This window comes from Ferribacterium limneticum (assembly GCF_020510565.1).
GTDB classification, from domain to species: Bacteria; Pseudomonadota; Gammaproteobacteria; order Burkholderiales; family Rhodocyclaceae; genus Azonexus; species Azonexus limneticus_B.
In genome coordinates this window covers 738782-854124 of sequence record NZ_CP075189.1, presented here as the reverse complement: position 1 = coordinate 854124, position 115343 = coordinate 738782, and the positions used below count along the sequence as shown (strand labels likewise).

Genomic DNA, 115343 nt, shown 5'->3' with positions numbered 1-115343 from the left:
CCGAGCACGAAGTCGCGATGATTCAGTCGTACATAGAACTCGACAGTATTACCGAAAAAAAAATAACCGACGAGTTCAAAAAATTAATAATTCAACGTATCTTCTGGCTTTTCGATAATGAACGAGTATCACAAGAGTCAATTGACAAATTCCTGCTACATGGCCTAAAACGCATCTACGAAACGCTACAAGACATTAACATTAACCAAGTAAACGACATCCAGAAAACACCACGAAAATATGTGATATATGGTGCCGGATCCGGATGCGGCTTGATTATGCGGACTCTCAAATGCGAAGACGTAGTTAGCATAATTGACAGAGATGGAGGAAAGGTTGGCGAAACAATGTATGGGATTCCGGTCGACTCAATACAAAACATGGCCACCTACAATAACAACACACTGATAATAAGCACCTTTGCTCAAGATGAATTAATGGTAGCGCATCTAATAAAGAAGTATGGTTTCAACCCTTCTGAGGTTATATATTTTTATCGAGAAATGATCAACCAGATTAAACTTGAAAACATTCTACCGGTCACAAAAACGTCTCTTAAAATATTCAAAAAAGAAAAAAAAGTTGCAACCACGGGCATTTTGATGACGGCGTCAAAATCAACATGCGCCTCATCTGATGTTAACCTGTATGTCGAGTTCATGTCGGAGCTAAAACAGAATCTTAAGGAGATTAACTATGGATGGAGTAAGCACAAGGACCTATCATGCGATTGGATACTTGAACGAATACATGCGGGCGTCGGCGTTGACGTTGGCGGCACAACCTATCTAGTTAAGAAACTGCAAGATCGGCCGGATTGCAAGATAACTTACTTTGACTATTTTCCAGCAAGAGATAAAAGCATAAAGCGATTCATAGCCACTGAAATGTCAGAATTTGGCAACCGCTTCTCAATGAACTCCCTTGATTTCATCATAACTCGCCACACTCTAGAACATTCACTCAATCCTCTTTTTCAGCTCTGGCAGTTCAACCGAGCATTAAAAGAGAATGGCACTCTTATCGTAGTTGTACCTCAACACACAAAAACGTGGGTCTGGCTCTATACGCATTTTAATTGTTTACCTTTAGAAAACTGGCTTATGTTGTTCAAACGCGCAGGATTCAGCATAGAGGAATCTGATGCTGGCACATGGAAACCAGACGATCCCGAATATATCGAGTATAGATTCGTACTGAAAGTAGCTCGTCGCGGCTTGGATTTAATTGATGAATAGCCACTTGAAAAATAAAAGGCACGCGACATGAAATTACTATTCGACCTTATCAAAACAACTTCGTTACTTGATGACACCGATCTGTTTAAACTATCGGAAACCATTGAAAAATACAAAGACGATTTCAAATACATTTCGACTGCACTCTACGAACGGCTAACGCCAGCGGACCAAGAGTGCTTTGTCGCCTGGTTTCTAAAGCGCTGGGCAAAGGTGGATATAGTATCTCCGACCAAGCGTTCTAAATACGACGCAATAGTCAAGGATGCATTTGCATCTCATGGCACAAAATGTATCGATGGGCGGGAATATGTAATCAGGAAGTACCTCCCTTCCGGCTATGACTTCACTTTATTGGGATACGACTGGTTCACGGGTGTTCACGACATAACATTCGATCAATATTGCACAGATAAATTCGCGCCGCACCCAGGGGATATTATTATTGATGGTGGAGCTTTTATCGGAGACACTGCAGTACTATTCAACGCAAAAACAAAAGGAAACTGCGAAATTCACGCTTTCGAGCTTCTTGATGAAAACCTCGCTCTATTGCACCACAATTTAAATATAAACGGGATCAAAGGGAATGTATTCGCAAACAGGCTTGCGCTCGGTGACAAAAGCAACGTTGAAGTTTCCATAGCACAACCGAAGCTGCAAGCATCTACCTCACTGAAGTGGGCAGGGGCCATAAAAGTCGAAATGATCAAATTGGATGACTATGTCACTGACCAACAATTAGAGCGTGTTGATCTCATTAAATTTGACATCGAAGGAGCCGAAATACCGGCGCTTGAAGGTGCGCGCAAAACAATATTGAAGTTTCGGCCACGCCTGGCGCTATGCCTTTATCACAGCTGGGACGATGTAATTACAATTCCGAAGTTCTTGGATAGCTTGGGATTTGAATACGAATATGAATTCAAATGGGTTCAATTGTCGCTTGGCACAGAAGGCGTTCTCTTGGCCACCCCGCGAGATTATAACAGTGTCGCGCAACCTTCCCCCCCGGTTGACTTAGCAGCACTCGAAGCAGGCTATATACGCTTATTTGGTGCTTATAATAAAAAGTATCAGCAAGCTGACAAGCTATGGAAAGAAAAATTGGCACAAATATAGTAGCAATGGGTTTCGCTAATTCCCCCCAAAACCCACACGCCCGATTTACAAGCAACAAACCAGACTAGAAAGCAAAATATTATAGTTGTCAACAATAAAACTTCTCAACGTCACCAGAAACTTGAATTATCGATTACTTTCCAATAATTAGGCTTCGTAGTACTTCAATGCGCTAGCGCAATCGCACAAGGATGATTTCTAATATGAAAACTACGGTTATAACGTATGGGACATTCGATCTTTTTCACATAGGTCATCTTAGCCTACTAAATCGCCTGAAATCGCTAGGTGACGAATTAATTGTTGGGGTTTCAACTGACGAATTCAACAGCATCAAGGGGAAAAAAACCGTCGTTCCTTTTGCCGACAGGATTGAAATCATTCGAGGCCTTCGTTGTGTCGATCTAGCCATACCCGAGGAACAATGGGATCAAAAAATCGGGGATATCGCACATCACGAAGTTTCCATATTTGGAATGGGCAGCGATTGGGAAGGGCACTTCGACGAGCTTAAAGCCTACTGCAAAGTAGTCTACCTGCCACGAACAGAAGATGTTTCTAGTACGCACTTCCGAAAAACATTAAAGGTTCTGGAACGCTCCCATATTGGGGAGCTCAAACAAGCTCTCGATCTTATCTCCTCCATCGTCGAGCGCTTCGACTAAACAAAAGTAATTTAATGCCTCAGTACTTACATAACATGTTAATGCGCCTGCTCATCTACCTCCTGCATCCTATTTGGCGAGCACTGGATTGGCTTACCCCGAAACGACCGGATTACTGGGCATTCGCCACGCATCATCTACATACCAATCGTTTTGTTGAAAACCAGCGTGCCATTTTTGAACAAATAAAAAATGACACATCGATTCGAAAAATTATTTTTTTTCGCGGCGCCACCCCTGACCTGCAAATCGACGGCGGTGTTCGATATGAAGCTTTGCGCCTAGGTAGTTGGCGAAGTTTCGTAATGCTTGCTCGTTGCAAGGTATTGTTTGTTACGCATTCCATTTCGATGGATTATTCTTTGAGATGGGGAACCCGGCGGTTCAGCATTCTCAAGCTGAATATGCAACAACGTATCGTGGTTAACCTTTGGCACGGCATTCCCTTAAAACGACTGCTTTACGCAACAAATGACGCTACGCTCAAACACACCGACCGGATAAAATACCGATTTGAGGAGCGCAAGCAATATGCAGGATTAATAGCGTCGTCAGACATCGACAGTTATGCGATGGCGGCAATGTTCTATCCGGCCAATTACCGGCAGGTATGGCTAACAGGCCTGCCTCGTAATGACTTTTTGCTACAAAATATAGATATTCTCCCACGATACATTTCCGAATCAATAAAACTGATAAGAGCCATCAAAAAAAATAGAAGGTTGGTTGTATACGCTCCGACCTATCGGCAAACTGAAATTTCCGACAAAGCGTACTATTATCAGTTCAGCGAACATGAAATCAACGATCTCAAGAAAACTCTTAAAGCTAACAATGCGATCCTGGGATACCGCCCCCACTATTTCAAAAATAGTAGCGAATACTTCAACTTAGACAAATACATTGACGGCGAAATAATAGTCGATATTTCCCAGTCGATAATTCCAGAATTTTCAGCCGTCGCTCGAGAATGCGACCTGCTTATTACTGACTATTCCAGTGTATTTATCGAGACCCTATATCTCGGAAAGCCTGCAATTTGTTTCGCCTACGACCTCGAGCACTATAAATCTTCTCAGGATGGCTTGCTGTACGAGCTTTCCCTGGTGTTCCCTGGCCCCATCTGCTCAAATTTCGATGACGTTTTAGTCCATATTAGGCAGACATTTCAAAGTTCGGGATTCGAGCAGATAAACGCGATCAACAGCATTCAGAAATTATTTTTCAAATTTCGTGATGTATCGAATTCTAAACGCGTCGTTCGAAGAATTCAAAAATCGCTGTTCAATGAATAGCCCTGATAGTCGATTATGGCCCACCAAAATTACCTGAATATCAGTTACGGCACTTCACAGCTTGAAGGATTCATCAATATTCTTCTTCCGCCCAATGAGGATCCTCACGAATTTTCCAGAAATGGGATTCCATTTCCGGATCGTTCAGCACAGGGAATTTACTCCTATGGAATTATTGAGCGGCTGTCCCAAACGGGAATTCTTATATTCCTACGGGAGTGTCGAAGGGTTCTTCAAGCAGGGGGGATCATTCGCGTCTCCACGGCAGATCTCCAATACCTTATAAATCGATATATCGCTGGCGATTGGCGTAACCCATTGCTTTCACGCCAAGGTGCTAACTGGGTCCAAAACAAAGCCGAATATCTTAATGTTGAAATGCGCCACTGGGACCGCACATGGATATGCGACTCGGAAGAGCTAACCCGACTTGCCAAGTTGGCCGGACTGGAGGCTGACATAAGCAATCCCATAACTCCAGACCCTCACTCGCCATTCCGAAGCATCCCAATAGAAGCGGAAAGCAGGCTCATTCTGGAGTTCTCCAAGCAAAACCACATTCGTCACACAGCGCCACTGGTCTCGATAGTTATTCCAGCCTACCGACCCGACTTTCTCGTTGCCTGCCTGGACAGCGCATTTGCGCAAACCTATTCCGACCTCGAAATCGTTGTTTGCGATGACAGCAAGGTTGATGAAGTACAAGCCATTATTCAGTCCTATGCCAACCGCCACATTCCCATTACATTCGTCCGTAACCCTAGCACACTAGGAGAAGCCCAGAATCTCACGCAAGCCATCAACTTGGCCAAAGGGGAGTTCATCAAGCCGCTTTATGATGATGACCTGCTCGCCCCCGAGTGCGTTGATGAGCTGGTTTCAGCATTTTTGCGTACCCCGGATGCAAGGTTGGCCGTCTGCCAGCGACTGCCTATTGACGAGTACGGAAATCCACTTGATGTTGCGCCCTTGGGCACACCGCTTGCCCAGCAGTCGACCCGCCTATCCGGGCAAGCGGTAATTGCCGATATTGTCGATGGTGGCATCAACACGCTGGGCGAACCTACTGTGATGCTATTCAGACGAGACGACGTCCTGACAATGGGAGAGCCTGATGTAATGTCGCTGTTTGGCAGACGTTGCGCAGGCATTGGTGACGTTGGACTGGCACTGAAGTTGTTGTCCAGAGGGGACTTGGCTTACGTCGCCAAACCTGTCGCATATTTCAGACGGCATTCGGGCCAAAACCAGAACCGGCCTGAGTTCGATAAATGGATGCGCGCCAGTTGGGCCTATGTTCAAGCCCAGGCTGCACGCCTGGGCCTGAACAAAGACGGCTTAATCACTGCGCCCATCAGCAGCGATGCCGATTACTCAGCCTGGCTCCAACTTCGAACCTTCGTCCCGGAAGACTTCAATGCCATAGACAAAGCGACCCATGCACTGGGGAGCAGCCCCCCCAACTTTCAAATTCTGCTCCGCCTACGCCCATGCCAAGATACATTGCTCGCGGACACGCTGGACACTCTTGCCAGTCAAGTCTATCCAAATTGGCAACTGGAAATCATCACCTCTCTTGCGCCGCCGGAGGGAATTGATGAAATAGCGAATCTTGGTTGGCACCTTATCGAAACAGAAAAGGATGAAAAGGAAGTCATCGATTTCCTGGTGAATTCAAGAGGATTTCAATGGGCGCTCGAACTCCCGACTGGCGCAAAACTCGATCCCCTCTATTTATGGCGTCTAGCCATACAAACCAAAACTTCGCCTGAAACCCGTGCTTTTTTCTGCGATGACGATCTTTGCGATGCGGTTGGTACACGTTTTTCACCGCGCTTCAAACCGGGGGTAAATCCTTCCGCCTTGCTTTCCTCTGATCTAGCAGGCCCTATTTGCGTGCGTTGCGATAGCTGGGAAGCAATCGGCGGCACCTGCCAGCGTGGCGGCAGCCCCTGGTTTTCCCAACAACTGCGGATAGCCGAAAAATTCGGCTGGTCATCGATCGAACACATTCCTGACGTTCTAATCAGCTATCCGGGCACCTTCCCAACCGATACCGAGTCCTGCATTTCAGCCCTGTTTGAGCAATTGGGCAATAAAGAGAATTCCGCGGAAATCATTCCAGTAAGCACCACTAGCTGGCACATTCGATATCCGTTAAGCGCCCCCCCCGGCGTAAGTATTGCAATACTCTCCTATGGGCAACTTGATCTGTTGACCAGATGTCTCAGTAGCATCATCGAAACCACGCGCTACCCGAACCTGGAAATACTTATCGTATTAGAGGAGTCAGTAGAGGATCCCGACCTACCCTTCGAGATTGCGAAAATCGAGTGTTTTCAATCTCCAAAAATTCGTACAGTCAGAACCACTTCACTTGGCAACAAGGCGAAACGATGCAATGTTGCTGTTAGCGCCGCATCCAATGACCTCGTTCTCCTTATCGAGGAAGGGGCTGTCGTCATTCAGTCAAATTGGCTTGAAGAACTGGTTCGCACTTGCCTGCAACCAGATATCGCCGCCGCCTCGCCTCGTCTTATCCGGCCGGGTACGGCATTGATTGAAAACGCCGGCAATGTCATTGGTCTTTGTGGAACAGTTGGCTCCCCCTATCAGGGCGAAGCAAAAATCGGTGACAGCAGCTATCTTGGAAGACTCCAAGTAGCGCATGACGTAAGTGCCCTAAGCTCAAACTGTATGCTCATCCATAAAGCCGAATACCTCGCTGTTGGCGGAATGGATGAGGTTGATCTCGGAGAGACTTTTTCAGATGCCGATCTTTGCCAGAAATTGATAGCGTGCGGCAAACGCTTGATCTATCAGGCGCTAGCAACCGTCGTTGACGGAAGCTGTCCGATCATTGGCAACGAACTGAATGAAATACGCAAAACAAAAGCTCTCTCCGCCGAAATACATGCCAACGAGATCTTTTCTGCCCGCTGGCTAAAGGCCGCTACGGTCGACCCGTTTTTTAACCCAAATTTATCGCTAGCCAAACTCATTCCAAGTCCGGAAACCGACTATCGGGCTCAGTGGCAATACCTGCCTTCTTCCTTGCCACGCTTTCTCGTCCGAACGCTACCAAATGCCCAAGGCGATTTACGGGTGACCTCGCCTTTACGTGCATTGCGCAAAATCGACCAGGCGACGGAGTGCATCTGGCCACAAGTAGGTCCTCGTGAACCTACGACCGCAGAAATAATCCGACTTTCCCCCGAAATTTTCATTGTTCAACACTACTTACGCAGCCAGTCCTTGGCGACCTTAGATTCCTTGCATCGAATTCCCGGTCGTCCATTTACGGTTTACGCAATCGACGACTTGCTCACCGATATGGATGAGAGCAATCCCTTCCGTGGCAACATTCCGGCCAATAGCCGCGCCCATCTTAAGTACGCGCTGGATCGCTGCGATCGGATGGTTGCATCAACCGAATTTTTAGCTGAAACATATCGCCGTTTTATTCCAGACATTCGGGTTGTACCCAATCGCCTGGAACAAGATATCTGGCTTCCTCTGCAAAGCCAAAAACGCACGGGCGACAAACCGCGAATTGGCTGGGCAGGCGGCACAACGCATCGTTCCGACCTGTTGATGCTAAAGGAGATAATTGAGCAGACGCGAGATGAAGCAGACTGGATCTTTTTTGGAATGTGCCCAGACGAAATTCAACCATTACTGTCCGAATACCACGCCAGCTGCTCTTTCTCCGAATACCCCACTCGTTTGGCAAGATTGAACCTCGACATTGCAATCGCCCCCTTGGCTCACACTCTCTTTAATCAGGCAAAAAGCAATTTACGCCTACTGGAATTTGGCGTTCTCAGCATACCTGTAGTTTGTACCGATATTCAGCCTTATCACAACAGCCCAGCTTGTTGCATCACCAACAGGCCAGAAGCTTGGCTCGAAGCACTCCGCGAAAGAATACACGATGCTGATGCACGCGAAAAAGAAGGGGCGACCATGCGCAAATGGGTGGAGCAGTACTACCTGTTAGAGAACAATCTCGATGAGTGGCTAACCGCCCACCTTCCCTCATAGATTTGCCGAAAGCCAATTTCAACAGCCCTCGTTGGGTTCCACAATGCACATATGCCTTACTCCAAAAAAACCTCTAAAGTATTTGTGCGATCCGTCGTTAGTGAACTTGTCAGCGAAATGAATCGCCGTACAGCCGGGGCGGTAGAAAGCCAAAAGCAAGTAAACGACCCCAAGTACCCACTAAACTAGGAGAATCAAAATGGCCGCTACAATTAACACCAACACTTACTCACTCAATGCTCAGCGCAATTTGGCCAAGAACTCTCTTGGTTTAGCCTCTGCCATCGAGCGCCTGTCATCAGGTCTGCGCGTAAACTCCGCTCGCGATGATGCATCAGGTCTTGCACGAGGAATGACGCTCGAAACTTCTGCGCGCACAACCGCGGTGAATATCCGCGATCTCGGTGATCAAATATCCACGGCCGAAACCGAGGATGGCGCTCTCAGTGTTCTGAATGATGTTTTGCAACGGATGGGGGAATTGAACGCCCAATCCGACATGACAAATACTTCCGACGAGCTTACTGCTCTTGCTTCACAAGCATCAACCCTGGCAACGGCTGGCGGTGCAACTATAACCATCACCGCCACATCAGATACAGCAGCTATTACGTCTGCCATTGGCGTGGTTGCCTCTACTCGCGCCGCGAAAGGCGCAACGATGAACAACGCCGAGTTCCAAATCCAGGCGGCTCAGGTCAGTTACGCAAACCAGATGGCAGCCCGTGGCCGAATCATGGACGCTGATTTCGCCGAAGAAACCTCTCGCCTATCCCGCTTCCAGATTCTCCAGCAGGCAGGTACTGCGATGGTGGCCCAAGCAAATGCAATTCCACAAAACGTCCTGACGCTGCTGCGTTAATCCCTAGCGGCTAAAATGCAACAAGGGGGTGCGACGGCGTAAAAATGCCATCGCGCCCTTTTCGTTAGGAGATGAACATGAACATCGAATCCGTAAAGTCAGCGAGTCCGCTTCTGCGAACACCGTTGCCCGAGGCGGCCACCAAGGTTGAGCACCAGATTCCCGACCAAGGCAACCGAACAGTCGCTATGAAGGCTAGTGACACCTCCAAAAACCCAGAAACATATGGAGCTCAAAACGAGAATAAATCCTCAGGACTTAGCGTTGAAGATGCTGTCAAACGTTTAGCCGACTTCGTTGCACCCACGCAATCTCAAATCAATTTTTCAATTGACCAAGATTCAGGGGTTAGCGTTGTTAAAATTCTGGATAGCCAGTCGAAAGAAGTAATCCGTCAGTTTCCTTCCGAAGAGGCAATCGCCCTGGCTCAAGCGCTGGACAAACTTCAGGGGCTTTTAATTCGGGACAAGGCTTAACGACAGAACAGAGGGGTTTCATCATGGCAACGACAAGTTCTCTTGGAGTCGGCACCGGCATTGATCTGCAATCCATGCTCACCAAGATCATGGCTGCCGAGAGAGCGCCGATAGATGCACTTAATACAAAGATTGCAGCTGCCAACACCAAGATTTCGCTATATGGCACCCTCAAATCGAAACTTGATGCGTTGCAGTCTGCTGCGGATACGCTACGGTTTCCCTCTCGTCTTGCGGCAATTTCCGCAACATCCAGCGATGCAGGCGTTGTCGGCTCCAGTGCGACATACTCTGCGTCGATTGGATCTTACAGCGCCGAAGTAACGCAACTGGCCAGTGCTCAGAAGAGTTTTTCCGTTGCCTATACCACAGGAAGCACTTTTGGACAGGGAACGCTGAATTTCACCGTAGGTGGCGTGGCAGCAACACCTATCGCGATGAATGACCAAGCAAGTTATACCCTCGAAGAGGTTGGCGCACGGATCAACAATGCCAAGGTTGGAGTTACTGCATCAGTCATCACAGATTCGAGCGGCAACCAACGCATGGTTCTGACCGGTGAAAAATCGGGTGACGCAAATAGTTTTACACTGGCGTCCACACTAGCGCCCTCGGGAGGACAAAGCTCCCTTGCGAGTTTCGATACAGCCACCGTCGGACTAATGCGAACCAGTGCCCAGAATGGAAAGATGAAACTGGATGGAATCGAAATCTCCTCCAGCACCAACAGTTTCACAACGGGTGTAACAGGCCTTACGTTGTCTGCTGTCAAATTGGGTACTGCAAATATTTCTGTCCAAAACGATAGCGCCAAAATCACAACAGCAGTTCAAGCTTTTGTCGATAGCTACAATGCCGTTGTATCGCTAGTCAAATCTAACACTGGCTATGACACTACAACCAAGAAGTCTCAAGCATTAAGCGGCGACTCCACTGTACGCTCAGTGCTTGGTAATTTGGGATCTGCCCGGAGCTCGACGCCTGCCACACTCTCAAGCGCCACGTTCAAAACACTGAGTGAACTTGGCGTAAGTATTCAGCAAAGCGGCTTGCTCGCACTGGATTCGAGCAAACTGAGCAAGGCTACTAGCACATCTGCAACAGAAGTGATCAAAACACTGGGGGCTTACGGACAGACATTTAGTACCGCTGTGACGGAGATGCAGAATACCGGAGGACTTGTCACGACTCGCATTAATAGCTTGAACTCGTCCGTATCCCGATTCAAGGAAAGTCAAGTTTCGCTGGAGCATCGAGTCAGCCTGATCGAGAAACGATACCAAGCCCAATTTACAGCACTCGACAAATACGTCAGCGCCATGAACGTCACAAGTAGCGCGCTGACGCAGCAATTAGCGGCCTTAACCACAAATTCTAGCTAGACTAAAGTAGGTTTTCCTTCAAGTCTTTCTTGGTAATATGACCCTTCTTAACTAATGATAGCTTAGCCATGTTTTCAAGCCCTATTGCGTCGTATCGGCAAATTGATGTTGAGTCCGACATCCACGGCGCAGACCCGCATAGACTCATTGTTTTATTGTTCGATGGCGCAGAAAGTGCCTTGCACCGTGCGCAAGCGTGCATCGTAAACAACGATAATGCGGGCAGGTCAGAAGCCATTTTGAAGGCCATTGACATCATTCTCATGGGACTTTCAAGTAGCCTTAATGTTGAAGAAGGCGGCGAGTTGGCGCAAAATCTCAAGGCACTCTACGACTATATGGTGTCGCGTCTGATTCACGCTAACCTTCGTAAGGATCCGAGAGCCATACGCGAAGTTCAGGGACTTCTCGGCGAAATTTCTGGCGCATGGCGAGAAATGGGTCAAAAAAAGAGGCAAGAGGGGAGCCAGAATCCTGAGCAAAACGCCTAACCAACATGCCCCATGTCCGCAGCTGACCAAGAGCCTGAACCAGTTACTCTCACTTGCCGACACGGGCGATTGGGAACTGCTTGAAACGCATACTCAGGAACTACTTCCCGCCTTGGAGGCAGCGCGTTCTACACTTCCAAACAGCCCGCTTACGACGTTAAAACGTGAACAAATTGTTCAAATTCTTGAACTTCTGCATTCTGCCATTGAGCAATGTTCGGCGCGTAAGGATCAGATAACCCCGCTTATTAAAGCGTTCGCTGCCGCCAAAGATCTATCCAATAAGCCATGATTCCGCCAGACGTTGCCAATAGTCTGCGCGCGGTCATACCGGATCAACGTTCGGAAACGAACAGTCAGGCTCAACCGGTTGCCAGAGCCCAACGCGTCGCCGATGCGCTGAGCAATCTCATCCCTGGCCAGCGAATATTTGCCGAAATTCAGGCACTGATGCCAAACGGCACCTACCGCGCCGTGGTTGCCCAGCGAGATATCACACTTGCCCTCCCCTTTTCGGCAAAACCAGGTGACACCCTCGAACTAGAAGTCGCCGAAAGCGATGGCAAGCTCACCTTGGCTTTTGTGGCGAATCGCTCGTCGGGCAACAGCACCGCAGCGCCGCCCGAATCGGTCAGCACCTCGCTGAGCACTGCCGGAAAAGTCATCGGTAACCTGCTGACGCCACTCGAAGGGGATGGAAAGCAGGCCTCACCGGCGGCCCTCAATCGCAGCCAGCCCTTGGTCGAAACAATGCCCAAAACCGCGGCTGACCTGGCGCCGGTACTGAAGCAGGCACTCACGCAAAGTGGCATGTTTTACGAGGCGCACCAGGCGCGCTGGGTGAACGGACAATTGCCGACAGCAGCGCTGCTCCAGGAGCCACAGGGAAAACTCTCCCCGGCACCATTGAACGTCCCTGAATTCATCAATCGCAGCTCAAACTTCACCCTTGGACCGAATCAGGAGATATCTCCGGATCCACTACTTCGCCCCCCCCTTCCCGGTACGCCGACATCGCCAGCAGCGGCGCCATTGCCAGGAACCGACGGGATGACCCAGGTGCCGCCAAGAGAGACAGCCGAGAAATCATCCCCCGCCAACGTCGATCCTACGGTCAACCGGAAATTTGGCGAAAATTTGAAAGAAGTAGCCCCGGACCGGAGCGCCGCAACAACCCACGCCACGTCACAAACAGCTATTTCAACAAGCACGGCAACCGCCCCGAACGAAAATCCGGTACCGCGCGAATTGGTACCGCTGGTTCAACAGCAACTAAACGGCCTGGCGACCCAGAATTTTGTCTGGCAAGGCCAGATCTGGCCAGGACAGCCAATGTGGTGGGAAATTTCCGGCGATCCGGAGTCAAAACCGTCAACGGATAACGAACAGGCTAGCCAATGGCAGACTCGCCTCAAACTGGACCTCCCCTCGCTGGGCGGCATGGATGTCACATTGCGACTCGGCGCTGGCGGTGCACTGGCGATTTCAGTCAGTGCGGCAAATCCGGCCAGCGAGGCAACGCTGCGCAACAGCGCTCAGCCGCTTCGCGAGCAACTCGAGGCTGCCGGGCTGACACTTACCCAACTGCACGTAGATCATGGCCAAGCCAGGGAATGACGCGACCCGCGAGGCAGTCGCTCTGGCCTACAGCCAGACCGATGCTGCGCCGCGCGTCGTCGCCAAGGGCAAGGGTCTGATTGCCGAGCAGATCATTGCCCGCGCCAAGGAACACGGCATTTATGTCCATGAATCGCCGGAGCTTGTGGCCCTGCTAACCCAGGTGGATATTGACGAGCGCATCCCACCCCAGTTATACATGGCGGTAGCTGAACTGCTGGCGTGGCTTTACCGGCTTGAACACGGTCTCCCCGCCACGCAGATCGGCTTGTCCGCTCAACCTCCACCATAATTCAGGCTTCATGACCCTCGCCCAGAACGAAGTTTCGGTTCCAGTTTTCGAAATCGACCAGCCCGCCACCTACGGCAAGTATCTTCTCCACAACCGCGCTGAAATCTCAGTTCATCTGCGCGCCCTGCTCAAGCATCACACCTTGATCACGGTCTATCTGGACGAGGGCAAGGAGTTCTTTCTCTCGACCCTGCTGTCGATCGACGAAAACGCCAACCAGCTGGTCCTCGACGGATCAAACCACGCAGCAAGTAACGATGCCGCTCTCAAGGCCGCGCGGATAACGCTGTCAGCCCCACTGGAACGGGTCAAAATCCAGATTCGCCTGCCCGGTCTTTCGCTGGCAACCATTGATGGCAAAAAAGCCTTGATTGCCCCGCTCCCGGCATCGATCCTGCGTTTGCAGCGACGCGAGTTCTTTCGCGTCGAAACGCCTCACCACATCTCGCCTCTGCGTTGCAAGCTTGCCGTCCCGAATTCAACCGGTGGTCACTTCGTCGTTGATTACCCGCTATTTGACCTGAGCGGTGGCGGGCTTAGCCTGCTGGGCCCAGTCGACGATGCCGAGCTGTTTTCACTGGGAGAACTGTTCCACGATTGCCGGCTGGAAATCCCTGGAGAAAGCGTGCTATCGGTCAATCTTCGCGTCTGTGAAGTGCTGAAAATCGAGATGCTCGATGGCCAACAACAATTGCGACTCGGCTGCGAATTCATCAGCCTGCCGGGAACCCGGCTGGCCTTCATCGAGCGCTACATCACGCGGCTGGAGCGCGAACGCAAGGCGCTCCGCTCCGAGCTGGAATACTGAGCTTCGGCTTAAACCTGAATGTTCATCACGTCCTGATAGGCCGTAACCAGCTTGTTGCGCACCTGAACCATTTCCTGGAAGGAAACACTGGCCGTCTGCAGGGCGATCATCACCTCGTGCAGATTCTGGGTGGTGTCGCCGGCGGCAAGTTTTTCCGCCATCACATCAGCCTGCTGCTGGGTCTGGTTAACCTTGTCGATCGATGACTTCAGCACCTGCGCAAAATCCACCCCGCCGGCCGCACCCGCAGCGGCGCTCTCGGCCGGTTTGCCGGATGCCTGCGCAGCGGTAGACCGCAGCACGCTTAACATTTGCTCAATACCTTGGGTGTCCATAGCCAGCTCCTTAAACCTGTCCAAATAGAAGCAATAGTCAGGCCAACATCAATCCTTGAAATACCCTTCATCCCGGTACTGCTGCAGCTTGTAGCGCAATGTCCGTTCCGAAATACCCAAGCGTTCGATGGCCATTTTTCGTGAGCCATCGACCTCGGCCAGGGTCCGGAGAATGTGTTCGCGCTCCAGATCCTTCATATTATCGACCCTTTTGTCGGATTCATGCACCGGCGTTTCGGCAAGCGCCCGTGGCAACTCTCCCGCCGTAGCTGGTGCCAATTTGAGGTGCTCGCAGCCAATTTCGGGCCCGGTCGACAAGATAAGGGCCCGCTGGATCACATTTTCCAGCTCCCGAACATTTCCGGGCCACGTATGGCGCAGCAGAGCCTGTTCAGCCTGCGCGCCAAAACCGACCCCATTCCGACCAAAGCGGCCGCCATGTTCGACCAGAAAATAACGCGCGATCGGCACGATATCGAGCGGCCGCTCACGTAGCGGCGGTATCGCTACCGGAAATACATTCAGCCGGTAATAAAGATCCTCGCGAAAGACCCCTTTGGCCACCGCCTCGGCCATATCGCGATTGGACGTCGCAACGATGCGGATATTCAGCGCAACCGGCTTCTTGCCCCCCACTCGCTCGACCTCGCGCTCCTGCAAGACGCGAAGCAGTTTGGCCTGGAGCCCCATCGGCATTTCGGTGACTTCGTCGAGGAGCAGCGTACCGTCCTGCGCCTGCTCGAATTTCCCGGCCTGCGCCTGCTGGGCGCCGGTAAAGGCGCCCTTTTCGTAACCAAACAATGTGGCCTCGAGCAAACTATCCGGAATCGCCGCGCAGTTGATCGCCACGAACGGCCCGTTCCGACGCGCCGACTGCCGATGAATGAAGCGAGCGACCACTTCCTTACCAACCCCCGACTCTCCTGTAAGAAGAACAGTCGCATCGGTCTGCGCCACGCGCTGGGCAATGGCAAACAATTCACGACTCGCCGAATCAATGGCCACGACACCAGCCCCGTCATCGGTGTCCGGCAACTCATATTTGTTGATATGCGCGAGCAAGGCTTTCGGCTCAAACGGCTTGAGAAGGAAGTCGCAGGCACCGGAACGCATGGCATCGACCGCCTTTTCCACCTCGGCATAGGCCGTCATCAGAACTACTGGCAGGTGCGGCAGGCGCGCCCGAATTTCCTTCAACAACGTGATGCCATCCATCGGCATCATCCGCACGTCACTGACGACAATCGAGAAAGCCTGCTCGACCAGTACCTTCAACGCCGCTTCACCGCCATCGACGGCCACGTAGTGGCGCCCGGCAAGCTCCAGCGTGTCACCAATCGCCTCACGCAAACTGGGATCATCTTCGACGACGAGAATGGGCAAACTATGTTCAGCCATGGTGTTCAGATTCGCTCTCTACCGGGGCAACCGGCAAGGTGATGACAAATTCGGCGCCGTCTCCCGGCTCGGAAAAAAGCTCGATGGTGCCGCCGTGCGCCCGCGCCACGCCCAACGCAATGGCCAACCCCAAGCCGGTTCCTTGCCCCTTGGTGGTAAAAAATGGCTCAAAGATGCGCGCCTGCATTTCGCGCGTGATCCCCGGTCCGCTATCGCGCACGCCAATCGCCACCAGGTCGCCGCGACGATTGCCGGAGAGGCAAATTTTGCCGCCCCCGGTGCTTGCCTGCATGGCGTTCTCCAGCAAATTGACAAGCGCCCCGAACAAGGCTTTTCGACTACCGACAATAACCGCCCCGGCGCAGTCATCATCCGATACAAACTCAAGGCCATGCTCGCGCATCAGCGGCTCGACCGTTTGGGCCGCTTCGGCCAGCAAATCGGAAACCGGAATGACATCCCGCCCGATGCTTTCCCCCCGGGCAAAGAGCAGAACATCCTGAATCAGCCGCTCAAGACGACGCAACTGCCCGCTTGCCTTTTCCGAGAAACGAGCCCGCGCCTCATCCGACACCCCTGCCTCCCCCAAGTTGGAGGTATAGAGCAGCGCGGCAGCCAGCGGCGTACGCAGCTGATGCGCCAGCGAAGCAGCCATTTCACCCATGGCTGCCAGGCGCTGGTTGCGCTCCAGTTCGGTTTTCATTCGGTGGGCTGCGGTCACGTCGTGAATCAAGAGAATTTTCCCGCCAGCTGAAGGCAGCGCGCTTTCCCCGATCGACAAACGACCATCGCCGTGCAGCCACTCGCCAACGGCCATTGTGGGCTCCAGGCTGGCCCGAGCCACATCGCCCCAATGGCGCCCAACCATGTCAGCGCCGAAAATGGCCATTGCCGCCGGGTTGACCGCAACAACGATGGCCGATGAATCAAGCAGCACGACACCGGCCGGCAAGGCATCGAGCAGGGACGAGAGGCGCTCGGAAAGCGCTTCCTTTTCCTGATATTGCCGACGCAATTCACCATTGGCCACCGCCAGTTCTTCGGTCAGCGAGGTGGCACGAACCTGCAAAGCCTCGTAGGCCTGAGTCAGCTCAGCCGATACCTGATTGAACATGGCAAATGCCCGTTGCAATTCGGCCGTCTTGGTGTCGGTATCTGGTGTCAAGGGATTGATCTGTGCGGCAACATCGAAAAAGAAAGGGTGAATTCAGCCCGGGTAATAGTAGAATATTTCTAGGATAATTTGGCTTCTCGATTGATTCTTCTTCTGTTTCACCGCAATTTGACCGGCTATTGATGGCAGCAACAACTGAGACGACAGCAGAAAACGTACCGGCAGGAAATCCGCTGGAGCGTCTGCGCGACGCCTTCAACCGGCTAGGCAGTCAGCAAAAGCTTGTCTTCATGGTGGCAACGGCGGCCATGATCGCCATTATCGTCGGCACGATCCTCTGGAGCCGACAGCCTGATTGGAAAACACTTTTTTCCAATCTCAACGAAAAGGACGGCGGAGCGATCGTCGCCATCCTCGAGCAGCAAAACATTCCACACCGCTTTAGCGACAACGGCGCTGTGCAGGTTCCTTCCGAACGCGTTCACGACATTCGCCTGAAACTGGCCTCGCAGGGTCTGCCGCGCGGCGGCATGGTGGGTTTCGAATTGATGGAGAACCAGAAGTTCGGCATCAGCCAGTTTGCCGAACAGGTCAATTATCAGCGCGGCCTGGAGGGCGAACTGGCCCGCACCATCCAGTCAATCGGCGCGGTGCAGTCGGCACGCGTCCATCTGGCCATTCCCAAGCCGTCGGTATTCGTCCGCGAAGAACAAAAACCGACAGCATCAGTCATGCTCAACGTCTATGCCGGGCGCTCGCTGGATAGCGCGCAGATCGCCGGCATCACCCATCTGGTTTCGTCCAGCGTGCCGCAATTGCCGGCCAGCAACGTCACCGTCATCGATCAGAGCGGCGCCCTGATCTCGCAATTGAAAAGCAAGCTGACCGAGGCCGGCCTCGACGCTACCCAGGTCAAATATGTTCGCGATATAGAGGGCAGCATCATCAGGCGCATCGAGGACATCCTCAAGCCCATGCTCGGCAGTGAGAACTACAAGGTTCAGGTGGCGGCTGACATCGACTTTTCCCAAAGCGAGCAAACGGCCGAGAGCTACCGGCCGAACAATACGCCGGAAACCACGGCCATTCGCAGTCGACAGACCAACGAATCCGCCAGCATCAACCAGTCGGCAGGCGGCGTCCCGGGCGCCCTGACCAACCAGCCGCCGGTGCCCGCCACGGCGCCACTGACCCAACCTGCCACCGGCACTTCCAACGGTCAACCGGAAAAACCGGGTGAAATTCAAGGCCGGCTTGACGCCGCTGGCGTCACGGCGCCGCTCAATGCGGTCGGCCAACCGATCAACACCAACAAAACTGCAACCGTCAATTTTGAAGTCGACAAAACCATCCGGCACACCAAGCAAGGCATGGGTGATATCCGGCGCCTGTCTGCGGCCATCGTCATCAACCATCGCAAGGATGTCGACAAAAACGGCCAGCCGGTAAACAAGGCGATTCCCGACTCGGAGATGAAGCAGATCAACGATTTGGTGCGTGAAGCCATGGGCTTTAACAAGGAGCGTGGCGACTCCATCTCGGTAGCCAATGCCCCCTTCACTGCCAGCGAAAAGCTGGACAGCAGCACGCCGCTCTGGAAGGACCCGGAAACCATCTCCTATGCCAAGGATATTTTCAAATATCTGTTGATCGCCCTGATTGTCGCCTTCCTGTTCCTGAAGGTCATCCAGCCATCGCTCAAAACGATGTTCCCATCCATGGCTGAGCGCCGCGCAGCGACAACAGCCGAAGGCGTCGCCGGCGCCGCGGGTCACGTCACGATTGCCGGCCTCGATGGCGAACCGGGTGAAGACCATGTCCGGATTGATCACTATGCCGCCAAGGTGCAAAAGGCCCGCGACATCGCGCAGGCAGATCCGAAGGCGGTAGCCAACATCATCAAGGACTGGATGGGCGCCAATGCCTCCTAACGACGACGGCCTGGAAAGAAGTGCAACCCTGCTGATCGCGCTGGGCGAGGACAACGCTTCCGAGGTGCTCAAGCACCTTGGACCACGCGAGGTGCAAAAACTCGGGCATGCCATGGCGGCACTCAAGAGCGTGCCAAGGACAACAGTAGAAAGCGTGCTGGACGAATTTCACAAGAACGCCGAAGAGCATTCGGCCGTGCACGTCGATACCGACAACTACATTCGCTCCGTACTAACCAAGGCGCTGGGCGACGACAAGGCATCGAACCTTATTTCACGCATCCTGCAAGGGGGCGAGACTTCGGGGATCGAGGGCCTGAAATGGATGGATGCAACAACCGTCGCCGATCTGATCAAGAACGAGCACCCGCAGATTATCGCAACGATTCTGGTCCATCTCGAACACGACCATTCCAGCGAGATTCTCAACCACTTCACCGAGCGCCTGCGCAACGACGTGGTGTTGCGAATAGCCACGCTCGAGGGGATTCAGCCCACCGCCTTGCGCGAACTGAATGAAGCGATGATGCGCATCCTGTCCGGCTCAACCAGCGTCAAGCGGACGGCCATGGGGGGCGTCCGCACCGTTGCCGAAATTCTCAACTTCATCGGCACCGCCAACGAAACTTCGGTCGTCGATGCGATCCGCGAATACGACCCGGACCTCGCCCAGAAGATTCTCGACGAGATGTTCGTTTTCGAAAATCTGATGGAAATCGACGATCGCTCCATCCAGCTCATTTTGCGCGAAGTTCAGTCCGACTCCCTGATCCTTGCGCTCAAGGGCGCCTCGCCCGATCTGCGCGAGAAGATTTTCAAGAACATGTCACAGCGTGCCGCCGAAATGCTGCGCGAAGACCTCGAGTCGAAGGGACCTGTCCGCCTTTCCGAAGTCGAAGGCGAACAGAAGGAAATCCTCAAGGTGGTACGTCGCCTGGCCGACGAGGGACAAATCGTCCTTGGTGGCGCCGGCGGCGAACAAATGGTCTAACCCAGGATGGCAGGCGGCGTCATACCCAAGGACAAGCTCGCGGGCTACCAGCGTTGGAACATCGGTTCGCTCGATGCCAAACCGGTGCCACACAGCCAGTCGCCGGTCGACACGGCGAGCCCCACCACGGCCATACCATCCCCCGTCCCCAGCCCGACCGAAGCACATCCTGCGCAGAGCCAGACGAGCACCGAGGAGATTGAGCGCATGCACGAGGAGGCTCGCGCCAATGGCTACAGCCTCGGCTATCGCGAAGGACTTGAAGCCGGGCAGCAGGCCATGGCAACAACGGTTGCCGAAACAACGGCGCATTTCGCCGAGCTTCTTGGCAACCTGCAGATTTCCCTGGCTCATCTTGACCAACATGTCGCCGATCAGGTCCTCAGCCTTTCCCTCGAAGTGGCGGCGCAAGTCCTTCGCGGCGCAATCAACACCCGGTCCGAGTTGCTTTTGCCGGTCATTCGCGAGGCTCTAACCGCCCTACCGCTGCATCATGCCCATGTTGTCGTCCGCCTGAATTCGGCCGACGCCAAGTTGATTCGCGAACAGATCGGCGAACAATTAGCCCAAACAGGCGCCCAGATCATTGATGACCCGGAAATTTCGCCAGGTGGATGCCTGCTGGTAGCCGGAGCAAGCGAAGTCGATGCAACGATTGAAACACGCTGGAAGCGCGTGCTTGAATCCATCGGCACCAATCCTTCGGAATGGATGAGCAAGCCTTGACTCCGCTCCCCGACCACGTCGGGCGTTGGCAGCGTTTCCTCGATGGCTGCCAGCTTGCCGCCAGCTCAGCACAACCACTCTGGCCGGCCGGCCGCCTGACCCGAATCAATGGCCTCGTCATGGAAGCTTCGGGCCTGAAGTTGCCGCTAGGCAGTTCGTGCCACATATTCCCCGCCAACGGCGCACCGATCGAAGCCGAAGTGGTCGGTTTCGCCGGCGAAAAACTTTACCTGATGCCCTCCGATGACGTTTTCGGGCTGGCCCCCGGAGCCCGCGTCATCGCCTGCGATACCCCCAACCCGGCGCCCCGGGTAGACTTTCCAATCAAGCACAAACGCCGGGCCATCGATCGCGCCAAACAGGGGCCGGTTGGCGATGAACTCCTCGGCCGGGTTCTCGATGGTGTTGGCCGCCCGCTCGACAGCAAGGGGCCGCTCCGCTCGAACCTGACCCGCCCCTTGCAGAGTCGCCCGATCAACCCGATGACCCGGGCGGCCATTGAACATCCGCTCGACGTCGGCATCCGCTCCATCAACGCTTTGCTGACCGTCGGTCGTGGTCAACGCATGGGACTTTTCGCCGGTTCTGGTGTCGGCAAATCGGTACTTCTTGGCATGATGGCTCGCTATACCGAGGCGGAAGTGATCGTTGTCGGATTGATTGGCGAGCGTGGCCGGGAAGTGAAGGAGTTCATCGAGCAGATCCTTGGCGAAGAAGGTATGCGCCGGGCCGTGGTCGTCGCTGCGCCAGCCGATACTGGCCCGCTCATGCGACTGCAGGGTGCTGCCTACGCGACGACCATTGCCGAGTACTTCCGCGACCAGGGCAAACAGGTTCTGCTGATCATGGACTCACTGACCCGTTATGCCATGGCGCAACGGGAAATTGCCCTGGCCATCGGCGAGCCTCCGGCTACCAGAGGCTATCCGCCATCGGTTTTTGCCCGCTTGCCGCAGTTGGTCGAACGGGCCGGCAACGGCCCTGAAGGCGGTGGTTCGATGACGGCCTTCTATACCGTTCTGGCCGAAGGCGATGACCAGCAGGACCCGATCGCCGATTCGGCACGCGCCATTCTCGACGGCCACATCGTCTTGTCGCGAACGCTGGCCGACGCTGGACATTACCCTGCCATCGATATCGAGCAATCGATCAGTCGCGCCATGGTCAACCTGATCGAACCAGCGCAACTCGATCAGATTCGTCGTTTCAAGGTGCTTTTTGCCCGTTACCAGCGCTCGCGCGACCTGATTTCGGTCGGCGCTTATTCGCCGGGCTCCGACCCCGTGCTGGATCAGGCGATCAATCTCTATCCGCGCATGGAAGCCTTTCTTCAGCAGCAACTGACTGAGCAAGCCGATTTTGCGAGCAGCGTCAGCGCCCTTTCTGCGCTGTTCCCTTAAGCCATGGCGAACAAATTTTCGTTACAGCCGTTGCTGGAACTGATGCAGACCCGCACCGACGAAGCCACGCGCCAGCTTGGCCAGTTGATTGCCGCCGAACAAAGCGCCCGGAGCCGCCTGCAAATGCTGGAGGAATATCGTGCTGATTATGCGGTCAAATTGCGCGAGGCCTGCCAGCAAGGGCTGACACCAATGGCACTGCGTAACTACCAGGACTTTCTGGCCCGTATCGACGAAGCAATCGGCCAGCAAACACTGGCCGTTCGCCATTCGGAGCAGAATACAGCGAGCGGTCAGGAAAACTGGAAAGAACAGAACAAGCGCCTGAAAGCCATCGACACCCTCTCGCATCGACACGATGTGCGCGAAAAAGTGCTCGACAACAAACAGCAACAAAAAATCCAGGAAGAACACACGGCACGCAAATATGCCGTGCGCAACGAAGAAGAATCTGACTGATATCAGGCACATGCCTTGCTTACTTTGATGGCATCTCCATGCACCTCAAGGTCTGATCATGAGCATTCCGGCAGTTTCCAGTGTGATCGCCACCATCGGCGGAAAAGCGGCCTTGCCCGGGCTCGGAGAAATGGTCACGGAGAACGGCTTGCCGCTCGACTTCGCCGCCCTTCTTGCCGAACAGATTCCATCATCAGGTCAGACCACAGCGGCTTTGCTAGCGGCCGAAAGCATCCCGGCTGGCCAACAACCGAACGCTGAGTTACTCAGCGAGATCATCGCCCAGACAAGCTTGGCGAAAGACAAGCCATTGCCCGCCCCCCCGGTCATTGAGGGAAACGCCGAGGATGTGCTGGCAGCGCTATCCGCCAGCCCCAGCCTGCCCCCAACGACCATCACCGAACCTGAGCGCAAAAAAGAAACCGAAGACAAGGAGAAGGCGCTCGCGGCCAGTTCGCCCACCATCCCGACAGACCCGGGCTTGGCAGCCCAGTACGTCGTACCCATGGCCACTCCACCCGTCCAGAATCGCCTCCCGGAGAGTGTCGACCGCAACAAACCGGACAGCCCCCCGCATATGGCCAAGGCTGAAGGCATCGAGGCCACGGGCAAGGAGGGACGCCCGGCCGTGCCTGAACAGAGGGGCTCACTCCTCTCCGGCAACACGCCGATGGCCAGCCCCACCACCACAGCAGCGACCCCGGTTAGCGAATTGCGGATTCCTCCGCGCTCAGACACGGCGAATGCGGCAATTCTTGCCGGCGACTCGAATCCTGGCAACAGCGGCTCGACGCCCGCCTTCGCAACAGCACTGGCGGCGACCGGGGCGGCCAATGGCACAGCGGCCGCAACGCAACAAACACTCCCGCCGGCCATCACCAGCGCAATCAATTCACCAAACTGGACTCAGGATTTTGGTTCCCGTGTCGTCTGGCTGGCCAAAAACGACCAGCAGGTCGCCCAGATCAACATCAACCCGCCGCAACTGGGTCCGATCCAGATCACCATTTCGATCAATGGGGACCAGACCACCGCCGCATTCGCCTCGTCACATCCGGAAGTCCGCCAGGCCATTCAGGACTCCCTGCCTCAACTGCGAGAAATGTTCGCGAATGCCGGCATCAGCCTCGGCCAAGCCAATGTTGGCAGCCAATTGCCTTCGCAGAACCGCGAAGCGGCTTATCAATTTGCCAATGAAGCCCGCACCACCGGGGAAAACGCTATACTTTCGCCCGATAGTCACGCAAGCTCCAACCCGGCTGGAATACCCATTCAGCGGGGAAGAGGTTTGGTAGACCTGTTCGCATAACCGGATCGTCATGATCGAGTAGAAAGGGAGAGACAATGGCCAAGGATGCCAAGCCAGCCGAAGAAGGGGCAGAAGCCCCCCCAAAAAAAAGCAAAAAACTGTTGATCATCATCCTTGCCGTCGTTCTTCTGGTCGTTCTGGGTGGAGGCGCAGCCTTCATGTTGCTCAAGCCGGGCGATCACGCCGAGGACGACGAAGAGAACGCCGAAGAAACGGCCAAGCCGGCGAAAAAGAAAGACAAGAAAAAGGACAAGGAAGCCCATCCTGTCTTTATCAATCTGGACGCGTTTACGGTCAATTTGGTGCCCGAGACTGGCGATCAGTATCTGCAGGTAGCGCTCTCGCTTGAAGTTGAAGATGCGACCGCCGAGCCGGACATCAAAACCAAGATGCCGAAGATTCGCAACAATCTGACGCTCTTGCTGTCATCGAAAAAGGCATCGGAACTCTTGCCCAAGGCTGGCAAGGAACAACTGGCGGAAGCCCTCAAGGACGAGATCAATTCCGTCATCGAGCCCCCCGTCAAGAACAAGAAAGGTGTAGCCGAAGCACCTGACGGCCCGGTCAAGGCAGTCCTGTTCACCTCATTCATTATTCAGTAAGGATTCATGGCAGGAGATTTCCTATCCCAGGACGAGGTTGACGCCCTACTCAAGGGCGTCACCGGCGAGACCGACGAACCCGACGATAGCGAAGGGGAAGGCGGCGGGATACGTTCGTACAATCTTGGCACCCAGGAACGGATCGTCCGCGGCCGGATGCCGACGCTGGAACTGGTCAACGAGCGCTTCGCGCGCTACCTGCGCATTGGCCTGTTCAACTACATGCATCGCAATGCGGAAATATCGGTCGGCCCGATCCGTGTGCAGAAATACAGCGAGTTCATCCGCAACCTGGTCGTCCCGACCAACCTGAATCTGGTCATCGCCAAGCCCTTGCGCGGCACGGCGCTGTTCGTCTTCGATCCAAATCTGGTGTTTCTGGTCGTCGACAACATGTTCGGCGGTGATGGCCGTTTTCACACCCGGGTTGAAGGGCGTGATTTCACGGCCACCGAACAGCGCATCATCCAGGGTTTGCTGAACGTCGTCTTCGCCGAGTACAGCAAATCGTGGAAACCCGTCTACGACATCAACTTCGAATACATTCGTTCGGAGATGAACTCGCAGTTCGCCAACATCGCGACGCCATCCGAAATCGTTGTTTCAACGACCTTCACGCTTGAATTCGGCGGCGCGACGGCAGACATGCACATCTGCTTTCCCTACTCGATGCTCGAGCCGATCCGTGACCTGCTCTACAGCACGATGCAAAGCGACCAGCTTTCGACCGACAAGCGCTGGATCGGTACGCTGCGCAAACAGTTGCAAGGGGCGGAAGTTGAAATCGTCGCGCACCTGGGAACGGGAAAAATATCGCTGCGCGAAATTCTGAACCTCAAGGAGGGCGACGTCATTCCCCTCAACCTGTCGCCAAGAATCGAAGCGCAGGTGGATAACGTGCCCTTGATGGAATGTACCTATGGCCAGCAAAATGGCCAGTACGCACTTAAAGTCGAGCGATTCATCGCTGCTTCGCCCGACGCACCGCCCGGGGAACCGGTGATGGGAGAGAAAAATGGCTGACGATATCGAAAACATGGAAACCCCCGCCGAGGACGCCGGCCAGATCAGCGAGGATGACTGGGCTGCCGCCATGGCGGAACAGGTCGTCAGCGATGGCGCCGCGGCCACCGCCCAACCGGCTGACATCTTTCCGTCCTTCTCTGCGCCATTGGGCCAGGGCGGGATAATGAACGAACTCGACATGATTCTCGACATTCCTGTCCAGATCACCGTCGAGCTTGGCCGGACCAAGATCACAATCAAGAATCTGCTGCAGCTGGCGCACGGCTCGGTCGTCGAACTCGACGCGATGGCTGGCGAGCCGATGGACGTCCTGGTCAATGGCACACTCATCGCGCAAGGCGAAGTCGTCGTCGTCAATGACAAATTCGGTATCCGCCTGACCGACATCATCACGCCCTCGGAGCGCATGCGTAAGCTCAACCGCTGATCGGCACCCGGCGTTGCCATTGGCGGCGCCAGCCAGGCTTTCATTTTTGGGCATTTTTTCCGGTTGACCGTAGCAGCGTCTATTTTCGGGTTTGGGTTTAAGATAGCGCCCTGACTCCTTCCGAACGCGACTTCCGACTTGCTGCGCCTACTCACTCCCCTGCTGCTGCCGCTCTCCGCGTGGGGTAGCGATGCCGCCAACCCGGGCATTCCGGCCGGCACCTACCTGCAGGCAACCCTGGCCCTGCTCCTCATCCTCGGACTGCTGTTCGGCACCGCCTGGCTGGCCCGCAAGCTGTCGGGCGGCAAGGGATTCGGCCAGGGCAGCATGAAAATCGTCGGCGGCGTGGCGCTTGGCCCGCGCGAACGTATCGTACTGGTCGAGGTGGGTGACACATGGCTGGTCGTCGGTATCGTTCCCGGACAAATTCGCACCCTGCATCAACTCCCCAAGGGAACAGCTTTGGATATTGAATCGGCCACCGGCGCAGCGCAAGCGCCGTTTGCCCAGTGGCTCAAATCCATCAGAGAGCGCCAGAACAATGCTTAGGCGCACCATCCTCGGGCTGAGCCTGCTTCTCCCCCCGATTCTGGCCATGGCCCAGGTCGGCGGTCTGCCTTCAGTCACCAGCACGCCCGGCAGCGGCGGCGGGACTACCTACAGCCTGACCATCGAGACCCTGGTCCTTCTTACCGCACTGACCTTCCTGCCAGCCGTCATCCTGATGATGACGAGCTTTACCCGCATCATCATCGTGCTCTCCTTGCTCCGCCATGCCATGGGAACGCAAACCTCACCGCCGAACCAGATTCTGGTCGGGCTGGCGCTGTTCCTGACCTTCTTCGTCATGTCACCGACCCTCGACAAGGTCTACACCGACGCCTATCTTCCGCTCTCGGAAAACAAGATCAATATCGCTCAGGCCGGCGAACGGGCCGCGGTTCCTATGCGCAGCTTCATGCTCCGGCAGACCCGGGAAGCCGATATCGCCATGCTGGCGAACGTCGCCAAAGCCGACAAATTCGAAAAGCCCGAAGACATCCCGCTGCGCGTGCTGATTCCCGCTTTCGTCATCAGCGAACTGAAGACCGCGTTCCAGATCGGCTTCATCATATTCATCCCCTTCCTGATCATTGACATGGTGGTCGCCAGTTTGCTCATGTCGATGGGCATGATGATGATGTCGCCGGTCATGGTCGCCCTGCCCTTCAAGCTGATGCTCTTCGTTCTGGTTGATGGCTGGCATCTGGTCATCGGCTCGCTGGTCAAAAGCTTCAACCCATGACGCCGGGCGTCGTCATGGAAATCGGCCGGCAGGCCATTGAGGTCACGTTGGTCATGGCGGCGCCGATGCTGCTCTCGGCTCTGGTCGTCGGCTTGATCGTCAGTATCTTTCAGGCGGCGACCCAGCTTAACGAAGCGACCCTGCAGTTTGTCCCGAAACTGGTCGTCATGTTCATGGTCCTGATCCTCGTCGGCCCCTGGATGCTGGAATACATGATGGACTACATCCAGCGTCTGTTCGAAAGCATTCCGCAGCTGATCGGCTGACCATGCTCAGCATAACCACGGCACAACTGGACGCCTGGATTGTTGCCTTTGCCTATCCGCTGACCCGCATTCTGGCCTTTATCGCCACCTCGCCACTTTGGGGCTCAGCGGGCATTCCCCAGCGCACCCGGCTCCTTCTCGGCATTGCTATCGCCATGGCCATCGCCCCGGCCCTGCCCCCCATGCCAACCGTCGCGCCAGCCTCGCTGGCCGGCCTCTGGATACTGGCGCAGCAAATGCTGATCGGCATCGGCATGGGCTTCGCTGCCCGCATTGTCTTCGCCGCCGTCGATGTCGCCGGCGAATTCATCGGTGCCCAGATGGGACTGGGCTTCGCAACCGCCTACGACCCTTTGAGCTCCTCGCAAACGCCGGTGATCGGCGAGTTCATCGGGCTCATCAGCTTCCTGCTATTTCTCTCACTGAATGGCCACCTGATGTATGTCGCCACGCTGGCGCAGAGCTTTTACGCCATACCGGTCAGCGCAACACCCTTGGCGGCGGCTAGCTGGCTGAATCTGGTCGAACTCGGGTCAAAAATGTTTTCGGTCGGGGTATTGCTCTCGCTCCCCGTGGTGGTCGCTCTGATGATCACCAATATTGCGCTGGCCGTCCTCACCCGGGCCGCACCCCAACTGAATATTTTTGCGCTCGGTTTCCCGCTCACGATGATCGGCGGCTTCATCGCCCTGGCCGTCAGCATGAACTATCTGGCCACTCCGTTGCAGGCGCTCTACGAATATGCACTGAGCGCAATACTGGGCTTCGCCGTCCCCGCCAATCAGTAGCGCTCATTCATTTTGTAGGAATCAGCATCCTGGCGCTGTACCAGGCGTATCGTTCCCTCTGCCATGCGCCGGGCACCAATGGTTTGGGAATCGATCCCTTCGGTATATTCCAGAATCTGATAGCTGGAAAAACCATTTTCGTATTGCAACTGGCTGGCCCGCCGCTTGAGTATCTGCACCGATTCGCCGGCGCCACCAGTATGGTAGCGCTTCATCTTCATCGAGAAACGATAGACATCCGGCGACAGCTTGGACTCCTCGATCTCCCAGTTCGGCGCCAACGGATCGTAAACCAGATAGATCGCTGCCCCGACCACGGCTGCCGTTGCCAGCGACGAGAGACTCAAGCTGGTCTTGGCGGTGAGCTGAATGGTCTCGTTCGGAATCAGGGGGCTTCCCCCGCAACCTGCCAGACAGGCTGCTGCGATCAGCGCGGCACCCGTTCTTTTCATAGGTAGTTGAACAGCGACATCTGGCTAACCTGCTGGAAGGAAAGCTGCGCCGCCTCAAGCACCATTTTCTGGTTGGCCATATCGGAAATCGCCCTGGTGTAATCAAGCTCCTGAAGGTTCTTCAAGTCGGTCTGATATTGCAGATCACGATCTGTGCCTGCAAGACTTAAGTTCTCCAGTTCAAGCCGTCGGGCACCAATCGATGTCTGCGCCGTCACCAAATGATCAAATCCTTGATTGAGATTTTGGCGAATCAACGACATCTCATTTTTGAAAGCCGCCTTAGTCGAATCATTGCTCGAAACATTACTTTCCAGAGCTTTGATCAGGTTATCCAGAGTCTTGAAAATATCCTGATTGCTGGCAGGCTGAGCCGTAAAGGTATCACCAACAGCAGGGGTACCAGAAATATTGATCTTGATCTGCTGCGTAGCCGGGCCCATCAAAATATCAGAACCCGGGGTGTAAATTTGACCTGTCAGAGAAGGGGTAGCAGCCCCATTCACGTACACGTCGTACACACCAGGTGCAGTAAAAGTGAGTTGATAGGTGCTGTCGTTATAACCGGAAACTGTCGAAGACGCGCCGAGAACGCCAGTTCCCGTATTGGCACCACCGGCACTCGCCATGAATTGCCCGTTCCCCTGTGGAATCCGCATAAAAAGGGCACTGCCCGATTCCGAGACATCCATGATGCGCCCTGATTCAACTTGTAACTGACGACGACCGTCGTCGCCATGGTAGGTAGTGGTACGACTACCCGGCGATCCAGAAATGGCAAAGGGTTCGGTGTCGCCACGAAAACCAGAAAAGACATGCTGTCCCATGCCATCCGAACTATTCGCCAGACCAAGCAATGCATCGAAGCTCTCACGAATATCGAACGCGATCGCCTGCCGACTTTTATCGTCAAGGGTTTCGTTTCCCGCCTCTACGGCCCGCACCATTACGTTCCCGAGCAGGTCGCTGGCGCTCCTCAAGGTACTTTCCATACCTGCCAGCTGACTTTCTGCATTTCCCTGATTATCAATAAACTGCGCATTGATAGACTGTTTCTGGCTGATAACAACCGCCTGGGCCGCTGCAACCGGATCATCAGAGGGGGTCAGGATACGACGCCCGGTCGACATCTGATTTTGCAGTTTGTACAAATTCGTCTGCAACTGCAGCATGTTCTGGGTGCCGGTATCGAACATCATCGAAGTGCTTATACGCATGATGCTATTCCTTAGTTGGCGATGCCGAGAAGCGTGTCAAACAGCTTCGAAGCAATATCGAGCGATCTGGCCGAGGCCTGATAAGCCTGTTGATAGCGGATGAGGTTAGCAGCTTCCTCGTCAAGGTTGACCCCGGACACCGACGAACGGGCCAGTTCGTTCTGCTTGAGGAGTGCTTGCTGCGCCTCCCCGCTAACCTTGACCTGGCGAGTCACCGAACCGACACCGCTGACCAGGCTTGCGTAGCTTCCCTGATACGTCGCTCGCCCACCTTCCATCGTGTTTTGTGTCTGCAACGCCGCCAGCTTGACTGCGTTTCGACTATCCGAAACGCCACTGGTATTCGTGTTGATGCTGAAACTGTCACCGTTAGCCGGGGTACCGGAAATATCGATCGAAATACCGTTGTAGGTAATGCGGGCCAGTTCCGAGCCTGCATTCAATCGATTGATCGACCCAACAGCGATGGCCAACGTGGTTCCGTCAGCATAAGTTGCGCTCACCGTTCCCGTTGCAGGTTGTCCGAAGGTAAAAGCACCGCTCCCCTGACTGTAAGTAAACCCGGCAGGAAGGTTCGCCAACGAGTACCCCGGGCTAACAGCTCCCTGGCTAACCTGCAACGAGCCGGTATTCCCTGACCCCAGCGTTGTCACACTTGGCGCTGCCACAGCAATCCGCTTTACATCGGAAGCAATCGACGCATTAACCTGAAAGTTTTGCGCCGCGTCGCGGGTTGGCTGGATCCGGTAATCCACGCCAACCGTCGGCACACTCCCGCCAAGCGAAAAGCCCTCGCCAACAATCAGGGCATTCAAATCAGCCACACTCGCAGCCGCCCCGGTAGAGGGAAATACCACACCATCGGACAGTCGCGTCAGCGTCATGCTGGTCGCTGAAGTAGCGGTGAGAACATAGTCGCTGCCAGTCAGACTGGTTTTGAAGTTCCCGGTCGCCGGATCGCCGGTCGGGGCCAGGAAACTGGCCGTTACCGAATTGGCACCGCTTGCAGTGGCAAGCACTTTGGGCGCCGATATCTCAAAAAAATTCGCCTGAAAGCCGGTCGTCGCGGAGGTCTGGTTCAAACCATCCAGATCCTGCCCCAACGCGTGCTGGGCATTAAAGGTCAAAGCCATTGACGCAGCAATCTGTCCGAGCGTATTTGCCGCATCATCCAACGAATTGTTGCGGAACTTCATCAAGCCACCGAGGGCACCACCCTCAATCAAGGATTCCGAGAGTTCCTGGACAACCCCTGATTGCCCCTGCAAGCCAACCACGACCCGTTCAGGATCGGAGCTGGAGGTGATTGGAAGTAGTTTGTTGACGACCGAACCAACCACCAGTTGCTGGCCGTTACCGACAAAAACGTTGAAATTCCCGATTGAGTCCTCGACGGTCGTCACCCGCACGTGCTTGTTCATTTCGGCAACAAGTTGGTCGCGCAGATCCAGCAGATCGTTGGGGGGCTGATTGGTCGCGGCTTCAGCACGCGTGATCTGGCCATTCACTTCAGCAAGCTGTTGAGCATATACATTGATTAGCTCGATTTCGCCGCTTATTTCGCCATTGACGCTATCGTAAAGCTCGCCTAGACGCGTCGACATCGAACTGAATCGCTCTGCCAACGCTTCCGCCGATGACAACATGCTCTGGCGTGCCGAGACGAGAGATGGATTGGCTGCGACCTGCTGCACACCTGTAAAAAAATCCTGCATGGCAGGGGCCAGACCAGAATTCGGATCCCCCAGCATATTGTCGATCTGGCTCAGTTTGGCCAACTGCATTTCGGACTCGGAAGCGCTGGCCTGAGCAGCAAATGTCTGTGCGGTCAGATATTTATCGTAGGCACGACGAACGGTATCTACGGTGGTGCCGCTACCGAAGTAACCAGACCCCGTCAGCCGCGGGATGCCGGCCGACTGCTGGATATACTGGCGGCTGTAGCCTGGCGTATTGGCATTCGCAATGTTGTGCTGAGTCGCCTCAAGTCCCAGTTGCGCTGCATGGATTCCGGTAATCCCGATTGAAAGCATTCCGCTGCTCATGGCAATTCCTTTACTCTACTGCTCTGTTAACGGCCCCGAATCCAAAACATTGAGAGCGGATTAACCAATAAGGGCCTGGCGCAGTGTCGGACCATTGATGATGCGCGAGAGCTTGTCGGCGTACATTGGATCAGTGGCATACCCTGCTTGCTGCAAACGTCTTGCAAACTCTGTGCCATCCTGCGAGCCGATCACGCCGGTATAGCGCGGGCTGTTGCGAAGCAAATTGGCGTAATCGCGAAAGCAATCTTCATAGGATGCGTAGGCGCGGAAACGTTCAGTTACCTTGGTCGGCTGACCATCGACATATTCGGTGGTGGCCGCCTCAACGGTATCGCCCGTCCAGCTTTTTCCGGCCTTGATACCGAACAGGTTGAAGCTGTTGGTCCCGTCTGCCTTGCGGATCTCACCCCGTCCCCAACCGCTCTCAAGAGCTGAATGACCAATTAAAAAAACGGGTGGAATTCCGGTTGACCGTGAGGCTTCGACCGCATGCGGCCAGACGCGATTGACAAACTCGCGCGAGGAGGCCGGCGCCTCCTGGCTGACGGTTGGCGTTACCGACGCATTGGCGCCATAAGAGGCTGAGGTTGGCAGGCCACTCAAAACCGGTCTGTGCTGCAGATGACTCACGTCGGAAACGGCAAGCGGCAAATCCTTGGCGGCAGCAGTTGCCGGCGCTAGCAATTCTTCCTGCCCCTTCGCCGTCTCCAGATGCCGCCCCAACTGCTGCTCGATCAACCGGGCAAACCCGACGCCGCCACGACTCGACGCCATGTTCTGCGCCATCTGCTGATCAAGCATGCCGGTATAGAAACGTGACTGATCGCTGTTGAGCATCCCGTCCTGCGGCGTTGCATCGCGCATGCTCTTCATGACCATCTGCAGAAAAAGGGCTTCGAATTGCTGCGCCGCAGCCTTCAGGCCCTGTTTCGGATCTTTCTGAAACTGGGCGCGGATATCCTGCGAGCCTTTGACATCGAAGGCCGCACGGTTCGGCGTATCCTGAATTTTCATCGAGCCGAATACCGCTCAGATGACTTCAAGTTCGGCACGCAGGGCACCAGCAGCCTTCATGGCCTGAAGAATGGCCAGAAGATCCAGTGGATTGGCGCCAAGGGCATTGAGCGCCCTGACTACATCGGCCAGATTGGCCCCGGCCTTGACGTTCATCAGGCTGCCATTTGCTTGCGTAACCTGGATATCAGCCGGCTGCCCGGTTGCCCGATTACCCGCATCGACAACCACAGAAAGGCTGCCATGCGCGACCGCACAAGGGTCGAGCGTGACCTTCTGATTCATGACCACCGAACCGGTGCGTGGATTGATGACCACCAACGCACTGCCGACCGCCGGTTTGACGTCGAGATTTTCCAGGCGCCCAAGGAAGGCAACGCGCGCATCAATATCGTCTGGCGCGCGCACCGCAATCCGCCGACCATCAACGGCACGAGCAGTCCCTGGTGATATCGCGCGGTTGATCGCCTCAACCATATTTTGCACTGTTCCGAAATCAGTATTGGCCAGCTCGTAGTAGATAAAGCCACCCTGGCCTACCGCCGTTGGAACATCGCGTTCGATCGTTGCACCACCGGGGACTCTTCCCGCCGAAAGGTGGTTAACCGCAACTTTCGAACCACCGGATGAGGCTCCAACGCCACCAACCAGAACGTTTCCCTGAGCGACGGCATAGACCTGCCCATCCCCCCCCTTCAACTGCGTCATCAACAACGTGCCGCCGCGCAAGCTTTTAGCATTGCCCATGGACGAAACGGTGATGTCGATGGGCTGCCCCGGTTTGGAGAATGGCGGCATGACTGCAGTAACCATCACGGCTGCCACATTTTTCAACTGGAGTTTCGTTGCTTGCTCGGTCGTCAAATTGATGCCGAGTTGCGACAGCATGTTGCCCATGGCCTGGGTCGTAAACGGTGTTTGCGTCGTCTGGTCGCCAGTATTATCCAAGCCGACCACGATGCCATAGCCAATCAACTGGTTGTTACGCACCCCTTGAATCGATGCGAGGTCCTTGATGCGCTCGGCAAACGCTGGCTGGCCGCAAAGCGGCAGAAGGCAAGCGGCCACAATTGCCGCCTGCCGGTACCAATTGCCGCCAAATGTCTTCATGATCCGTCTCCGCCTTAATGTTTCCTAGAATGGCAAGACATTAAGGAAGAATCGTGCCATCCAGCCCATGATCTGCCCTTCGCTAACCTGACCAGCCGATTTGTACTCAATTCGGGCATCCGCCACCTTTGAAGATTCGATCGAATTCGAGAAATCGACAAAACTCGGGTTGATCACACCGGACACCCGGACAAATTCCTGCTCTTGGCCAATTGCCAATTGCTTTTCACCGGAAACCAGCAGATTCCCGTTGGGCATGACGTCAATGACCGTCACGGTGATGTTGCCGGTGAACACATTGTTATTTGCCGCCTCACCCTTGCCACTGAACGCGGTTGAGCTCGTGGCCCCGAGGTCCACGCCCAACAATCCCTTGCCCGGCAAGCCGGCCAGCGTGCTGACCGACGCCTTTTGGGCATTCGACTTGTCGACCTTGTTGTTCGACTTGGCCGAGGCCGTGGTGCTCTCGGTAATCTTGATCGTGATCGTGTCACCGACAAAGCGGGCCCGACGGTCTTCAAACAGTGGACGGCTATAGGCCGCTTGGTAAATCGCACCATTTGTGACAGAGGACTCCATGCGCGGAGACGGGCGAGCCGACATCGGCTGGTGCACATTGGTCGGCGGCGTCGTCGCACAGGCGCTTGTCAATACAACAGCCAGCAAGGCCAGACGTTTCATGGTTTCACCTCATAGCTGGGTCAGGCGCCCGAGCATTGCATCGGAGACCGACACCACTTTCGAATTCAGTTCGTAGGCTCTCTGGGTCTGGATCATGGTGACAAGCTCTTCGGCGACATTGACATTGGAAGTTTCAACATAGCCCTGATTGGTCACCCCAGCGCCATTGGTTCCCGGCGTATTGGGGGTTGGCGTTCCGCTCGCAGCCGTTTCCAGAAACAGATTCTGACCGATCGCCTGCAAGCCACCGTTATTGACAAAGGTGGCCAGTTGAATAGAACCGATCTGGGTCGCAGCAGCTGTTCCGGACTGAGTGACCGTCACCGTGCCATCAGTGCCGATCGAAACTGAGAGCGCGTTAGCAGGTATCGTGATGTTAGGTTGCAGAGGGTAGCCATCGGCAGTAACGATCTGCCCCTGATTGTCTCTCTGAAAGGAGCCGTCTCGCGTGTACCCAGTCGTTCCATCCGGCAGAAGTATCTGGAAGAAACCGCTCCCTTGAACAGCCACATCCAGCGTGTTGTCGGTTTTCTGAAGATTGCCCTGGGTGTATAGGCGAGCCGTTGCCACCGGACGCGCTCCGGCCCCCAACTGCAATCCAGTCGGAATTTGCGATTGCTGTGACGATTGCGCGCCAGGCTGACGCAGGTTCTGATAGAGCAGATCCTCGAAGACTGCCCGGGAACGCTTGAAACCGTTCGTTCCGACGTTGGCCAGATTGTTGGCGATAACATCGAGCTGGGTTTGCTGGGCATCGAGTCCGGTTCGGGCTATCCACAGGGAACGGATCATGATTAGGTCCTATCAGGAATTCAATGAAAGCAGTTGATCGGCACGCTGGGCATTGGTATCTGCCGTCTGCAGCATCTTGATCTGCATTTCGAACTGCCGGGAGAGGCTGATCAGGTTGACCATCGCATCCGTCACATTGACGTTACTGCCTTCCAGCGCGCCCGAAGCAACGCGAACCGTTGCATCCGCCTCCGCGGGCTGGCCGCTGCGCAAGCGAAACAGGCCGTCGGCACCACGCACAAGATCTGCCTCCGGGGGGTTCACCAACTTCAGACGCCCGATCGCATTGGAATTGTTCGGCGTGCCAAAACTGGGCACGACGGAAACCGTCCCGTCGGGGGCAATTTCAATATTGTTATCAGGCGGCACGTTGATCGGCCCACCGTCGCCTGCCACCGGGTAACCACTCTTGGTCTGCAGCAACCCTGTCACATCGACATCCAGACTACCGGCGCGGGTATAGGCCTCGCTGCCATCCGGCATTTGCACAGCCAGCCAGCCACGTCCCTGAACCGAAACATCGAGGTTGCGGCCGGTAAACATCACCGGACCTTCGCTGAAAACATCGCTGACGGATGCGTCGACCACGAATGCCCGGGTCGGCATGGCATCGCTCAGAATCGGCACCGCCCGAAAACGATGCTCCTGCGCCTTGAAACCGACCGTGCTGGCATTGGCGAGGTTGTTGGCAGTGCCGGCCTGCTGCATGAAGACATGCTTGGCACCGGTCATGGCGGTATAAATCAGGCGATCCACGGTGAACTCGAAAAAAGGTCAAAAATCGAAATTAGCGGATATTCACGAGGGTCTGCAGAATCTGATCCTGCGTCTTGATTGACTGGGCGCTGGCCTGGTAATTGCGCTGCTGGACAATCAGATTGACCAGTTCGGCCGTCAGGTCGACGTTCGACTCTTCGACAGCCGACGCTTGCAGCACCCCGAAAATACCGGTATTCGGATTCCCCGGGGTCGGTTGCCCAGAGTCGGCAGTTTCCGACCACTGGTTGTTACCGATCGAGGAAAGACCATTCGGGTTGCGGAAGTTGAACAAGGCAACCTGACCAATATCGCGCGTCTGGCCGTTGTCGTAGCGGGCTTGAACGATACCGTCCTTGGAAACACTGACGCCCGCAAGGTTGCCCGGAGCAAAACCATTTTGCGTCAGATCATTGACGGCAAACGGGCTGCCAAACTGGGTCATGTTCGAGACGTCGATATCAAAAGTCAGTGGTGTTACGGCGCCAGTGGTTACGGCGTAGCTCTTGTTTATCGAACCAGCAGAAGTCAGGACCCCCGACGAATTGAAGGTTACCGTACCGGCCGTTTCAGCCACAGTTGGCGCATTTCCATCCATGCGGGTGTACAAGGTCCACTGATTGGGTGTCGCCGTCTTCAAAAAATAGTAGGACAGGGTATGAGGGTTACCCAACGAGTCGTAGACCGTCATGGCTGTCGAACTGTTGTAGGTGTCTGGATCGGCCGGATCGAATGGGGCCTGTGCCGGTTGCGCCTGACGAGAATCCAGATTGGCCGTCACGCCAGCCGTACTGGTTGGATTCGGTGTCCCCGTAACGAAATCAACCTTAAGCTGATCGGTCGGCGGTTGCTGAGGAATGCTGCCAGTGGCGTCGGCGAGCACGCCAAGGAGTTTCCGGTTCTGGTCATTGATGATGAACCCATCCTTGTCCAGGTGGAACTGGCCGTTACGCGAATAACTGACCGAGCCGTTCTGGGTCAAACCAAAAAATCCAGTACCGTTGATGGCAATATCCAGCGGGTTATTTGTCGCGGTAATGTTGCCCTGCGTATATTGCTGCAGAACGCCACTCAACGTGCTACCAATACCAATCTGCGAACCGCCGCCCCCCTGAAGTGAGGCGCCATAGACGTCGGCGAAATGGGTGGCTGACGACTTGAAGCCGACGGTCGATGCGTTGGCAATGTTGTTACCGGCAACGTCCAGCGCCTTGGAAGAGGAAGCCAGACCGCTCAAACCTTGTTGGAATGCCATGATGTGCTCCTTGACTCAATCTCAAAAAATCTGTTCGACTGCGCTGAAATCAACCAGGCCTGTGCCCGGAATTTCAAGCTGGAAGCCGTTCTGTCCTCTTACAAGAGCAGATACCGTGCCAACCTCCAATGCAGTCGTCGTCACCTTATTGCTGCCTTGCGTGGCTTGCACAGAGAACTGATAGCTTCCGTTGGCCAAACGGGTTCCGTCGGCATTGTTGCCATCCCAGATAAAATTAATCACGCCGGCCTTTTGCGCCCCCAGGTCTTCCTGCGCCACCTTGACGCCATTTGCATCGCTGATCACGATACTGACCTTGTCTGCATCGCCATCCAGCTTCACACCGCCCAGCGCGCCGTTGTCGCCCAGCGGCAGAGAATTGCCGGCGGCAAGGACATTTTTGCCGACCAGCGATGAGGACTGCATGGAGAGCGCGTCGCTGTAGGAGGTCAGCAGCTTCTGCATGGTCGTGTTCAGGCTGTCGATGCCCTTGACGGTATTGATCTGTGCCAACTGACTGGTGATTTCCGCGTTGTCCATCGGATTCAGCGGATCCTGGTTCTGCATCTGGGTAACCAGCATGGTCAGGAAGCGATCGCCCAGCTGGTCAGCCGTGCTTGTCGTCGAACTCTTGCTTTCGGAAAGTTGCTGTAAAACCGAGTTGACCGTGGGAGTACTTGTAACACCGCTCATGATGCGTCTCCTTATTGACCGATCTGCAGCGTGCGCAGCATCATGGTCTTTGCAGTATTCATGACCTCGACATTCGTTTGGTACGAGCGCGAGGCGGAAATCATGTTGGTCATTTCTTCGACCACATTGACATTCGGGAAGGCGACATAGCCTTTTTCATCAGCTGCCGGATTCTTGGGGTCATACACGACGCGAGGGGGAGAGGCATCATCGACCACTTGACGCACGCGCACCCCCTTCGAAATATCACCAACGCCCCCCATCGGCGTCGCCTCGAATACCACCTGTTTGGCGCGGTAAGGCTGCCCGTCCGATGACACAATACTGTCCGCGTTGGCCAGATTGGAGGCCACTGCGTTGAGGCGCATCGACTGCGCAGTCATGGCGCTCGAGGACACCTGGAATACGTTAAAGAGGCTCATTCAATCTCTCCTTAGCTTTGAGTCGAGCTCATAGCACTACGCAAGCCCTGGAACTTGTTACTTATCAATTGGGTGAGAATCTGGTACTGGAGGGCGTTATCAGTGATCTGAGCGCGCTCGACATCCATATCGACAGTGTTGCCATCAACGGCAGACTGAGTCTCGGTGCGATATTGCAAGGAACCGGGGCCACTCACTCCATTACCGGCTTGATGGGCGCCGGACGTCATCGCCATGCTCAACGAACCAGTATCGGCGCGTCCGGTCAGCGCATTCTGCATGGCCGACTTGAAATCAATATCGCGAGCCTTGAAATGCGGCGTATCAGCATTGGCGATATTCGATGCCAACACCTGGTGGCGCTGCGTGCGCAAATCGAGAGCTTTACTTAGAACCGAGAAGTTTTGCGCGATATTTGCCATGGAGGCCTCCAACAATTGTTGAAGAACAAAAAGCACACTCCATGCCACAGCGAAATTGATACGCAGCAAACGCCCCAATAGGGCAAAATGCAACCATGCCAATGCGTCTCCTTGCCCTGCTTTGCTTGCTCCCCCATAGCCTGCTCACTCTTGCGGCAGACTCAGCAACCATTCTCGATACGGCTGAACAACATATTCGTCTGCAAACGAAAAATCTTCCCGGCAAAACAACGATCACGATGGGGCAGCTCGATGCCAGCAAACTTTCACCGTGTTCAGCACTTGAGGCATTTACACCACAAGGCAGCAAAATCGTTGGACGAACCCACATCGGTGTCCGTTGCTTGGCACCTAATAGCTGGACCGTTCTAGTGCCGGCTCAAATTGCCGTAGCCGGCAACTATGTCACGACCAGCCGACCATTAATTGCCGGTCAGGTAATTCGCGAATCGGATCTGGTCACACTCAGTGGCGACGTCTCCCACTTGCCGTCCGGCGTAGCCAGCGATTCCTCAGGTGTCGTCGGCAAGACACTTCGCAACTCGCTGGGCGCTGGCCAACCTATACGTTTCGATCAGCTAGCGGCTCCGATCGTGATTCGCCAAGGCCAGACGGTAAGGGTCATCTCAAAAGGCAGCGGATTCTCAGTCAGCGCCGAGGGCAAAGCGATCAACAATGCCGCTCTTGGCCAGCCGGCGCAGATTCGCATGAACTCTGGCCAGACAATATCTGGCACAGCGCGTGCTGATGGCAGTGTAGAAATGGATTTTTGAGCTAAAGTTTCCGCGTTGACGGCCGATATACCGTCTGAGATCAAAAAGTATTGCGAGCCACATCATGAAAATCGACAGCACATACAATCCTGCCACGACGCAGATCACCTCCCGTCCCGCAGCTCGCCCATCGAATGAAGCGTCATCAAACGCTGAATCGGTGAGTCTGAGCCAATTGGCGAGCACCTTTCAAGGCACCGACAAGCCACCGGTCAATGCAGCGCGCATTCAGGAAATCAAGGATGCCATTGCGCAAGGTCGTTTCAAGATCAATCCAGAGGCAATTGCCGATGGTTTGATTCAGTCTGCTCGTGACCTGCTTGATTCCCAGCGCAAGGCTTGATGACCATAGTTGCGAAGCTGTTGAAGCGTGAGGCCGAACTGGTCGTACGCTTCCGAAATACGCTCTTGCGCGAACAGGAAATTCTGCGCACGGGCAAATCAGATGACTTGGCAGAAATAAATACAGAAAAGCTCTCGCTCGTCGACAGCCTGAATCTAGCTGGCGCCGAACGGGCTCGCGCTCTTTCGTCAAGCGATGAAGCCACTATCGATATGCAAGCATGGTTTTCGGCTCACCCATCGGAAATAGAGGCGCTTGAACTTTGGAAGGGCTTGCTGGGAACGGCGCGTGAAGCGCGTGCCATAAACGAGTTAAACGGAAGCCTGATTAATGTGCTTCACCAGAAGACCAGTGATGCACTTTCCATCTTGACGCAAGGCAAAGCCGACCAATCGTTGTACAGCAGCAATGGTCAGGCATCCCCAAGTACGGGCAGTCGAATCATCGATTCGGCCTGACCCACCTGATCTAGCAGATCAGTTAATTGGCGTCTTCGGCGCTTCGTTGATTTCCGTCGGCTCTTCCGGGCGGCTGGAGTCAATCATGATACTGACGCGGCGGTTCCTGGCTCGGCCCTCCGGCGTTGTGTTTGTCTCCACCGGCCTGGTTTCACCATACCCAATTGCCGTTAATCGCTCCGCGCCGACCCCTCCGTCATTGAAAAGCCGGAGTACCGTTGTCGCACGCATGGCGGACAGCTCCCAGTTGGACGGAAACTGTGGCGTAGCAATCGGAACGTTGTCGGTATGCCCCTCAATTGTGATTGGAAAGTCCGTGCTCGCAAGCACCTGCGCTATTACGCCCATGGCGCTAATCGAGGCTGGTTGAAGACGCGCCTGTCCAGCAGAAAAAAGTACGCTATCGTTAATTTCGATGGTGACCCCGCGACTGGTCTCGAGCAACCGAACTTTCCCCGCGGCAACTAGAGGCTGTAGTGCATCCATAATGTTGCCGGCCACATTCTTCATCTTTTGCCGTTGCTCGGCTTTTTTGACTTCGTTCTTGGCGGTATCAGGCGCCTTGTCTACTTTGATTACTGGCCGTGGCGGCATAGGGAGCGCGCCTTGAATGACAGCAATCGGCTGCCCGCCCGGCTCCCCGGTTTTATTTTTAAATGCATTGGTCAGCGAATTTGACAGGACCTTATATTTGCCCTCGTTCACCGACGAAACTGCGTACATGACCACAAAAAATGCAAATAAGAGGGTAATAAAATCAGCGTATGAAACGAGCCAGCGTTCGTGGTTCTCGTGCTCCTCCTCACGGCGCTTGCGGGCCATTAGTGGAGATAGCCTTTCAGGCGCCCCTCGATGATCCGAGGATTATCACCGACAGCGATACCAACAAGACCATCAACAAGCATTTCACGCGATGAAACCATGCGCATCACGTAATATTTTAGCTTGGCGGCAATAGGCAGATATACAAGGTTGGCCAAGCCAACGCCATAGATCGTCGCAACAAACGCGACCGCTATGCCGCCACCAAGCTTTGTGGGATCGGAAAGGTTTTCCATGACATGGATCAGCCCCATTACAGCCCCCAGGATGCCGATCGTCGGAGAATAGCCTCCCGCTGCATCCCATATTTTCGCTGACTGGCGCCACTCATCTTCGAAGGTGCCTATCTCGACTTCCAGCAATTCCCGAATTCGTTCCGGATCCGCACCATCGACCAAGAGTTGCAAACCCTTTCGAGCAAACTCGTCCTTTATACCCGGAATATAGTTTTCAAGGGCCAACAACCCCTCGCGGCGGGACATTTGGCTCCAGTTCAGAATTTGCTCTATCTGACGCTTCTGCTCAATGACTGGGGGAATCCAGACCCACTTTGCCATCTTCATTCCACGCTTGAAAATATGGATTGGGCTCTGCAGCAACACCGCCCCCAACGTACCTCCAAGCACGATCAACAGCGCTGTTGGCTGAACTAGCGAGCCGATACTTCCTCCCTCAAGGTATTGGCCACCAATGATAGCAATGATACTTATTGCGAGACCGGCCAGGCTGATCTTATCCACCAGCCTTCTCCTTGCGACGTTTCGTTGCAGCAGGAACTTCACCGACTATACGGCTACGCAGTCGAGCGATGGCCTGGGTATGCAGCTGGCAAACACGCGACTCAGTGACCCCCATAACTTCGCCGATTTCCCTCAAATTTAGATCCTGCTCGTAGTACAGCGCCATCATCATTTTTTCGCGCTCCGGCAGTAAACCAATAGCTTGAACTAACTGCTCCTTTACACCCCGATCTTCCAGGATACTCACTGGATCCGCCTCGTTGTCCGTAAAGTGCCGTTCTAGAAAATCCTCATCACCCGAACCTGAAAAATCTTCGTAATAGACAATCTGATGGCCACGCGCCTCCTGCAGCGTCCGCTGATAGTCAGTCAACGACATACCCAAGGCGTCAGCGAGTTCCTTTTCCGATGGCGCACGGCCTTGTTCGTGCTCGAGTTGGTTGATTGTCGTTTCTATCCGACGCAGCTCCCGACGCAAATTACGCGGTAACCAATCGTTTTCCCGTAATCCATCCAGCATGGCACCGCGAACTCGTTGTGTTGCGTAGGTTTCAAACTGAGCGCCAAAACCTTCCTGGAAACGATCTATAGCATCAAGCAAGCCTAGCATCCCATTCTGGACGAGATCATCGAACTGTACGCTAGGCGGAAGACGCGCCATCAGATGATAGGCAATACGCTTCACCAGCGGCATGAAGCGCTGAACCAACTGGTCCCTATCAGGCTGCCCGGCAGCGGTATACATCAGGCTCGTAGTACGTTGGGAGTTAAGCGTTGGCTTAAGTGTAACAGTTGCTGCATGAACTGACCGACACCGCCTGCCTCGCATTCACTGCGCTGCCAGTACAGCATATCCGAAGCTATATCCCGAAATGCTGCCGCCGCCAATGAGTCAGGCGCCTGCACTAAGACTGGCCGACATAGCTGCGCCGACTGCCGCAATGCCTCATCGAGAGGTATTGCACCGGCGTAATCGAGGCGTGCAACACCGCGTTGCGCTGCCACCTGGGCAATATTCTCGAAAATTGAGCGCGCATCGGACTGACTACGAACCTTATTCACCAGAATACGGAAATGCTTCCGCGAAAAGGCATGGCTCACTTTTTTGATTAGCGAATATGCCTCTGTTATCGAGGCGCTGCTCCCTGAAAGCACAACTACTGCCTCCTGAGAAACCAGCCCAAATGGCGAAAAGCCATTTGGGTGAGCCATGCTAGCGTCGACCAGGATTACATCAATTGGCCTTTCCAGGCCGGACATGGCATCAAGCAAAGTCTGCTGCTGCGGCAACGACAATCGCCCCAATTTTCTCGCTGCCCGCGCCGCCGGCAGAACCCGCAACCCCAACATCGGCTGAAGCAAGACTTGAGAAAGAGGCATTTCACGCTGAACCACATTGAGAAGATCGTGCCTGGCAGTCATTCCAAAAGTAGACGCAATATCGTCACCAGGCCCGTGCTCATCTATGATCAGAACCTCTTTTCCCAGCCGCCCAAGAGCCACCCCGATATTTGCCACGGCCACACTGCGTCCAACGCCGTCACATCCAGCGACAAAAGTGACGACCTGCAATTGGTGGCCACCTCCCAACAGGCGGCGCAATCCAGCAGCCTGATCGACACGAAAATCAGCCACGGCCGCCTCCAACCGCAACCATCCCCGCACTAGCCATCATCAATCCAGGTTCAAGGCCATCAAATTTATGAGGGGAGCTTTCCGGGACATCCTTGAACGCACGATGTAAGAGATAGCTGCGATTTGGCAAATGCAAATCTTCCGGCACGCGCTGACCATTGGAAACGTACTGAAGCTTCAAACTATGGCGCATGATGACATCAAGAACTGTTGCCAGACTTGCTGCCTCGTCGATCTTTGTCAAAATACATCCAGCTAGCGTGTCCCCCGCGTAGGCGCGAACGACGTCATCCAGAGTGTCTCCTCGTGAAGTTGAGTTCAGCAACAACAGCCGTTGTACGTCGCAACCAGAAAGCATGTCCGTCAACTCAGGAACCAGTTTGTCTCTCTGACTCATGCCCATGGTATCGATCAGCACCATATGCTTATGCTGCAACTCCGACAGAGTCTGCCGTAGTTCATTCGCATCTTTGACCAAGTGAACGGAGACGCCGAGGATACGACCGTAGATGCGCAGTTGCTCGTGGGCTCCAATTCGATACCCATCGGTAGTAACTAACGCGACCTTACTCGGGCCATGGCGCAATACGCAGCGCGCAGCAAGCTTCGCGGTCGTCGTTGTTTTTCCCACACCAGTCGGCCCGACCAGTGCGTAGACGCCGCCTCGGTCAACAATATCGTTTTCATGGCCAATTGTTAGAAGCGAGCGGTCAGCCGCCCCCTTGACCCACGCCATTGCCTCCACTCCATTCATTTCACGCGGCAAGTCAGAAAGCAATTCACGGGAAAACTGAGGGGAAAATCCGGCATCAAGCATCTGACGCAAGATATCTGTCTTAACCGGCTCGGAGCGAGCAGATTCACCCCACGCGAAGCCCGCCAGATGCTGTTCGACAATTTTACGCAATGAGCGAATCTCGTCCATCACCTCCATAGGCACCACTTCCGCCTCCGGGCGGCGCGGCGCACTCGCCTGAAGTGCGGCCGGGGCAGGCGGCGGAGATATCGGAGCGACTCTTGATGGTGCTGCGGTCGACTGGCTAGGGCGGCCATTTTCCATCTGTCGCATAGCACCGGTTCGGGGAATGCCTGCATTAACCGACATTGATGCCTGCTTTGACACATGCGCCTGATGTTGCGCCGATGGAGGAGGAACGACGGTAGGCTGTGGCGGCTGGGAAACTCGTGCTCGCGCCGAGCTAAGGACAACACGATAGTCGTCGTCCGGATGACTATCCTGTGACTTTCTCTCCGGCACTGTTTTTTCTTGAACCTGCGTGGGTACAATCATCGCCATATCGCGCGCTGCCACTGCCATGATCTCAACGCCACCCGGCACGCCGCGATTAGAAAGTATGATCGCGTCGTTACCCAGAGTTTCTTTTACCTTCCGCAAAGCATCCCTTGCGTTGGCCGCGATAAATTTTCTAACGTTCATGTTCTACCTCCGATGATCGAGGTCACCTTAATAATTCTGGTTTCAGGTACTTCGTTATGGGACAGCACCTTCAACTGGGGAACGGTACGTCGCAAAAATCTGGACAAAAGCAGGCGCAGACTGCCTGGCACTAGCAACACAGCCGGCAAGCCAAGCCCCTCTTGACGCCCTGCAGCCAAGGCAGTCTCACGCAAAAGCGTATCGGCGAGCCCGGGTTCAAAGCTGGTATTTTCGGAGCCACCGGCCACTGCCTGTGACAAAAGGCGCTCCAAGGTCGGATCGAGCGACATGACCTGCATCTCGCTATTGCCGGGGAAAAGCTGCTGAGCGATGGCTCTACCAAGGGCGATGCGTACCTGACTCGACAGATCGTCTGCATTTTGGGTACGCGTTGCGTGGTCGGCGACAGTCTCGATGATGGTCCGCATGTCGCGGATATGGACACCTTCGTCAAGCATCGACTGCAGAACTTTTTGCAACGTGCCGAGAGGCAGAACCTTGGGAACCAGATCCTCGACCAGTTTTGGGATTTCCTTGGCGAGGTGATCCAGCAACTGCTGAACCTCCTGACGACCAAGGAGTTCGCCTGCATGCGTCAGGATCAGGTGGTTGAGGTGCGTAGCGACTACCGTCGAGGCATCTACCACGGTATAGCCATAGGCCTGGGCCTGCTCTCGCTGAGCGAGATCAATCCAGACTGCAGGCAACCCAAACGCCGGATCTTTGGTTACCGCGCCATTCAGCGTTCCTGCCACGCGGCCCGGATTAATTGCCATAAGCTGACCCGCATAGGCCTCGCCTTGCCCAACCTCAACACCCTTTAGAAGGATTCGGTAGGCGTTGGGCTTCAATTCAAGATTATCTCGGATATGAACCGGGGAAACGAGGAAACCGACTTCCTGTGCAAACTTCTTGCGAATACCGCGAATACGGCGCAGCAACTCACCATCCTGGGACTTATCGACCAGCGGTATCAGGCGATAACCAACCTCCAGCCCAAGGACGTCCAGCGGAGCGACATCACCCCATGTCGCCTCCATTGCCTCCTGAACTGGTGCCGGCGCGACCTTGACCGGCGCTTCGACGATCCGCTTTTCTTTTTCCATCATCCGCCAGGACATCCAGCCCATCCCGGAAGCCAACATCAGGAAGACCATATTTGGCATGCCCGGAATCATCCCGAGGAACCCAACGATTCCCGCAGTGATGCCGATTGCCTTAGCGCTTCGGAACATCTGACCCACAACCTGTTGGCCAATGTCACGATCATCCGATACCCGAGTAACAACCATGCCGGCAGCAATGGAGATGATCAGCCCCGGAATCTGCGCCACAAGGCCATCACCGATCGTCAGGAGCGTATAGTTCTTTGCCGCCTGAGCCAGTTCCATGTTGTGCTGAAGGACGCCAACAATCAGCCCCCCCACGACATTGAGCAGCATGATGATGATGCCAGCGACAGCGTCGCCGCGAACAAATTTTGACGCGCCATCCATAGAACCGAAAAACTCAGCTTCACGGGATATCTCGGAACGGCGCCTACGGGCATCCTCCTCACCAATCAGCCCGGCATTTAGATCGGCATCGATGGCCATCTGTTTGCCAGGCATCGCATCGAGCGTGAAGCGCGCAGACACCTCGGCAACTCGTCCAGCGCCCTTGGTAATCACGACAAAATTTATGACCACGAGGATCATAAAAACGAGGATACCAACGGCAAAATTTCCGCCCACCATGAAATGCCCAAACGCCTCAATCACTTTCCCGGCAGCGTCAGGGCCAGTGTGCCCCTCAAGCATAACCACTCGGGTTGAAGCCACGTTCAACGACAAGCGAAGCAAAGTCGTAACCAGCAGCACTGTCGGAAAGACAGAGAATTCCAGGGTCTTTTGCGTGTTCACCGCGACAAGCAGGACCAGCACCGATATTGCAATGTTGAACGTGAAGAACACATCCAGCGCAAAAGCGGGAAGTGGCAATACCATCATCGCCAAAATCATCAAGATCAAAACCGGCGCAGCCAACTGGGAGACGTTCATCCGCGCCATGAAATTTTGCATGCCGACTGATGAGGAAGCCATTTACGCCGCCTCCGGAACTAGCTCGGCAGGGACGGGCAGGTCACGCGGGGGCACAGGATAGGTACCGCCCCGCTGACGCCAGTTGGCGAGTTGGTAGATATAAGCAAGAACCTCAGCGACTGCACTATACAGGGCTGAGGGGATTTCCGAGTCGAGTTCCGCATGCTTGTAGAGGGCCCTTGCCAGCGGCGGTGCCTCCATAATCGGGACCGCATTCTCGTGGGCCACCTCTCGAATTCTGAGAGCGATAACTCCCGCCCCCTTCGCCACCACCTTCGGTGCGGCCATGCCGGTTTGATAGGCAAGTGCCACGGCAAAATGGGTCGGATTCGTCACCACAACATTTGCCGTGGGAACCGCGGCCATCATGCGCTTACGCGCAGCCTGCATCTGCAGACTGCGAATGCGACCTTTGACGTGCGGATCACCCATCATTTCCTTCATTTCCTGCTTGACCTCTTCCTTGGTCATCTTCAATTTATCGAAGTATTGCCATAACTGGAAAGGAACATCCGCAGCAACAACCAGCACCAGCGTTGCGGCCATGATCAGAAACGAAAAGGAAACCAGATTTCCGGCATGCACCAGCCCCGCATCCAGCGGCTCGCCCAATAATCCGAATATTTCGTCACGTTCGGCCCAGACCAGCGCAGCGGCGACCCCTCCCAGCAAACCTGCCTTCAGAACAGCCTTGCCCAACTCCATCAGGCTATTCCAGGAAAACATCCGGCCAAAACCAGTCAGTGGATTGAGCCGATTGAAATCGGGCGCCAGGGCCTGCGGCGAAAACACCCACGCATTCAGGAAAAACGGGGGAAGGACAGCAGCCAGCAAAAGGAGGCCAAACAAGGGAGAAAACGCAAACAGTGCATCGCCGGAAATTTCAACCAAGCGGGGCAACATCAGGGCCGGCTCACGCATGACCGCGGGCTCGACGGTAAAGCCTTTTTTGACAATAGCCATGGACCGCTGCATGAACCAGCCACCCATCATCCAAAAAGTAGCACCGGCAACGATTAGAACAAGAAAGGTACTAAGTTCGCGAGAATGAGGGACCTGCCCCTTCTCCCGGGCTTGCTCGATTCGCCTACTTGTAGGCTCTTCTGTTTTCTCGAGGTCGCTATCTTCGGCCATAGCCATCTTTGGTTTACGTTATGGCTATTATAGGAAAAAACGAGAAAAATTATATAGGTACGTGTGTTTATTTATTCTGTTTCTCAGATGCCATTCGCAAGCCCATGACAACAGAGTAAACCTCCAAAAGAAAAGAGGGGCAAAGCCCCCTCTCAACTCGTTGACTGGAAACAGGAATCAGGCGAAGTCGAGCGCCCGTACCGCAGAACCGAAATCGGGATGCTGACCGAGATCAGACAACAACTCCTTCATGTCCAGAATCAAAACAATCTGACCGTTAGACAGGGTCGTAACCCCGGCCACACCCTTTGGACGAAAATCTTCCAGTGATTTGATCACCGCATCGTCGCGCCCCGCAAAACTATCGACCGCCAGAATGAAGCTGCGCTCTGCAGTCTGCATGAACACCCCGTACTCCGGATATCGCTCAAGCGGCCAGCCAAGCAGGCGAGCCAGCGTAATCACCGGCAGAACTTCGCCCCGGACGACCAAGGTTTCCTTGCCACCCACCTCCTGAATCCGGCTTTGCTCGATTGGCAATATTTCACGAACGAGCGACAGCGGCAACGCAAACGGCTGATCGCCCAGCAATACCAGTAGCACAGGCAAGATCGCCAGGGTTAGCGGCAATGAAATTATGAAAACAGATCCTTTGCCCGGCTCTGAGCGGATCTCGATCGAGCCGTTCAGCTTCTGGATGTTGGTCTTGACCACATCCATACCAACCCCCCGCCCCGACACATCGGAAATTTGGGTTTTGGTCGAAAAGCCCGGCATGAAAATCAGGTTGAGGCTCTGGCGCTCATCAAGCGTGTTGGCCTCTTCCTCGGAAATCAGTCCCTTTTCGGTAGCCTTGGCACGAATACGCTCCGCATTCATCCCCTTGCCGTCATCAGCAATGATCAGGACAATATGATCGCCCTCCTGCCGCGCCTCCAGGCGTACCAGGCTCTTTGGTGGCTTCCCTGCGGCCTGGCGCTCCTCGGGCATTTCGACACCGTGATCCACCGCATTGCGGATCAGGTGAATCAGCGGATCGGCAAGATCCTCGATCATGGTCTTGTCGACTTCGGTCTCCTCTCCGGCGAGGACCAGTTCGACGTCCTTACCCAGTTGCCGGGCGAGATCGCGGGCAATCCGCGGATACTTTTGGAACAGCCGGCCAATCGGCTGCATCCGCGTCTTCATTACCGAATTCTGCAAATCCGACACCAGCAGATCGAGTTGGCTTACCGCCTGATCGAGCGCATGCAGCGTTTCCGAGTCATTCTTCCCGGCGAGAATATCGGCCCGCAAACTGGTCAGTCGGTTCTTGGTCAAACCAATTTCGCCCGACAAATTCAAGACCTGATCCAGCCGCGATGTATCGACGCGAATCGTATTTTCACGGCCACGCTCTTCAGCCCGCCGCGCAGAAGTCGGCTGACCACCGGGCTTGTCCGTTCCCCGCCGGCCAAATGGCGATGCTGCAGCAGCCGACTGAGCCACAACCGCTGTTGGCGTAACAACCGACTCAGCAATCGCCGTCTCGGCTTTGGTAATCACTTCGCTTTGAGTCGGTGCAACAGAAGCCTCACTGGTTACCGCCGCATGCAAGGAATTCCAGTCCGGCTCACCAGGCGCTGAAGGTGGCACCTGCGCAACATCGGCGGCCGGAGGTGGCGCCACGGCAACATGGGCAACACCGGCTACGCCAATACTCAAAACCCCCTTAAGCGCAGCGATCACCGCCGGATCAGCGGGCTGCGGCTGAACCATTTGCCCCAATTCGCCGAACATTTCACGGACCCCCTTGGTGGCGTCCATGATGACATCCATCAACTCGGCAGTCAGCTCAAGCTCACCATTGCGCAGTCGATCGAATAGATTTTCTGTCAGATGACAAAGCGTCACCAACTCAGTGGCATTGAGAAAGCCAGCTCCCCCCTTGACGGTGTGAAACCCGCGAAAAATATCGTTCAGTAGCGCACGATCATCGGGCATCTTTTCGAGATCAACGAGTTTGTTGTCGACATCCGACAACAGATCATTCGCCTCCTGCAGGAAATCCTGCAGCAGATCTTCCATTCCGCCAAAGTCGCTCATTTTTGTCCTCCTCAGAAACCGAGGCTGTCCAGCAGGTCATCGACCTGCTCTTGGTTAACCACAACATCGGTACGCCCTTCGGCGTTGATTACCGGGCCATTCATCAGACTGGCCACTTCTTCAGTGCGCTTGGTTTCCGGCAAGACCTCAATAAGGACGGTCATCAGTCCCGACTCAAGCTCATGGGCAAGACCAACAATTTTCTTGATAACCTGCCCGGTCAAATCCTGGAAATCCTGAGCCATCATGATTTCAGTCAACTGGGCATGCGTTTCGCGGGTTTTCTGCGGGAGCTGCTCATTCAGGAATGCGCGCGTATCCGCCGCCAGCAGCTTGAATTCGGCAGGCCCCATTTCATTGGCAAAAACCTTATCCCAGCGCCTACCCAACACAAGGGCGCCGTTTTCCATCTCGTCGATGAGCGGATTGGCTATATCAGTCGCGTTAAGGACGCGGCAGGCAGCTTGTTCTGTCAGGTTGGCCACGTATGCGAGGCGATCCTTGGCATCAGGAAGCGCCGATACGGTCTTCTCGATCAACTTGTCGTAACCGAGCTGCCCCAGGGTATCGTGCAGCGCACGTGCCATATGCCCGATTCGATTGAAGACAGCCTCCTGTTGAGACCATCCATCTCCGGAACTCTCCGCTTGTTTGCCGGCATCAGCGGATGACCCGGGAACGACCTTCGCAACCTCAACCTCCGCGGCAACACTATCGAACAAGGCCTGCAAATCATCGCTATCAGCATCAGACGAGGCTAGAGAAGCCGGTGGAGCTGCAGGCACCAGCTTGGGTTGCTCCGGTACTGGTGCACTGCTCGCTGCAATTGAGTCAAAGAGGGCTTCAAGATCATCTGAGTCGTTATTGGCAGACATATTTCCCCCTTACGCCTGACCCATTTTTTCGAAAATCTTGTTCAGCTTTTCCGAAAGGGTTCCCGCAGTAAAAGGCTTGACGATGTAGCCGCTAGCCCCCGACTGAGCCGCAGCAATAATGTTTTCTTTCTTAGCTTCAGCAGTGATCATCAATACCGGCAGATGTTTCAGATTCGGCGTCGCACGAATCGACTGGAGCAAGGTAAGGCCATCCATATTCGGCATGTTCCAGTCGGTGACGACAAACTCAAAACCGCCGCCCTGCAGTTTCTGCAATGCTATAGCGCCGTCCTCGGCTTCATCGACATTCGTGAAACCCAGCTCTTTCAAGAGATTTCGGACAATTCGACGCATGGTGGAAAAATCATCCACCACCAGAAATTTCATTTTGGGATCAGCTGCCATGCAGTACTCCAGAAACTTGGTTTGTTATCGTTCAATCAGAGGACGCAAGGTATCAGCAAGCGCCTCGGCATCAAACTTCGCGACATAGGCATCGACGCCGACCGACTTCCCCATGGCCCGATTGGCCTCGGAGGAGAGCGACGAGTGCATGACCACCGGTACGCCTTCAAAACGGGGGTCGGACTTGATGTTCTTGGTCAATACATAGCCGTCCATTTCGGGCATCTCGGCGTCGACCAGAATCAGGCGAATATCCTGGCGAATGTTTTGCCCCATCTGCACGGCGTGAGCAGCAATACCCTGCAGGCGCGTCCATGCCTCCATGCCATTGGTGGCATGTTTGTGACGCACACCAAGCTTGTCGAGCACTTCGGCGATCTTGCGCCGCGCCACGATCGAGTCATCGACAAAGAATACGCTCGTATCCGGATCAACCCTGGCCGGGCTAATGTCGACAATCATTGCCTCACCGAAGGCATTGGCAAGAATCTGTTCGACGTCAAGAATGGAAACCAGCCCGCCGCTTTCCAGTTCGATGACGGCGGTGATCAGCCCTTGATTTGTCGCCAGGACGCTTTCAGGCGCCTTCACCCGCTCCCAGTCGACGCGGATGATCCGATCAACGTCATGTACCAAAAAGCCGAGGGTTCGCTTTGAATACTCGGCCACCATCATTGTCTTGCCCAGCCCGGCTGGCGCATCCAGTTGCATGAACGGGGCTAGAGAAAGGACAGGGATGACATTCCCGCGCAAGGAAATCAGCCCTTCGACACCACGCGGCATATTGGGGGTCTTGGTAATGTGCGGGGTCCGGCCAACCTCTCGAACCTTGAAGACATTGATACCGAAAATCTCGCGCGTTCCAAGCGAGAAAAGCAGAATTTCCATCTTGTTGGAACCAGCCAGTCGTGTCCGGGCATCGACACTATCAAGCAGGTTTTTGTTCTCAACGAGTTCCATCGTCAGCTCCCGCTATCTCTCAGGCCACACGAACTGGCGTGGTATCGACGCCCAGCCGTCGTGCCAATGTTTCAGACAGGCGCAAGGGTTCAAATTTTGGCACATACTCGTCCACGCCGACCGATGCCCCCAGCTTTTGGTTGGACATCCCGGACAGCGACGAATGCATGATCACGGGAATCCCGTTGAATCGAGGATCCGACTTGATTTTCTTGGTCAGGATATAACCATCCATTTCAGGCATTTCAATGTCAGTCAGGATCAGGCTGATCATCGACGAAGCCGGCTTTCCGATCGACTGCGCATAGGTGGCGACCTTCTCCATCTCTTCCCACATCTGGCGACCATTGACCGCCGAGATGCCCTTGACCCCCATGGCCGAAAGCGTACGTTCAATCTGCCTGCGGGCAACGCTGGAGTCATCGCAATAAAAAACCGTGCAATCCGGTTTGTCGACCGCAACAACACCGCGGAACATGATCTCATTGTCGATACTGGAGGTTTCGGACAGCACCTTCTCGACATCCATCATCATCACCAGACGGTTGTCCTCCAGTTCCGTGACAGCCGTCACCAACCCGCCGGTCTGCGAGGTCAGCATTTCCGGGGGAACACGCATCTTGCTCCAATCCAGGCGAAGGATGGTATCGACGCCTTCGACCAGGAAACCCTGCGTGTGGCCGTTATATTCAGTCACGATCATAATTTCGCGAGGCGTTTCGGGAGATATCCCTGAATACTTGGCAAGATCGATCACGGGCACCAGCGCCCCACGCAGACTGACCATGCCTTCAACAGAGGCGGGCATATCGGGCGCAGCGGTAATCACCGGGGTACGCATGACCTCACGCACCTTGAAGACATTGATGCCATAGGTTTCACGACGGCCCGTCCGCTGATCGACGCCGAGAAAGAACAAAAGTATCTCGAGCTTGTTGGTGCCCGCCAATTTTGTTCGCGCATCGATATTTTTCAATAACTCAGACATTGTCATCCTCTCGCATGTTGCGTAGCCGGCTGCCCTCGGTAGCTAGAAGCTTACTAACACTCACTTCTCGCTCCGTCGCCAGCCAGCGACGAACCTGCTATCAGCACCATGTGGGTGCCCACCCCATATTTCATTCACGGCGAACAACACCGAGCATTTAGGAAATTTGAAACAATTTACCAAAATTAGCAATATCTAGCACCTGTTTTACGTTACCCCGAACGCCTGTGAGTGCCACTTCCTTGTTGGCTCCGCCCAATTTATCGCGCAACATCAACAACATACCCAATGCCGAGCTATCCAGATAATCGACCCCGGCAAAATCAACAGCGACCGCTCGAACGGTAGAATCGGTTACGAGGGGCTCATAGGCAGCACGAAATTCACGGTGGGTATTGAAATCAAAACGCCCAACCAACTTGATAGTCACCTTGCCGGAATCATTGAGAATACTTGCCTGCATTTGTTTTCCTATCCCAAAAAAGTCTGTCGAATCCTAGTTTAATCCTTTGACCATAGGCAACAAGCCCGACTGGCCTATTACACGCAAATCGCACCGATCACCCGTCGTGCCATGTCATCGAGTGCACACTGCTCTTCTACCGCGCCGATCAGAAAGGCTTCGCGCGGCATTCCGTAGACAACGCAACTTGTCTCATCCTGGCCGAAGGTTCTCGCCCCGGCCTGGCGCAGGCGCAACAAACCTTGAGCGCCATCCTTGCCCATGCCGGTCAGAATAACGCCAACCGCCTTGCGTCCGACCAAGGCTGCAGCTGAATCAAACAGGACATCGACCGAAGGGCGATGGCGGTTGACGGGGGGGCTTGCGGCCAACTCGGTGAGGAAACCGGAATTACCCCGGCGAATCAGCAAATGGGAATGCCCCGGTGCAACGTAGACGGTGCCCGGCTCGACCTTTTCATTGCCTTGCGCCTCGATGATGCGTGGCGCGCAGAGGGAGTCGAGGCGACGGGCGAAGGAGGCCGTGAAGGCTTCGGGCATGTGCTGGACAATGAGAATGGGCGGACAATCAGCGGGTATGCCGAGGAGAAATTCCTTGATTGCTTCGGTGCCACCGGTCGAGGCGCCGACAAATATGATCTTTCCACTCGCAGCCAAGCCAGGTCTGGTCGGTGTCGGCAACGACGGCACAGCGGCGGCCGAACTCATTGCGCCTCGCAAACGCGCGCCCTTGGCTGCGCGGATTTTTTCGACCAGATCTTCTGCATAGCTTTCCAAGCTCCTGCCACTATCGGCCCGTGGCTTGCCTATAAAATCAATTGCGCCCAGCTCAAGGGCTTTCAACGTGGTGTCGGAGCCAGCCTCGGTAAACGAGGAAACCATGACGACCGGCATCGGCCGCAAGCGCATCAGTCGCTCGAGAAATTCAAGCCCACCCATTTTCGGCATCTGGACATCGAGGGTCACGACATCCGGATTGAGCGCCTTGATCATTTCACGAGCAGTTTGGGCATCGGGAGCCGCCCCCACCACCTCCATATCGGACGCCATGCCGATCAACTGGCTCAACAGACCACGCATTAAGGCCGAATCATCAACGACCAGGACTCTAATTTTCATGAGTATCTATTGAGATGGATTTCAAAATTGGCGCTTTTTTCCGGTTGACCGTATCAAACGAACAATTCGACATCGCCTTCGATGGTGGAGCCGCTCAGGCGTACCTTGTAATCGTTTTCGCGGCTGAACAAGGTCTCGTTATGAACCCGGTGCAGCTTCTTGACCAGAACGCGCCCTGAATGCGGAAAATAATAGACTTTCCGCGGATATGAATCCAGCAAGTCCTTGGCGACAACGGGAATCTTTTCCGTTGTCAGGAAATCCAGTACGAATTCCGCATTCTTGGCGCCGACATTGCTGCTCGCCAGACTGGCCAGGACGGCTCCACCGCCAAACACCTTGGCCTCGAGACGGTTGCGTCGAGCCCCGAGCTTGAGCAGATGATTGATCAACACCTCCATGGCATAGGTGCCATAGCGGGCTGACATGCCGAGCGGGCTCCTGCCGCCATCATCTGGCAACATGAAGTGATTCATCCCGCCAATGCCCAAATCCGGATCTCGAATACAAGCAGCGACACAGGAGCCGAGCACCGTCACCAGCAATGCCTCCGTGCTGGAAACAAAGTACTCGCCCGGCAATATCTTGGCGGCCTCAAGGCCGAACTTTCGATCGAAATATCGATTGCTGGCTAGTTGCTCGTCGTAGGAATGTTGCACCAAGCCCCTTCCCTATCGGGCATTTGCCAGGGCATAGACCGTCTTGCCCTGTGACTTGAAAAGATCGGCAGCATGCAGGAAGCTCTCCGAATGGCCGGCAAACATCAGGCCATCGGGCTGCATTATCGGGGCGAAGCGCGACAGAATCTTGTACTGCGTCGGCTTGTCGAAATAGATCATGACATTTCGGCAGAAGATGACGTCAAGCGGCCCCTTGACCGAATAATTGGCATCCAGCAGATTGATCCGCTGAAACGACACCATCCGCTTCAGTTCGGGACGAACCGAGACAAAACCCTCCTGGCTGCCGGTGCCGCGCAAAAAGAATTGACGCAAGCGTTCAGGCGAGAGTTTTTCAACCCGTTCGATTGGATAAACCCCTTTCTCGGCCGTCGCCAGCACATTGGTATCGAGATCAGAGGCCACGATAGAAATGTGCGAAACATTGGCGCCAAAGGTTTCCGCCACAGTTATCGCAATCGAGTACGGTTCTTCGCCCGTCGACGCGGCCGAACACCACACCCGGACCGGCCGTTTGGTGCCGAGCTTGCGCAGATGGTCGGCAAATATCGGAAAGTGATGCGGTTCGCGGAAAAACGAGGTCAGGTTGGTCGTCAGCGAATTGACGAAGCGCTCCCACTCGTCGCCGCCATTACGCTCCAGGCCGTCGAGATAGGCGGCAAAAGACGGCATGCCCGTAGCACGCAGACGTCGCGCCAGGCGCGAATACACCATGTCCTGCTTGACCGGCGACAACGAAATGCCAGCGTGCTGATAAATCAGTTTGCGGACCCGTTCAAAATCGGTCGTTGAAAACGTGAATTCCCGCGCGCTGCCGTCACGCGCTGGCAGGCCGGCCGACAAGGACGATCGAAGCGTCGACGCAGGTGGTACAGGATTGCGAAAATCAACCATGACTAGAACTCCTCCCACTCATCGTCGAGACTGACCTGTTGCGCCGGCGCCTTTGGGGCGCGAGGCCGCTCGCTATTGGTTGTTGAGGCAGCTGCATGCTGGATACGGCGCTGTGGCGACGTCAGACGGGAAGGCTCCTTGTTCTCGGCAATTCGAAAAACCGAGACGGTCATCGCCAGTTGATGCGCCTGCTCTTCCAGGCTCTCCGCAGCCGCCGCAGCCTGTTCGACGAGCGCCGCATTCTGCTGCGTCACCTCATCCATCTGGCTTACCGCCAAACTGACCTGCTCGATACCCGCGCTTTGCTCACTACTGGCATCGGAGATATCACCCATGATCTTGGCCACGCGCTTGATGCTCGCCACGACCTCCTCCATCGTCCGTCCCGCCTGATCGACCAGTTTGTTACCCGTTTCGACCTTTTCAACCGAATCAGAGATCAGCCCCTTGATTTCCTTCGCTGCAGCGGCGCTGCGCTGGGCCAGATTGCGCACCTCGGTGGCCACCACGGCAAAACCACGCCCCTGTTCACCCGCACGCGCTGCCTCGACGGCCGCGTTGAGGGCTAGGATATTGGTCTGGAAGGCAATGCCGTCGATCACCCCGATGATGTCGGCGATCTTGCTGCTCGACTGATGGATTGCGCTCATCGTGTGGACGACCTGGCCGACGACCTCGCCCCCCTTGTCGGCAACCTTTTGTGCCGCACCGGCCAACTCGTTGGCCTGACGTGCGTTGTCGGCATTCTGCTTCACCGTACTGGTCAGCTGCTCCATGCTCGAAGCCGTCTCTTCGAGACTGCTCGCCTGCTGCTCCGTCCGCCCCGACAGATCCTGGTTGCCCGATGCTATTTCCTTGGCGGCCGTATTGATCGTTTGGGCCGACTGTTGAATCTCGCCGACCAGATTACGTAGCTTGGTCACTGTCTGGTTGGCATCATCACGCAAGCGGCCAAAGGTCCCTTGGTATGAACTGGTGAGCGTCTGGGTCAGGTCGCCATCGGCCACGCGGGACAAAAGATTGGCAATCTCGCCAATTGCCGCCCCGCTGGTTTCAACCAGGCTGTTGATGCCTGTTCCTAGTTCCTTGTAGAACCCTTCCAGCGTCGAGGTGTCCAGGCGGGCCTCGAGATCCCCGGCCGAAGCCTGTGAGACGAGCGCCGCTACCGAGCGCTGCGCATTCAGTTCTGCGGTGCGATCAACCCATTCGCCCACTGTGCCAAGGCGCTGACCCCGCTCGTTAACGATCGGGTTGGTAATGATGTTATAGATCCGACGACCGATACCGAGCTCGCTCTGGCGCGTACCCTGCAGTTCACGCAAGCTCTTGAGGGCTGCCTCCGGATCCTGATAAAACGCCCCGATATTGCTCCCGACAAACCCGTCAACCGTAAAACCCGGCTGCTGCTCACGCAGACCAGGCTCGATCTGGCGCAAGGTCGTCAGCAAGCCCTTGTTGGCGTAGATTACCGTGCCATCGTCATCGGCAATCCGCAGATTGGCCGAAACGCAATCCAGCGCAATGCGAATACGAAGATTGTCATTGGCGATTCGCTGTGCCTCGGCAACATTGAATCCCTGTTGAATCTGCATTGACTGCAGGCCCTGCAGAACCTGGCCGACCTCATCGTTTGCCCCGACATCCAATGGGGTATCGTATCGCCCCTCCGCCAGATCGTTAAATACCGGCAGGACTTTTTGCTGGAGCGGCCGGACGATCAGCTTTGATATCAAAAGATAAAGGAAGACCGCAAGCAGCAACGCCAGAATTAGCCCCCCCACCATGACGAAGCGTGTCACCTGGCTGGACAGGGCGTGGAACTCCTCCAGATACGTGCCACCGGCAATCAGCCACTTGGCATCGGGCAAGCTATCGAATACGACAATTTTTTCCCGGGTAACCGTATCACCCAGTTCCGTATTGAGCCATGGATAGCTGATATCACCGCTGCCACGTTCCAGCATTTCGCGAATGAACTCACGGCCACTTGCATCCTTGGCGCCGAGAACATTGCCCCCCTCTTTGGCCGGGTGGACGACGAGATTGCCCAGATCCTTGCCCGGGCTGGCATCAAGCACATAGTAGTAACCGGTTTCCCCGACCTTCAGCGAGCGAATCTGCTTCTTGAGCACCTCCAGCTCTGTCGAGATATCGAGCCCGATAAACGTCGCTCCGATCACCGTGCCGTTCTTTGCAAGGATTGGCGTATAGCTCGTGTAGAAAGCTTTGCCAAAAAGGTTGGCGCGTCCGACATAGTGCTTCCCGGCTAATAGCTCAGCCAGTGCTGGATGATCCTTGGCCAGATTTGTACCAACGGCACGCTCGCCATTCTCTTTTTTGACCGAGGTTGATATCCGGGTAAAGTCATCACCCTTGCGAATGAAGATGGTTGAGACCGCACCTGTTTTTTCAGTGAAACGATCAACTATGTCGAATTTTCCATTGAGGACATCCCCTCTCGCCAGCCGCAACACTGCCAGCTCGTCAGTCCCCTCAAGAACGATCTCATCCTGAAACGACATGGCAAAGCCACGGTTCAATTGAATGGCCTCTTTGCGCAGAGCCACGAGGTTCGTCTCAACCATGGCCTTGATCAGACCCACATTATTTCTCAGACTTTCGCGCCCCTGAGCATCAAGCAGGGTCGCCAAATGATTCCCGAGCAACGTGGTCGCGCCACCAAGAATGATGCCGAACCCCAGCAACATCCCCAGCACGATTTTTTTGGAGGACGATGCATTGGATATCCAGCGACGCAGGACGCCTACCGGCCCACCACTAACCACATTGCCGTGGCGAATCTCCTTGCCCCCCGCACGTTTCTCACGAATCTCGGCGTACACCGCCTGAGCAGCTGAAATCTGCTGTGCACTCGCCTTCCGGCGTACGGATAGAAAACCAACCACGGCACCGTTTTCACGCAACGGCGTTACGTTGGCGAGAACCCAGTAATAGTCCCCATTCTTGCAGCGATTCTTGACAACTCCGGTCCACGGACGGCCATCCTTGATATCCCGCCAAAGATCGGCAAAGGCCTCGGACGGCATGTCCGGATGACGGAGAATATTGTGTGGCTGTCCAATCAGCTCGGATTCAGAAAATCCACTGATGTCGATGAATGCTTTGTTGACATAGGTAATCTGTCCCTTGAGGTCAGTCTTCGAGGCAATAAGGGTGAGCTCATCAAGCTCAAGTTCCACATCGGTCACAGGCTGGTTGTTTCGCATCGTTTTTCTCTATGAACCTGTCGTTTTAGAACTCTTCCCACTCGTCTTCATCAGGCACGGCGAGCGCCGGCGTCTTTGCGGCGGGGATGTTCCGTGGAACAGCAACAGCCAGTTGCCTGGAAGGCGTGCTTTTTCCACCACCACGCATGCTCTGCAACAATCCGATCACCCGCGCCGATCTATTGGAAAACTCGCCGGATATTTGTGCCCTGGCCCCATCACTATTTCCCGCCAACTGGGTACGTATTACTTCCGCTGCACAGCGATGGAAGCCCGCGTGCTCGCCCTTGAGCTCGGTATACCCAGCATTTCCACGCAGCGCGCGACCATCGCCGTGAATCCAGCAGCCGAGCGCACACTGATCGTCACGCCCAACCACAGCCGGGTCAAGCTGCTCTCCGCCACCGGATACGTAATCAAGCAGGCGTTGCTTCCATTTGCCATGTGCGGCTATCGCACCATCAAAGTCCAATCCGGCCAGCTCTGACTGCCCTTTAATGACCAGTCCGCCAGAAAGACGGAATACAGCAACCGACTCAGCCAGGTTACGCGCCTGTTCTTCGAGGCTTTCGGCTGCAGCTGCCGCCTGTTCGACCAGTGCAGCATTTTGCTGAGTCATCTCATCCATCTGCCCTATTGCCAGACCAACCTGCTCGATACCCGCCGTCTGCTCGCGGCTGGCATAAGAAATATCGGCCATGATCTTGGCTACGCGCTGGATGCTCGCCACTACCTCTCCCATGGTTTGTCCAGCCTGATCGACCAAACGTCCACCGGTTTGCACCTTTTCGACGGAGTCGGAAATCAGGCCCTTGATTTCCTTGGCCGCAGCAGCACTGCGCTGGGCCAGATTTCGTACTTCAGTCGCGACCACGGCAAAACCACGCCCCTGCTCACCGGCACGAGCCGCCTCGACCGCCGCATTGAGGGCCAATATGTTTGTCTGGAAGGCAATACCATCGATAACGCTGATGATGTCGGAAATCCTGTTTGAGGCCAGATGGATGGCACCCATGGTTTCCACCACCTGCCCAACCACCTGCCCACCTTTTTCTGCCACCCTCTGCGCATTGCTCGCCAGCTCGTTGGCCTGGCGAGCATTGTCAGCGTTTTGTTTAACCGTGCTGGTTAACTGCTCCATGCTCGAAGCCGTTTCCTCAAGACTGGATGCCTGCTGCTCGGTACGCCCGGAAAGATCCTGGTTGCCGCAGGCAATCTCCTGAGCTGCCGTATTGATGGCATCGGTAGCGCTTTTGATCGAGAAAATGATCTCCTGCAGGTTGTCGACCGTGACATTGGCATCATCTTTCAATCGACCCAGGACGCCCTGATACTGGGTATCGATCTTGCGAGTCAGATCGCCTTTCGAAAGACGGGCCAGCATGGTCCCGACATCGCCCAAGGCCTGACTATTCACATCGAGAAGATCGTTAATGCCAGTAGAAATCTGCCGGAAGAAGCCACTCATCTCACTCGCATCAATGCGCCGCGAGAAATCACCGGAAGCCGCAGCCGCAATGATGCCGCTGACCTCTTCTTCGACTGCTACCTCGGCGGTGCGATCAGTCCACTCGACGACGGTGCCAAGACGTTCATTCCGCTCGTTAACAATAGGGCTGGCCACCAGTTTGAAAGTACGGCCCCCAACTATTATTTGCGCGCGATGCATGCCCTTGAGTCCAGCCAGCAGGTTGCGCTGATGCGCCGTATTCTTGTGATAGATATCGAAATTGGCCCCAAGAATCGAATCAGCTCGGAAAGCTGGCAACTCCTTGCGGATATCTGCCTCGGCAACACGCATCATGTCGAGGACCGCTGCGTTGCAATAAACGATCACCCCATCCGGATCGGCAACCATCACGCTGTTTGAAGTCACATCGAGAGCCACTTTGATGCGTAGCGCCTCGTTGGCCACCTTGTGCTCCGCTTCGGTGCGCGCTCTAAGATCGGTCTGCATGCGACTGAGCGCACGCATCAAATGCGCAGTTTCATCGTTACCACCGACATCAATTGTATTTTCCAGATGACCTGCGGCAACGGCATCGGCCACACCGACCGCCTCGTCCAAGGGGCCGGTAATCTGACGTGTAACCCACATCCCGGCCGGAATCATGATAATCAACGCCAAGCCAACCATCAGCAACATGGTGGTTTGAACACGCGACTTGACCGTGTCGATCTCGGCTACATCACGAAGATTGTTCTCTTTTTGCAGCTGTAGCATTTCGTCAGCCGCTTCGAACCACCCTTGCATTTTCGGGCGAAAAGCAGCGAAAAAATAATCTTCGAGTTCCGGTCGGTTCCCTGCCTTGATGAGCACAAACATCCGAGAAATAGATGCTTCGGCCTCCTTTCTTGCGACCACGATGCGCTCATGTATTTCCTTCCCGCGCGCCGAGCCCACTGTGCCGCCGATCTGTTTTTCGGATTCCATGTACGCCAGGAGTTCGGCTTTAACCTGCTTCTCCTCATCTTGCTGCTTCTCGATTTCCTCATGGATCATTGCCGTACGCACACTCCTGTCAATCAAGAGATTGCGCGTACGCATGTTGACGGCCAGTTCGGTTTTCTTGATGTTGTTGTTCGCTATGTGATCAACCTTGTCGCTAATCGAATTCAGGCTGAGCCAAGCAATGGCCACAAAGGCAATCATCAGTGCCAAGGCACCGACAGTCGTCATGATCAGACGGGTGCCAATTTTGAAATTGCGTAAATTCAACATACTACGGCTCCTGAATGAGGGCTGCGCGTTACTCGCTGGCCGAGTCGATGAGCGCCATATCGGCACTGGTCATCAGGCGTTCGATATCCGTAACAATCATCATGCGTGAATCGACCGTGGCCAGACCAAGTATGTATTTGGTATCAAACATCCCTGAAAAATCAGGTGCTTGGCGAATTTGCGAGCGCGTCAGAGAAAACACGTCGGAAACGCTGTCGACCACAGCACCGATGACGCGCCCGGCCACATTGAGGATGATGACTACAGTGAAGGGCGTGTATTCGATCTTGCCGAGATTGAACTTGATCCGCAGATCAACGACGGGCACGATAATGCCGCGCAAGTTGATCACCCCCTTGATGAATGGCGGGGCATTGGCGATCAGCGTCGGCGGCTCGTAACCTCGAATCTCCTGAACCTTGAGGATATCGATTGCGTACTCTTCGCTACCCAGCGTGAAGGTCAGGTACTCACTGGCCACCAGATCATCTTCGTTTGCCGGGCTACTGCCATGGCTCATCGCTTCCATCTCTTGCTCCTCAATTCAACCGTCAGCCAGCTTTTGCAGGCTTGTCTTCGCCATGCCGGCAATGGCCGACACATCCAGAATGAGCGCCACATGGCCGTCACCCATGATGGTCGCGCCGGAAATCCCCTGCACACGGCGATAGTTCGCCTCCAGGCTCTTGATGACCACCTGGTGCTGACCAACCAGCGCATCGACGAAAAGAGCTGCCTTGATACCATCCGCATCGACAACAACCATGATGCCTTGCGCGAAATTGCTCGAATGCGACTTGATATTGAATAATTCGTGCAGTACCACTACGGGTAGATAGTCGCCGCGAACCTGAATGACCCGCGCCTGATTCGATAAAGTCTTGATGTCGCCCAACTGTGGCTGAAACGACTCCACCACATATGACAGCGGCAGAATGTAGGTCTGGTCACCAACTGCGATAGACATTCCATCGAGAATAGCCAGCGTCAGCGGCAATCGAACTGTCATCCGCGTGCCGACACCCAACATCGACTCAATTTCTACGCGGCCACCCATGGACTGAATATTGCGGCGGACGACATCCATACCCACGCCACGCCCGGATACGTCAGTGACCTGATCGGCCGTCGAGAAGCCGGCTTCGAAAATAAGATTGAAAACCTCCGAGTCAGTCATCTGATCGGAAACCGGTAGTCCGCGCTCACGAGCCTTGGCCAATATCTTGTTGCGGGGCAAGCCAGCGCCATCATCACCGACCTCGATGACAACATTTCCTCCCTGATGGTAGGCCTTCAAGGTGATAGTCCCGACCGGATTTTTGCCTGCTGCAATCCGCGCTTCCGGCAATTCGATACCGTGATCGAGGCTATTGCGAATCAGGTGAGTCAAGGGATCGGCGATCCGCTCGATTAGCCCCTTGTCGAGTTCCGTCGTTTCTCCAGACGTTTTCAACTCAACCTGCTTGCCAAGCTTGCCGGAGAGATCACGGACGACACGCGGAAAGCGTGAAAAAACAAAGGAAATCTGCATCATCCGGATGGACATTACCGATTCCTGCAAATCGCGGGTATTTCGCTCCAGTTGAGTCAAACCATTGACCAGGCGTTCTGGCGCGCCCTCCTGCATCTGCGCGGCCGTCTGCAAGAGCATCGCCTGCGTAATGACCAATTCGCCGACCAGATTGATCAACTGATCGACTTTTTCAACACTGACGCGAATCGATGAGTCTGCCGCCGCAGTTGGAGTCACCGACTTGGCAGCACGAGGATGCAGCTCTCCCACTTTTTTTTCTGCAAGAACCTGAACAGAAGGTCGGCCAGGAAGGCTAGTAGATGAAACGGGGGCAGAAGAAACAGAAACAGGCGCCAGCGGCTCGAAAAAGCCGAAGCCATCCCCCTCCTCGGCCAGAGGCTGCGCCGGGGCTTGAGAAGGTAACGGCGCAAAGAAGCCGTAACCATCACCATCTTCGCTCAGCGCTGCAGTGACGGCAGGCACAATCTCACCAGCCTGTGGCGGTGGATCAAAAAATCCATAAGACTCATTCCAGGCCACAGCGGCGTCAGTACCCGCAGCAGCGCCCGGCACAGCATCTAACGGAGCAAAGAAACCATAACCGGGATCATCCTCTGGCGCCCCTGGTGAATCACCAAAGAACCCGAAAGCGCCCCCCTCGTCATCAGCAGCAGTTTCTTCAACCACCCGCCAAGCACCATTTTCTGCAATGAAATCAATCTGATCGGAAAAATCGCTCTGTTCAGCCGCGGTAACCAAACGAAGTTGCCAGTAGCCGACATTATTCATATCCGATGCCGGCTGGCTCAGTATTTCCAAAGCCCCCAATGAACGCAGCTCATCGAGAAGACTGGCCACGCCGTTACCGCGGGCCGACACATCCGTTGGGACAAACTGGATATCGAAAGTGCGCTTGCCAACAGGTATTTCCTGGGCACTCGCCACATTGCCTGACGCCGCCCTCGGCGGCGGTGCGACTGGCGCAACATCGCCGGCCGATAGCTGACGAAGGCGGGCACAAATCGACTCCACGCGCAGGGGATCGACCTCTCCTTGCCCTTGATGGGCTTCGAGCATTTCACGCAGGAGATCGCCTGATTCAAGAAAGGCGTCAACCATATCGGCCCGCAATCCCAGTTCCTGCTTGCGAATCCTGTCCAGCAGGTTCTCCAGGATGTGAGTTGTCTCAGCCAGATCGGTAAAACCGAACGTTCCCGCACTTCCCTTGATGGAGTGAGCAGCACGAAAAATGGCATTGAGTTGCTCAGAATCCGGATTTTCGACGTCCAGTTCAAGCAGCAGCCCCTCCATTGTTGCCAAGTGCTCTGCCGACTCCTCAAAAAATACCTGGTAGAACTGACTCATGTCGATAGTCATGCCACCCCCTGATCTCGGCCCCTACAAATGGAAGGCCGAAAATTGAATGCAAAAGACCTGCCCTGTTACAGGTCCGCCGGCTTCGCTTAGCCGATCACCTTGCGTACGACTTCGATCAGTTTTTGGGGGTCGAAAGGCTTGACCAGCCAACCGGTGGCACCGGCTGCACGCCCTTGCGATTTCATCGCATCTGAAGACTCGGTAGTCAGCATCAGAATGGGGGTCGAGGCGTATTGCGGCATCCCCCGAAGACTTTTGATCAAGGTCAGCCCATCCATGCGGGGCATGTTCTGGTCAGTCAAAACCAGGTTGATGCTCTTGGTCTTGGCTTTATCGAGGCCATCCTGCCCGTCGACGGCTTCAACCACGTCGTAACCCGCACTCTTCAAGGTAAAGGAGACCATCTGACGGATGGATGCGGAATCGTCAACTGCAAGAATGGTTTTTGCCATTTTTTCCTCGTGAATATTCAGAACAACGCAACTCCGCCGCGGGCGAAGCTGGTTTGACTAACAGGATTATTGTCCATTTTTTGCGAAACGACACTGGTTTTTTGCGAAATATGGTCAACGTGAGAACGGCTGGCAGAGAGAGCCTCCCATACTCCCGCGGACATCACGCCGTTTTGTCGCGAAAAAGTTCAGGCTAATCCTTGTTTCCGGGATGATTTACTCAGGTCGGGGATCAGCCCGGTTCGCTCAAACGAAATTTTCCGCTGCCGTTCGATGTTGCCACTCGTTTGGGGCAGCACGCCGACCTGTTATCCGGCAGTGCCTTTTCCAGCGCCAGGCAGTTTCAAGCCTTCAGGAAGAAGCTCCTCCTCACCGGCCTCAGACTCGGGTCCTTCTTCCTGCAAAATGGCTGTCTCCGTCTTGCGATTCAGGACAACGATACTGATTCTCCGATTAACAGAATTCAGCGGGTCGTTTTTGTCAAAAAGAACAGTCGAGGCGAGGCCGACGACACGTATTACCTTGCTGTCGTCCATGCCACCAAGGACCAACTCGCGCCTGGATGCATTTGCCCGATTGGCAGAGAGTTCCCAATTTGAGAAACCCTTTTCGCCACCGGAAAACTGCGATGCATCAGTGTGTCCGGCGAGACTGATCCGATTTGCCACACCGTTCAGCGCTTGGCCAATCTGGCGCAGGATATCGCGCGTGTAGGGCTTGAGATCGGCACTGCTGGAATCAAACATCGGCCGATTCTGCTCGTCGATGATCTGGATGCGCAGCCCCTCTGAGGTTATATCGAGCAACATCTGCTTTTTGAACTGGGCCAATTGGGGGCTCTGCTCGATCATTTTTTCGATCTCAGCCTTCAGACTCTCCAGGCGCTCCTGCTCCTTGCGGCGAAATTCGGCCTGAGCTTCCTTAGAGAAAGAAGTTGATTTCTTGGCCTCAACATCGCCGCGCTTGACTTGCCCGGACTGACGCGTCAAATCCTTCCCGCCCCCCTGAAGGACGCTGGTCGCATCGCCCGAGCCACTACCGCCCTGCATGGAAACTTTCAGCGGATTCTGGAAATGGTCGGCAATCCCCTGAAGGTCACCCTTGGCAGTCGAGCCAAGCAGCCACATCAACAGGAAGAAGGCCATCATTGCCGTCACGAAGTCGGCATAGGCGATCTTCCAGGCGCCGCCATGCGCTCCGCCGGCAACAACCTTCTTGCGCTTGATAACTATGGGGCGTGTCGAATCGTCGCTCATCGTATTTATCTAATGACTGACGACATGCTATTTGCCTTTTCGAGCTTTCAGCTCTTCCTCAAGTTCGATAAAGCTGGGGCGTTCATGCGAACCCAGGGTCTTGCGACCGAACTCGATGGCGACCTGTGGTGCATAGCCGGACATGGAGGCCAATAGAACCATCTTGATGGTCTTGTAGATCGTCGCCCCTTCGGCGGCCTTTTGTTCCAGCAGTTTGGCAACCGGCTCGACGAAGCCGTAGGAAATCAGGATACCGAGAAAGGTTCCGACCAGCGCCCCGCCGATCATTTTCCCCAGCACGGCTGGTGGGCTGCCCACCGACCCCATCACGTTCACGACGCCCATCACCGCCACCACGATACCGAAGGCCGGCACGGCACCAGCAATGCTGGCCACGACATGACCGGGTTCCGCTGCTTCGTGATGATGTGTTTCCAGCTCGACATCCATCAAGCTTTCGATTTCAACCGTATTCAGATTCCCGCCGACCATCATCCGAAGGTAGTCGCAAGTAAATTCCATCACATGATGGTCATGCACCAGATTCGGATATTTGCTGAAAATCGGGCTGGCTTCGGGATTTTCGATATCCCCCTCGATGGACATCAGACCTTCCTTGCGCACCTTGCCGAGGATTTCGAAAAGCATGGCCAAGGCATCGACATAGAATGCCTTGTTGTATTTTGATCCTTTGAGAATGCCAGGAACGGCACCAACCGTCGCCTTGATGATCTTGATGTCATTGGCCGCAACGAAGTAACCGATGGTCAAACCGATAATCGCGACGTACTCGGTCGGCACCCATAGCGCGAGGAGACTCCCGTGCAGTGCATACGTTCCCAGCGCCGAGGCCAGAATGATGACGTAACCAACAATCAGAAACATGCAAAGCCCCCTGTCGCGCCGGCAAAAACCAGCGCAGATCCGCCCAGTAATTGGTTTTCGCTATTGTAGCCACTTGAATTGCCGGCGTGCAAAGAAAGAGAGAGCCGACTTGGCGGAAATGCCCGGTGGTAGACTGAAGCATATTACGACACCGATCCACAGCCCATGATCCAATACTGCAACCACTGCGGCGCACATGTCAGCTTGGCTATTCCTCCGGGAGATTCGCTACCGCGACACGTGTGTGATACGTGCGGATACATCCACTATGAAAACCCGCGTCTGGTGGTCGGTTGCGTCGCGGAATGGGAGGATAGAATCCTGCTCTGCCGCCGTGCCATCGAGCCACGACACGGCTTCTGGACACTTCCTGCCGGCTTCATGGAAAATGGCGAAACCACGGCGCAGGCAGCGATTCGGGAAACACACGAAGAAGCGGGAGCGAGGATTCTGATTGATGCACCGTTCGCCATGATCAGCATCGCTCATATCAACCAGGTCCATTTGTTCTATCGCGGCCGCATGAGCAGCCCGCACTTTTCTGCTGGCGAGGAGAGCCTTGAAGTCAGCCTGTGCCACCCAGAGGAGATTCCCTGGAATGAACTGGCGTTTCGCAGCGTCAGCTTGTGCCTTGAGCGATACCTTGCTGATCGCGCAAAAGGTACATTCGGCTTTCACGAATCCGAAATTCTGGCCACATAGGCCTCGTCAGTCGCCGAGGCGGTATTCCACCGGCAAGGAAATCGCCATACGCCGGCCCCGCATGCCCTCCGGCAAAACCGCCAGATTGACCGCCTGCGTAACCATTTCAAGCGCCTGGGAATCAAGTAATTCGTAACCGGATGAGTTAACCAGCGAGACCATCGGGGTCCCCTGTCCTGTTGGCATGGAAACCGAGACCTGGACCACGCCTTCCCACCCCTTCTCCCGAGCCAGAGGGGGATAGACCTTGAACTGGCGGGCGCTCCGTGCAACGTTCAATCGATACCGCCCAATTTCCTCAACTGAGGCCACTGGCACATCAATCGGAGTCACCTCAAGCGAGCGATCCGACCTCGCCTCTCCGGAAACAGCAGGCTCTACGGTCGACCGGAAAAATGGGCCAAAATTGAAATTTTCTGCTGTTGATTTGGGTGGTGCGTCGGGAGCTCGAACGGCAGCCCGAGCTTTGATCATCGCAGCCTTGCGAATTCCGGGATCAAGCGAATCAATCCCGCGCTGAGAGGCAATGACCACACTCAAGGCGCTCACTCCATCGCCGTCAGGCGCTGTCCGAGCCAGTTCGCCAAGATAATTCGGCGACACCAGGATCACCACATGCAACAAAACGGAAATGACTATGGCACGAATCAGCATGCGCCAGTTTTACCGTTTTCGACACAAAAAACAAACCCCTGATCCGCTAAGCAAATCAGGGGTTTATAGCTGCCATCACTCAACGAGCGACGCGCAGGGCGGCGCCTTACTTGCCGGCCTTGCGTGAATCTTCGTCCATCTTGTTGGAGTACATCTTGCCCATGACTACACCAATGACCAGAACACCCACGATCACGGCGAAGCTCATCAGACCAAAATCGCTGCTAAACAAAAGTTCCCACGCCATATGTCACCTCCCAGTAACAAATAAAAAACTAATTTCCCGTGCGCGCCGTCAGGCGCAACGGTTCCACCGAATCAGCCTGCCAATTGCCTTGGAGCCGCCATTGAGCCGCGGGATCCTCAATCGAAACAAGCCAACGCCCAGAGACTTCCGTAGCCAGCTTGCCACTATAGAAGCCCTGTCCTTCCAAAGTCATCTTGACCAACTGGTCCTGTCCGGCACGCGTCGGATGCGCAAGTTTGAACGTGATCTCCGACGGAAAAGTTGCGTCGCGTTCCGCGCTCAGCAACAGTCGCAAATTAGGGCCTGAACGCATTACATCGCCATGCAAGCCAAGGCTGCCGGCCTTTTGGTCGCGCTGCAAGCTCTGATTAACAGACAAACCCTGCTTGTAATAGTCATCCGTCACCAAACCGTCGTTACTGACAACGGCCAGCCATAGCGTGATGAATCCTGCGACGATAACAATGCCCGGCCCAGCCATCAGAAACCAGGGCCAGCGCTCCTTGTACCAAGGTTGATTGTCGTTCTTCAATGTCATTGCGTTACTCATGTCAGGGCATCAGGAATGAGGCCTTTTCGTGAACCGCGATTTTCTCGTGGTTCTGGGCCTTGATATCAAAATAAATGGTGTTCGCGCCTTTCTTTCCGGACTCCGGCGGCACACGAACAACGATGGTCACTTCATGGTTCTCGGCACTGGCAACCTCAACGATACGGTCACCAACAATTTCCACCCCCTCCATACCCTCAACCGACAATGCATATCGCTTTGGCTCTTCGGTGGTATTCATTATTTTTAGGTTATAGACGTTTTCGATACGCCCGTCGTCAGCCTCTCGCGCCAGGAGAGAACGGTCGCGAATAACATCCACCTTCAAGGGCACGCGCACCGCCAAGGACCAGATTGCTGCAATCGTGATAGCCGTCAGAATCGTCGTGTACAGGATGATCCGTGGTCGAACAAGATGCGCAATGACCTCCTCGGAGGTAAAGTGCTTCGTCAGCGCATTTTCCGTAGTATAGCGGATCAGCCCCCTGGGCAGCCCCACCTTGTCCATTACCGGGTCACAAGCATCAATACACGCCCCGCAACCGATACATTCGTATTGCTGCCCCTTACGGATATCGATACCGGTCGGGCAAACCACCACGCACAAACCACAGTCCACGCAATCGCCCTGACCAGCCTCCTTGGCATTCACGGCCTTCTTGCGCGCGCCACGCGGCTCCCCCCGTTCCGGGTCGTAAGTGATGATCAGCGTATCGGGATCGAACATAACCCCCTGAAAACGCGCATAGGGGCACATATACTTGCAAACCTGTTCCCGAAGGAAGCCGGCCTGCATGTAGCAGAAGCCACCATAGAAAAAGGTCCAGAACAGCTCCCACCCGGAAAATCCAAAAGGCAGCGCGGCAAGCAGTTCGCTTACTGGCGTGAAATAAGCAACCAGCGTAAACCCCGTCCATAGTGAGATCAGCAACCATATGGCGTGCTTCGCAGCCTTCAGACCGAATTTCCTAACCGTCATCGGCCCTTTGTCCAACTTCATGCGCGCCGAACGTTCTCCTTCGATCCGGTTCTCAACCCACATGAATATTTCGGTGTACACGGTCTGCGGACAGGCATACCCGCAGAACAAGCGCCCGGCAATCGCCGTGAACAAGAACAGCGCATAAGCAGAAACGATAAGCAGCAAAGCCAGGTAGAAAACATCCTGGGGCCACAGGACAAGTCCGAACAAATAGAATTTTCGTTCAACCAGATGCAGCAAAACGGCCTGACGACCATTCCACTCGAGCCACGGCGCACAGTAAAAAAGAATTTGGGTAACCCAGACCAGAACCCATCGCCAATTATTCCACCACCCCTTGACGTCACGGATATAGACCTTTTTGTGTTTCTCGTAAAAAGAAACTTCCACCTGGGTATCGGCAGATTTGGCGTGAGGGCTATTGCTAGAGGGTTCCGTCATTGTCTTATCCGTATCTAAATTGCGCTGAGCGTGCCGTGCCCAGCGTTTTTTCAACGCAATTTAGATACAAATCAGCATTTTCAAATACAAAAGAAAAACGGGGCGGCTATGCCGCCCCGTTTCAACCAATTACTTGGCGCCTTGACTCAGGCTGATCACGTAAGCTGACAGCAGATGCACCTTGGCGTCGCCCAGGAATTCCTTCCAGGCAGGCATCTGGTTCTGACGACCCTTGGTGATCGTTTCGGTGATGGTCGCTTCAGAAGAACCATACAACCAGATCTTGTCGGTCAGATTGGGAGCACCGACAGCGGCCATACCCGTGGCTTCCATGCCGTGGCAACCGACGCAACCTGCAGAGGCAAAGGTTTCCTTGCCCTTGGCAGAACGCACGGAGTCATTCGGCAGGCCAGACAGCGAACGGACGTAGTTGGCCAGATCCTTGATGCTATCTGCACCCAACTGCTCATGCGGAGGCATGACGCCCATACGGCCGTTGGAAATGGTTTCCTTGATCTGATCCGGCTCACCGCCATACTGCCAGTCAGCGTCGGTCAGATTCGGGAAACCCTTGGCACCACGCGCATCAGCACCGTGACACTGCATGCAGTAGGTCAGGTACAGGCGCTTGCCCATTTCCATGGCTTGCTTGTCGCCGGCAACAGCCTTGACATCCATGGCCATGAACTTGTCGAACAGTGGCTTGACCGTAGCATCCATCTTGTCGACTTCTGCCTTGTGCTGACCACCTGACGTCCAGCCCAGCATGCCCTTGTAATTACCCAAGCCCGGATACAGCGCGAGGTAAACGAAGGCGAAGATAACCGTGATGATGAACATCCAGCTCCACCACTTGGGCATTGGATTGTTGTACTCCTCCAATGTTTCATCCCAAACGTGCCCCATCGTCTTGCCTGGGGTGAAGGTCGCCTTACCCTGCATGTAGAGAAGAATTGCGCAGGCGAGAATGCTACCCACCACAATCACAACCACGTACATGTTCCAAAAATCGCTAACGAAATCGCTCATTTGCTTTCCTTTTTTCAGCGGGGGTGCGACGGCTTTGACGTCGCACCCTGATCATCATGCTCCGCGAACGGCAAGTTGGCAGCTTCCTCAAACCCCTTCTTGCTACCCTTGCCGTAGGCCCACCCCACGATTCCCAGGAAGCAAAGCAACCCGACAACCGTAACGATGGAACGCAGATCGTTGATGTCCATGGCTATTACTTGACGTTCTTCAGTGCCGTACCCATGCCCTGTAGGTACGCAATCAGGACGTCGAGTTCGGTCTTGTCACCGATAGCTGCCTTGGCACCCTTGATCTCTTCGTCAGAGTAGGTAGGAATACCGCGGACATTGGCGTAGGTGCGCATGACCTGCATCTTCTTCTCGATGTCGGCGCCAACCGAATCCTTGGCCTTGGTGTTCCCCAGGAAGGCGAAGGCAGGCATGTTGGACTCGGGAACCACGTCACGAGGATTGATCAGGTGAGCGCGCTGCCACTCGTCAGAGTAACGGCCGCCAACGCGATGGATGTCAGGACCGGTACGCTTGGAGCCCCACTGGAACGGGTGATCATAAACGTACTCGCCCGCAACTGAGTAGTGACCGTAGCGCTCGGTTTCGGCACGGAACGGACGAATCATCTGTGAATGGCAGTTGTAGCAGCCTTCACGGATATAAATGTCGCGACCAGCAAGACGCACAGCATCGTACGGCTTGGTGCCTTCAACCGGAGTCGTGGTGGATTTCTGGAAGAACAGCGGAACAATTTCCAGCAAACCACCCCAGATCACAACCAACAGCGTAAGAATGATAAGGAGCGTTACGCTCTTTTCAATTTGTTCGTGTTTGAGCATTGTTATTCCCCCCTAATCAGGCGTGATGACCAACCGGAACGATCACCGGCGTGTCCTTGGTGTTTCCACCAGCCATGGTCTTGAACATGTTGTAGGCCATGATCAGCATACCGCCTAGGAACAGAACACCACCCAACCAACGGATCGCCCAGAACGGGTAGGAACCCTTGACGGACTCGACGAAGCTGTAAGCCAGCGTGCCGTCAGCATTAACTGCACGCCACATCAGCCCCTGCATAACGCCGGAAATCCAGGTAGAAGCGATATAGAGCACAGTGCCAATAGTCGCAACCCAGAAGTGGGTCGTCATTAGCTTGGTGCTATACATTTCGGTCTTGCCAAAGAGCTTCGGTAGCAGGTAGTACATGGAGCCGATGGAAACCATCGCCACCCAGCCAAGAGCACCGGAGTGCACGTGACCAACAGTCCAGTCCGTGTAGTGCGACAGCGCATTGACCGTCTTGATCGACATCATCGGACCTTCAAACGTAGACATACCGTAGAAGGAGAGCGAGGTGATCAGGAACTTCAGGACAGGATCGTCGCGCAGCTTATGCCAGGCACCGGACAGGGTCATGATGCCGTTGATCATGCCACCCCAGGACGGAGCCAGCAGAATCAGCGAGAAGACCATACCGACAGACTGAGTCCAGTCAGGCAGAGCGGTGTAATGCAGATGGTGAGGGCCCGCCCACATGTACGTAAAAATCAGCGCCCAGAAGTGAACCACGGACAGACGATAAGAGTAAACCGGGCGACCAGCTTGTTTCGGCACGAAGTAGTACATCATGCCGAGGAAGCCAGCTGTCAGGAAGAAGCCTACAGCGTTGTGGCCATACCACCACTGAATCATGGCATCCTGAACACCGGCGTAGGCCGAGTAGGACTTCAGGTACGAGACCGGCAGCACAGCGCTATTACCCAGGTGCAACAGGGCAACGGCGATGATCATCGCGCCAAAGAACCAGTTCGCCACATAAATGTGAGAAACAGTCCGCTTGCCGATGGTGCCGAAGAACACAATTGCGTAGGAAACCCAGACCAGCGTGATCAGGATATCAATTGGCCATTCCAGCTCGGCATATTCCTTACCCTGGGTAAAACCCAAGGGCAAAGTAATTGCAGCCAACAGAATGACAAGCTGCCAACCCCAGAAAGTAAATGGAATCAGCGGACCACCCCACAAGCGGGTGTGCCCGGTGCGCTGAACACACCAGTAAGACGTTGCAAACAGAGCGCAGCCACCAAACGCGAAAATAACAGCGTTGGTATGCAACGGGCGTAAACGGCCAAAGTGCAGGAAGCCAATATTCAGCTCCGGCCAGACCAACTGCGCGGCGATGATGACACCAACCAGCATGCCAACAATGCCCCAAATAACAGTCATGACAGCGAATTGCCGTACGACTTTATCGTTATATGTGGTTTTCGTTCCAGACATGAACCCACCTCTCGTAAAGAAAAAACGGAATGCCCACCTCCCTTAACCCAAGGGGGCACATGGAAAGCGATGTTATTCTAGTTCAGGGGCGCTGTTTTGACCTAGATCAACCTACCTATTATCTAAGGCAGATAGTCCAAAATATCTAGGTGTGGCGCTTGACATGCGGAGCCAGGACAAAAAAAGGGTGCGTCGTAACGCACCCCAACCCCAACAGAGAATTGCAGTGAAGCGCTCGCTTCACAATGAGGTTATTTTGCCTAGCGTTGCCGCCTCCTACGTTGACGCAGGTCAACCATTCTCTCGTTTGTTAATTTCTGCTGGATCGACTGGTGGCTTTGGTTGATCTTCGTCCATCAGCACACGAAATCCCGGCCCTTCGAGGTCATCGAACTGGCCGCTGCGCACTGACCACCAGAAAGCCAAGGCGATCCCGAAAACCAGAAGAACCGAAACCGGGATAAGTAGATATACACTTTCCATCAATCTGTCTCCACACGCTGAATGCGCAGTGAATTGAGGACAACCAGCAACGAACTGGCCGACATGCCGATGCCGGCAATCCAAGGAGTTACGTAGCCCGTTATAGCCAATGGCAGAGCAACAAAATTGTACGCGAAGGACCACCAGAGATTCTGGCGGATCACTTGCAGGGTTTTCCGGGCCCGCCGCAAACCGTGACGCAGGTGATCCAGGTTTTCGGAGAGAAGAATGAAATCAGACTGTGTTCTGGCCAGTTGTGCGCCCCCGCCCATGGCGACGGAAACCTGTGCCAGAGCCAGAACCGGCGCGTCATTGACACCATCGCCGAGCATGGCAACAACGGCCCCCTCCGCCTGAAGGCCGGTGACACAATCGTGCTTGCCCTGCGGAGTAACACCCGCCCGAACGTCGGTGATTCCCAGCTTGCTGGCAACACGATTAGCCACTGCTGGCGCATCGCCAGTCAACAGAATCACTTTTTTTCCCGCCGCCCTAAGTTCCGCGATCAAGGCCGCCGACTCATGGCGCAACTCGTCGCCGATCCGGAACAGTGCCAAGCAACCGTTTTCATCTGCGAGCACAACAACGGTATCGCCGCTTTCCAGCCAGTCAAGGGCGGCATCCGGCAGTTTGGCGGCGCTCAGCGCGAGTGCATAGTCCGGGCGACCGATGCGGCAACGACGACCGGCAACGAGCGCCTCGATGCCCTGCCCGGGCTCGCTGACCACCTCGGATGTTTCAAGCAATTGCTCTCCTGCCGCCTGACGCAGGGCGGATGCTACCGGGTGTTCCGAGGCGTGTTCGAGGGCGGCGGCGATGACGAGGCACTCCTCCCGGCTTGCTCCAGCCATCGGAAAGACGTCTACCAGATGCATGTGCCCAGTCGTCAAGGTACCCGTTTTATCAAAGACAAAATGGGTTGCTCTGGCCAAGGTTTCAATGGCATGCCCGCGCGTTACCAGCAGGCCGTCCTTGGCTAGCGCCCCCGCCGATACGGTCAGCGCAATCGGCGTCGCCAGCGACAGGGCGCACGGGCAAGTAACGACGAGGACCGAAACGGTGATCCACAACGCCTTCGAGGGATCGACGAAATACCAGCCAACCGCGACAAGAATTGCCACGGCAAGCAGCGCCGCGACGAAATAGCTGGCGATACGATCCGCCAGCACAACGATTTTCGGCTTTTCAGCGGCGGCCCGCTCCATCAACTGAATGATGGCCGACAGCCGTGTACCTTCGCCGACCTGCTCGACCTGCACAACCAGCGGGCTCTCGGCATTGATTGAACCGCCGGTGACTGGCTCGCCGGGCGACTTTGGCACGGGCTTGCTCTCGCCCGTCAGCAAAGCCTCGTTGGCACAACTAACGCCTTCGATCACTCGCCCATCGGCGGGGACGATATCGCCAGCCCGAACCATGACGTAGTCACCCTGACGCAGGTCGGCGACAACACATTGTTCAGTGTCACGGTCAACCGGAAATTTTGGCATTTTTTGGGCAAACGCCGGGAGCAGCCTAGCTAGCGCTTCCGTCACGCTGACCGCCTTCTGGCGTGCCGTCATTTCCAGATAGCGGCCACCAAGAAGGAAGAAGATGAACATCGTGACCGAATCAAAATAGACCTCGCCGGCCTGCACAAAGGTGGCCCAGCAACTGGCAACAAAAGCTGCACCGACGCCAAGCGCCACCGGCACATCCATGCCGACCCGGCGCAGCTTGATATCGCGCCACGCATTGCGGAAGAACGGCGCCGAGGAATAGAAAATGACCGGCACAGTGAGCAACAGGCTGGCCCAGCGCATCAGGCTTTCGATGTCAGGCGCCATATCACCGTCGGCGATATAGACCGGATAGGCGTACATCATCACCTGCATCATGCCGAAGCCGGCGACCCACAGGCGCCACATGGCGTCGCGCCGTTCCTTGCGGGAGATTTCCTCGTTCTTGGCCGCATCGTACGGGTAGGCGCGATAACCGATGGCAGCGATGGCGCCGAGAATATCCGAGAGCTTGATGCGGGTTTCGTCCCAGCGCACGCGCGCCCGGCGGGTCGTGTAATTGATATTGACCGCCGTCACGCCGGGCAAGCGGCCGACATGTTGTTCGTTCAACCAGATACAAGCGGAACAGGTGATGCCCTCAAGCAGCAACGAAGCTTCGCGCTCGTTTTGCCCAAGCTCCTTGACAAAGCTTTTCTGGAACTCGGCGTGATCGTACATGACCAGTTGATCGAGGATCGCCGGCATCGCTTCGCGCGGCGACTCGGGCATCGCGTCGCGGCTACGGTAGTAGTCCGCCAGCCCGTTATCGACAATCGATTGCGCAACCGCCTGGCAGCCGAAACAGCACATGGCCCGCGGCTCGCTGTCGATTTTTACCGACAGATCGACATCGTCGGGAATCGGCAGGCCACAGTGATAACAGGAAGCGGAGGGCATCAAATAAAAAGGCACCGAAGTGCCTTTTGGGTCAAGGACGGAGCCGAAGTATAGTTTATTTGACGCCCATCCGGATGGCGCCATCCAGCCGGATGACTTCGCCATTGAGGTAGGCATTCTCCGCGATATGCCTGACCAGTGCGGCGTACTCGGCCGGCTTGCCCATACGTGTCGGGAACGGCACCATTTTGTTCAGCGAGTCCTGCACCTCGGGCGGCATGCCGAGCAGCATCGGCGTCTCCATGATGCCCGGTGCGATCGTCATGCAGCGGATGCCACTACGCGCCAGTTCGCGGGCAACCGGCAAGGTCAGCGCGACGATGCCGCCCTTCGAAGCAGCGTAGGCGGCCTGACCGAGCTGGCCTTCGTAAGCGGCAACCGACGCGGTATTAATAATCACGCCACGCTCGCCACCGACATCCGGCTCATGCTTCATCATGGCATCAGCCGCCAGGCGGATCATGTTGAAAGTACCGACCAGATTGATATTAATCACCTTGGCGAAGCTCTCCAGCCGATGTGGCCCCTCCTTGCCAAGCACCTTCTCGGCAGGAGCCACGCCGGCGCAGTTCACCAGGCCATGCAGCGCGCCAAATTTCGAAATTGCCGTATTTATCGCGTTGACCGCAGAAACCTCATTCGCCACATCGGTTTCGACAAAACAGGTATTCGCGCCCAAGTCTGCCGCCATCTTTTCGCCAGCCTGACGATTCAGGTCGACCAGCACCACCTTCGCCCCTGCTTCCGCCAAAGCACTCGCCGTCGCTGCGCCCAGACCAGAACCCGCGCCGGTTACCAGAAAAACCTTGTCCTTGATTTGCATGCCACTCTCTCCTGAATAATTATCTTTTTCCAGACGGTACCGTATGGAAAGAAAGCACATATTACTCCTCGAAGTCGCGATCGAAAATGGCCTCACCGTGCGCCCCCGCCTTGCCGTGATGCTATGATCGATAAATATCCCGACCAATCAAGGCGCTATCCGACCATGTCCGCGCAGGCCACATCCGACAGACCCGGGCCAACCGTTCTCGTCATCGACCCGTCGGCGAGCAATAGAGCTTTGATCTGCGAGTGCCTTCGCCAGTTGCCGGAAGTCCGGACCATGGCCACCGGAGATGGTGACCAGGCGCTGCAGATGTTCCGCGAAACCTGGCCCAGCCTGGTTCTGCTCGACACCACCCAGCAGGACACCAACGGCATCGAATTGACGCGAAAAATCCGCGCCTGGGAGCTATCCAGAATTGAAACCGGGATTTCGCCATGGACGCCGATCGTCTTTCTCTCCTCGGTCACCGATGAAGACACCCTCGCTCAGGGAATCCTGGCCGGCGGTGACGACTTCCTGAGCAAGCCCGTCTCGGAAGTCGTGCTATTGGCCAAGGTGCGCGCCATGCTGCGCATTTCGACCCGGCAACAGGAAATTTGCGAAGTCCATCGCCAACTCAAGGAAATCGCCATTCTCGACAGCCTCACCGGCATCCCGAATCGCCGCCACTTCGATGACACCCTGGCCGTCGAATGGAAGCGTTGCATCCGCAACGACACGCCGCTCAGCATCGTCCTCAGCGACGTCGATTTCTTCAAGCAGTTCAACGATATCTATGGCCATCAGGCCGGCGATTTCTGCCTGAAGGCAGTAGCCAGTTCGCTCAGCGAATCGCTCTTTCGCGTCGAAGACACTGTCGCCCGTTACGGCGGCGAGGAGTTCGTCGCCATCCTGCCCGGCACCGATGCCAATGGCGCCTACGCCGTCGCCGAACGCATGCGCCAATCGGCCCGCGACCTGCACATCCCGCATGAACGCGGCATTGACGGCCGGGTTTCCTGCAGTTTCGGTGTTGCCAGCACGCTACCGAGCACAGAAAAAGCACCACAGCAACTGGTCAAAACGGCGGATGCCAGCCTTTACGCCGCCAAAAGCGCCGGCCGTAATCGGGTCATACTCAATCTCGAGTAATCGCCTCGCCGAAAATGAAAAAGCCCACACGAGGTGGGCTGAATCAAGATGGTGCCGCTTGCCGGAATCGAACTGGCGACCTTTTCATTACGAATGAACTGCTCTACCAACTGAGCTAAAGCGGCAAACCAAGGTCGCGAATTCTACAGCAGCTGATCTGTACGGGCAACAAGGAGTGTTCCGAATCGCCATCCTGCGACGCGATCACGACCACCGTCACCATCCCGAAGGCTCGGATATTCATTTCAAATGCCTTTTGCGGCCGTTGTAGAAGCACAGCGTAGAATCACGGGTTTTCCGGCAACGCCCATATCGAATGAATCTACTCCGCGCCCTGGCCACGGTCAGTGGCATGACCCTTCTCTCCCGAATACTCGGCTTCGCCCGTGACTTTGTCATCGCCCGTACCTTCGGCGCCGGGTTGGCCACCGATGCTTTCTTTGTTGCCTTCAAGCTACCCAATCTGCTACGCCGGATGTTTGCCGAAGGCGCATTTTCCCAAGCCTTCGTCCCTATCCTTGGCGAATACAAGAACAAGGGCAGCGAGGAAGATACGCGCACGCTGGTCGACCATGTCGCCAGCCTGCTTTCGATAGCGCTGTTTGCCGTCACCGCGCTGGGGGTGGCTCTGGCCCCCGTGCTGGTCTGGATTTCAGCTCCCGGCTTTGCCGAAGACACGGACAAGTTCGAACTGACGGTGACGCTGACCCGCATCACCTTTCCGTACATTTTCTTCATGTCGCTGGTCGCACTGTCTGGCGGCATTCTCAACAGCTGGAGCCGTTTCGCCCTGCCGGCTTTCACGCCTGTGCTGCTTAACCTTACCTTCATCGGCATGGCCCTTTTTGCCGCCCCCTATTTCGATCCGCCGGTGCTGGTTCTGGGTTGGGCGGTATTTCTCGGCGGCCTGCTGCAACTGGCCATCCAGATTCCCGCCCTGAAGAAAATCGCCATGCTGCCGCGCCCCTCGCTGAACTGGCGCGCAGCCTGGGCCGACCCCGGGGTGCGCCGGATTACGATGCTCATGGCACCGGCGATGATTGGCGTCTCGGTGTCGCAGATCAGCCTGCTCATCAACACCATTTTTGCTTCGTTCCTCAAATCCGGCAGCGTTTCCTGGCTTTATTACGCCGACCGTCTCATGGAATTCCCTTCCGGCCTCCTCGGCGCGGCGCTGGGGACCATCCTTCTGCCCTCGCTATCGCGCTATCACGCGAGCAACAACCCTGTCGAATATTCGCGGCTGCTCGACTGGGGCCTGCGCCTGACCCTGCTGCTCGCCGCCCCGGCCGCCCTAGCCCTGGCCATCCTGGCCGTGCCGCTGATCTCGGCCCTGTTCTATCACGGCGCTTTTTCAGCCGACGACGTCTTCCGCACCAGGGAAGCGCTGGTCGCCTACACCGTCGGCCTGACCGGCATGATTCTCGTCAAGGTGCTGGCCCCCGGCTTTTATGCCCGCCAGAACATCAAGACGCCGGTGCGTATCGCCCTCATTTCACTGGCTGCCACGCAGTTCATGAACCTCGCCTTCGTCGGCTGGCTCGAACATGCCGGACTGGCCCTGTCGATCGGCCTCGCCGCCTGCCTCAACGCCCTGATGCTCTATCGCGGCCTGCGTCGGCTGGAAATCTACCAGCCGCAGGCCGGATGGCTGATTTTCAGCGGCAAGCTGCTGCTCGCCCTGATCGTCATGGGCGCGGCCCTGTGGTTTGGTATGGGCCAGGAAAAAAGCTGGTTGCAAAGCAGCTTCGTCGACCGGACAATCCATTTGTCTTGGCTGGTTCCCCTCGGCGCCACCACCTATTTCGCCACACTATGGATTCTTGGCTTCCGTCCGCGGGATTTCAAACGCCAGGCGGCCTAATCAGAAGAGGTTACGATGAAACTGACCAGCACCAGCTTTGCGGATGGGCAAAAAGTCCCGGGGGAGTTCGCCTTTTGCACCCCTGATCCGGCTCGTCACGTCTGCCTTGGCAAGAACGAGAACCCCAATCTGGCATGGAGTGACGTCCCTGCCGGCACAAAATCCTTTGTCATTATCTGCCACGACCCGGACGTCCCAAGCAAGGGCGACGACGTCAATCAGGAAGGCCGAACCGTTCCCGCGGCCCTGCCCCGGGTCGATTTCTTCCACTGGGTTCTGGTCGACCTGCCAGCCACGACTGGCGAGATCAAGGCGGGCGAGTTCAGCAACACCGTCACCCCGCGCGGCAAGCCGGGGCCACAGACAACACAAGGCGGCCGCCAGGGCATCAATAACTACACCGACTGGTTCGCCGGCGACCACGACATGAGCGGCGACTACTACGGCTACGACGGCCCCTGCCCGCCGTGGAACGACGAAATCATCCATCACTACATCTTCACGGTGTATGCACTGGATATTGAAAAGCTGCCGCTCGAAGGCAAGTTCGGCGGACCGGAAGTCCGCGCCGCCATACAGGGCCACATTCTGGCCGAAGCCAGCCTGACCGGCACGTATACGCTGAACGCCAGCCTGCAAGCCTGATTTTCGTATCCGTTAACGCCAAAGGCCATGCAATCGCATGGCCTTTGTCTTTTCTAGCCGGCGGGCGCCTTACTTGGCCAGCCCCTTGCAACCGCCAACCGTGTTGCCGTTACACGGCACCGAGGTCTCCCGATTGATCAGCCACTTGCCATTGACCTTGATCATCTCGAGCGTCTTCTGCGTCGTGTCGTTGTAGCCCTTCGACTGATAGACCTGGCGGAATTCGGCGAAGGCGCGGTCGTTACCGTCCATCCTGACTTTCATGTCCTGGATATCGACATTGATGCTGTCGCGCGGGGCGATGCGACCGCGGCGCAGTTGCGCCCAGTCTTCGCGGGTCAGACCACCGTCCGGGGTGAAGGTCGGGGCGTAGAAGGCGCTGTAGGCGGCGTAGTCTCTGGCCGACCAGGCGGCAGCCCAGGATTTGACCTGGCTCTGGATGCCGGCTTCGGGGCTGGCGATAGCGGGAGCCGCTGCCATGAGCGGAGCACGGCTGGCGTTGAGGGCGGCGGCTTTGGCGTTGAGTTCGTTACGGTCAGGCAGGCCGAGGGCGACGGGGTCATTCGGGCAGAGTTGGCTGGGGTCAACGTCGGCGAGTTCGCTGTTGTCCGGGGTGGCGGCGTCGAGGCGTTGCAGGCCGAGCTGTTCGAGCAGCGTGCCCATGCCGGCGTAGGTGCGCAGGTAGGCGAGGCTCAGGTCGGTGTCGGCGTTGATATTGGCGCGGCGGGCGGCAAGGAGTTCGTTTTCGGTGTCGAGGAGGTCGAGCAGGGTGCGTTGGCCGACGTTGAACTGGTCACGGTAGGCGTCACGGGTCTTTTCCAGGAGGGTGACCTGGCGGGCGTTGAAGGTGGTTTGTTCCTTGAGGCGCTGGACGTCGTTATAGGCGATGAGGAGCGTTTGCCGGGTGTCGCGGCAGGCTTTTTCGCGGAGGTCGAAGGCGAGGTTTTTCTTTTCGATGGTCTGCTTTTCGCGGGCACGATCGGAGCCGCCGTTGAAGAGGTTCCAGCTAACGACGAGTTCGGCGACGTTGTGGTGGCGGTCACCGGTGTCACCGAGGTAGTTGCGGGTGTTGTCGGTGCGGGCGCGGAAGTCGAGCTTCGGGGAGTAGGCGGCGCGCCGGTTGTTGATTTCGTATTGGCTGGCTTCGATGTTTTCGGTGGCGGCTAAGAGCGCGGGGTTTTTGCGGTGCAGGGTGTCGAGGGCAACTTTGGCCTGGGCCGGGATGGCGGTGTTGAGTTCGGCCGGGGGAGCGATGGCGTCGGCGGGGTGCTGGCCGACGAGGCGCTGGTAGCGGGCGCTGACGTCGTGGAGGTTGGCGCTTTCGGTGATCAGGTTGATTTCAGCGAGGGCGAGGCGGCTGCCGGCTTGTTCGAAGTCGACACGACGGCCGACGCCGCTTTGGGTGCGTCGTTCGATCTGGTCGTAGGTGGCTTTGTGCTGGATGTAGTTGTCTTTGGCGAGGTCGACGAGGTGGCGGTAGCGCAGGACGTCGAGGTAGGCGCGGCCGGCTTCGAGGGCGGTGGTTTCGGAGGCGTCGAGGAGTTCGTAGTAGCGGACGATGCGGGCTTTGTCGAGGCGGCGGACTTCGTTGCGCGTGGCGAAGCCGTCGAAGAGCATTTGGTTGAGGCTGAGCATGACGCCGCTGCGGGTGTAGTCGCGGTCGGCGGCGGTGGGTTGGCGCAGGCTTTCGCGGCCGGAGCCGGCGGTGAGGTCGACACGCGGGAAGTAGCCACCGCGGGCGACGCCGATTTCTTCGTCAGCGGCGCGGTAGGCGTGCCACTTGGCGGTAACTTCCGGGCTGTTGAGGACGGCGCGTTGGGCTACTTGTTTTAGGGTGGCGGGGGCTGCAATGGCGCTCGGGATCGACTCTGCCGCATTTGCCAGGACAGGAAATGCGACGGTTACCAGCAAGGAAAGGAGTTTTTTCATTTTCATGGAGGATAATCAGCAAGGTTTTGGCCGGATTATAGAGATTAGCCATTGGGCGAATGTGAAATAACCGACGTTTCCAACCTGATAATTCAACGACTTGACGCGTCCATTGCGTAACAAAACTGCGCTACTCCGCTGGCTGGCCACAGTCGTCGCCATAGGCATGCTCTCTTTGAGCGGGCTGCCCTTGGCACTGGGCGTGGACTTTGACCGGCTGCAACAGGTGTTGCTCAGCCGTTTTGGCGCCGACCGGGTACCGTTGTTGATCGATTGGCAGCGCATGCTCGGCGAAGAGCGCAAGGCGCCGGAAATGGACAACCTGCGGCGCGTCAATGACTTCATCAATCGGCGAATTACTTTCGACGACGACATGTCGGTGTGGGGCCAGAACGACTACTGGGCAACGCCGACCGAAACAATTGGCCAGGGGCGCGGTGATTGTGAGGATTTCTCCATCGCCAAGTATTACTCGTTGATCGATCTCGGCATACCGATCAACAAACTTCGTCTGGTCTACGTCAAGGCAGCACAGACGGGGCCGGCGGGAACCTTCCTCCAAGCGCACATGGTGCTGGCCTATTACGCCACACCGACGGCGGATCCGCTCGTCCTCGACAACCTGAATCCCCAGATCCTGCCCGCCTCGCGACGCAGCGATCTTTCACCCATTTTCAGTTTCAACAGCGCGGGGCTGTGGCAGGGCACCGGCAACAATGCCAGCAAGAGCAATCTTTCACGCTGGCAGGATTTGCTGGCCCGGGCGCGCGCTGAAGGCTTCCAGTGAGGTAATCGACATGTCCTTATTCCGACAACTCTGGCTCGCGGTGATCGCCAGCGCCGTTATCGCGTTTGCCGGCAGCTTCATCGTCAGCACGCTGACGGCTCGCCATTATCTGGAGCGCCAGTTGGCCATCAAGAACAATGACAACGCCGCCACCCTGGCGCTGGCCATGTCGCAACTCGATAAGGATCCGGTCACGGTCGAACTACAGGTCGCAGCCGTTTTCGACAGTGGCCAGTATGCCGTTGTCCGCCTGATCGACCCGAACGGCAAGAGCATGATTGAAAAAACCAGCCCGCAGGATGCCGGAAGAGTGCCCGACTGGTTCATCCGTGTTTTCCCGATTGACTCGCAGCCTGGTCAAGCCCAAGTTTCGTCCGGCTGGAACCAGTTTGGCACGATAGAACTGGTCAGCCACAGCCATTTTGCCTACACCGAACTATGGAGTGGTGCCCTCAAATTGCTCTGCTGGTTCGCCATCGGCGGCGGCCTGATGGGCCTCCTCGGCATGCACTTCCTGCGCAGCATACGGCGGCCACTCGACGCCGTGGTCGGGCAGGCGCAAGCCATCAGCGAAAGGCGCTTCACAACCATCAGCGAACCTTCGACACCCGAGCTAAAAAGTCTGGCCAGTGCGATGAATGCCATGGTCGACCGCCTCAAGGCGATGTTTGCCGAAGAGGCGGCCCGCCTCGAGCAGGTACGCCGCGAAGCGAACCTCGATAGCCTGACCGGCTTGGCCAACCGGGCCTTTTTCATGAACCAGTTGGCTGCCGCCCTCAGTGACGACGACGCAGCTGCCTCCGGTTCGCTGGTCTTGCTGCGTCTGGCCGATCTGGCCGGCATCAACAAGCGGTCCGGTCGGGAAATGGCCGATGAACTGCTGAGTCGACTCGGCAGCACCCTGAACGGACTGGCTGCGGAAAAGCCCAATGCCGCCGCCGCCCGCCTAAATGGTGCCGATTTTGCGCTGCTCCTGCCGGGCGTCCAGGATCCCGCGCCGTATGCCGAGATACTGCTTCACGCACTAAACGACCTGACTGCTGCCGGACTGATCGACGGCGAACGCATCGGCCACATTGCCAGCGGCGTCTATCTGCACGGCCAGACGATAGGCAGCCTGTTGTCGCGCGTCGACACCGCGCTGGCATCGGCCGAGGGCCAGAGCGGGCTGGCCTGGTGCCGTGCCGAGAGAGATTGCGATCAACATGCAACTTCCAACGCTGACTGGAAGAAACTACTCGAAGGCGCCATCCAGACCCAGCGCCTGCGCCTGATCGATTTCCCGGTAGCCGGCAACGCCGGGCAATTGCTCCACTTCGAATGCCCGCTTCGCCTGCAAACCACTGAGGACGGCGAATGGCTGACCGCCGGCAGCTTCATGCCGATGGCCTCGCGGCTATCGATGACTACCGAGCTCGATCTGGCTGCTGCCCGCCTGGCGCTGGAGCGCATAGCCGCTGGCGCACCGGCCGTTGCGGTCAACCTCTCCGGGGAGTCCATTCTGGATGCCTCGTTCCGCGCCCGACTGTTCGCCCAAATCGCTGCCCGCAAGGATCTGGCCCCGCGTCTCTGGCTGGAAGTGTCGGAAATCGGCGCCTTCCAGCATTTTGATGAATTCCATGCGTTCTGTGACGCGCTGCGCCCTCTCGGCTGCCGCCTCGGTATCGAACACTTCGGCCGTCAATTCAGCGAAATAGGCCGCCTGCACGGCATCGGCCTCGATTATCTGAAGGTCGATGGCAGCTTCATCCGCGCCATCGATACCCAGGCAGGTAACCAGGCCTTCATCAAGGGCCTGTGCAGCATCGCGCATAACATTGGTTTGACCGTGATTGCCGAAGGCGTCCAGACCGCCGAGGAACTGGCCATCCTGCCCGAACTGGGCTTCGACGGCGCTACCGGCCCCGCCGTCCCGAGGAATTGAACGATGAGCACCGAAATCGAACTCAAGCTTCAACTCAGCCCGAAGGCAGCGCGCAAACTGGCCGATCATCCGTTGCTCGCCAACATCGAGTCGCAGAAACTGCATTTGCTGAACACCTATTTCGACACGCCGACACGGGAGCTTCATGCCCGGCGCGTTGCCCTACGGTTGCGTAAAAAGGGCTGGCAATGGCTGTGCACCGTCAAATCGGCTGAGCCGGCCAGCGGCGGACTGGCCATGCGCAGCGAATGGGAAGCGCCGGCCACACCGGGCATCTTCGATTTCAGCCACGTGGATGCCAACGATTTCCGTGTCTTTCTCGAGCAGCGCGTCAATCAGTTCGAGCCCATTTTCACCACCGATTTTCGCCGTCAGGTCTGGAGCGTGCCATTCGGCGAATCGCTGATTGAGCTGGCCATCGACCGCGGCCAGATAGAGAGCCGTGGTCAGCGGACGCCGATCTGCGAAATCGAACTCGAACTGCTTTCGGGCCAGGTCGATGACATCTTCAACCTGACCCGCCAGCTTCAAAAAGACTTCGATCTCTTCCCCGCCATCGCCAGCAAAGCTGAACGTGGCTACGCCTTGTTTCTCAATGAGCCGCTCCGCCCATTCAAAAGCAAACCGGTGCCAATCAACGAGCAGCAGGCACCCATCGAGGCCTTTCGCAGCATCGCGCTGGGCTGCCTGGAACATTTCCAGCGCAACGAAAAAGGACTGCTATTGGGTGACGAAGCTGAATTCATCCACCAGGCCCGCGTCGCGCTACGCCGCCTGCGTTCGGCGATCAAGCTCTTCGCCCCGGTGCTGCCACCTGAATTTGTCGCTGCCTATGGCCAAACCTGGCAAACGCTGGCTGGAGCCCTGGGCGATACGCGCAATTGGGACGTCTTCCTCGAAGAAACCCTTCCGCCCATCGCTGAAGCCTTTCCGGAAAATCGCGACATCAAGCGCCTGCGCAAAGCAGCGCAACGCCGCGCCAGCAGCGCCCGAAAATCCGTCATCGGCCTGCTCGCAGTTAAGGAATATCCGCGCCTGCTGCTCGAATTCACCGCCGCCGTATACACGCTGGGCGATACGCTACCGCTGCCGATCAAGGATTTCGCCCAACAGCAAATCCGCAGCCACGCCCGAAAAGCCCGCCGCATGGCCAGTCGGCACGCCGAACTCAGCCCGGAGGAACGCCACAAAATGCGCATCGCCTTCAAGAAGCTGCGCTACACGCTGGAGTTCTTTGCCCCTCTCCTCCCGCCACGCAAGCTCAAGCCCTATCTGGCTGCGCTATCGCAACTGCAGGACGAACTTGGCCTGATCAACGACCACGTCACCGCAGAGGCGCTGATAGCCGAAGCCCTCAAGGGGCGCCCGATTGGCCCGATCCACGGCTGGATTTCCGGTCGACACGCCCTGCTGGTCAGTGAATTGCCTGAAGTGCTGCAGACATGGCTAGCTCAAAGAACGCCGTAAGCCCCGGGCAAAACAAAGCCGGAAAGATTTTAATTTTTACCGTTTTTCCCGGTTGACCGTAGTAACAACCTTCTTAAGGTTCAAAACTTGGCGCCATGTGCCCCTTACCGTCACCCAAACCTGCCAGCCCTTTACTGCAGGTTACAGGTACCAATAGAGAAATTACAGTGAACAGTCCTTACGCCTCTACTGGAACTGAATGTTGCATCGGCGTTTTGTGCTTCGGCAATAGTTGTCGGCGACGCGCCGGTTGAGTTGCATGATTGCAAGACAACGGGAAACAACAAGGTAGTGTCGTTCGCCGCCCCGGCAACAGCAGCACTGCGGGCCACGGCCGTTGCCTCATCCAAGCAGGCGGCATCCGCTGATCTTTCGATGTAAGTTCGGTATTGGGGGATTGCGATGGCTGCCAGAATTCCAATGATCGCAACCACAATCATCAGTTCGATCAGAGTAAAACCTTTCTGCATCGTTTTCATGTGGATGCCCCCCCAAGGACATATCTCGAATTCCGAATACTGCTGCACTTGTTTCAAACAGCGCTGAGTAGGCGTTCGAGAGTCAGGCCTGGAATCATGAACGCCGCATCGGGTGCTAACAGCACGGACTAGCAGAAAGCAGAACTTAACCATTTGGCTTGCAGCGATGGTCAGATCAAACACGAAAATATTCCATTGACGGCAGAAAAACCAAATCGACGCCTAAAAAAAGCCGGAGCATCTACCCCGGCTTTTTCTAAATAAGGGCTAACCCCTATTTATCTATGCTACTCAGCATCAGGGAGCGGCGACAGCATTCAAGACGCAAGTACTTGAACCAGAGTTACAGGTAGTAGTTCTGATAATAGCGGCGTTGCCACGCGTTTGCGGCGTGAAGGTGATAGGGGCATTGTCTGCATAGTTCTGAATAGTCGGGGCGGCGGCAAGTGCAAGGCAGGCGGAGTTAGCGAAAGCCGGTGCATTCTCATTGTTAGCCAAAAGAGCAACCGCCGAACTCATATAAGACTTCGCCTCGGCCTCGCATGCACCGTTGGCGGAGCGCTGGGTGTAATCACGATATTGCGGCAGTGCAATGGCAGCCAGAATACCAATGATGGCGACAACGATCATCAGTTCGATCAGGGTAAAACCTTTTTGAACGTTCTTCATTTGAATCTCCTTTTAGTGACAAGGCGGGAAAGCCGCTGATTTACCTATAACAGTTTCCGTGCCAGGTTTTGGAAACGCAGCATAAATGCCCCCTGACTTTCGCAAATCCTTTGTCACTCATAGGCTTGGCCGTATTCATACGGTAACTGCAAATAAACGTAGTGCCCAAGCACCCAAAAAGACATGACAATTTGCGTCACCCTGAGCGGACGCAATGCGGCAGGCATGGGCATAAGGGCTGTGAAATATGGCAAATACAACACCAGCCAGATAACCCGACGATGATTCAGCAGTCAACCTGATGAGTTTTCAGGAAAGCGCTGGCGTATCGGCGGTAAACCTGGCTGCTGATGAAAACTTCATGCAGAGCCGGGTCGATATGGCCGTTCTGGCTGAATCGTTCGAGGATGACTAGTGCTTCAGAGAGCCTCATGCCGTCCTTGTACGGCCGGTCCTTGGCGGTGAGCGCTTCGAAGATATCGGCGATGCCCATGATCCTGGCCTGCCAGCTCATGTTTTCGCGCTTGAGGCCTTTGGGGTAGCCTTTGCCGTCCATCCGTTCGTGATGGCCGCCGGCGTATTCGGGGACGTTTTTGAGGTGTCGCGGCCACGGTAGCTGTTCGAGCATCTTGATGGTGGCGACGATGTGGTGGTTGATGATGTCGCGCTCGGCTCGGGTCAGAGTGCCGGAGCGGATGGTCAGGTTTTCGAGTTCGTCGTCGCTGAGGAATGGCACTTCCTCTCCGTCGGCGTTGCGCCAGCGATACTCGGCAGCGATTCGCCGGACCTGCCCGATGTCGTCATCGGACATTTTTTCGCAGCCGATATTGGCGCGATGCAGAATCCCACGGTCAACCGGAATTTTTTGGCAAAAATGAAAAAAGATTCGCTCTGCTTCGGCCGGCGGAACCCCTTCGGCGATGCCTTTCCATTTACGAATTTCGGCATCGCGCTTGACGACCTCAAAACGCGTGTCGATGAGATGAATGCGGTCGTAAATGGTTTGCAGCTTGGTGGCTTTATCGACGATGTGCACCGGCGTCGTGACCTTGCCGCAATCGTGCAGCAGCGCGGCGATGCGCAGTTCGTAGCGGTCCTTGTCGGTCAGCTTGAAATCAGCGAGCGGACCTTCGCGGGTGGCGTCGGCGGCTTCGGCGAGCATCATGGTCAGCTCCGGCACTCGCTGGCAGTGGCCGCCGGTGTAGGGCGACTTTTCGTCGATGGCCAGGTTGATGAGTTTGACGAAGGACTCAAAAAGCGCTTCGAGTTGCTGGACGAGTTGCCGGTTGCTCAGGGCGATGGCGGCCTGCGAGGCAAGCGATTCGGCTAGGCGCTGGTCGGCCTGGGAGAATTCGCTGACCGCCCCATCCGTTGGACTGAGTGAGTTGATCAGTTGCAGCACGCCGATGATTTCGCCCTCGTGGTCCTTCATCGGCACGGTCAGGAAGGATTGCGAGCGATAGCCGGTGCGCGCGTCGAACTGGCGCGTACCGGAAAAATCAAATCCCTCGGCGCTATAGGCGTCGGCGATATTGACCGTCTTGCCGGTTATGGCGGCATAGGCGGCGACCATGCAGTCGTTGGGCGAACCGTCATCGCGATAAAGCGGCAGGTCCGGGAACTTGCCCGAGGTTGGCTGATCGCTGGAACCGCCGAAGGCCAGATGCAGGGAGTCGGTGCGGACAATTTCGAAATGCAGATGGCGCCGGTCGTCCGAGAGCAGATAAAGCGTGCCGCCATCGGCCCGGGTAATCTGCTTGGCGGCGAGAACAATCTTTTCGAGCAGCAGCTTGATGTTGCGCTCGCTGGACAAGGAGGCACCGATGTCGTTGAGTTGTTCCAAACGGCGAAACAGATCGTCGGAAGTTTCCATGAAGGATAGTGCCCGGTCAGAGCTCTAGAATCTGGTTGTTCTGCAGCATGCCGGGCGAGAAAGCCTGAAGACAGCGGTTGATTTCTTCCATGGTGGCCTCGACCTGCCCGGGCTTCAGATGCGTGATGTGGATCTGGCACGGATGCGTCATTTTTTTCAGTTCTGCCGCCAGCATCTCTGGCCAGTAGTGCCTGGACAGTTCGGCCAAGCGCGCCTCATGGTTGGGGAAAGCGCATTCGACAATCAGGTGACGCAGATTCGGGATCGCATTCACGGCTTGCCAGAAAGCATCGCACGGGCCGGTATCGCCGGAAAAAACCAGGCTGGCGGCACCGGAATCGAGTCGATAGCCGACGGCGGGAACGGTGTGATCAGCCGGCAAAGCCGAAACGTGGCGTCCTGCAAAGGTGACCGTTTCGGCCAACTCGATGCTGCGATAGCGCATGAAGGGCCGCTCAGTCGATGGTACGGTCGAAAAATCAGGCCAGATCGCCCAGTTGAAAATATGCTGGCGCAGGCTATCGAGCACCGCCGGCGTGCCGTAAACGGTCAGCGGCCTGTCGCGGCGATCGGCCACGGTATCGATCATCATCGGCAACGCAGCGATGTGATCAAGGTGTGCATGGGTCAGGAAAACGTGGTCGATCGCGGCCAGTTCGGCTATCGACAAGTCGGTGATGCCGGTACCGGCATCGATCAGGATGTCGTGGTCAACGAGAAAAGAGGTGGTTCGTTGGTGCCTGCCACCGATGCCGCCACTGCAACCAAGTACGCGAAGCTTCATGCTTGTTGGGCCTGCCGAAAAGTTGGGCCGTCTGCGGATTCCCCGGGTACTGGCCGACGCGGATTGTAACGCTCCACCCCCAAACCGGCCCAGTCCCCGGCCAAAAAACACGCGCTCAGTGCTTGAGGAAAAACTCCATCTTGATGCCGGCGATCTCAATCACATCATGGTCGCCCAGCGGAACAGCCTGCGCATCGAGCGCCTTGCCATTGACGACGGGGAACTGCCGCCCTTCGACATGCGTAATGAAATAACCATGCGGCCGCTTGGCAATCACCGCCACCTGCAAGCCGGGCTTGCCCAGCGTCGTCAGCGTCTTGGTCAGATCCAGTTCCTTGCCGGCATTCGGACCATTCAAGAGTTGGATGGCCGCCGCCATGCCGGGCACCGGCGCCTTGGGCTGGGAGGCCATGCCGATGCTGGATCGGCTCATGTTTTCCGTCGGTGCCAGTTGCAGCTCGGAAGGCAGCTTGAGCGAACCCGAACGGATCGCCGCGTTCTTTTCAAAATCACTGGCCGCCGCCCCCGCCTGCAGGTCGGCCATGTACTTGAGCTTGTACTTGCCCAGCTCGATGATGTCGTTGTTGCGCAGGAAATGCTTCTTGATCGGTTGACCATTGACCAGCGTGCCGTTGGTGCTATTGAGGTCCTCGAGGAAGGAATCAGCAAGAATGGTGACAACCACGGCGTGCTCGCCGGAGATCGCCAGATTGTCGATCTGGATGTCGTTCTGTGGCTTGCGGCCAATGGTCAGGCGCTCCTGGTTGAGCTGAATCTCCTTGAGCACCAAGCCATCCATAGAAAGGATCAGTTTTGCCATCTTGCCTTCCTCATATCACTGCAAACGGGCCAGCAGCCGCTGCCACCAACCCTTGGGCGAAGCAAAATCGCCCACCACCTTGACCAGTATGACCGACACATTGTCTCGTCCGCCATGGGCGTTGGACATGTGCACCAGATGATCTGCCGCCAACGCCAAATTTCCGCGCAGGGTGAGCAGGGTTACCGCAATCTCGTCATCTTCGATCATATCGTTCAGACCGTCCGAGCAAAGCATCACGATATCACCCGGAAAAACGTCGAAATCATGAACCTCGACCTCGACATCAGGATCCACCCCGAGCGCTCGCGTCACCAGATTCCGGTTTTCCGCATACCGAGCCTGTTCAGCAGTAATCATGCCATTATCAAGCTGTTCCTGTAAGAGGGAATGATCGCGGGTCAGTTGCTCGAAACATTCGCCGCGCAAGCGATACAGGCGCGAGTCGCCGACATGCGCGACACTCATCCGGTTGTTGTAAAACCACGCCATAACGAGCGTCGTCCCCATCCCCGTGTATTGCGAACAGCCTTGCGCCGCATTGAAGATGGCCAGATTGGCCGCCTTCACCTCATTGACGATATGCGCCTCGACACTTGCTGAATCGTGCAGGCCCCTCGTCAGAACGGCGGGAGAATTGATGATGGCGGCCACATCCTCGGCCAGACGGGTCGTCGCCAGTCCGCTCGCCACCTCGCCGGCGTTGTAACCGCCCATTCCATCGGCCAGGATGGCGACGCCCAGTCCGGCATCGGCATAGATGGCATCCTCATTGTGCGAACGGATCATGCCCGGATCGGTGCGCGTCACCATTTCCAGGGCGTCGGCCAGTCTCATTGGGCCAACCCGGTCAAAGCACACGTGTCCAAGGCTGGCTTTTCGACGTGCGGCATCAACGGGACAACTCGTATCCCGCGACGTTGATCTGCCCTTCTCCCCGCAGCCCCGAACATTTTTCCTCCGCCGATGGCTGTCCCCCAATCGTTTCGGGAACATAAAACCTTGCCATTCTTACCTGTCGCCACGTTTCGGTCAAACCTCATTCCATCGGTATGGGCTGACCCAGCCCGCTGGCCTCGGCGGCGGCCAGCACCCGCAGCGCGACAGCAAGATCCTGAATGGCCATCCCCTGCGACTCGAACAGCGTGATCTGCTCCACCGATGTCCGTCCGGCATGACGCCCGACAATCACCTCGCCCAGCTCCACTAATTGCCGGGCATGCAGTCGGCCTTTCTCGAGCAAGGGCAACAGATCACCAGCCTCGGCCAGCGCCGTCGGCACAGCATCGACAGTGATGAGGTCGCAGCGCCTGACGGCCGCCTCGGACAGCTCCTGGCGAATCAGTGAATTGGATCCGGCGGCATTGACGTGTGCCCCGGGTTCCAACCATGCGGCATCAAACAAAGGCAGCGCCGCCGTCGTCACCGTCCCGATCAGATCGCTGCCGCGCACCGTTTCCTCGGCGCTTTCGGCTGGCTCGACGGCAACACCTGTCGTTTCGCTCATGCGCCGACAGAAGTCCTGCAGCTTGTCGGCCTTGCGGCTGAATACCTTGACACGTTCGAGCGGCAAGGCGGCGCAGATTGCCCGGACATGGCCTTCGGCCTGCCAGCCAGCGCCGAACACACCGGCCACGCTGGCATCGGGCCGGGCCAGCCAGCGGGCCGCGACACCGCTCGCCGCACCGGTGCGGATCATGCCCAGATAGTCGGCCTCGATAACGGCCTTGAGCCGCCCGGTCGCAGCATCAAACAGATGGACCAGAAAACGGTTGCCGCTCTTGTTGCTGGTATACGCCTTGTAGCCGATCACGCCCTGCGCCGGGAGCGCCCCCTGCAAGATATGGAGCACCGTCTGCGGCAGGCGGCTGCGCGCCCGCGGGGTATCGATGGCCTGACCGCTGGCCAGGTCGCGATGTGCGGACTCGACTGCCTCAAGCGCCATTTCCACGGTCAACAGGTTTTTTACGTCATTTTCCGAAAGAAACAAGGCCACGATTTTCCCTTATACGATAGTGACGTCCTGGCGGGCGAGAATCCGTTTTTCCAGCCAGCGGCCGACGATAACAACCAGTAACGCGCCGACGATTCCGGCTACCTTGGCCGACCAATCCGGCAACTGCGGCAGGATGGCAGTGACGCCGGGATCGGAAAAAATCATTTGCCCGGCAACGTAGCCGAGCAAGGCAGCGCCAAGCAGGACGATGGACGGAAATCGCTCCATCCAGTGCAGGATCAGTTGGCTCGACCAGACAATCAGCGGGATGCTGACCGCCAGCCCGAAGAGCAGCAGCGCCAGACTGCCGTGAGCGGCGCCGGCAACGGCAATCACGTTGTCCAGGCTCATGACGAAATCGGCGACAACGATGGTTTTCACCGCCCCCCAAAGATTCGCCGAAGACTCGATATCATGCCCCTCCTCATCCTCGGGCAGCATAAGCTTGACGGCAATCCACACCAGCAGCAGGCCGCCGACGAGCTTGAGCCACGGCAGGTTCATGACCAGCGCGGCAAATACCGTGAGCACAACGCGCAGGCTGACGGCGCCGGCCACGCCCCAAAAAATGCCGGTGCGGCGCTGTTCGGGGGAAAGATTGCGGCAGGCCAGCGCAATGACCACGGCGTTGTCACCAGAGAGCACGATGTCGATCAGGATGATCTGGCCGACGGCGACCCAGAAAACGGCAGAAGTTAAATCAAGTTCCATAAAAACCAGGCGAAAAAAAGGCGGACACGCGGCCCGCCTTTTTGGTTGAGCTAGGCTCGAATTTTACAGCAAGGCCTTGAGCAGCTTGGCCATTTCGGACGGGTTGCGCGTCACGGTGAAGCCACAGGCTTCCATGATTTCCAGCTTGGCATCAGCCGTGTCGGCACCGCCGGAGATCAACGCACCAGCGTGACCCATGCGCTTGCCGGCCGGAGCGGTAACACCAGCGATGAAGCCAACGATCGGCTTCTTCATGTTTTCCTTGCACCACATGGCGGCTTCGGCTTCGTCAGGACCGCCGATTTCGCCGATCATGATGACGGCGTCGGTATCCGGATCGTCGTTGAAAGCCTTCATGACGTCGATGTGCTTCAGACCGTTGATCGGGTCACCACCGATACCGACGGCAGACGACTGGCCGAGACCGATTTCGGTCAGCTGACCAACGGCTTCGTAGGTCAGGGTGCCGGAACGGGAAACGACGCCGATGCGACCCTTGCGGTGGATGTGACCTGGCATGATGCCGATCTTCACTTCGTCCGGGGTGATCAGACCGGGGCAGTTCGGGCCGAGCAGCAGGGTCTTCTTGCCGCCGGCAGCTTCCTTGGCCTTCATCTTGTTGCGCAGGATGAGCATGTCGCGGACAGGGATGCCTTCGGTGATACAGATGGCCAGATCGAGGTCGGCCTCAACGGCTTCCCAGATCGCAGCGGCAGCACCCGGGGGCGGCACGTAGATGACGGAAACGGTGGCACCGGTTTCGGCCGCAGCTTCCTTGACGGAGCCGAAGATAGGAATATTGAAGATGCTTTCGCCAGCCTTCTTCGGGTTCACGCCAGCAACGAAGCATTCCTTGCCGTTGGCGTATTCCTGGCACTTTTCCGTATGGAACTGGCCGGTCTTGCCGGTGATGCCCTGGGTGATGATGCGGGTGTTCTTATTGATGAAAATGGACATTCAATAGCTCCTTACTTGACCGCAGCAACGATCTTGGTGGCGGCTTCGGCCATGGAATCGGCAGAGATGATGGGCAGACCGGAATCCTTGAGGATCTTCTTGCCCAAATCTTCGTTGGTGCCCTTCATGCGCACAACGAGCGGCACGCTCAGGTGGGTAAGCTTGGCTGCAGCAACAACGCCTTCGGCAATCGTGTCGCACTTCATGATGCCGCCGAAGATGTTAACCAGGATGCCCTTGACCTTCGGGTTCTTGAGCATGATCTTGAAGGCTTCAGTCACCTTCTCGGTCGTGGCGCCGCCGCCGACGTCGAGGAAGTTGGCCGGCTCGGCGCCGAACAGCTTGATGGTGTCCATGGTGGCCATGGCCAGACCGGCACCGTTCACCAGGCAGCCGATGTTGCCGTCGAGCGAGATGTAGGCCAGATCGAACTGGGAGGCTTCGACTTCGTCCGGATCTTCTTCGTCCAGGTCGCGCATGGCGACGATTTCCTGCTGACGATACAGCGCATTGGAGTCAAAGTTGAACTTGGCGTCGATGGCCTTGACGGTGCCGTCGCCTTCGTGGATCAGCGGATTGATTTCGGCCAGCGAAGCATCCGTTTCCATGTAGCAGGTGTAGAGCTTCTTGAGCGTGTCGATACACTGCGGAATCGAGGCTTCCTGCATGCCCATGCCCTTGGCCAGGAACATGCCCTGCTCATCGGTCAGGCCGACCAGCGGGTTAACGAAAACCTTGACGATCTTTTCCGGGGTCTTGTGGGCAACTTCTTCGATGTCCATGCCGCCTTCGTAGGAGGCCATGATGGCGACGGACTGCGTGGCGCGATCAGTCAGCGCGGCAACGTAGTACTCGTGCTGGATGTCAGCGCCTTCTTCGATCAGCAGGTGACGAACCTTCTGGCCTTCCGGACCGGTCTGGTGCGTGACCAGCTGCATGCCGAGGATCTGGTTGGCGTACTCGCGCACTTTTTCCAGCGAAGTTGCGACCTTGACGCCACCACCCTTGCCACGGCCACCAGCGTGGATCTGGGCTTTGACGACCCAGACCTTGCCGCCCAGGGTTTCAGCTGCCTTGACTGCGTCATCGACGGTCGTGCAGTGAATCCCGCGCGGAACCGTAACGCCGAATTTTTTCAGGAGTTGTTTGCCCTGATATTCGTGAATTTTCATGCGCTTTCCTTGCGTTTAGTTGAGTTGCGAGCAATGAGCAGTGGCCGAAACTTCCCCCGACCCCACCCGGTTATACCGGCTTGAACTCAAAATCTTACCACAGACGCAAACAATCGCGACACGCCGAAATTCATAATTACGGCGTTGATTCAGAGGCCAGCATCACCTTGCGCAACAAGGGCAGCAGCATGGCTGCAGCGAGTAGCAGACTGAGCGCGGCGCCCAGCCAGAAACCGGCCACGCCAAGTGGCGTTGACCAGCGATAACAGAGCCAGGCGCCGCCGAGCAGACCGATGCCCCAGAAGCAGAAAATCTGCACGAGCATCGGCACGAAAGTCACCCGATAGGCCCGCAAAACGTGGCCAGCAATGGTCTGCAGCGCATCGAAAAACTGATAGATGGCGACATAGATGATCAGGCTCAGGGCCACGGCACGCACCGCCGGGTCGTCGGTATAAGCGGCAACCAACGGTTCGGCGCTGAGCCAGAGCAGGAGACCGACGACGGAAGACGAGGCGCCGGCCAGGATCAGCCCGGCGCGGATCGTCGCCCGCGCCCGCGCCGCGTCGTGCGCCCCCACCGCCTGACCCACAGCGACCATGGTGGCGATGCCGAGCGACAGCGGCATCATGTAGATCAGGGCCGACAGGTTGGCGACGATGCGATGGCCAGCCACCACGGTCGCCCCGAGCGAAGCGACAAACAGCGCGATCAGTGTGAACGAGGTAATTTCGACCAGATTGGACAAGCCCATCGGGACGCCGATACGCAGCAACTCACGCCAAGCCGCCCAGTTCGGCGACTGCCAGTTGGAAAACGGCCGATAGCGCCGGCCGAGCGGCCCGAAAGCCAGATAGGCTGCACCACTGATGCAGGCCAGCCAGCCGATCAGGATATTGGACAACGCGCACCCGGCGACGCCGAGTGGCGCGCCGAGCCAGCCTTGCAGGGCGAAGCCCCAAGCCAGCAGGGCGTGCAGAGCCAGACTGAACAGCCCGATGCCCATGAGCACGCGCGGCTTGCCCAGCGCATTGCAAAAAGCCCAGAACGTCCGGTAGAACAGGGCCGCCGGCAGGCTCCAGGCGAGCAGCGACAGGTATTCCCGAACCTTGGCGTCGACCGCCGCATCCATGTCGGCCATCCCGAGCACGGCGCCGGGATGGGTCAGGAACAGGATGCCCGGCACGGCAAGCAACATGGCCAGCCAGAAGCCTTGCTGGAGAACGCCAGCCACTTCGTCATCGCGCCCGGCGCCGTGCAGGTGGGCGACGACCGGCGACACCGCCTGCAGAATCCCAACCAGCGCGAAGACAACCGAAACGTGGATGCCGCCACCGATCGCCACGGCGGCCAGATCGAGCGAGCTGACATGGCCGAGCACGGCGGTATCGACCACCATCATGCCGATGGAGGACAACTGGGCGATCAGAATGGGGAGGGCGTGGGCTATAAGGCCACGCGCGGCGGCGCGAAACATGGGGCAGGATTGTCGCATAACGCGGCCAGTCGGCCCCGCCGGCCGGTTTCCCCGGCCAACCGGGCTTGCTACGGTCAACCGGAAAAATGGGCCAAAATTAAAAACGGGCGTAGTTGATCTGCCTCAACCGCCCTCCCCGGCTGCCGCTTCAGAATTCGCGGTTCCAGAGGGAGAGAATAATGAGCCTGGGCCTGCACGCCATAGAAAACGCCAGCCGCGACGAAATCGTCGCCCTGCAAACCGAGCGCCTGAAGTGGACGCTGAACCACGTTTACCACAACGTGCCGTATTACAAAGCCAAATTCGACGCGGCCGGCGTCCATCCGGATGACCTCAAATCGCTGGCCGACCTCGCCAAGTTTCCGTTCACCACCAAGCAGGACCTGCGCGACAACTACCCGTACAACATGTTCGCCGTGCCGCGCGAAAAGGTGGCCCGCATTCACGCCTCGAGCGGCACGACGGGCAAGCCGACCGTCGTCGGTTACACGCTGAAGGACATCGACACCTGGGCCGACCTGATCGCCCGCTCGATCTACGCCTCAGGTGGCCGGCCCGGCGACATCGTCCATGTCGCCTATGGCTACGGCCTGTTCACCGGCGGCCTGGGCGCCCACTACGGCGCCGAGCGGCTCGGTTGCACGGTGATCCCGATGTCCGGCGGGCAGACCGAAAAGCAGGTCCAGCTGATCTGCGATTTCAAGCCCAACATCATCATGGTGACGCCGTCGTACATGCTCAACATTGCCGACGAGTTCCGCCGTCAGGGCATCGATCCGCGCAGCACCGAGCTGCGCATCGGCATCCACGGCGCCGAACCGTGGACCGACGCCATGCGCGGCGAGATCGAAAAGGCTTTCGGCATTGACGCCATCGACATCTATGGCCTGTCCGAAGTGATCGGCCCGGGCGTCGCCAACGAATGCGCCGAAAGCAAGGACGGCCCGGTCATTTGGGAAGACCACTTCTACCCGGAAATCATCGACCCGGTGACCGGCGAAGTGCTGCCCGAAGGCAGCCAGGGCGAACTGGTGTTCACCTCGCTGACCAAGGAAGCGATGCCGGTCATCCGCTACCGGACGCGCGACCTGACCCGCCTGCTGGCGCCAACCTCGCGCAGCATGCGCCGGATCGGCAAGATCACCGGCCGCTCGGACGACATGCTGATCATCCGCGGCGTCAATGTCTTCCCGTCGCAGATCGAGGAACTGATCCTCAAGCAGCCAAAGCTGTCGCCGCACTACGTCATCGAAGTCAGCCGCGACGGCCACCTTGATTCGATGAAGGTCAATGTCGAGCTGAAGCCGGAGTTCCAGTTTGCCAGCGGCGCCGAGAAGGAATTCGTGGCGCACGACCTGCAGCACCACATCAAGTCCTACATCGGCATCTCGGCCAAGATCGACATCGTCGAAGAAGGTGGTGTCGAGCGCTCGATCGGCAAGGCCAAACGGGTTATCGACAAACGTCCGAAGTAAGGCAGGCAACTGAAACCCCGCCAGCGCGGGGTTTCACGCCTTAAGCAATGCGGGCACGCAGCGTTCCGACGCCATCGACGCCGCCCTCCAGCAGGTCACCCCGAACGAGCGGTCCAACCCCGGCCGGCGTCCCGGTGTAGATCAGGTCACCGGCTTCCAGGCGAACCAGCGTCGACAGGTTGGCGATGATTTCGGCGACCTTCCACATCATGGCCGACAGGTCACCCTGCTGCCGCGGCTGACCATTCACCGTCAGCCAGATGCGGCCGACGGAGGGATGCCCGCTGACCGCTGCCGGGCAAATCGCGCCGGATACGGCCGACTGATCAAATCCCTTGCTCATATCCCACGGATGGCTCTTTTCCTTGGCCTTCGCCTGCATGTCGCGGCGCGTCAGATCGAGGCCAACGGCGTAGCCAAAAATCAGCTGATTTGCCGCGTCGACCGCAACATTTGCCCCGCCCGCGCCGAGGGCTACGACCATTTCGATTTCGTGATGGAGGTTGTTGGTCAGCGGCGGATAGGCGACGGTGATTTCCCCCTCGCCGCTGACCACCGCGTCACCCGGCTTGGTAAAGAAAAACGGCGGTTCGCGCCCCTCGGCCTGATCGAGCGCCCCCATCTCGCGGGCGTGATCGGCATAGTTACGGCCAACACAAAATATCCGGCGGACTGGAAAGCGCTGCTCACTCCCGGCAATCGGCAAGGTGGCGAATGGATGCGGCGGGAAGACGAGGTTCATGGGAAAGCTCCACGGTCGGTGATCAGGGCTGAAAGTGTGCAACATTTCACCCGTACCCGGCCAGCCCGGTGATAAAGTTTCGCCACCCGAAAACCAATTGACATAGAACACCGGATGATCGCTTCACGACTGCTGCGCCACGGACTGCTGAGCATGGCAATTATCTCGGGTGCGGCCGGCGCCGTCGGACTCGGCGAAATCAACCTTCATTCGCGCATCGGCGAGGCCCTGCGCGCCGACATCCCGGTCATCTCCGGCGGCGAATCCCTTGATGCCGCCTGCTTCACCCTCGGCCCCGTTCCCGGCGCCGACTTTCCTGTCGTCACCAGCGCGCGGACACGCCTCGTGCGCATCAGCCAGGATTATCGACTGATCCTCACCGGCAGCAAGGCCATCGACGAGCCGATCGTCGTCATCAGCCTGCATGCCGGCTGCGGCATGGATGTGCAGCGCGAATATGTGCTGCTGCCGGCCCCGCCAAGCTCCGTCGGCGACAGTGAGCCGCTGGCCGAGGTTGCGGCGCCATTGCCGCGCCAAGTCCAGCCCCGTCGCGCCCGGGCCGAACGTTTCAGCGAGACCGCAACGACCGACAACGCGTCGCCAGAGCAGCCGGCCACCCAGCCTCGCCGGGAACGTGCCGCAGCGAAACCCAAGAAACCGCTGCCGCGCGACACGCTGGCCGGCATGGCCAGCAGCAAGGACCGGATTGTCCTCGGCGCCGCCCTCGACGATCTGCCGCCACCGAGCGCCGGCGATCCGCTGGCCCCCGTCAATGAACTCGACGAGCGCCTGCTCAAGATGGAGACGACGCTGCATCTGCTCAATCAGGAAGTGGACAAGCTGAGTACCGCCGTCACCCTGAACGCCGAATCGCGCGCCGTGCGCGAAAAGCTGCAGGACATGCAGGCACAACAGGCAACGCCCGGCATCGTGCCCAGCGTCCAGGCCGCCGTGCCGCAGGCCCCGGCCCGCGCCGCATCAAGCCAAAACGGCTGGCTGGAATTGCTGATCGGCCTTCTGCTCGGCGGCAGCGTCTCTGCCGGCGTCGCCCATCTGGTCAGCCGCCGGCACGACAAAGCACGCAGCTTCGACACTCCGCCACCGCGCATCGCCAAACCACGCCGGCCGGCAACGGCTTGACCGAGTAGAAGCCGGGGCGAGCCAGTCTCGCTTTCGCGTTCCATGCCGCCAGCCGTCATTGCCACGGTCAACCGGAATTTTTGGCCAAAATTGAAATCGGGTGTTGCCGCTTTCCCGGCAAACCCCGGGACGACCTAGACGGGGTTATCCACATCGACGAATTCGCAGGCAATGCCGAACTGCTGCGCCAGATGCCCGGCCAGCGCCTGCACCCCGTAACGCTCGGTGGCATGATGCCCGGCCGCCAGATAGGCCACGCCGCTCTCGCGGGCCAGATGCACGGTTTGTTCCGAAATTTCGCCGGACATGAAGGCATCGACCCCCAGCGCGATGGCCTGCTCGAAATAACCCTGCGCTCCGCCTGAGCACCAGCCGATTCGCCGAATCAGCCGGGCACCATCACCGATCACCATCGGTTCCCGCCCGAGAACAGCCGCCACTCTTGCCACCAGCGCCGCCAAATCACAAGGTTCGGCGACCGTTCCCAGCAAGGCAATATCCTGTTCGCCAAAACGACCTTCGAGAACCCAGCCGAGCCGGCTCGCCAGTTGAGCGTTGTTGCCGAGTTCCGGGTGGGCGTCGAGCGGCAAGTGGTAAGCCAGCAGGTTGATGTCGTTGGCCAGCAGTGTCGCCAAGCGCTTGCGCCGGATACCGGTGACCCTGCCGTCCTCGCCTTTCCAGAAATAGCCGTGGTGCACCAGAATGGCATCAGCCTGACGCTCGACCGCCGCATCAAGCAGCGCCTGGCTGGCCGTTACGCCGGCCACGATGCGGCTGATCTCGGATCTGCCTTCCACTTGCAGGCCGTTTGGGCAATAATCCCGGAACTTTCCGGGCATCAACAGCCCCTCCAGATACTCCAACAATTCTTCACGCTTCATCGAGACAATTTCCATGCAGAGGTTGTGGCTGATTTTTGCACAAACGGTCACCGTTGCGCTGGCCATTCTGTTCGTCGTCTCCACGCTCAAACCGGAGTGGCTGCCACCGCGCCAAGCGGTCCTGGCCGTGCAGGAAGCACCGGCCGACAGCGACGACGGCAAAGTCGCGCCAACCGGCTCATATCGCGACGCGGCGCGCGCCGCGCTGCCTTCGGTCGTGCACATTTACACGACTCAGGAAATCAAACAACAACGCCATCCGCTGTTCGACGACCCGATTTTCCGCCACTTTTTCGGCGAGCGCCCCGAGGGCCAGCCGCAGCGCAACTCCGGTCTTGGCTCCGGCGTCATCGTCAGCCCCAACGGCTACATCCTGACCAATTACCACGTCATCGACGGCGCCGACGACATCCAGGTCTCGCTCAATGACAGCAAGACCTACAAGGCGAAGATCGTCGGCAGCGACCCGGAATCCGATCTCGCCATCCTGCAGATCAAGGCCGACAAACTGCCGGCCGTCACCTTCGGCCAACTCGACAACCTGCGCGTCGGCGATGTCGTGCTGGCTATCGGCAATCCCTTCGGCGTCGGCCAGACAGTGACCATGGGTATCGTTTCGGCCCTCGGCCGCTCGCATCTTGGCATCAACACCTTCGAGAACTTCATCCAGACCGACGCCGCGATCAACCCCGGCAACTCCGGTGGCGCGCTGATCGACGTCAACGGCAACCTGGTCGGCATCAATTCTGCCATCTACTCGCGCACCGGCGGCTCGCTCGGCATCGGCTTCGCCATCCCGGTCTCCAGCGCGCGCAGCATCATGGAGCAGATCATCCGGACCGGCGCCGTGACGCGTGGCTGGATCGGCGTCGAAGCCCAGGAAATCACCCCCGAACTGGCCGAATCCTTCGGCCTGCCCGACAACGAGGGCGCCCTGATCGCCGGCGTCGTGCGCGGCAGCCCGGCCGACACGGCCGGCATCCGGCCGGGCGATGTCCTGCTCTCGGTTGGCGGCAAGGCGGTCAAGGATCCGCAGGTCATGCTCGACCTGATTGCCGCCCTGACCCCGGACGACCGCTCGGCTTTCCGCCTGCGCCGCGACAAGACCATCGTCGAAGTCCAGGTCAAGATCGGCAAACGCCCGGCCATGCGCGCCGAAAAAGAGTAAGCCATGTGCCAGCTGCTCGGCATGAACTGCAACGTGCCGACCGACATCTGCTTTTCGTTCAGCGGATTCCAGGCCCGGGGCGGCGCCACGGATGTTCATTCGGATGGCTGGGGCATTGCCTTTTTTGAAGGCAAAGGCACCCGCCTGTTCCTCGACCCGCAGCCGTCGAGCACCTCGCCGGTGGCCGAACTGGTCCGCCACTACCCGATCCGCTCGAAGAACGTCATTGCCCATATTCGCAAGGCGACACAGGGCGCCATCGGACTGGAAAACACCCATCCGTTCATGCGCGAACTGTGGGGCCGTTACTGGATTTTCGCCCACAACGGCAATCTCTTCGATTTCATGCCGCAACTCGACGGCAGCTTCGTTCCGGTCGGCCTGACCGACAGCGAACGCGCCTTCTGCTGGTTGCTGCAGGAGTTGCGCAGTCGCTTCGGCAACCATGTACCGGAGCGCAGCGCGCTGTTTGATGCCGTGCAAGAACTGACGCTGCAAATTGCGCAGCATGGCGAATTCAATTTCCTGCTCTCGAATGGCGACTGCCTGTTCGCCCACGCCTCGACCAAATTGAGCCACATCGTGCGCAAGGCGCCGTTTGCCCAAGCGCACCTGATGGATCAGGACATCACGGTCGATTTCAGCGATGTCACCTCGCCGAACGACCGCGTCGCCGTCATCGCAACATTGCCGCTAACTGACAACGAGACATGGACCGACATGCCGCCGGGAACGTTGTGGTGGTTCGAGGAGGGGGCGCCGGTCAAGACCTTGCCGACGCGACCGGGGCCGGTGAAGAAGGCCTGATCAGTCCTTGGACAGATTGCGGAACTCTTCTTCCGCCTTGTCCATTTCGGATTCCATTTTTGCGTCATTTTCCGGGTTGACCGTGGGAGTCGCCTCCACCGGTGCAGGACGCGACACCAGCCGCGAAGCCAGGATGCCCAACTCGTAAAGCAGGCACATCGGGATGGCCAGAGCCAACTGGGAAACGACATCGGGCGGCGTCACCACGGCCGCCACGACGAAGGCGCCGACGATGAAGTAGGAACGCCACTCCTTGAGCTTTTCAACGGTCACGACGTTGAGCTTGACCAGCATGACGAGCGCCACCGGCACCTCGAAGGCCAGACCGAAGGCCAGGAACATGGTCATCACGAAGGACAGGTAGGCTTCGATATCTGGCGCCGGCGTAATGCTCTTCGGCGCAAAGCTGCTGATGAAACTGAACACCTGCCCGAACACGAAGAAGTAGCAGAAGGCCATGCCAGAAACGAACAGGAAGGTGCTGGAAATGATCAGCGGAATCCCCAGACGCTTTTCATGGGCATACAAACCGGGGGCAATAAAGCCCCAGACCTGGAAAAGAATGAACGGCAAGGCCAGCACGAAAGCGACCATGGCCGTGACCTTGAGCGGCACCATGAACGGCGTGATGACGCCGATGGCGACCATCTTGGTGCCTTCCGGCAAGGCCTTGGTCAGCGGCGCGGCGAGGATGTCGTAGATTTCCCCCGGCCCCGGATAGATGCACAGGACACCAAGGACGACCGCGATGGCGATCAGGCTGCGCATCAAACGATCGCGCAGCTCAACCAGATGGGAGATGAAAGAGTCTTCCTGGGGTTCGCTCATGCCGCCGGCTTGCCAATGGTTTCAGCGACCGGCAGGGTTTCGCTCAGCGAGGCAGCGGTCGACTGCAACTCGGCGGCGGCCTCCTTGGCCGGCGCCTCGATCGCGCTGCGCGCTGTTTCATATTCGTTGCGCACCGAGCTTTCCAGTTCGCGGGCTGATTCGGAAACCTGGGATTGCAGTTTTCTCAGCTCGTCGAGTTGAACCTCGCGGCTGATGTCCGACTTCACGTCGTTAACGTAACGCTGGGCGCGGCCGAGCAGGTGCCCGAGCGTGCGTGCCACCTTGGGCAGGCGCTCGGGGCCGATGACGATCAGCGCCACGATGCCGATCACCATCAATTCGGAAAAGCCGATATCGAACATGATTTGAAAGTCGTCTCAAGGAACGGGAGAAACCCCGTCCGGAAGATCAGGACTTGGTCTTTTCCTTGACTTCAACGTCGATGGTCTGACCGCCCACCTGCTGGGTCGGCTGCGCTGCGTCGGCCGGCTTGTCACCCGCCGTTGCATCCTTCATGCCGTCCTTGAAACCCTTGACGGCACCGCCGAGATCCTGCCCGACGTTACGCAATTTCTTGGTACCGAAAATAAGCATGACGATGACCAGAACGATCAGCCAGTGCCAAATGGAAAAACTGCCCATGATGTGTCTCCTAAATGCGTTTAAGCATGGGGCCAACCGGATCCGGTCCGCCCACGATATGCGCGTGCAGGTGCGGCACTTCCTGCTGCCCCACACGTCCTGTGTTGATGATCACCCGGAAACCGTCCGGGCTGCCTTGAGTTACCGCAATTTCGTTGGCCTTGGCCAGTATCTTGCCGAGCACCGGCGCATCTTCGGCAGCGGCGGTCGCCAGCGAGGTGATGTGTTTTTTCGGAATCACCAACACATGCACCGGACGCGCCGGATTGATGTCGTTGAAGGCGAGGATGTCCTCGTCTTCATAGACCTTCTGCGCCGGAATCTTGCCGTCGACGATCTTGCAGAAAATGCAGTCGCTCACTTGGCGCCCCGGGAAGCCTTTTCATCGATGCCGGAAATGCCTTCGCGGCGGCGCATTTCCTGCGAAACATCCTCGATGCTCAGGCCGTAGAAGGCGAGCAGAACGAGCACGTGATAAATGACGTCAGTCGATTCCCAGACGATGTTCAGGCGCTTGCCATCCTTGGCGGCCATGATCAGCTCGGCAGTTTCCTCGCCGATCTTTTTCAGAATCGAATCCGGACCTTCCGAAAAGAGCTTGGCGGTGTAGGACTTTTCCGGATCGGCGTGCCGACGGGAAGCCAGCGTCTCGGAGAGACGGTGCAGCATGTCATGGGTGCTCATTTGTAGATTTCCTTCGGGTCTTTCAGAACCGGATCAGCGGGAACCCAGCGGTCCCCGTTCAATTCATTGAAAAAACAGCTTTCTCGGCCAGTATGACAGGCAATCCCGCCGACTTGTTCAATGCTCAACAGCAAGACGTCGCCGTCGCAATCGGTGCGAATGGAGCGGATTTTCTGGAAATGCCCCGACTCCTCGCCCTTGCGCCACAGACGCTTTCTCGAGCGCGACCAGTATACCGCGTTGCCGCACTGCAGCGTTTCCTGCAACGACTCACGGTTCATGTAAGCGAACATCACGACGCGGCCGTTTTCATCCTGGGCGATGGCCGGAATCATGCCGTCGGCGTCCCACTTCAACGCGGCGAGCCAGTCCAGGGAATTGTCGAGATCAGCCATTTCGATTTTGGGCGTTTTTTCCGGTTGACCGTCAGAGTCGCACTTCGATGCCACGTGCCGCCATGTATTCCTTGGCCTGACGCACGGTGTATTCGCCAAAATGGAAGATCGAGGCGGCCAGTACGGCATCGGCGCGACCTTCGCTGACGCCATCGGCCAGATGCTGCAGGTTGCCGACACCGCCCGAGGCGATGACCGGAATACTTACCGCATCGGAAACGGCACGGGTCAGCGCCAGATCGAAACCGTTCTTGGTGCCGTCGCGGTCCATGCTGGTCAGCAGGATTTCGCCAGCGCCGAGCGCCGCCACTTTTTTCGCCCACTCAATCGTATCGAGGCCGGTATCGTTGCGGCCGCCGTGCGTAAAGACGTGCCACTGGCCGGGTGCCACCTGCTTGGCGTCGATGGCGACGACGATGCACTGCGAGCCAACCTTGCTCGAGGCGTCGAAAACGAGGTCCGGGTTCTGCACCGCCGCCGTGTTCATCGACACCTTATCGGCACCTGCGTTGAGCAGACGACGGACGTCCTCGACCTTGCGCACGCCGCCACCGACGGTCAGCGGAATGAAGACTTGCTCGGCGCAGGCTTCGACAATGTGCAGGATGATGTCGCGCTGATCGCTGGACGCCGTGATGTCGAGGAAAGTCACCTCGTCGGCACCCTGTTCGTTGTAGCGGCGGGCGATCTCGATCGGATCGCCGGCATCGCGCAGGCCGACAAAATTGGTGCCCTTGACAACACGGCCAGCCGTGACGTCAAGGCACGGAATGATGCGTTTGGCGAGCATCAGGCGCGCGCTTTTGCCATCAGATCGTCGGCCATTTCCTGCGCTGCCTTGAAGTCGAGCGAACCGTCGTAAACGGCGCGACCGGCGATGGTCCCAACAATGCCTTCGCCTTCGACGGCGCACAGGGCCCGGATATCGTCAAAGCCGGTCAGACCGCCGGAGGCAATGACCGGAATCGTCAGCGCCTGGGCAAGGCGCACGGTGGCTTCGATGTTGAGGCCGGAGAGCATGCCGTCGCGGCCGATGTCGGTATAGATAATCGACTCGACGCCATAATCTTCGTACTTCTTGGCCAGATCGACGACATCGTGGCCGGTCAGCTTGGACCAACCGTCCGTCGCCACCTTGCCGTCCTTGGCGTCGAGGCCGACGATGATGTGGCCGGGAAAGGCGACACAGGCATCGTGCAGGAAGCCCGGGTTCTTGACCGCCGCCGTGCCGATGATGACGTAGGACAGACCGCCGTCGATGCAGGCTTCGATGGTATCGAGGTCGCGAATGCCACCGCCAAGCTGGACCGGAATCTGGTCGCCGACTTCGGCCAGGATGGCCTTGATCGCCGCCGCATTCTTCGGCTTGCCGGCAAAGGCGCCATTCAGGTCGACCAGATGCAGGCGACGGGCGCCTTGGGCTAGCCAGTGACGCGCCTGTTCGGCCGGGCTATCGGAAAAAACAGTGGCCTGTTCCATCAGGCCCTGCTTGAGACGGACGCATTGGCCGTCCTTGAGATCAATCGCGGGAATAATCAGCATGGGATTCTAGGAGATTAAATTCGACAGATGCGAATCAGGGGTGCCACTCGACGAAGTTTTTCAGGAGTTGCAGGCCGTCACGAGCACTTTTCTCGGGGTGGAACTGAACCGCGAAGATATTATCCCGCCCCACCGCACAGGTAAAGGGGACGCCATATTCGCAACTCCCCGTCACCAGCGCCGGATCGGCCGGTTCGACAAAGTAGCTGTGCACAAAATAGAAGCGCGAGCCGTCGGCGATGCCATGCCACAGCGCGTGCGGTTTCTGGCGCACCTCGTTCCAGCCCATGTGCGGGACTTTCAGGCGCTCGCCGGTCGGCAGATACATCTTGGCATCCGGAAACCGTTTGACGTTGCCGGGAAAAACGCCGAGCGCCGGGACGTCGCCTTCATCGCTGTGTTCGAAGAGCATCTGCTCACCAACACAGATGCCGAGGAAAGGTTTGTCCTTGGCCGTTGCCAGCACCGCCGCGCGCAGGCCGCGGGCATCGAGTTCCGCCATGCAGTCGGGCATGGCACCCTGACCCGGAAAGACGATGCGTTCAGCCGCCGCCACGACAGCCGGATCGGCCGTCACGACGACTGTCTTGCCGCCGGCGACATGCTCGAGCGCCTTCGACACGGAACGCAGGTTGCCCATGCCGTAGTCGATGACGGCGATGGCGCCGTCGACCTTGCTGCCAGCACTCACAGCGAACCCTTGGTCGACGGCATGGCACCGGCCATGCGCGGATCGGGCGTCACCGCCATGCGCAGGGCGCGGCCGAAGGCCTTGAAGATGGTTTCGGCCTGATGGTGGGCATTCTTGCCGCGCAGATTGTCGATGTGCAGCGTTACGCCGGCGTGATTAACCAGGCCATGAAAGAATTCGCTGACCAGATCGACATCGAAAGCGCCGATGACAGCGCGCGAAAATTCGACATTGAGTTCCAGCCCCGGGCGCCCGGAGAGGTCGATGACGACGCGCGACAAGGCTTCGTCGAGCGGCACGTAGCTGTGGCCGTAACGGGTCAGGCCCTTCTTGTCGCCCCAGGCCTTGGCCAGCGCCTGACCGAAGGTGATGCCGATGTCTTCGACCGTGTGGTGGGCGTCGATATGCAGATCGCCAACCGCCTCGATATCGAGGTCGATCAGGCCATGACGGGCGATCTGGTCGAGCATGTGGTCAAGAAAGGGGACGCCGGTGGCAAATTTGCCCTGGCCGGTGCCATCGAGGTTGAGACGCACGGTGATCTGCGTCTCCAGCGTATTGCGAGTTATTTCGGCTTGCCGCATGGTTGAAGGCTGCAAAAGGCTTTTATCGGAGGGCCATGATACCATTTCGGCCTACTTTTACGCCTTCCGTGAAAACCCCATGAGTCGCTTCTGGAGCCAGGTCGTCCGCGACCTCACCCCCTACGTCCCGGGCGAGCAGCCCAAGATCGCCAAGCTGATCAAGCTCAACACCAACGAGAACCCGTTCCCGCCCTCACCGAAGGTGCTGGCGGCGATCCAGGCTGAGCTTGGTGACGACGCGGCCCGCCTGCGCCTCTACCCGGACCCGAATGCCGATCTGCTCAAGGCAGCAATTGCCAAGCGGCATGCCGTTACGCCGCAACAGGTCTTCATCGGCAACGGTTCGGACGAAGTATTGGCCCACGTTTTCATGGCGCTGCTCAAGCACGAGGCGCCGATCCTGTTTCCGGACATCACCTACAGCTTTTACCCGGTGTATTGCGGCCTGTACGGCATCGATTACCGCAGCGTGCCGCTGGCTGAGGACTTTTCGATCAATCCGGCTGATTTCCACGGTCAACCGGAAAAAAGCGCCAAAAATGAAATCGGCGGCATCATCTTTCCGAATCCGAACGCGCCGACCGGCCGCCTGCTCGTGCTGGCCGCCATCGAGCAAATCCTCAAGGCCAATCCGGATGTCGTCGTCGTGGTCGATGAAGCCTATGTCGATTTCGGCGGCGAGACGGCCATCCCGCTCGTCGAACGCTACGACAACCTGCTGGTCGTCCACACGCTGTCCAAATCGCGTTCGCTGGCCGGCCTGCGTGTCGGCTTCGCGGTCGGCCATCCGGCCTTGATCGAGGCGCTGGAGCGCGTCAAGAACAGCTTCAACTCCTACCCGCTGGATCGCCTGGCCATTGTCGGCGCCGTCGCCGCCATGGAAGACGAGGCGTACTTCGAGCAATGCTGCCGCGCCGTAATCGCCACCCGCGACACGCTGACGACCGATCTGCGTGGCCTCGGCTTCGAAGTGCTGCCCTCGGCCGCCAATTTCATCTTCGCCCGCCACCCGCAGCGCGACGCCGCCGAACTGGCCAAGGCGCTGCGCGACCAGAGCATCATCGTCCGCCACTTCAAGCTGCCGCGTATCGACCAGTTCCTGCGCATCACGGTTGGCACCGACGCCGAATGCCAGGCGCTGACGCAAACGCTGCAAGACATTCTGGCTTAGGAAGGGGCAACCCGATGCAAGGTATCGATTTCGACGAAGCCATCCGCCTGCACAACACCTGGCGCCGGCAGTTCATGAACGCCTTCGCCCGCGGCAGCTACGCCGACATGCCGCTCTCCGACCATCAGGGCTGCATGTTCGGCTACGCCATCGCCGCCGCCGACGACGCCTCGCGGGCGCTGCCGCAATTTCAGGCGCTGATCAAGGCGCACACGCGCTTTCACGCCCTGGCCGGCGAGATTCAGGAATTGAGCGGCAACGGCATGGCGGAAGACGCCGACCTCATGCTGCCCGAACTGTCCGACGCATCGCACCGCCTGGCCAACCTGTTCGATGAACTGCGCACCTTGCAGCGCGATAAACGCAGCTAGACCCAGCCGAGCAAACCCAGCCCGGCGCCAAAGCCGATAAACCACAGCGGATGCAGCTTGGTCCGCAGATTGGCCAGTACGGTCACCGCCACCAGCAGCCAGGTCGTCCAGCCGAAAGCCGCCGCCTGCGCAATCAACGTCGCCCCCGAGAAAATCAGCCCCACGGCGAGCGGCGCCACGCCAAGGCTGATGGCCTTCTGCCAGCGCTTGCCGGCGAAGCTTTCCCAGCGGTCGATGAGCAAGTAAATCAGCACACTCATCGGCAGACACATGGCCACCGTCGACGCCAGCGCCCCCAAAAGGCCGCCGATTTCCCAGCCGATCAGCGTCACCACCAGCACGTTCGGCCCGGGTGCCGCCTGAGCGATGGCGTAGAGATGCGTGAAGGTCTGGTCGTCCAGCCAGCGGTGGTTTTCGACGACGACACGATGCATTTCCGGCAGCAGTGCCGTCGCGCCGCCAAAAGCGACGAAAGACAGCAGCGCGAATTCGAGAAAGAGTTCGACGACGATCATTTGCGCCCCAGCCGCCAGTAGGCGACGCCGCCGGAAAGGATGAGCCCTGCGACCATGACGATGGGCATCGGCCAGCGCAGCCCGGCAATGGCAGCGACGATCAGCGCCGTAAAGGGCAGAAAAAAAGGCTTGTCCTTGATCGCCGAACCCATGCGCCAGGCCATGGCGAAAAGCAGGCCGCAGCCGACGGCCGCAATGCCACGCAGCATCGACTGGGCCAGTGGCAGGCTGCCATAGCGGTCGTAAAGCATGGCGAGCAGGAGAACGATGGCGAACGGCCCGGCCAGCAGGCCAACCGGCGCTACGATGGCGCCGGCCAGGCCGCAATAGCGCTTGCCGACGACGACCGCCAGATTGACCACGTTCGGCCCGGGCAAAAACTGACAAAGGCCGAGTTGGGCGTTGAACTCCTCGGCCGTCATCCATTGGCGCTCTTCGACCAGCATGCGCCGGGCAAAAGGCAAGACGCCACCAAAGCCGGACAGTCCGACGGAAGAAAACCCCAAAAAAAGCGCCCGGAGGTCCGGGCGGCTTGGCTTTTCAGTGCGCTGTTGCGTACTTTCCACGGTCAACCGAAAATTTCGCTCAATTTTCGAGTCGGAATTCGGCCGACTTGGCGTGCGCCGGCAGGCCTTCGCCGTGCGCCAGCGTCGAAGCGATACGACCCAGCGTCTGGGCACCGGCCCGCGAAACCTTGATCAGGCTGGTCCGTTTCTGGAAATCATAGACGCCCAGCGGCGACGAGAAACGCGCGCTACCGGAAGTCGGCAACACGTGGTTCGGGCCGGCACAATAATCACCGAGCGACTCGGACGTGTAGTGACCGATGAAGATGGCACCGGCGTGGTGAATCTTGCTGACCCACGGATCGGGATCGGCCAGCGACAACTCAAGGTGTTCCGGCGCCACGCGGTTGGCGATGGCAATAGCCTCGTCCAAGTCACGCACCAGGATGAATGCACCGCGATTGGTCAGCGAGGTTTCGATCACTTCACGCCGCGGCATGGTCGGCAGCAGCTTTTCGATGCTCGCCTGCACTTTTTCGATATAGCCCGCATCGGTACAGATCAGGATCGACTGCGCCAATTCGTCATGTTCGGCCTGCGAGAACAGGTCCATCGCCACCCAATCCGGATTGCCGGAACCATCCGCGACGACCAGGATTTCCGACGGTCCGGCGATCATGTCGATGCCGACGATACCGAACACCCGGCGCTTGGCGCAGGCGACATAGGCATTACCGGGGCCGACGATCTTGTCCACCTGCGGAATGCTCGCCGTACCGTAAGCCAGCGCCCCAACCGCCTGCGCGCCGCCGATAGTAAACACGCGGTCGACGCCGGCCAGACAGGCCGCTGCCAGCACCAGCTGGTTGTGCTCGCCGCCCGGCGTCGGGACGACCATGATCAATTCCTTGACCCCGGCCACCTTGGCCGGAATCGCATTCATCAGCACGGACGACGGATAGGCCGCCTTGCCGCCCGGCACATAGAGCCCGACGCGGTCGAGCGGCGTGATCATCTGGCCGAGCATGGTGCCGTCGGCTTCGGTGTAGGACCAACCGTCCAGCCGCTGCTTCTCGTGATAGACGCGAACGCGCTGCGCCGCCGCTTCGAGCGCCTGGCGCTGTTCGGCCGGCAGGCTGTCGAGCGCCTTCTGCATCTCGGCCTTCGACAGCTCCAGATCGGCCATGCCACCGACCGACAGTCGGTCAAACCTGTTGCTGCACTCGACGACGGCTGCATCGCCGCGCGCCTTCACATCGGCCAGAATGCCGATGACCGTGCGTTCGATGCCTTCATCCTGCGCCGCCTCAAAGGCGAGCAGCGCATCCATTTTTGCCTTGAAATCGGCGTCGA

General features: G+C 56.9%; 116 protein-coding genes, 1 tRNA gene and 1 pseudogene (2 of these 118 running past the window's edge). 41 read left to right on the top strand and 77 right to left on the bottom strand.

Features of this window, described 5'->3' with window-relative positions; genetic code table 11:
• The 12 genes from KI610_RS04140 to KI610_RS04085 form a co-directional block, all read left to right on the top strand.
• A protein-coding gene (locus KI610_RS04140) for a glycosyltransferase (RefSeq protein WP_226497419.1) crosses the window boundary here: on the top strand, positions 1–1238 show its 3' portion. It extends 826 nt beyond the left edge of the window; 1238 of the gene's 2064 nt are visible here — the last part of the coding sequence; its start codon lies beyond the left edge, outside the window; the stop codon is at positions 1236–1238.
• Between the two features lie 27 nt (positions 1239–1265).
• Positions 1266–2360: an FkbM family methyltransferase gene (locus tag KI610_RS04135; protein ID WP_226497418.1), complete on the top strand. Its 1095-nt coding sequence runs from the start codon at positions 1266–1268 to the stop codon at positions 2358–2360.
• Between the two features lie 203 nt (positions 2361–2563).
• On the top strand, positions 2564–3025 hold the full coding sequence (locus tag KI610_RS04130; protein WP_319004206.1) for an adenylyltransferase/cytidyltransferase family protein: 462 nt from the start codon (positions 2564–2566) through the stop codon (positions 3023–3025).
• Between the two features lie 41 nt (positions 3026–3066).
• Positions 3067–4320, top strand: coding sequence for a CDP-glycerol glycerophosphotransferase family protein (locus KI610_RS04125; RefSeq protein ID WP_226497417.1), 1254 nt, complete (start codon positions 3067–3069; stop codon positions 4318–4320).
• 15 nt (positions 4321–4335) lie between these two features.
• The gene (locus tag KI610_RS04120; RefSeq protein ID WP_226497416.1) at positions 4336–8364 is read left to right on the top strand and encodes a glycosyltransferase; all 4029 of its coding nucleotides are present in this window, start codon (positions 4336–4338) and stop codon (positions 8362–8364) included.
• A gap of 199 nt (positions 8365–8563) precedes the next feature.
• On the top strand, positions 8564–9226 hold the full coding sequence (locus KI610_RS04115) for a flagellin (protein WP_226497415.1): 663 nt from the start codon (positions 8564–8566) through the stop codon (positions 9224–9226).
• A 77-nt stretch (positions 9227–9303) separates the two neighbouring features.
• On the top strand, positions 9304–9702 hold the full coding sequence (locus tag KI610_RS04110; RefSeq protein ID WP_226497414.1) for a flagellar protein FlaG: 399 nt from the start codon (positions 9304–9306) through the stop codon (positions 9700–9702).
• A gap of 23 nt (positions 9703–9725) precedes the next feature.
• The gene (fliD, locus tag KI610_RS04105; RefSeq protein ID WP_226497413.1) at positions 9726–11084 is read left to right on the top strand and encodes a flagellar filament capping protein FliD; all 1359 of its coding nucleotides are present in this window, start codon (positions 9726–9728) and stop codon (positions 11082–11084) included.
• Positions 11085–11152: 68 nt separating this feature from the next.
• A complete protein-coding gene (gene fliS, locus KI610_RS04100; RefSeq protein WP_226497412.1) occupies positions 11153–11575 on the top strand; it encodes a flagellar export chaperone FliS in 423 nt (140 codons plus the stop codon).
• Positions 11576–11863: 288 nt separating this feature from the next.
• On the top strand, positions 11864–13192 hold the full coding sequence (fliK, locus tag KI610_RS04095; RefSeq protein ID WP_226497411.1) for a flagellar hook-length control protein FliK: 1329 nt from the start codon (positions 11864–11866) through the stop codon (positions 13190–13192).
• A complete protein-coding gene (locus KI610_RS04090; RefSeq protein ID WP_226404000.1) occupies positions 13173–13484 on the top strand; it encodes an EscU/YscU/HrcU family type III secretion system export apparatus switch protein in 312 nt (103 codons plus the stop codon). The genes fliK and KI610_RS04090 overlap by 20 nt, the downstream gene beginning before the upstream one ends.
• A 10-nt stretch (positions 13485–13494) precedes the next feature.
• Positions 13495–14292 carry a flagellar brake protein gene (locus KI610_RS04085; RefSeq protein ID WP_226497410.1) on the top strand — a complete coding sequence of 266 codons (798 nt, stop codon included), beginning with the start codon at positions 13495–13497 and terminating at the stop codon, positions 14290–14292.
• A gap of 8 nt (positions 14293–14300) precedes the next feature.
• Here the strand turns inward: KI610_RS04085 and fliE are convergent, their stop codons facing one another.
• Genes fliE through KI610_RS04070 form a run of 3 tightly spaced genes read right to left on the bottom strand, consistent with a single transcriptional unit; the run spans position 14301 to position 17190 of the window.
• Positions 14301–14627, bottom strand: coding sequence for a flagellar hook-basal body complex protein FliE (fliE, locus tag KI610_RS04080; protein WP_226497409.1), 327 nt, complete (start codon positions 14625–14627; stop codon positions 14301–14303).
• A gap of 48 nt (positions 14628–14675) precedes the next feature.
• Entirely contained in the window at positions 14676–16025 is a 1350-nt protein-coding gene (locus tag KI610_RS04075) for a sigma-54-dependent transcriptional regulator (RefSeq protein ID WP_226497408.1), read from the bottom strand.
• Complete coding sequence (locus KI610_RS04070; RefSeq protein ID WP_226497407.1) at positions 16018–17190, bottom strand: sensor histidine kinase; 1173 nt, start codon at positions 17188–17190, stop codon at positions 16018–16020. The genes KI610_RS04075 and KI610_RS04070 overlap by 8 nt, the downstream gene beginning before the upstream one ends.
• A gap of 131 nt (positions 17191–17321) precedes the next feature.
• On the opposite strand from KI610_RS04070, the gene fliF reads away from it, so the two are divergent.
• From fliF to fliR, 13 genes are all read left to right on the top strand, one after another.
• Positions 17322–19070 carry a flagellar basal-body MS-ring/collar protein FliF gene (fliF, locus tag KI610_RS04065; protein WP_226497406.1) on the top strand — a complete coding sequence of 583 codons (1749 nt, stop codon included), beginning with the start codon at positions 17322–17324 and terminating at the stop codon, positions 19068–19070.
• The gene (gene fliG, locus KI610_RS04060) at positions 19060–20061 is read left to right on the top strand and encodes a flagellar motor switch protein FliG (RefSeq protein WP_226497405.1); all 1002 of its coding nucleotides are present in this window, start codon (positions 19060–19062) and stop codon (positions 20059–20061) included. Before fliF ends, fliG begins: the two co-directional genes overlap by 11 nt.
• A gap of 6 nt (positions 20062–20067) precedes the next feature.
• Positions 20068–20787, top strand: coding sequence for a flagellar assembly protein FliH (locus KI610_RS04055; RefSeq protein ID WP_226497404.1), 720 nt, complete (start codon positions 20068–20070; stop codon positions 20785–20787).
• Positions 20784–22187: a flagellar protein export ATPase FliI gene (gene fliI / locus KI610_RS04050; RefSeq protein ID WP_226497403.1), complete on the top strand. Its 1404-nt coding sequence runs from the start codon at positions 20784–20786 to the stop codon at positions 22185–22187. Before KI610_RS04055 ends, fliI begins: the two co-directional genes overlap by 4 nt.
• A gap of 42 nt (positions 22188–22229) precedes the next feature.
• Entirely contained in the window at positions 22230–22646 is a 417-nt protein-coding gene (gene fliJ / locus KI610_RS04045; RefSeq protein WP_404827465.1) for a flagellar export protein FliJ, read from the top strand.
• Positions 22647–22704: 58 nt separating this feature from the next.
• Positions 22705–23955 (top strand): flagellar hook-length control protein FliK, encoded by a 1251-nt coding sequence (locus tag KI610_RS04040; protein WP_226497401.1) that lies wholly within the window; start codon positions 22705–22707, stop codon positions 23953–23955.
• Between the two features lie 35 nt (positions 23956–23990).
• The gene (locus tag KI610_RS04035; protein WP_226497400.1) at positions 23991–24557 is read left to right on the top strand and encodes a flagellar basal body-associated FliL family protein; all 567 of its coding nucleotides are present in this window, start codon (positions 23991–23993) and stop codon (positions 24555–24557) included.
• A 6-nt stretch (positions 24558–24563) separates the two neighbouring features.
• A complete protein-coding gene (gene fliM, locus KI610_RS04030; RefSeq protein WP_226497399.1) occupies positions 24564–25580 on the top strand; it encodes a flagellar motor switch protein FliM in 1017 nt (338 codons plus the stop codon).
• Positions 25573–26010, top strand: a complete 438-nt coding sequence (fliN, locus tag KI610_RS04025) for a flagellar motor switch protein FliN (RefSeq protein ID WP_226497398.1) — start codon at positions 25573–25575, stop codon at positions 26008–26010. The genes fliM and fliN overlap by 8 nt, the downstream gene beginning before the upstream one ends.
• Before the next feature lie 138 nt (positions 26011–26148).
• Positions 26149–26559: a flagellar biosynthetic protein FliO gene (fliO, locus tag KI610_RS04020; protein ID WP_226497397.1), complete on the top strand. Its 411-nt coding sequence runs from the start codon at positions 26149–26151 to the stop codon at positions 26557–26559.
• The gene (gene fliP, locus KI610_RS04015) at positions 26552–27295 is read left to right on the top strand and encodes a flagellar type III secretion system pore protein FliP (RefSeq protein WP_319004205.1); all 744 of its coding nucleotides are present in this window, start codon (positions 26552–26554) and stop codon (positions 27293–27295) included. Before fliO ends, fliP begins: the two co-directional genes overlap by 8 nt.
• Entirely contained in the window at positions 27292–27561 is a 270-nt protein-coding gene (gene fliQ / locus KI610_RS04010; RefSeq protein WP_226497396.1) for a flagellar biosynthesis protein FliQ, read from the top strand. Before fliP ends, fliQ begins: the two co-directional genes overlap by 4 nt.
• A 2-nt stretch (positions 27562–27563) precedes the next feature.
• Positions 27564–28349, top strand: coding sequence for a flagellar biosynthetic protein FliR (gene fliR / locus KI610_RS04005; protein ID WP_226497395.1), 786 nt, complete (start codon positions 27564–27566; stop codon positions 28347–28349).
• Here fliR and KI610_RS04000 read toward each other — a convergent pair.
• The 12 genes from KI610_RS04000 to flgB are packed head-to-tail and all read right to left on the bottom strand — an operon-like array spanning position 28343 to position 39313.
• On the bottom strand, positions 28343–28801 hold the full coding sequence (locus KI610_RS04000; protein ID WP_226497394.1) for a hypothetical protein: 459 nt from the start codon (positions 28799–28801) through the stop codon (positions 28343–28345). The two genes, fliR and KI610_RS04000, sit on opposite strands and share 7 nt — an antisense overlap.
• A complete protein-coding gene (flgL, locus tag KI610_RS03995) occupies positions 28798–30018 on the bottom strand; it encodes a flagellar hook-associated protein FlgL (RefSeq protein ID WP_226497393.1) in 1221 nt (406 codons plus the stop codon). Before flgL ends, KI610_RS04000 begins: the two co-directional genes overlap by 4 nt.
• Positions 30019–30029: 11 nt before the next feature.
• Positions 30030–32063: a flagellar hook-associated protein FlgK gene (gene flgK, locus KI610_RS03990; RefSeq protein ID WP_226497392.1), complete on the bottom strand. Its 2034-nt coding sequence runs from the start codon at positions 32061–32063 to the stop codon at positions 30030–30032.
• Between the two features lie 60 nt (positions 32064–32123).
• Positions 32124–33080, bottom strand: coding sequence for a flagellar assembly peptidoglycan hydrolase FlgJ (flgJ, locus tag KI610_RS03985; RefSeq protein WP_226497391.1), 957 nt, complete (start codon positions 33078–33080; stop codon positions 32124–32126).
• Between the two features lie 15 nt (positions 33081–33095).
• Positions 33096–34190, bottom strand: a complete 1095-nt coding sequence (locus tag KI610_RS03980) for a flagellar basal body P-ring protein FlgI (protein WP_226497390.1) — start codon at positions 34188–34190, stop codon at positions 33096–33098.
• Between the two features lie 24 nt (positions 34191–34214).
• Positions 34215–34871: a flagellar basal body L-ring protein FlgH gene (locus KI610_RS03975; RefSeq protein WP_226497389.1), complete on the bottom strand. Its 657-nt coding sequence runs from the start codon at positions 34869–34871 to the stop codon at positions 34215–34217.
• Positions 34872–34880: 9 nt separating this feature from the next.
• Entirely contained in the window at positions 34881–35663 is a 783-nt protein-coding gene (gene flgG, locus KI610_RS03970) for a flagellar basal-body rod protein FlgG (RefSeq protein WP_226497388.1), read from the bottom strand.
• 12 nt (positions 35664–35675) lie between these two features.
• Positions 35676–36419, bottom strand: a complete 744-nt coding sequence (gene flgF / locus KI610_RS03965) for a flagellar basal-body rod protein FlgF (RefSeq protein WP_226497387.1) — start codon at positions 36417–36419, stop codon at positions 35676–35678.
• 31 nt (positions 36420–36450) lie between these two features.
• Positions 36451–37674, bottom strand: coding sequence for a flagellar hook protein FlgE (gene flgE, locus KI610_RS03960; protein ID WP_226497386.1), 1224 nt, complete (start codon positions 37672–37674; stop codon positions 36451–36453).
• Positions 37675–37695: 21 nt separating this feature from the next.
• Positions 37696–38367, bottom strand: a complete 672-nt coding sequence (locus KI610_RS03955; RefSeq protein WP_226497385.1) for a flagellar hook assembly protein FlgD — start codon at positions 38365–38367, stop codon at positions 37696–37698.
• Between the two features lie 11 nt (positions 38368–38378).
• Positions 38379–38789 (bottom strand): flagellar basal body rod protein FlgC, encoded by a 411-nt coding sequence (gene flgC / locus KI610_RS03950; RefSeq protein ID WP_226497384.1) that lies wholly within the window; start codon positions 38787–38789, stop codon positions 38379–38381.
• An 11-nt stretch (positions 38790–38800) separates the two neighbouring features.
• Positions 38801–39313 carry a flagellar basal body rod protein FlgB gene (gene flgB, locus KI610_RS03945; RefSeq protein ID WP_226497383.1) on the bottom strand — a complete coding sequence of 171 codons (513 nt, stop codon included), beginning with the start codon at positions 39311–39313 and terminating at the stop codon, positions 38801–38803.
• Between flgB and flgA the strand changes: the two genes are divergently transcribed.
• The 3 genes from flgA (at position 39313) to KI610_RS03930 (ending at position 40785) form a co-directional block, all read left to right on the top strand.
• Positions 39313–39984 carry a flagellar basal body P-ring formation chaperone FlgA gene (gene flgA / locus KI610_RS03940; RefSeq protein ID WP_226497382.1) on the top strand — a complete coding sequence of 224 codons (672 nt, stop codon included), beginning with the start codon at positions 39313–39315 and terminating at the stop codon, positions 39982–39984. The genes flgB and flgA overlap by 1 nt on opposite strands.
• Before the next feature lie 64 nt (positions 39985–40048).
• Entirely contained in the window at positions 40049–40327 is a 279-nt protein-coding gene (gene flgM, locus KI610_RS03935) for a flagellar biosynthesis anti-sigma factor FlgM (protein WP_226497381.1), read from the top strand.
• Positions 40327–40785 (top strand): flagella synthesis protein FlgN, encoded by a 459-nt coding sequence (locus KI610_RS03930; RefSeq protein ID WP_226497380.1) that lies wholly within the window; start codon positions 40327–40329, stop codon positions 40783–40785. The genes flgM and KI610_RS03930 overlap by 1 nt, the downstream gene beginning before the upstream one ends.
• 18 nt (positions 40786–40803) lie before the next feature.
• Here the strand turns inward: KI610_RS03930 and motD are convergent, their stop codons facing one another.
• The 23 genes from motD to motA all read right to left on the bottom strand — a co-directional run bounded on the left by motD (position 40804) and on the right by motA (position 68535).
• Complete coding sequence (gene motD, locus KI610_RS03925; RefSeq protein ID WP_226497379.1) at positions 40804–41607, bottom strand: flagellar motor protein MotD; 804 nt, start codon at positions 41605–41607, stop codon at positions 40804–40806.
• Positions 41607–42347: a flagellar motor protein gene (locus KI610_RS03920; RefSeq protein ID WP_226497378.1), complete on the bottom strand. Its 741-nt coding sequence runs from the start codon at positions 42345–42347 to the stop codon at positions 41607–41609. The genes motD and KI610_RS03920 overlap by 1 nt, the downstream gene beginning before the upstream one ends.
• A complete protein-coding gene (locus KI610_RS03915; protein ID WP_226497377.1) occupies positions 42340–43092 on the bottom strand; it encodes an RNA polymerase sigma factor FliA in 753 nt (250 codons plus the stop codon). Before KI610_RS03915 ends, KI610_RS03920 begins: the two co-directional genes overlap by 8 nt.
• Positions 43092–43982 carry a MinD/ParA family ATP-binding protein gene (locus KI610_RS03910; RefSeq protein ID WP_226497376.1) on the bottom strand — a complete coding sequence of 297 codons (891 nt, stop codon included), beginning with the start codon at positions 43980–43982 and terminating at the stop codon, positions 43092–43094. Before KI610_RS03910 ends, KI610_RS03915 begins: the two co-directional genes overlap by 1 nt.
• The gene (gene flhF, locus KI610_RS03905; protein ID WP_226497375.1) at positions 43975–45420 is read right to left on the bottom strand and encodes a flagellar biosynthesis protein FlhF; all 1446 of its coding nucleotides are present in this window, start codon (positions 45418–45420) and stop codon (positions 43975–43977) included. Before flhF ends, KI610_RS03910 begins: the two co-directional genes overlap by 8 nt.
• Positions 45417–47501, bottom strand: coding sequence for a flagellar biosynthesis protein FlhA (flhA, locus tag KI610_RS03900; protein ID WP_226497374.1), 2085 nt, complete (start codon positions 47499–47501; stop codon positions 45417–45419). The genes flhF and flhA overlap by 4 nt, the downstream gene beginning before the upstream one ends.
• Positions 47502–48635, bottom strand: a complete 1134-nt coding sequence (gene flhB / locus KI610_RS03895) for a flagellar biosynthesis protein FlhB (RefSeq protein ID WP_226497373.1) — start codon at positions 48633–48635, stop codon at positions 47502–47504. It abuts the gene before it with no gap.
• Between the two features lie 177 nt (positions 48636–48812).
• On the bottom strand, positions 48813–50720 hold the full coding sequence (locus KI610_RS03890; protein ID WP_226497372.1) for a chemotaxis protein CheA: 1908 nt from the start codon (positions 50718–50720) through the stop codon (positions 48813–48815).
• An 11-nt stretch (positions 50721–50731) separates the two neighbouring features.
• On the bottom strand, positions 50732–51595 hold the full coding sequence (cheZ, locus tag KI610_RS03885; RefSeq protein WP_226497371.1) for a protein phosphatase CheZ: 864 nt from the start codon (positions 51593–51595) through the stop codon (positions 50732–50734).
• 9 nt (positions 51596–51604) lie between these two features.
• A complete protein-coding gene (gene cheY, locus KI610_RS03880; RefSeq protein WP_226403960.1) occupies positions 51605–52000 on the bottom strand; it encodes a chemotaxis response regulator CheY in 396 nt (131 codons plus the stop codon).
• A 24-nt stretch (positions 52001–52024) separates the two neighbouring features.
• Complete coding sequence (locus KI610_RS03875; RefSeq protein ID WP_226403959.1) at positions 52025–52960, bottom strand: chemotaxis protein; 936 nt, start codon at positions 52958–52960, stop codon at positions 52025–52027.
• Positions 52961–52979: 19 nt separating this feature from the next.
• Positions 52980–53948: a chemotaxis protein gene (locus tag KI610_RS03870; protein WP_226497370.1), complete on the bottom strand. Its 969-nt coding sequence runs from the start codon at positions 53946–53948 to the stop codon at positions 52980–52982.
• A gap of 157 nt (positions 53949–54105) precedes the next feature.
• Positions 54106–54411, bottom strand: coding sequence for an STAS domain-containing protein (locus tag KI610_RS03865; RefSeq protein WP_226497369.1), 306 nt, complete (start codon positions 54409–54411; stop codon positions 54106–54108).
• A gap of 77 nt (positions 54412–54488) precedes the next feature.
• Complete coding sequence (locus KI610_RS03860) at positions 54489–55529, bottom strand: protein-glutamate methylesterase/protein-glutamine glutaminase (protein WP_226497368.1); 1041 nt, start codon at positions 55527–55529, stop codon at positions 54489–54491.
• 53 nt (positions 55530–55582) lie between these two features.
• Entirely contained in the window at positions 55583–56188 is a 606-nt protein-coding gene (gene cheD / locus KI610_RS03855; protein ID WP_226497367.1) for a chemoreceptor glutamine deamidase CheD, read from the bottom strand.
• A gap of 12 nt (positions 56189–56200) precedes the next feature.
• Complete coding sequence (locus KI610_RS03850; RefSeq protein ID WP_226497366.1) at positions 56201–57103, bottom strand: CheR family methyltransferase; 903 nt, start codon at positions 57101–57103, stop codon at positions 56201–56203.
• A 2-nt stretch (positions 57104–57105) separates the two neighbouring features.
• The gene (locus tag KI610_RS03845) at positions 57106–60330 is read right to left on the bottom strand and encodes a Cache 3/Cache 2 fusion domain-containing protein (RefSeq protein WP_226497365.1); all 3225 of its coding nucleotides are present in this window, start codon (positions 60328–60330) and stop codon (positions 57106–57108) included.
• Positions 60331–60355: 25 nt separating this feature from the next.
• A complete protein-coding gene (locus tag KI610_RS20065; protein WP_319004204.1) occupies positions 60356–63052 on the bottom strand; it encodes a methyl-accepting chemotaxis protein in 2697 nt (898 codons plus the stop codon).
• Positions 63053–63080: 28 nt separating this feature from the next.
• Complete coding sequence (locus KI610_RS03825; protein ID WP_226497364.1) at positions 63081–63581, bottom strand: chemotaxis protein CheW; 501 nt, start codon at positions 63579–63581, stop codon at positions 63081–63083.
• Between the two features lie 15 nt (positions 63582–63596).
• Positions 63597–65942, bottom strand: coding sequence for a chemotaxis protein CheW (locus KI610_RS03820; protein WP_226497363.1), 2346 nt, complete (start codon positions 65940–65942; stop codon positions 63597–63599).
• A gap of 86 nt (positions 65943–66028) precedes the next feature.
• Entirely contained in the window at positions 66029–66394 is a 366-nt protein-coding gene (locus KI610_RS03815; RefSeq protein ID WP_226497362.1) for a response regulator, read from the bottom strand.
• Positions 66395–66702: 308 nt separating this feature from the next.
• Complete coding sequence (gene motB, locus KI610_RS03810; RefSeq protein WP_226497361.1) at positions 66703–67650, bottom strand: flagellar motor protein MotB; 948 nt, start codon at positions 67648–67650, stop codon at positions 66703–66705.
• A gap of 27 nt (positions 67651–67677) precedes the next feature.
• Entirely contained in the window at positions 67678–68535 is an 858-nt protein-coding gene (gene motA / locus KI610_RS03805) for a flagellar motor stator protein MotA (protein ID WP_226497360.1), read from the bottom strand.
• Between the two features lie 168 nt (positions 68536–68703).
• Between motA and KI610_RS03800 the strand changes: the two genes are divergently transcribed.
• The gene (locus KI610_RS03800; protein WP_226498503.1) at positions 68704–69237 is read left to right on the top strand and encodes an NUDIX hydrolase; all 534 of its coding nucleotides are present in this window, start codon (positions 68704–68706) and stop codon (positions 69235–69237) included.
• A 6-nt stretch (positions 69238–69243) separates the two neighbouring features.
• Here KI610_RS03800 and KI610_RS03795 read toward each other — a convergent pair whose 3' ends face one another.
• The 11 genes from KI610_RS03795 to KI610_RS03745 form a co-directional block, all read right to left on the bottom strand.
• The gene (locus KI610_RS03795; protein ID WP_226497359.1) at positions 69244–69891 is read right to left on the bottom strand and encodes an energy transducer TonB; all 648 of its coding nucleotides are present in this window, start codon (positions 69889–69891) and stop codon (positions 69244–69246) included.
• Between the two features lie 106 nt (positions 69892–69997).
• Positions 69998–70138, bottom strand: coding sequence for a DUF3149 domain-containing protein (locus tag KI610_RS03790; RefSeq protein WP_226497358.1), 141 nt, complete (start codon positions 70136–70138; stop codon positions 69998–70000).
• A gap of 28 nt (positions 70139–70166) precedes the next feature.
• Positions 70167–70676, bottom strand: coding sequence for a FixH family protein (locus KI610_RS03785; RefSeq protein ID WP_226497357.1), 510 nt, complete (start codon positions 70674–70676; stop codon positions 70167–70169).
• Positions 70677–70689: 13 nt separating this feature from the next.
• Positions 70690–72111: a cytochrome c oxidase accessory protein CcoG gene (ccoG, locus tag KI610_RS03780; protein WP_226497356.1), complete on the bottom strand. Its 1422-nt coding sequence runs from the start codon at positions 72109–72111 to the stop codon at positions 70690–70692.
• A gap of 129 nt (positions 72112–72240) precedes the next feature.
• Positions 72241–73140 carry a cytochrome-c oxidase, cbb3-type subunit III gene (ccoP, locus tag KI610_RS03775; protein WP_226497355.1) on the bottom strand — a complete coding sequence of 300 codons (900 nt, stop codon included), beginning with the start codon at positions 73138–73140 and terminating at the stop codon, positions 72241–72243.
• A 14-nt stretch (positions 73141–73154) separates the two neighbouring features.
• Complete coding sequence (locus tag KI610_RS03770) at positions 73155–73331, bottom strand: cbb3-type cytochrome oxidase subunit 3 (protein WP_226497354.1); 177 nt, start codon at positions 73329–73331, stop codon at positions 73155–73157.
• A 5-nt stretch (positions 73332–73336) separates the two neighbouring features.
• Positions 73337–73978 (bottom strand): cytochrome-c oxidase, cbb3-type subunit II, encoded by a 642-nt coding sequence (gene ccoO / locus KI610_RS03765; RefSeq protein ID WP_226498502.1) that lies wholly within the window; start codon positions 73976–73978, stop codon positions 73337–73339.
• A 10-nt stretch (positions 73979–73988) separates the two neighbouring features.
• Positions 73989–75413 (bottom strand): cytochrome-c oxidase, cbb3-type subunit I, encoded by a 1425-nt coding sequence (gene ccoN, locus KI610_RS03760; RefSeq protein ID WP_226497353.1) that lies wholly within the window; start codon positions 75411–75413, stop codon positions 73989–73991.
• Positions 75414–75704: 291 nt separating this feature from the next.
• The gene (ccoS, locus tag KI610_RS03755; protein WP_226497352.1) at positions 75705–75896 is read right to left on the bottom strand and encodes a cbb3-type cytochrome oxidase assembly protein CcoS; all 192 of its coding nucleotides are present in this window, start codon (positions 75894–75896) and stop codon (positions 75705–75707) included.
• A complete protein-coding gene (locus KI610_RS03750; protein ID WP_226497351.1) occupies positions 75896–78334 on the bottom strand; it encodes a heavy metal translocating P-type ATPase in 2439 nt (812 codons plus the stop codon). Before KI610_RS03750 ends, ccoS begins: the two co-directional genes overlap by 1 nt.
• 55 nt (positions 78335–78389) lie before the next feature.
• A complete protein-coding gene (locus tag KI610_RS03745; protein ID WP_226497350.1) occupies positions 78390–79157 on the bottom strand; it encodes a 3-hydroxyacyl-CoA dehydrogenase in 768 nt (255 codons plus the stop codon).
• Between the two features lie 165 nt (positions 79158–79322).
• Between KI610_RS03745 and KI610_RS03740 the strand changes: the two genes are divergently transcribed.
• On the top strand, positions 79323–80294 hold the full coding sequence (locus KI610_RS03740; RefSeq protein WP_226497349.1) for a GGDEF domain-containing response regulator: 972 nt from the start codon (positions 79323–79325) through the stop codon (positions 80292–80294).
• A gap of 49 nt (positions 80295–80343) precedes the next feature.
• Here KI610_RS03740 and KI610_RS03735 read toward each other — a convergent pair.
• Positions 80344–80419, bottom strand: a tRNA-Thr gene (locus KI610_RS03735).
• Between the two features lie 191 nt (positions 80420–80610).
• On the opposite strand from KI610_RS03735, the gene murJ reads away from it, so the two are divergent.
• Together murJ and KI610_RS03725 are read left to right on the top strand one after the other, a co-directional pair.
• The gene (gene murJ / locus KI610_RS03730) at positions 80611–82158 is read left to right on the top strand and encodes a murein biosynthesis integral membrane protein MurJ (protein WP_226497348.1); all 1548 of its coding nucleotides are present in this window, start codon (positions 80611–80613) and stop codon (positions 82156–82158) included.
• Between the two features lie 15 nt (positions 82159–82173).
• Positions 82174–82803, top strand: coding sequence for a YbhB/YbcL family Raf kinase inhibitor-like protein (locus tag KI610_RS03725; protein ID WP_226497347.1), 630 nt, complete (start codon positions 82174–82176; stop codon positions 82801–82803).
• A gap of 69 nt (positions 82804–82872) precedes the next feature.
• Here the strand turns inward: KI610_RS03725 and KI610_RS03720 are convergent, their stop codons facing one another.
• Complete coding sequence (locus KI610_RS03720; RefSeq protein WP_226497346.1) at positions 82873–84738, bottom strand: TolC family outer membrane protein; 1866 nt, start codon at positions 84736–84738, stop codon at positions 82873–82875.
• A 106-nt stretch (positions 84739–84844) separates the two neighbouring features.
• Here KI610_RS03720 and KI610_RS03715 point away from each other — a divergent pair, with 106 nt between their 5' ends.
• From KI610_RS03715 to KI610_RS03705, 3 genes are read left to right on the top strand one after another with little or no spacing between them, the layout of a single operon-like run.
• Positions 84845–85519, top strand: coding sequence for a transglutaminase-like cysteine peptidase (locus KI610_RS03715; protein ID WP_226497345.1), 675 nt, complete (start codon positions 84845–84847; stop codon positions 85517–85519).
• A 10-nt stretch (positions 85520–85529) separates the two neighbouring features.
• Positions 85530–87443, top strand: coding sequence for a bifunctional diguanylate cyclase/phosphodiesterase (locus tag KI610_RS03710; protein WP_226497344.1), 1914 nt, complete (start codon positions 85530–85532; stop codon positions 87441–87443).
• A gap of 3 nt (positions 87444–87446) precedes the next feature.
• Complete coding sequence (locus KI610_RS03705; RefSeq protein WP_226497343.1) at positions 87447–88910, top strand: CYTH and CHAD domain-containing protein; 1464 nt, start codon at positions 87447–87449, stop codon at positions 88908–88910.
• 382 nt (positions 88911–89292) lie between these two features.
• On the opposite strand, the pseudogene KI610_RS03700 reads toward KI610_RS03705, so the two are convergent.
• From KI610_RS03700 to KI610_RS03650, 11 genes and pseudogenes are all read right to left on the bottom strand, one after another.
• A pseudogene (locus KI610_RS03700) lies at positions 89293–89389 on the bottom strand (prepilin-type N-terminal cleavage/methylation domain-containing protein); the annotation flags it as partial.
• A gap of 297 nt (positions 89390–89686) precedes the next feature.
• Complete coding sequence (locus KI610_RS20115) at positions 89687–90058, bottom strand: pilin (protein WP_404827462.1); 372 nt, start codon at positions 90056–90058, stop codon at positions 89687–89689.
• Positions 90059–90344: 286 nt separating this feature from the next.
• A complete protein-coding gene (locus KI610_RS03690) occupies positions 90345–91931 on the bottom strand; it encodes an HD family phosphohydrolase (protein WP_226497342.1) in 1587 nt (528 codons plus the stop codon).
• A 16-nt stretch (positions 91932–91947) separates the two neighbouring features.
• A complete protein-coding gene (locus tag KI610_RS03685; RefSeq protein ID WP_226497341.1) occupies positions 91948–92715 on the bottom strand; it encodes a 3',5'-cyclic-nucleotide phosphodiesterase in 768 nt (255 codons plus the stop codon).
• Between the two features lie 115 nt (positions 92716–92830).
• On the bottom strand, positions 92831–93535 hold the full coding sequence (locus KI610_RS03680; RefSeq protein WP_226497340.1) for an FHA domain-containing protein: 705 nt from the start codon (positions 93533–93535) through the stop codon (positions 92831–92833).
• A 15-nt stretch (positions 93536–93550) separates the two neighbouring features.
• Positions 93551–94372, bottom strand: coding sequence for a Stp1/IreP family PP2C-type Ser/Thr phosphatase (locus KI610_RS03675; RefSeq protein WP_226497339.1), 822 nt, complete (start codon positions 94370–94372; stop codon positions 93551–93553).
• A 202-nt stretch (positions 94373–94574) separates the two neighbouring features.
• Positions 94575–95531, bottom strand: a complete 957-nt coding sequence (locus tag KI610_RS03670; protein ID WP_226497338.1) for an ornithine cyclodeaminase family protein — start codon at positions 95529–95531, stop codon at positions 94575–94577.
• 9 nt (positions 95532–95540) lie between these two features.
• Positions 95541–96242 carry a TerC family protein gene (locus KI610_RS03665; RefSeq protein ID WP_226497337.1) on the bottom strand — a complete coding sequence of 234 codons (702 nt, stop codon included), beginning with the start codon at positions 96240–96242 and terminating at the stop codon, positions 95541–95543.
• 63 nt (positions 96243–96305) lie between these two features.
• Complete coding sequence (gene sucD / locus KI610_RS03660; RefSeq protein ID WP_226497336.1) at positions 96306–97199, bottom strand: succinate--CoA ligase subunit alpha; 894 nt, start codon at positions 97197–97199, stop codon at positions 96306–96308.
• 11 nt (positions 97200–97210) lie between these two features.
• Complete coding sequence (gene sucC, locus KI610_RS03655; RefSeq protein ID WP_226497335.1) at positions 97211–98371, bottom strand: ADP-forming succinate--CoA ligase subunit beta; 1161 nt, start codon at positions 98369–98371, stop codon at positions 97211–97213.
• 136 nt (positions 98372–98507) lie between these two features.
• The gene (locus tag KI610_RS03650) at positions 98508–99848 is read right to left on the bottom strand and encodes an MATE family efflux transporter (RefSeq protein WP_226497334.1); all 1341 of its coding nucleotides are present in this window, start codon (positions 99846–99848) and stop codon (positions 98508–98510) included.
• Between the two features lie 179 nt (positions 99849–100027).
• On the opposite strand from KI610_RS03650, the gene paaK reads away from it, so the two are divergent.
• Positions 100028–101323, top strand: a complete 1296-nt coding sequence (gene paaK, locus KI610_RS03645) for a phenylacetate--CoA ligase PaaK (protein WP_226497333.1) — start codon at positions 100028–100030, stop codon at positions 101321–101323.
• Between the two features lie 40 nt (positions 101324–101363).
• On the opposite strand, the gene KI610_RS03640 is transcribed toward paaK, so the two are convergent.
• Positions 101364–102065 (bottom strand): fumarylacetoacetate hydrolase family protein, encoded by a 702-nt coding sequence (locus KI610_RS03640; RefSeq protein WP_226497332.1) that lies wholly within the window; start codon positions 102063–102065, stop codon positions 101364–101366.
• Between the two features lie 153 nt (positions 102066–102218).
• On the opposite strand from KI610_RS03640, the gene KI610_RS03635 reads away from it, so the two are divergent.
• Entirely contained in the window at positions 102219–103205 is a 987-nt protein-coding gene (locus KI610_RS03635; protein WP_226497331.1) for a type IV pilus assembly protein FimV, read from the top strand.
• A gap of 134 nt (positions 103206–103339) precedes the next feature.
• On the opposite strand, the gene KI610_RS03630 is transcribed toward KI610_RS03635, so the two are convergent.
• Positions 103340–104086, bottom strand: coding sequence for a Nif3-like dinuclear metal center hexameric protein (locus KI610_RS03630; protein ID WP_226497330.1), 747 nt, complete (start codon positions 104084–104086; stop codon positions 103340–103342).
• A 13-nt stretch (positions 104087–104099) separates the two neighbouring features.
• Between KI610_RS03630 and KI610_RS03625 the strand changes: the two genes are divergently transcribed.
• Positions 104100–105254: a Do family serine endopeptidase gene (locus KI610_RS03625; protein ID WP_226497329.1), complete on the top strand. Its 1155-nt coding sequence runs from the start codon at positions 104100–104102 to the stop codon at positions 105252–105254.
• A 3-nt stretch (positions 105255–105257) separates the two neighbouring features.
• Complete coding sequence (locus KI610_RS03620) at positions 105258–106061, top strand: class II glutamine amidotransferase (RefSeq protein ID WP_226497328.1); 804 nt, start codon at positions 105258–105260, stop codon at positions 106059–106061.
• Here the strand turns inward: KI610_RS03620 and tatC are convergent, their stop codons facing one another.
• Genes tatC through hisB form a run of 10 tightly spaced genes read right to left on the bottom strand, consistent with a single transcriptional unit; the run spans position 106062 to position 111427 of the window.
• Entirely contained in the window at positions 106062–106889 is an 828-nt protein-coding gene (gene tatC, locus KI610_RS03615) for a twin-arginine translocase subunit TatC (protein ID WP_226497327.1), read from the bottom strand.
• Complete coding sequence (gene tatB, locus KI610_RS03610; protein WP_226497326.1) at positions 106886–107251, bottom strand: Sec-independent protein translocase protein TatB; 366 nt, start codon at positions 107249–107251, stop codon at positions 106886–106888. The genes tatC and tatB overlap by 4 nt, the downstream gene beginning before the upstream one ends.
• Before the next feature lie 46 nt (positions 107252–107297).
• Positions 107298–107531: a Sec-independent protein translocase subunit TatA gene (gene tatA, locus KI610_RS03605; protein WP_226401454.1), complete on the bottom strand. Its 234-nt coding sequence runs from the start codon at positions 107529–107531 to the stop codon at positions 107298–107300.
• Positions 107532–107541: 10 nt separating this feature from the next.
• Positions 107542–107892: a histidine triad nucleotide-binding protein gene (locus tag KI610_RS03600; protein ID WP_226497325.1), complete on the bottom strand. Its 351-nt coding sequence runs from the start codon at positions 107890–107892 to the stop codon at positions 107542–107544.
• Positions 107889–108215: a phosphoribosyl-ATP diphosphatase gene (locus KI610_RS03595; protein ID WP_226497324.1), complete on the bottom strand. Its 327-nt coding sequence runs from the start codon at positions 108213–108215 to the stop codon at positions 107889–107891. Before KI610_RS03595 ends, KI610_RS03600 begins: the two co-directional genes overlap by 4 nt.
• Entirely contained in the window at positions 108212–108610 is a 399-nt protein-coding gene (gene hisI / locus KI610_RS03590) for a phosphoribosyl-AMP cyclohydrolase (protein ID WP_226497323.1), read from the bottom strand. The genes KI610_RS03595 and hisI overlap by 4 nt, the downstream gene beginning before the upstream one ends.
• Before the next feature lie 31 nt (positions 108611–108641).
• Complete coding sequence (gene hisF / locus KI610_RS03585) at positions 108642–109400, bottom strand: imidazole glycerol phosphate synthase subunit HisF (RefSeq protein ID WP_226401462.1); 759 nt, start codon at positions 109398–109400, stop codon at positions 108642–108644.
• A complete protein-coding gene (gene hisA, locus KI610_RS03580) occupies positions 109400–110152 on the bottom strand; it encodes a 1-(5-phosphoribosyl)-5-[(5-phosphoribosylamino)methylideneamino]imidazole-4-carboxamide isomerase (protein ID WP_226497322.1) in 753 nt (250 codons plus the stop codon). The genes hisF and hisA overlap by 1 nt, the downstream gene beginning before the upstream one ends.
• A 34-nt stretch (positions 110153–110186) precedes the next feature.
• Positions 110187–110792, bottom strand: coding sequence for an imidazole glycerol phosphate synthase subunit HisH (hisH, locus tag KI610_RS03575; RefSeq protein ID WP_404827497.1), 606 nt, complete (start codon positions 110790–110792; stop codon positions 110187–110189).
• 47 nt (positions 110793–110839) lie between these two features.
• On the bottom strand, positions 110840–111427 hold the full coding sequence (gene hisB / locus KI610_RS03570; RefSeq protein WP_226497320.1) for an imidazoleglycerol-phosphate dehydratase HisB: 588 nt from the start codon (positions 111425–111427) through the stop codon (positions 110840–110842).
• 79 nt (positions 111428–111506) lie between these two features.
• Here hisB and hisC point away from each other — a divergent pair, with 79 nt between their 5' ends.
• A complete protein-coding gene (gene hisC / locus KI610_RS03565) occupies positions 111507–112598 on the top strand; it encodes a histidinol-phosphate transaminase (protein WP_226497319.1) in 1092 nt (363 codons plus the stop codon).
• Positions 112599–112612: 14 nt separating this feature from the next.
• Positions 112613–112969 (top strand): CZB domain-containing protein, encoded by a 357-nt coding sequence (locus tag KI610_RS03560; RefSeq protein WP_226497318.1) that lies wholly within the window; start codon positions 112613–112615, stop codon positions 112967–112969.
• Here KI610_RS03560 and KI610_RS03555 read toward each other — a convergent pair.
• The 3 genes from KI610_RS03555 to hisD form a co-directional block, all read right to left on the bottom strand.
• The gene (locus KI610_RS03555; RefSeq protein ID WP_226497317.1) at positions 112966–113484 is read right to left on the bottom strand and encodes a chromate transporter; all 519 of its coding nucleotides are present in this window, start codon (positions 113482–113484) and stop codon (positions 112966–112968) included. The two genes, KI610_RS03560 and KI610_RS03555, sit on opposite strands and share 4 nt — an antisense overlap.
• Positions 113481–113990, bottom strand: a complete 510-nt coding sequence (locus KI610_RS03550; RefSeq protein ID WP_264179174.1) for a chromate transporter — start codon at positions 113988–113990, stop codon at positions 113481–113483. The genes KI610_RS03555 and KI610_RS03550 overlap by 4 nt, the downstream gene beginning before the upstream one ends.
• A 79-nt stretch (positions 113991–114069) precedes the next feature.
• Positions 114070–115343: the 3' portion of a histidinol dehydrogenase gene (hisD, locus tag KI610_RS03545; protein WP_226497315.1), read on the bottom strand. It continues 28 nt past the right edge of the window; only the last 1274 of its 1302 coding nucleotides appear in the window; its start codon lies off the right edge, out of view; its stop codon occupies positions 114070–114072.

Excerpts from the sequence above, each read along its gene's own strand:
- cheY (WP_226403960.1), bottom strand. The coding sequence starts at position 52,000 with ATGGCAGCTGATCCCAAAATGAAATTTCTGGTGGTGGATGATTTTTCC.
- KI610_RS03560 (WP_226497318.1), top strand. The coding sequence starts at position 112,613 with ATGCAAGGTATCGATTTCGACGAAGCCATCCGCCTGCACAACACCTGG.
- KI610_RS03640 (WP_226497332.1), bottom strand. The coding sequence starts at position 102,065 with ATGAACCTCGTCTTCCCGCCGCATCCATTCGCCACCTTGCCGATTGCC.
- KI610_RS03785 (WP_226497357.1), bottom strand. The coding sequence starts at position 70,676 with ATGACATTGAAGAACGACAATCAACCTTGGTACAAGGAGCGCTGGCCC.
- KI610_RS03980 (WP_226497390.1), bottom strand. The coding sequence starts at position 34,190 with ATGAAGACATTTGGCGGCAATTGGTACCGGCAGGCGGCAATTGTGGCC.
- fliJ (WP_404827465.1), top strand. The coding sequence starts at position 22,230 with ATGCAGACCCGCACCGACGAAGCCACGCGCCAGCTTGGCCAGTTGATT.
- KI610_RS03790 (WP_226497358.1), bottom strand. The coding sequence starts at position 70,138 with ATGGCGTGGGAACTTTTGTTTAGCAGCGATTTTGGTCTGATGAGCTTC.
- hisA (WP_226497322.1), bottom strand. The coding sequence starts at position 110,152 with ATGCTGATTATTCCCGCGATTGATCTCAAGGACGGCCAATGCGTCCGT.
- KI610_RS03740 (WP_226497349.1), top strand. The coding sequence starts at position 79,323 with ATGTCCGCGCAGGCCACATCCGACAGACCCGGGCCAACCGTTCTCGTC.
- flgL (WP_226497393.1), bottom strand. The coding sequence starts at position 30,018 with ATGCGTATAAGCACTTCGATGATGTTCGATACCGGCACCCAGAACATG.
- sucC (WP_226497335.1), bottom strand. The coding sequence starts at position 98,371 with ATGAAAATTCACGAATATCAGGGCAAACAACTCCTGAAAAAATTCGGC.
- KI610_RS03625 (WP_226497329.1), top strand. The coding sequence starts at position 104,100 with ATGCAGAGGTTGTGGCTGATTTTTGCACAAACGGTCACCGTTGCGCTG.
- tatA (WP_226401454.1), bottom strand. The coding sequence starts at position 107,531 with ATGGGCAGTTTTTCCATTTGGCACTGGCTGATCGTTCTGGTCATCGTC.
- KI610_RS03815 (WP_226497362.1), bottom strand. The coding sequence starts at position 66,394 with ATGGCAAAAACCATTCTTGCAGTTGACGATTCCGCATCCATCCGTCAG.
- KI610_RS03865 (WP_226497369.1), bottom strand. The coding sequence starts at position 54,411 with ATGCAGGCAAGTATTCTCAATGATTCCGGCAAGGTGACTATCAAGTTG.
- KI610_RS03620 (WP_226497328.1), top strand. The coding sequence starts at position 105,258 with ATGTGCCAGCTGCTCGGCATGAACTGCAACGTGCCGACCGACATCTGC.
- fliM (WP_226497399.1), top strand. The coding sequence starts at position 24,564 with ATGGCAGGAGATTTCCTATCCCAGGACGAGGTTGACGCCCTACTCAAG.
- ccoN (WP_226497353.1), bottom strand. The coding sequence starts at position 75,413 with ATGTCTGGAACGAAAACCACATATAACGATAAAGTCGTACGGCAATTC.
- KI610_RS04000 (WP_226497394.1), bottom strand. The coding sequence starts at position 28,801 with ATGAAAAGAACGGGTGCCGCGCTGATCGCAGCAGCCTGTCTGGCAGGT.
- tatB (WP_226497326.1), bottom strand. The coding sequence starts at position 107,251 with ATGTTCGATATCGGCTTTTCCGAATTGATGGTGATCGGCATCGTGGCG.
- flgG (WP_226497388.1), bottom strand. The coding sequence starts at position 35,663 with ATGATCCGTTCCCTGTGGATAGCCCGAACCGGACTCGATGCCCAGCAA.
- KI610_RS04055 (WP_226497404.1), top strand. The coding sequence starts at position 20,068 with ATGGCAGGCGGCGTCATACCCAAGGACAAGCTCGCGGGCTACCAGCGT.
- KI610_RS03875 (WP_226403959.1), bottom strand. The coding sequence starts at position 52,960 with ATGGAACTCGTTGAGAACAAAAACCTGCTTGATAGTGTCGATGCCCGG.
- tatC (WP_226497327.1), bottom strand. The coding sequence starts at position 106,889 with ATGAGCGAACCCCAGGAAGACTCTTTCATCTCCCATCTGGTTGAGCTG.
- KI610_RS03795 (WP_226497359.1), bottom strand. The coding sequence starts at position 69,891 with ATGCTGATTCGTGCCATAGTCATTTCCGTTTTGTTGCATGTGGTGATC.
- flgK (WP_226497392.1), bottom strand. The coding sequence starts at position 32,063 with ATGAGCAGCGGAATGCTTTCAATCGGGATTACCGGAATCCATGCAGCG.
- KI610_RS04035 (WP_226497400.1), top strand. The coding sequence starts at position 23,991 with ATGGCCAAGGATGCCAAGCCAGCCGAAGAAGGGGCAGAAGCCCCCCCA.
- KI610_RS03690 (WP_226497342.1), bottom strand. The coding sequence starts at position 91,931 with ATGGAAACTTCCGACGATCTGTTTCGCCGTTTGGAACAACTCAACGAC.
- flgE (WP_226497386.1), bottom strand. The coding sequence starts at position 37,674 with ATGGCATTCCAACAAGGTTTGAGCGGTCTGGCTTCCTCTTCCAAGGCG.
- paaK (WP_226497333.1), top strand. The coding sequence starts at position 100,028 with ATGAGCCTGGGCCTGCACGCCATAGAAAACGCCAGCCGCGACGAAATC.
- ccoP (WP_226497355.1), bottom strand. The coding sequence starts at position 73,140 with ATGAGCGATTTCGTTAGCGATTTTTGGAACATGTACGTGGTTGTGATT.
- flhA (WP_226497374.1), bottom strand. The coding sequence starts at position 47,501 with ATGGCTTCCTCATCAGTCGGCATGCAAAATTTCATGGCGCGGATGAAC.
- KI610_RS03820 (WP_226497363.1), bottom strand. The coding sequence starts at position 65,942 with ATGACTATCGACATGAGTCAGTTCTACCAGGTATTTTTTGAGGAGTCG.
- fliQ (WP_226497396.1), top strand. The coding sequence starts at position 27,292 with ATGACGCCGGGCGTCGTCATGGAAATCGGCCGGCAGGCCATTGAGGTC.
- motB (WP_226497361.1), bottom strand. The coding sequence starts at position 67,650 with ATGAGCGACGATTCGACACGCCCCATAGTTATCAAGCGCAAGAAGGTT.
- KI610_RS04125 (WP_226497417.1), top strand. The coding sequence starts at position 3,067 with ATGCGCCTGCTCATCTACCTCCTGCATCCTATTTGGCGAGCACTGGAT.
- fliK (WP_226497411.1), top strand. The coding sequence starts at position 11,864 with ATGATTCCGCCAGACGTTGCCAATAGTCTGCGCGCGGTCATACCGGAT.
- flgA (WP_226497382.1), top strand. The coding sequence starts at position 39,313 with ATGCGTCTCCTTGCCCTGCTTTGCTTGCTCCCCCATAGCCTGCTCACT.
- sucD (WP_226497336.1), bottom strand. The coding sequence starts at position 97,199 with ATGTCCATTTTCATCAATAAGAACACCCGCATCATCACCCAGGGCATC.
- KI610_RS04135 (WP_226497418.1), top strand. The coding sequence starts at position 1,266 with ATGAAATTACTATTCGACCTTATCAAAACAACTTCGTTACTTGATGAC.
- KI610_RS03635 (WP_226497331.1), top strand. The coding sequence starts at position 102,219 with ATGGCAATTATCTCGGGTGCGGCCGGCGCCGTCGGACTCGGCGAAATC.
- KI610_RS03825 (WP_226497364.1), bottom strand. The coding sequence starts at position 63,581 with ATGGAAGCGATGAGCCATGGCAGTAGCCCGGCAAACGAAGATGATCTG.
- ccoS (WP_226497352.1), bottom strand. The coding sequence starts at position 75,896 with ATGGAAAGTGTATATCTACTTATCCCGGTTTCGGTTCTTCTGGTTTTC.
- hisH (WP_404827497.1), bottom strand. The coding sequence starts at position 110,792 with ATGGGCAACCTGCGTTCCGTGTCGAAGGCGCTCGAGCATGTCGCCGGC.
- hisI (WP_226497323.1), bottom strand. The coding sequence starts at position 108,610 with ATGGCTGATCTCGACAATTCCCTGGACTGGCTCGCCGCGTTGAAGTGG.
- KI610_RS03845 (WP_226497365.1), bottom strand. The coding sequence starts at position 60,330 with ATGCGAAACAACCAGCCTGTGACCGATGTGGAACTTGAGCTTGATGAG.
- KI610_RS03770 (WP_226497354.1), bottom strand. The coding sequence starts at position 73,331 with ATGGACATCAACGATCTGCGTTCCATCGTTACGGTTGTCGGGTTGCTT.
- KI610_RS03860 (WP_226497368.1), bottom strand. The coding sequence starts at position 55,529 with ATGAAAATTAGAGTCCTGGTCGTTGATGATTCGGCCTTAATGCGTGGT.
- cheZ (WP_226497371.1), bottom strand. The coding sequence starts at position 51,595 with ATGTCTGCCAATAACGACTCAGATGATCTTGAAGCCCTCTTTGACTCA.
- ccoG (WP_226497356.1), bottom strand. The coding sequence starts at position 72,111 with ATGACGGAACCCTCTAGCAATAGCCCTCACGCCAAATCTGCCGATACC.
- flgJ (WP_226497391.1), bottom strand. The coding sequence starts at position 33,080 with ATGAAAATTCAGGATACGCCGAACCGTGCGGCCTTCGATGTCAAAGGC.
- flgM (WP_226497381.1), top strand. The coding sequence starts at position 40,049 with ATGAAAATCGACAGCACATACAATCCTGCCACGACGCAGATCACCTCC.
- fliP (WP_319004205.1), top strand. The coding sequence starts at position 26,552 with ATGCTTAGGCGCACCATCCTCGGGCTGAGCCTGCTTCTCCCCCCGATT.
- KI610_RS04090 (WP_226404000.1), top strand. The coding sequence starts at position 13,173 with ATGGCCAAGCCAGGGAATGACGCGACCCGCGAGGCAGTCGCTCTGGCC.
- KI610_RS20065 (WP_319004204.1), bottom strand. The coding sequence starts at position 63,052 with ATGTTGAATTTACGCAATTTCAAAATTGGCACCCGTCTGATCATGACG.
- KI610_RS04115 (WP_226497415.1), top strand. The coding sequence starts at position 8,564 with ATGGCCGCTACAATTAACACCAACACTTACTCACTCAATGCTCAGCGC.
- KI610_RS03915 (WP_226497377.1), bottom strand. The coding sequence starts at position 43,092 with ATGTATACCGCTGCCGGGCAGCCTGATAGGGACCAGTTGGTTCAGCGC.
- flhB (WP_226497373.1), bottom strand. The coding sequence starts at position 48,635 with ATGGCCGAAGATAGCGACCTCGAGAAAACAGAAGAGCCTACAAGTAGG.
- KI610_RS03650 (WP_226497334.1), bottom strand. The coding sequence starts at position 99,848 with ATGTTTCGCGCCGCCGCGCGTGGCCTTATAGCCCACGCCCTCCCCATT.
- flhF (WP_226497375.1), bottom strand. The coding sequence starts at position 45,420 with ATGAACGTTAGAAAATTTATCGCGGCCAACGCAAGGGATGCTTTGCGG.
- KI610_RS03745 (WP_226497350.1), bottom strand. The coding sequence starts at position 79,157 with ATGCAAATCAAGGACAAGGTTTTTCTGGTAACCGGCGCGGGTTCTGGT.
- KI610_RS03680 (WP_226497340.1), bottom strand. The coding sequence starts at position 93,535 with ATGGCAAAACTGATCCTTTCTATGGATGGCTTGGTGCTCAAGGAGATT.
- KI610_RS04075 (WP_226497408.1), bottom strand. The coding sequence starts at position 16,025 with ATGGCTGAACATAGTTTGCCCATTCTCGTCGTCGAAGATGATCCCAGT.
- fliD (WP_226497413.1), top strand. The coding sequence starts at position 9,726 with ATGGCAACGACAAGTTCTCTTGGAGTCGGCACCGGCATTGATCTGCAA.
- motD (WP_226497379.1), bottom strand. The coding sequence starts at position 41,607 with ATGGCCCGCAAGCGCCGTGAGGAGGAGCACGAGAACCACGAACGCTGG.
- fliG (WP_226497405.1), top strand. The coding sequence starts at position 19,060 with ATGCCTCCTAACGACGACGGCCTGGAAAGAAGTGCAACCCTGCTGATC.
- KI610_RS03710 (WP_226497344.1), top strand. The coding sequence starts at position 85,530 with ATGTCCTTATTCCGACAACTCTGGCTCGCGGTGATCGCCAGCGCCGTT.
- fliE (WP_226497409.1), bottom strand. The coding sequence starts at position 14,627 with ATGGACACCCAAGGTATTGAGCAAATGTTAAGCGTGCTGCGGTCTACC.
- hisC (WP_226497319.1), top strand. The coding sequence starts at position 111,507 with ATGAGTCGCTTCTGGAGCCAGGTCGTCCGCGACCTCACCCCCTACGTC.
- fliN (WP_226497398.1), top strand. The coding sequence starts at position 25,573 with ATGGCTGACGATATCGAAAACATGGAAACCCCCGCCGAGGACGCCGGC.
- KI610_RS04110 (WP_226497414.1), top strand. The coding sequence starts at position 9,304 with ATGAACATCGAATCCGTAAAGTCAGCGAGTCCGCTTCTGCGAACACCG.
- hisB (WP_226497320.1), bottom strand. The coding sequence starts at position 111,427 with ATGCGGCAAGCCGAAATAACTCGCAATACGCTGGAGACGCAGATCACC.
- motA (WP_226497360.1), bottom strand. The coding sequence starts at position 68,535 with ATGTTTCTGATTGTTGGTTACGTCATCATTCTGGCCTCGGCGCTGGGA.
- KI610_RS03685 (WP_226497341.1), bottom strand. The coding sequence starts at position 92,715 with ATGAAGCTTCGCGTACTTGGTTGCAGTGGCGGCATCGGTGGCAGGCAC.
- KI610_RS04120 (WP_226497416.1), top strand. The coding sequence starts at position 4,336 with ATGGCCCACCAAAATTACCTGAATATCAGTTACGGCACTTCACAGCTT.
- KI610_RS03665 (WP_226497337.1), bottom strand. The coding sequence starts at position 96,242 with ATGGAACTTGATTTAACTTCTGCCGTTTTCTGGGTCGCCGTCGGCCAG.
- KI610_RS03955 (WP_226497385.1), bottom strand. The coding sequence starts at position 38,367 with ATGAGCGGTGTTACAAGTACTCCCACGGTCAACTCGGTTTTACAGCAA.
- KI610_RS03630 (WP_226497330.1), bottom strand. The coding sequence starts at position 104,086 with ATGAAGCGTGAAGAATTGTTGGAGTATCTGGAGGGGCTGTTGATGCCC.
- KI610_RS03595 (WP_226497324.1), bottom strand. The coding sequence starts at position 108,215 with ATGAGCACCCATGACATGCTGCACCGTCTCTCCGAGACGCTGGCTTCC.
- KI610_RS03890 (WP_226497372.1), bottom strand. The coding sequence starts at position 50,720 with ATGAGCGACTTTGGCGGAATGGAAGATCTGCTGCAGGATTTCCTGCAG.
- KI610_RS04040 (WP_226497401.1), top strand. The coding sequence starts at position 22,705 with ATGAGCATTCCGGCAGTTTCCAGTGTGATCGCCACCATCGGCGGAAAA.
- KI610_RS03555 (WP_226497317.1), bottom strand. The coding sequence starts at position 113,484 with ATGATCGTCGTCGAACTCTTTCTCGAATTCGCGCTGCTGTCTTTCGTC.
- fliS (WP_226497412.1), top strand. The coding sequence starts at position 11,153 with ATGTTTTCAAGCCCTATTGCGTCGTATCGGCAAATTGATGTTGAGTCC.
- KI610_RS03930 (WP_226497380.1), top strand. The coding sequence starts at position 40,327 with ATGACCATAGTTGCGAAGCTGTTGAAGCGTGAGGCCGAACTGGTCGTA.
- fliR (WP_226497395.1), top strand. The coding sequence starts at position 27,564 with ATGCTCAGCATAACCACGGCACAACTGGACGCCTGGATTGTTGCCTTT.
- KI610_RS20115 (WP_404827462.1), bottom strand. The coding sequence starts at position 90,058 with ATGAAGAACGTTCAAAAAGGTTTTACCCTGATCGAACTGATGATCGTT.
- hisF (WP_226401462.1), bottom strand. The coding sequence starts at position 109,400 with ATGCTCGCCAAACGCATCATTCCGTGCCTTGACGTCACGGCTGGCCGT.
- KI610_RS03720 (WP_226497346.1), bottom strand. The coding sequence starts at position 84,738 with ATGAAAATGAAAAAACTCCTTTCCTTGCTGGTAACCGTCGCATTTCCT.
- KI610_RS03850 (WP_226497366.1), bottom strand. The coding sequence starts at position 57,103 with ATGGTTGATTTTCGCAATCCTGTACCACCTGCGTCGACGCTTCGATCG.
- flgC (WP_226497384.1), bottom strand. The coding sequence starts at position 38,789 with ATGAGCCTCTTTAACGTATTCCAGGTGTCCTCGAGCGCCATGACTGCG.
- KI610_RS03975 (WP_226497389.1), bottom strand. The coding sequence starts at position 34,871 with ATGAAACGTCTGGCCTTGCTGGCTGTTGTATTGACAAGCGCCTGTGCG.
- KI610_RS03725 (WP_226497347.1), top strand. The coding sequence starts at position 82,174 with ATGAAACTGACCAGCACCAGCTTTGCGGATGGGCAAAAAGTCCCGGGG.
- KI610_RS04130 (WP_319004206.1), top strand. The coding sequence starts at position 2,564 with ATGAAAACTACGGTTATAACGTATGGGACATTCGATCTTTTTCACATA.
- murJ (WP_226497348.1), top strand. The coding sequence starts at position 80,611 with ATGAATCTACTCCGCGCCCTGGCCACGGTCAGTGGCATGACCCTTCTC.
- KI610_RS03705 (WP_226497343.1), top strand. The coding sequence starts at position 87,447 with ATGAGCACCGAAATCGAACTCAAGCTTCAACTCAGCCCGAAGGCAGCG.
- KI610_RS03675 (WP_226497339.1), bottom strand. The coding sequence starts at position 94,372 with ATGAGACTGGCCGACGCCCTGGAAATGGTGACGCGCACCGATCCGGGC.
- KI610_RS03870 (WP_226497370.1), bottom strand. The coding sequence starts at position 53,948 with ATGTCTGAGTTATTGAAAAATATCGATGCGCGAACAAAATTGGCGGGC.
- KI610_RS03750 (WP_226497351.1), bottom strand. The coding sequence starts at position 78,334 with ATGCCCTCCGCTTCCTGTTATCACTGTGGCCTGCCGATTCCCGACGAT.
- fliF (WP_226497406.1), top strand. The coding sequence starts at position 17,322 with ATGGCAGCAACAACTGAGACGACAGCAGAAAACGTACCGGCAGGAAAT.
- KI610_RS04085 (WP_226497410.1), top strand. The coding sequence starts at position 13,495 with ATGACCCTCGCCCAGAACGAAGTTTCGGTTCCAGTTTTCGAAATCGAC.